Origin of the sequence: Kitasatospora sp. NPDC086009 (genome assembly GCF_044540385.1) — a bacterium.
Lineage (GTDB): Bacteria > Actinomycetota > Actinomycetes > Streptomycetales > Streptomycetaceae > Kitasatospora.
The window spans coordinates 161,086-273,053 of the sequence record NZ_JBITSA010000002.1; the positions used below are offsets into that span (position 1 = coordinate 161,086).

At 73.2% G+C, this 111,968-nt stretch carries 99 protein-coding genes, 4 tRNA genes and 2 pseudogenes (1 of these 105 running past the window's edge); 45 read left to right on the plus strand and 60 right to left on the minus strand.

The window, feature by feature from the left end:
- Nucleotides 1-116: 116 nt before the first annotated feature.
- From ACIF6L_RS06375 to ACIF6L_RS06390, 4 genes are read right to left on the minus strand one after another with little or no spacing between them, the layout of a single operon-like run.
- Nucleotides 117-527: a Fur family transcriptional regulator gene (locus ACIF6L_RS06375; RefSeq protein ID WP_329487566.1), complete on the minus strand. Its 411-nt coding sequence runs from the start codon at nucleotides 525-527 to the stop codon at nucleotides 117-119.
- 35 nt (nucleotides 528-562) lie between these two features.
- Entirely contained in the window at nucleotides 563-1,486 is a 924-nt protein-coding gene (locus ACIF6L_RS06380; RefSeq protein WP_329487564.1) for a metal ABC transporter permease, read from the minus strand.
- Nucleotides 1,483-2,247, minus strand: a complete 765-nt coding sequence (locus ACIF6L_RS06385) for a metal ABC transporter ATP-binding protein (RefSeq protein WP_329487562.1) — start codon at nucleotides 2,245-2,247, stop codon at nucleotides 1,483-1,485. Before ACIF6L_RS06385 ends, ACIF6L_RS06380 begins: the two co-directional genes overlap by 4 nt.
- A 17-nt stretch (nucleotides 2,248-2,264) precedes the next feature.
- Nucleotides 2,265-3,236 carry a metal ABC transporter substrate-binding protein gene (locus ACIF6L_RS06390; RefSeq protein WP_329487561.1) on the minus strand — a complete coding sequence of 324 codons (972 nt, stop codon included), beginning with the start codon at nucleotides 3,234-3,236 and terminating at the stop codon, nucleotides 2,265-2,267.
- Between the two features lie 190 nt (nucleotides 3,237-3,426).
- Between ACIF6L_RS06390 and ACIF6L_RS06395 the strand changes: the two genes are divergently transcribed.
- Nucleotides 3,427-4,809 (plus strand): glycine--tRNA ligase, encoded by a 1,383-nt coding sequence (locus ACIF6L_RS06395; RefSeq protein WP_329487560.1) that lies wholly within the window; start codon nucleotides 3,427-3,429, stop codon nucleotides 4,807-4,809.
- 98 nt (nucleotides 4,810-4,907) lie between these two features.
- On the opposite strand, the gene ACIF6L_RS06400 is transcribed toward ACIF6L_RS06395, so the two are convergent.
- The 3 genes from ACIF6L_RS06400 to ACIF6L_RS06410 form a co-directional block, all read right to left on the minus strand.
- Nucleotides 4,908-6,188, minus strand: coding sequence for a hypothetical protein (locus ACIF6L_RS06400; protein WP_396487025.1), 1,281 nt, complete (start codon nucleotides 6,186-6,188; stop codon nucleotides 4,908-4,910).
- Nucleotides 6,189-6,256: 68 nt separating this feature from the next.
- On the minus strand, nucleotides 6,257-7,381 hold the full coding sequence (locus ACIF6L_RS06405; protein WP_396487024.1) for a hypothetical protein: 1,125 nt from the start codon (nucleotides 7,379-7,381) through the stop codon (nucleotides 6,257-6,259).
- Nucleotides 7,382-7,511: 130 nt separating this feature from the next.
- Nucleotides 7,512-8,090, minus strand: coding sequence for an NADAR family protein (locus ACIF6L_RS06410; protein ID WP_396487023.1), 579 nt, complete (start codon nucleotides 8,088-8,090; stop codon nucleotides 7,512-7,514).
- 242 nt (nucleotides 8,091-8,332) lie between these two features.
- On the opposite strand from ACIF6L_RS06410, the gene ACIF6L_RS06415 reads away from it, so the two are divergent.
- On the plus strand, nucleotides 8,333-8,896 hold the full coding sequence (locus ACIF6L_RS06415; RefSeq protein WP_396487022.1) for an RNA polymerase sigma factor: 564 nt from the start codon (nucleotides 8,333-8,335) through the stop codon (nucleotides 8,894-8,896).
- Complete coding sequence (locus ACIF6L_RS06420) at nucleotides 8,889-9,158, plus strand: hypothetical protein (protein WP_329487553.1); 270 nt, start codon at nucleotides 8,889-8,891, stop codon at nucleotides 9,156-9,158. The genes ACIF6L_RS06415 and ACIF6L_RS06420 overlap by 8 nt, the downstream gene beginning before the upstream one ends.
- A 92-nt stretch (nucleotides 9,159-9,250) precedes the next feature.
- Here the strand turns inward: ACIF6L_RS06420 and ACIF6L_RS06425 are convergent, their stop codons facing one another.
- Nucleotides 9,251-10,576, minus strand: coding sequence for an MFS transporter (locus ACIF6L_RS06425; RefSeq protein ID WP_396487128.1), 1,326 nt, complete (start codon nucleotides 10,574-10,576; stop codon nucleotides 9,251-9,253).
- Nucleotides 10,577-10,899: 323 nt separating this feature from the next.
- Here ACIF6L_RS06425 and ACIF6L_RS06430 point away from each other — a divergent pair, with 323 nt between their 5' ends.
- Nucleotides 10,900-11,817, plus strand: coding sequence for a helix-turn-helix transcriptional regulator (locus ACIF6L_RS06430; protein ID WP_359838492.1), 918 nt, complete (start codon nucleotides 10,900-10,902; stop codon nucleotides 11,815-11,817).
- A 515-nt stretch (nucleotides 11,818-12,332) separates the two neighbouring features.
- On the opposite strand, the gene ACIF6L_RS06435 is transcribed toward ACIF6L_RS06430, so the two are convergent.
- Entirely contained in the window at nucleotides 12,333-12,869 is a 537-nt protein-coding gene (locus ACIF6L_RS06435) for a hypothetical protein (protein ID WP_396487021.1), read from the minus strand.
- Nucleotides 12,870-13,003: 134 nt separating this feature from the next.
- Between ACIF6L_RS06435 and ACIF6L_RS06440 the strand changes: the two genes are divergently transcribed.
- From ACIF6L_RS06440 to ACIF6L_RS06475, 8 genes are all read left to right on the plus strand, one after another.
- Nucleotides 13,004-14,230 (plus strand): histidine kinase, encoded by a 1,227-nt coding sequence (locus ACIF6L_RS06440; protein ID WP_359838488.1) that lies wholly within the window; start codon nucleotides 13,004-13,006, stop codon nucleotides 14,228-14,230.
- The gene (locus ACIF6L_RS06445) at nucleotides 14,218-14,862 is read left to right on the plus strand and encodes a response regulator transcription factor (protein WP_352289806.1); all 645 of its coding nucleotides are present in this window, start codon (nucleotides 14,218-14,220) and stop codon (nucleotides 14,860-14,862) included. Before ACIF6L_RS06440 ends, ACIF6L_RS06445 begins: the two co-directional genes overlap by 13 nt.
- A gap of 2 nt (nucleotides 14,863-14,864) precedes the next feature.
- On the plus strand, nucleotides 14,865-15,647 hold the full coding sequence (locus tag ACIF6L_RS06450; protein ID WP_396487020.1) for a DUF4097 family beta strand repeat-containing protein: 783 nt from the start codon (nucleotides 14,865-14,867) through the stop codon (nucleotides 15,645-15,647).
- A gap of 340 nt (nucleotides 15,648-15,987) precedes the next feature.
- Nucleotides 15,988-17,094, plus strand: coding sequence for a tRNA dihydrouridine synthase DusB (dusB, locus tag ACIF6L_RS06455; RefSeq protein ID WP_329492091.1), 1,107 nt, complete (start codon nucleotides 15,988-15,990; stop codon nucleotides 17,092-17,094).
- Nucleotides 17,095-17,657: 563 nt separating this feature from the next.
- Nucleotides 17,658-20,366 (plus strand): pyruvate, phosphate dikinase, encoded by a 2,709-nt coding sequence (gene ppdK, locus ACIF6L_RS06460; RefSeq protein WP_359802950.1) that lies wholly within the window; start codon nucleotides 17,658-17,660, stop codon nucleotides 20,364-20,366.
- A gap of 389 nt (nucleotides 20,367-20,755) precedes the next feature.
- Complete coding sequence (locus tag ACIF6L_RS06465; RefSeq protein WP_396487019.1) at nucleotides 20,756-21,265, plus strand: ribonuclease domain-containing protein; 510 nt, start codon at nucleotides 20,756-20,758, stop codon at nucleotides 21,263-21,265.
- Nucleotides 21,266-21,372: 107 nt separating this feature from the next.
- The gene (locus ACIF6L_RS06470) at nucleotides 21,373-21,858 is read left to right on the plus strand and encodes a hypothetical protein (protein WP_396487018.1); all 486 of its coding nucleotides are present in this window, start codon (nucleotides 21,373-21,375) and stop codon (nucleotides 21,856-21,858) included.
- The gene (locus ACIF6L_RS06475; protein ID WP_329487535.1) at nucleotides 21,858-22,175 is read left to right on the plus strand and encodes a transcriptional regulator; all 318 of its coding nucleotides are present in this window, start codon (nucleotides 21,858-21,860) and stop codon (nucleotides 22,173-22,175) included. Before ACIF6L_RS06470 ends, ACIF6L_RS06475 begins: the two co-directional genes overlap by 1 nt.
- Before the next feature lie 88 nt (nucleotides 22,176-22,263).
- Here ACIF6L_RS06475 and ACIF6L_RS06480 read toward each other — a convergent pair whose 3' ends face one another.
- Both ACIF6L_RS06480 and ACIF6L_RS06485 read right to left on the minus strand, forming a co-directional pair.
- Nucleotides 22,264-23,259, minus strand: a complete 996-nt coding sequence (locus tag ACIF6L_RS06480) for a hypothetical protein (RefSeq protein WP_396487017.1) — start codon at nucleotides 23,257-23,259, stop codon at nucleotides 22,264-22,266.
- 183 nt (nucleotides 23,260-23,442) lie between these two features.
- Nucleotides 23,443-24,171, minus strand: coding sequence for a GNAT family N-acetyltransferase (locus tag ACIF6L_RS06485; RefSeq protein ID WP_396487016.1), 729 nt, complete (start codon nucleotides 24,169-24,171; stop codon nucleotides 23,443-23,445).
- A 690-nt stretch (nucleotides 24,172-24,861) separates the two neighbouring features.
- On the opposite strand from ACIF6L_RS06485, the gene ACIF6L_RS06490 reads away from it, so the two are divergent.
- The 5 genes from ACIF6L_RS06490 (at nucleotide 24,862) to ACIF6L_RS06510 (ending at nucleotide 31,690) form a co-directional block, all read left to right on the plus strand.
- Nucleotides 24,862-25,806, plus strand: a complete 945-nt coding sequence (locus ACIF6L_RS06490; protein ID WP_352289789.1) for a PAC2 family protein — start codon at nucleotides 24,862-24,864, stop codon at nucleotides 25,804-25,806.
- Nucleotides 25,807-25,949: 143 nt separating this feature from the next.
- A complete protein-coding gene (locus tag ACIF6L_RS06495) occupies nucleotides 25,950-26,930 on the plus strand; it encodes an SGNH/GDSL hydrolase family protein (RefSeq protein WP_396487015.1) in 981 nt (326 codons plus the stop codon).
- A 136-nt stretch (nucleotides 26,931-27,066) separates the two neighbouring features.
- A complete protein-coding gene (locus ACIF6L_RS06500; RefSeq protein WP_329487526.1) occupies nucleotides 27,067-28,377 on the plus strand; it encodes a deoxyguanosinetriphosphate triphosphohydrolase in 1,311 nt (436 codons plus the stop codon).
- 53 nt (nucleotides 28,378-28,430) lie between these two features.
- Entirely contained in the window at nucleotides 28,431-30,338 is a 1,908-nt protein-coding gene (gene dnaG, locus ACIF6L_RS06505; protein WP_352289783.1) for a DNA primase, read from the plus strand.
- 173 nt (nucleotides 30,339-30,511) lie between these two features.
- Nucleotides 30,512-31,690 carry an RNA polymerase sigma factor gene (locus ACIF6L_RS06510; RefSeq protein ID WP_396487014.1) on the plus strand — a complete coding sequence of 393 codons (1,179 nt, stop codon included), beginning with the start codon at nucleotides 30,512-30,514 and terminating at the stop codon, nucleotides 31,688-31,690.
- On the opposite strand, the gene ACIF6L_RS06515 is transcribed toward ACIF6L_RS06510, so the two are convergent.
- The 4 genes from ACIF6L_RS06515 to ACIF6L_RS06530 all read right to left on the minus strand — a co-directional run bounded on the left by ACIF6L_RS06515 (nucleotide 31,687) and on the right by ACIF6L_RS06530 (nucleotide 36,518).
- The gene (locus tag ACIF6L_RS06515) at nucleotides 31,687-32,745 is read right to left on the minus strand and encodes a DUF2690 domain-containing protein (protein WP_396492480.1); all 1,059 of its coding nucleotides are present in this window, start codon (nucleotides 32,743-32,745) and stop codon (nucleotides 31,687-31,689) included. The two genes, ACIF6L_RS06510 and ACIF6L_RS06515, sit on opposite strands and share 4 nt — an antisense overlap.
- 414 nt (nucleotides 32,746-33,159) lie before the next feature.
- Nucleotides 33,160-34,563 carry a glutamate decarboxylase gene (locus ACIF6L_RS06520; RefSeq protein WP_396487012.1) on the minus strand — a complete coding sequence of 468 codons (1,404 nt, stop codon included), beginning with the start codon at nucleotides 34,561-34,563 and terminating at the stop codon, nucleotides 33,160-33,162.
- 117 nt (nucleotides 34,564-34,680) lie between these two features.
- Nucleotides 34,681-36,114 (minus strand): FGGY family carbohydrate kinase, encoded by a 1,434-nt coding sequence (locus ACIF6L_RS06525; RefSeq protein WP_396487011.1) that lies wholly within the window; start codon nucleotides 36,112-36,114, stop codon nucleotides 34,681-34,683.
- 107 nt (nucleotides 36,115-36,221) lie between these two features.
- Nucleotides 36,222-36,518, minus strand: a complete 297-nt coding sequence (locus tag ACIF6L_RS06530) for a hypothetical protein (RefSeq protein WP_396487126.1) — start codon at nucleotides 36,516-36,518, stop codon at nucleotides 36,222-36,224.
- A gap of 245 nt (nucleotides 36,519-36,763) precedes the next feature.
- On the opposite strand from ACIF6L_RS06530, the gene ACIF6L_RS06535 reads away from it, so the two are divergent.
- Together ACIF6L_RS06535 and ACIF6L_RS06540 are read left to right on the plus strand one after the other, a co-directional pair.
- A tRNA-Asn gene (locus tag ACIF6L_RS06535) sits at nucleotides 36,764-36,836 on the plus strand.
- A gap of 61 nt (nucleotides 36,837-36,897) precedes the next feature.
- Nucleotides 36,898-36,970: transfer RNA gene (locus tag ACIF6L_RS06540), tRNA-Asn, on the plus strand.
- A 129-nt stretch (nucleotides 36,971-37,099) separates the two neighbouring features.
- On the opposite strand, the gene ACIF6L_RS06545 is transcribed toward ACIF6L_RS06540, so the two are convergent.
- Together ACIF6L_RS06545 and ACIF6L_RS06550 are read right to left on the minus strand one after the other, a co-directional pair.
- Nucleotides 37,100-37,843, minus strand: a complete 744-nt coding sequence (locus ACIF6L_RS06545) for a trypsin-like peptidase domain-containing protein (protein ID WP_359802934.1) — start codon at nucleotides 37,841-37,843, stop codon at nucleotides 37,100-37,102.
- A gap of 103 nt (nucleotides 37,844-37,946) precedes the next feature.
- Nucleotides 37,947-38,792 carry a trypsin-like serine peptidase gene (locus ACIF6L_RS06550; protein WP_396487010.1) on the minus strand — a complete coding sequence of 282 codons (846 nt, stop codon included), beginning with the start codon at nucleotides 38,790-38,792 and terminating at the stop codon, nucleotides 37,947-37,949.
- A 192-nt stretch (nucleotides 38,793-38,984) separates the two neighbouring features.
- On the opposite strand from ACIF6L_RS06550, the gene ACIF6L_RS06555 reads away from it, so the two are divergent.
- Nucleotides 38,985-39,058, plus strand: a tRNA-Ile gene (locus ACIF6L_RS06555).
- A gap of 192 nt (nucleotides 39,059-39,250) precedes the next feature.
- Here the strand turns inward: ACIF6L_RS06555 and ACIF6L_RS06560 are convergent.
- A complete protein-coding gene (locus ACIF6L_RS06560; protein ID WP_396487009.1) occupies nucleotides 39,251-41,299 on the minus strand; it encodes a hypothetical protein in 2,049 nt (682 codons plus the stop codon).
- A 241-nt stretch (nucleotides 41,300-41,540) separates the two neighbouring features.
- On the opposite strand from ACIF6L_RS06560, the gene ACIF6L_RS06565 reads away from it, so the two are divergent.
- Nucleotides 41,541-42,476: a 1-aminocyclopropane-1-carboxylate deaminase/D-cysteine desulfhydrase gene (locus tag ACIF6L_RS06565; protein ID WP_396487008.1), complete on the plus strand. Its 936-nt coding sequence runs from the start codon at nucleotides 41,541-41,543 to the stop codon at nucleotides 42,474-42,476.
- A gap of 114 nt (nucleotides 42,477-42,590) precedes the next feature.
- Here ACIF6L_RS06565 and ACIF6L_RS06570 read toward each other — a convergent pair whose 3' ends face one another.
- The gene (locus tag ACIF6L_RS06570; RefSeq protein WP_396487007.1) at nucleotides 42,591-44,144 is read right to left on the minus strand and encodes an LCP family protein; all 1,554 of its coding nucleotides are present in this window, start codon (nucleotides 44,142-44,144) and stop codon (nucleotides 42,591-42,593) included.
- Between the two features lie 171 nt (nucleotides 44,145-44,315).
- Nucleotides 44,316-44,780, minus strand: coding sequence for a MarR family transcriptional regulator (locus tag ACIF6L_RS06575; protein ID WP_329487507.1), 465 nt, complete (start codon nucleotides 44,778-44,780; stop codon nucleotides 44,316-44,318).
- 127 nt (nucleotides 44,781-44,907) lie between these two features.
- Here ACIF6L_RS06575 and ACIF6L_RS06580 point away from each other — a divergent pair, with 127 nt between their 5' ends.
- Entirely contained in the window at nucleotides 44,908-45,933 is a 1,026-nt protein-coding gene (locus ACIF6L_RS06580) for an NADP-dependent oxidoreductase (protein WP_396487006.1), read from the plus strand.
- A 355-nt stretch (nucleotides 45,934-46,288) separates the two neighbouring features.
- Nucleotides 46,289-46,783, plus strand: coding sequence for a DUF3145 domain-containing protein (locus tag ACIF6L_RS06585; RefSeq protein ID WP_329487504.1), 495 nt, complete (start codon nucleotides 46,289-46,291; stop codon nucleotides 46,781-46,783).
- Nucleotides 46,784-46,926: 143 nt separating this feature from the next.
- On the opposite strand, the gene fabF is transcribed toward ACIF6L_RS06585, so the two are convergent.
- From fabF to ACIF6L_RS06610, 5 genes are all read right to left on the minus strand, one after another.
- Complete coding sequence (fabF, locus tag ACIF6L_RS06590; RefSeq protein WP_380390992.1) at nucleotides 46,927-48,192, minus strand: beta-ketoacyl-ACP synthase II; 1,266 nt, start codon at nucleotides 48,190-48,192, stop codon at nucleotides 46,927-46,929.
- Nucleotides 48,193-48,332: 140 nt separating this feature from the next.
- Nucleotides 48,333-48,575, minus strand: coding sequence for an acyl carrier protein (locus ACIF6L_RS06595; RefSeq protein WP_329487501.1), 243 nt, complete (start codon nucleotides 48,573-48,575; stop codon nucleotides 48,333-48,335).
- Between the two features lie 80 nt (nucleotides 48,576-48,655).
- Nucleotides 48,656-49,687, minus strand: coding sequence for a beta-ketoacyl-ACP synthase III (locus ACIF6L_RS06600; RefSeq protein ID WP_396487005.1), 1,032 nt, complete (start codon nucleotides 49,685-49,687; stop codon nucleotides 48,656-48,658).
- Complete coding sequence (locus ACIF6L_RS06605) at nucleotides 49,684-50,634, minus strand: ACP S-malonyltransferase (RefSeq protein WP_396487004.1); 951 nt, start codon at nucleotides 50,632-50,634, stop codon at nucleotides 49,684-49,686. The genes ACIF6L_RS06600 and ACIF6L_RS06605 overlap by 4 nt, the downstream gene beginning before the upstream one ends.
- A gap of 90 nt (nucleotides 50,635-50,724) precedes the next feature.
- Entirely contained in the window at nucleotides 50,725-51,921 is a 1,197-nt protein-coding gene (locus ACIF6L_RS06610) for a helix-turn-helix domain-containing protein (protein WP_329492090.1), read from the minus strand.
- Nucleotides 51,922-52,206: 285 nt separating this feature from the next.
- Here ACIF6L_RS06610 and ACIF6L_RS06615 point away from each other — a divergent pair, with 285 nt between their 5' ends.
- Nucleotides 52,207-52,983 (plus strand): pirin family protein, encoded by a 777-nt coding sequence (locus ACIF6L_RS06615; RefSeq protein ID WP_359802923.1) that lies wholly within the window; start codon nucleotides 52,207-52,209, stop codon nucleotides 52,981-52,983.
- 41 nt (nucleotides 52,984-53,024) lie between these two features.
- Here ACIF6L_RS06615 and ACIF6L_RS06620 read toward each other — a convergent pair whose 3' ends face one another.
- Complete coding sequence (locus ACIF6L_RS06620) at nucleotides 53,025-53,858, minus strand: serine hydrolase domain-containing protein (RefSeq protein ID WP_329487495.1); 834 nt, start codon at nucleotides 53,856-53,858, stop codon at nucleotides 53,025-53,027.
- A 120-nt stretch (nucleotides 53,859-53,978) separates the two neighbouring features.
- Between ACIF6L_RS06620 and ACIF6L_RS06625 the strand changes: the two genes are divergently transcribed.
- Complete coding sequence (locus tag ACIF6L_RS06625) at nucleotides 53,979-54,488, plus strand: MerR family transcriptional regulator (protein WP_329487494.1); 510 nt, start codon at nucleotides 53,979-53,981, stop codon at nucleotides 54,486-54,488.
- 50 nt (nucleotides 54,489-54,538) lie between these two features.
- On the opposite strand, the gene ACIF6L_RS06630 is transcribed toward ACIF6L_RS06625, so the two are convergent.
- Nucleotides 54,539-55,117, minus strand: coding sequence for a TIGR03086 family metal-binding protein (locus ACIF6L_RS06630; RefSeq protein ID WP_352289733.1), 579 nt, complete (start codon nucleotides 55,115-55,117; stop codon nucleotides 54,539-54,541).
- Between the two features lie 101 nt (nucleotides 55,118-55,218).
- On the opposite strand from ACIF6L_RS06630, the gene ACIF6L_RS06635 reads away from it, so the two are divergent.
- Nucleotides 55,219-56,190 carry a YafY family protein gene (locus ACIF6L_RS06635; RefSeq protein ID WP_329487491.1) on the plus strand — a complete coding sequence of 324 codons (972 nt, stop codon included), beginning with the start codon at nucleotides 55,219-55,221 and terminating at the stop codon, nucleotides 56,188-56,190.
- A 22-nt stretch (nucleotides 56,191-56,212) separates the two neighbouring features.
- Here ACIF6L_RS06635 and ACIF6L_RS06640 read toward each other — a convergent pair whose 3' ends face one another.
- The 9 genes and pseudogenes from ACIF6L_RS06640 to ACIF6L_RS06680 form a co-directional block, all read right to left on the minus strand.
- Nucleotides 56,213-57,424, minus strand: a complete 1,212-nt coding sequence (locus tag ACIF6L_RS06640; protein ID WP_329487490.1) for an alpha/beta hydrolase — start codon at nucleotides 57,422-57,424, stop codon at nucleotides 56,213-56,215.
- 157 nt (nucleotides 57,425-57,581) lie between these two features.
- Entirely contained in the window at nucleotides 57,582-57,929 is a 348-nt protein-coding gene (locus ACIF6L_RS06645) for an MmcQ/YjbR family DNA-binding protein (RefSeq protein WP_329487489.1), read from the minus strand.
- A 70-nt stretch (nucleotides 57,930-57,999) separates the two neighbouring features.
- On the minus strand, nucleotides 58,000-60,291 hold the full coding sequence (locus ACIF6L_RS06650; protein WP_396487003.1) for a Dyp-type peroxidase: 2,292 nt from the start codon (nucleotides 60,289-60,291) through the stop codon (nucleotides 58,000-58,002).
- A gap of 36 nt (nucleotides 60,292-60,327) precedes the next feature.
- Nucleotides 60,328-62,277, minus strand: coding sequence for a galactose oxidase-like domain-containing protein (locus tag ACIF6L_RS06655; protein WP_396487002.1), 1,950 nt, complete (start codon nucleotides 62,275-62,277; stop codon nucleotides 60,328-60,330).
- A 220-nt stretch (nucleotides 62,278-62,497) separates the two neighbouring features.
- A complete protein-coding gene (locus tag ACIF6L_RS06660) occupies nucleotides 62,498-63,724 on the minus strand; it encodes an acyltransferase (protein ID WP_396487001.1) in 1,227 nt (408 codons plus the stop codon).
- Nucleotides 63,725-63,752: 28 nt separating this feature from the next.
- Nucleotides 63,753-64,825: pseudogene (locus tag ACIF6L_RS06665) on the minus strand (alpha/beta hydrolase).
- A gap of 143 nt (nucleotides 64,826-64,968) precedes the next feature.
- A complete protein-coding gene (locus ACIF6L_RS06670; RefSeq protein WP_396487000.1) occupies nucleotides 64,969-65,643 on the minus strand; it encodes a response regulator in 675 nt (224 codons plus the stop codon).
- Nucleotides 65,640-66,941: a sensor histidine kinase gene (locus ACIF6L_RS06675; RefSeq protein ID WP_396486999.1), complete on the minus strand. Its 1,302-nt coding sequence runs from the start codon at nucleotides 66,939-66,941 to the stop codon at nucleotides 65,640-65,642. The genes ACIF6L_RS06670 and ACIF6L_RS06675 overlap by 4 nt, the downstream gene beginning before the upstream one ends.
- Before the next feature lie 110 nt (nucleotides 66,942-67,051).
- On the minus strand, nucleotides 67,052-67,741 hold the full coding sequence (locus tag ACIF6L_RS06680) for a TetR family transcriptional regulator (protein WP_329487480.1): 690 nt from the start codon (nucleotides 67,739-67,741) through the stop codon (nucleotides 67,052-67,054).
- A gap of 221 nt (nucleotides 67,742-67,962) precedes the next feature.
- On the opposite strand from ACIF6L_RS06680, the gene ACIF6L_RS06685 reads away from it, so the two are divergent.
- A complete protein-coding gene (locus tag ACIF6L_RS06685) occupies nucleotides 67,963-69,567 on the plus strand; it encodes an MFS transporter (protein WP_396486998.1) in 1,605 nt (534 codons plus the stop codon).
- 81 nt (nucleotides 69,568-69,648) lie between these two features.
- On the opposite strand, the gene ACIF6L_RS06690 is transcribed toward ACIF6L_RS06685, so the two are convergent.
- Both ACIF6L_RS06690 and aceE read right to left on the minus strand, forming a co-directional pair.
- Nucleotides 69,649-70,095 carry a nitroreductase/quinone reductase family protein gene (locus tag ACIF6L_RS06690; RefSeq protein ID WP_396486997.1) on the minus strand — a complete coding sequence of 149 codons (447 nt, stop codon included), beginning with the start codon at nucleotides 70,093-70,095 and terminating at the stop codon, nucleotides 69,649-69,651.
- Between the two features lie 183 nt (nucleotides 70,096-70,278).
- Nucleotides 70,279-73,029 carry a pyruvate dehydrogenase (acetyl-transferring), homodimeric type gene (gene aceE / locus ACIF6L_RS06695; protein WP_359802907.1) on the minus strand — a complete coding sequence of 917 codons (2,751 nt, stop codon included), beginning with the start codon at nucleotides 73,027-73,029 and terminating at the stop codon, nucleotides 70,279-70,281.
- Between the two features lie 516 nt (nucleotides 73,030-73,545).
- Here aceE and ACIF6L_RS06700 point away from each other — a divergent pair.
- The 5 genes from ACIF6L_RS06700 (at nucleotide 73,546) to ACIF6L_RS06720 (ending at nucleotide 77,576) form a co-directional block, all read left to right on the plus strand.
- A complete protein-coding gene (locus tag ACIF6L_RS06700; protein ID WP_359802906.1) occupies nucleotides 73,546-73,980 on the plus strand; it encodes a DUF3052 domain-containing protein in 435 nt (144 codons plus the stop codon).
- A 240-nt stretch (nucleotides 73,981-74,220) separates the two neighbouring features.
- The gene (locus tag ACIF6L_RS06705) at nucleotides 74,221-74,679 is read left to right on the plus strand and encodes a peroxiredoxin (protein ID WP_329487475.1); all 459 of its coding nucleotides are present in this window, start codon (nucleotides 74,221-74,223) and stop codon (nucleotides 74,677-74,679) included.
- Between the two features lie 236 nt (nucleotides 74,680-74,915).
- The gene (locus tag ACIF6L_RS06710) at nucleotides 74,916-75,491 is read left to right on the plus strand and encodes a TerD family protein (RefSeq protein WP_329487474.1); all 576 of its coding nucleotides are present in this window, start codon (nucleotides 74,916-74,918) and stop codon (nucleotides 75,489-75,491) included.
- Nucleotides 75,492-75,818: 327 nt separating this feature from the next.
- Nucleotides 75,819-76,394, plus strand: coding sequence for a TerD family protein (locus ACIF6L_RS06715; protein ID WP_329487473.1), 576 nt, complete (start codon nucleotides 75,819-75,821; stop codon nucleotides 76,392-76,394).
- A 72-nt stretch (nucleotides 76,395-76,466) separates the two neighbouring features.
- Entirely contained in the window at nucleotides 76,467-77,576 is a 1,110-nt protein-coding gene (locus ACIF6L_RS06720; protein WP_359802904.1) for a DUF475 domain-containing protein, read from the plus strand.
- A gap of 117 nt (nucleotides 77,577-77,693) precedes the next feature.
- On the opposite strand, the gene ACIF6L_RS06725 is transcribed toward ACIF6L_RS06720, so the two are convergent.
- The gene (locus tag ACIF6L_RS06725; RefSeq protein ID WP_329487471.1) at nucleotides 77,694-78,833 is read right to left on the minus strand and encodes a DUF2637 domain-containing protein; all 1,140 of its coding nucleotides are present in this window, start codon (nucleotides 78,831-78,833) and stop codon (nucleotides 77,694-77,696) included.
- A gap of 397 nt (nucleotides 78,834-79,230) precedes the next feature.
- Here ACIF6L_RS06725 and ACIF6L_RS06730 point away from each other — a divergent pair, with 397 nt between their 5' ends.
- Nucleotides 79,231-79,971 (plus strand): Tellurium resistance, encoded by a 741-nt coding sequence (locus ACIF6L_RS06730; protein WP_329487470.1) that lies wholly within the window; start codon nucleotides 79,231-79,233, stop codon nucleotides 79,969-79,971.
- A 16-nt stretch (nucleotides 79,972-79,987) separates the two neighbouring features.
- Here ACIF6L_RS06730 and ACIF6L_RS06735 read toward each other — a convergent pair whose 3' ends face one another.
- Nucleotides 79,988-81,106: a TerD family protein gene (locus ACIF6L_RS06735; RefSeq protein WP_396486996.1), complete on the minus strand. Its 1,119-nt coding sequence runs from the start codon at nucleotides 81,104-81,106 to the stop codon at nucleotides 79,988-79,990.
- Nucleotides 81,107-81,648: 542 nt separating this feature from the next.
- Between ACIF6L_RS06735 and ACIF6L_RS06740 the strand changes: the two genes are divergently transcribed.
- From ACIF6L_RS06740 to ACIF6L_RS06750, 3 genes are all read left to right on the plus strand, one after another.
- On the plus strand, nucleotides 81,649-82,995 hold the full coding sequence (locus ACIF6L_RS06740; protein ID WP_396486995.1) for an HpcH/HpaI aldolase/citrate lyase family protein: 1,347 nt from the start codon (nucleotides 81,649-81,651) through the stop codon (nucleotides 82,993-82,995).
- Between the two features lie 163 nt (nucleotides 82,996-83,158).
- A complete protein-coding gene (locus ACIF6L_RS06745; RefSeq protein ID WP_396486994.1) occupies nucleotides 83,159-85,675 on the plus strand; it encodes a phosphoribosyltransferase in 2,517 nt (838 codons plus the stop codon).
- 5 nt (nucleotides 85,676-85,680) lie between these two features.
- On the plus strand, nucleotides 85,681-86,664 hold the full coding sequence (locus ACIF6L_RS06750; RefSeq protein WP_396486993.1) for an HAD family hydrolase: 984 nt from the start codon (nucleotides 85,681-85,683) through the stop codon (nucleotides 86,662-86,664).
- Between the two features lie 72 nt (nucleotides 86,665-86,736).
- Here ACIF6L_RS06750 and ACIF6L_RS06755 read toward each other — a convergent pair whose 3' ends face one another.
- Nucleotides 86,737-86,958 (minus strand): zinc ribbon domain-containing protein, encoded by a 222-nt coding sequence (locus tag ACIF6L_RS06755; RefSeq protein ID WP_380571047.1) that lies wholly within the window; start codon nucleotides 86,956-86,958, stop codon nucleotides 86,737-86,739.
- Nucleotides 86,959-87,074: 116 nt separating this feature from the next.
- Nucleotides 87,075-88,394: a hypothetical protein gene (locus tag ACIF6L_RS06760; protein WP_329487464.1), complete on the minus strand. Its 1,320-nt coding sequence runs from the start codon at nucleotides 88,392-88,394 to the stop codon at nucleotides 87,075-87,077.
- Between the two features lie 210 nt (nucleotides 88,395-88,604).
- Here ACIF6L_RS06760 and ACIF6L_RS06765 point away from each other — a divergent pair.
- Nucleotides 88,605-88,676 (plus strand) — tRNA-Val (locus ACIF6L_RS06765).
- A 65-nt stretch (nucleotides 88,677-88,741) separates the two neighbouring features.
- Here ACIF6L_RS06765 and ACIF6L_RS06770 read toward each other — a convergent pair.
- The 14 genes from ACIF6L_RS06770 to ACIF6L_RS06835 form a co-directional block, all read right to left on the minus strand.
- Nucleotides 88,742-89,911, minus strand: coding sequence for a tyrosine-type recombinase/integrase (locus ACIF6L_RS06770; RefSeq protein WP_396486992.1), 1,170 nt, complete (start codon nucleotides 89,909-89,911; stop codon nucleotides 88,742-88,744).
- Nucleotides 89,911-90,123, minus strand: coding sequence for a helix-turn-helix domain-containing protein (locus ACIF6L_RS06775; RefSeq protein ID WP_396486991.1), 213 nt, complete (start codon nucleotides 90,121-90,123; stop codon nucleotides 89,911-89,913). Before ACIF6L_RS06775 ends, ACIF6L_RS06770 begins: the two co-directional genes overlap by 1 nt.
- A complete protein-coding gene (locus ACIF6L_RS06780) occupies nucleotides 90,116-91,456 on the minus strand; it encodes a replication initiator (protein WP_396486990.1) in 1,341 nt (446 codons plus the stop codon). The genes ACIF6L_RS06775 and ACIF6L_RS06780 overlap by 8 nt, the downstream gene beginning before the upstream one ends.
- Entirely contained in the window at nucleotides 91,456-92,436 is a 981-nt protein-coding gene (locus tag ACIF6L_RS06785) for a DNA cytosine methyltransferase (RefSeq protein ID WP_396486989.1), read from the minus strand. Before ACIF6L_RS06785 ends, ACIF6L_RS06780 begins: the two co-directional genes overlap by 1 nt.
- A 237-nt stretch (nucleotides 92,437-92,673) precedes the next feature.
- Nucleotides 92,674-92,859, minus strand: coding sequence for a hypothetical protein (locus tag ACIF6L_RS06790; RefSeq protein WP_396486988.1), 186 nt, complete (start codon nucleotides 92,857-92,859; stop codon nucleotides 92,674-92,676).
- 97 nt (nucleotides 92,860-92,956) lie between these two features.
- Nucleotides 92,957-93,505 carry a GGDEF domain-containing protein gene (locus ACIF6L_RS06795; RefSeq protein WP_396486987.1) on the minus strand — a complete coding sequence of 183 codons (549 nt, stop codon included), beginning with the start codon at nucleotides 93,503-93,505 and terminating at the stop codon, nucleotides 92,957-92,959.
- A gap of 79 nt (nucleotides 93,506-93,584) precedes the next feature.
- Nucleotides 93,585-94,124: a hypothetical protein gene (locus ACIF6L_RS06800; protein ID WP_396486986.1), complete on the minus strand. Its 540-nt coding sequence runs from the start codon at nucleotides 94,122-94,124 to the stop codon at nucleotides 93,585-93,587.
- 7 nt (nucleotides 94,125-94,131) lie between these two features.
- A complete protein-coding gene (locus tag ACIF6L_RS06805) occupies nucleotides 94,132-94,320 on the minus strand; it encodes a hypothetical protein (protein WP_396486985.1) in 189 nt (62 codons plus the stop codon).
- A gap of 13 nt (nucleotides 94,321-94,333) precedes the next feature.
- The gene (locus tag ACIF6L_RS06810) at nucleotides 94,334-94,525 is read right to left on the minus strand and encodes a mobile element transfer protein (protein ID WP_396486984.1); all 192 of its coding nucleotides are present in this window, start codon (nucleotides 94,523-94,525) and stop codon (nucleotides 94,334-94,336) included.
- Between the two features lie 14 nt (nucleotides 94,526-94,539).
- A complete protein-coding gene (locus tag ACIF6L_RS06815) occupies nucleotides 94,540-95,253 on the minus strand; it encodes a DUF2637 domain-containing protein (RefSeq protein WP_396486983.1) in 714 nt (237 codons plus the stop codon).
- 83 nt (nucleotides 95,254-95,336) lie between these two features.
- Nucleotides 95,337-95,510 carry a hypothetical protein gene (locus ACIF6L_RS06820; protein ID WP_396486982.1) on the minus strand — a complete coding sequence of 58 codons (174 nt, stop codon included), beginning with the start codon at nucleotides 95,508-95,510 and terminating at the stop codon, nucleotides 95,337-95,339.
- Between the two features lie 84 nt (nucleotides 95,511-95,594).
- A complete protein-coding gene (locus ACIF6L_RS06825) occupies nucleotides 95,595-96,974 on the minus strand; it encodes an FtsK/SpoIIIE domain-containing protein (RefSeq protein WP_396486981.1) in 1,380 nt (459 codons plus the stop codon).
- 5 nt (nucleotides 96,975-96,979) lie between these two features.
- Nucleotides 96,980-97,327 carry a hypothetical protein gene (locus tag ACIF6L_RS06830; protein ID WP_396486980.1) on the minus strand — a complete coding sequence of 116 codons (348 nt, stop codon included), beginning with the start codon at nucleotides 97,325-97,327 and terminating at the stop codon, nucleotides 96,980-96,982.
- Nucleotides 97,328-97,465: 138 nt separating this feature from the next.
- Nucleotides 97,466-98,245, minus strand: coding sequence for a GntR family transcriptional regulator (locus ACIF6L_RS06835; RefSeq protein WP_396486979.1), 780 nt, complete (start codon nucleotides 98,243-98,245; stop codon nucleotides 97,466-97,468).
- Between the two features lie 18 nt (nucleotides 98,246-98,263).
- Between ACIF6L_RS06835 and ACIF6L_RS06840 the strand changes: the two genes are divergently transcribed.
- Nucleotides 98,264-98,743 (plus strand): NUDIX hydrolase, encoded by a 480-nt coding sequence (locus ACIF6L_RS06840; RefSeq protein ID WP_396487123.1) that lies wholly within the window; start codon nucleotides 98,264-98,266, stop codon nucleotides 98,741-98,743.
- Nucleotide 98,744: 1 nt separating this feature from the next.
- Here the strand turns inward: ACIF6L_RS06840 and ACIF6L_RS06845 are convergent, their stop codons facing one another.
- From ACIF6L_RS06845 to ACIF6L_RS06855, 3 genes and pseudogenes are all read right to left on the minus strand, one after another.
- On the minus strand, nucleotides 98,745-99,689 hold the full coding sequence (locus ACIF6L_RS06845; RefSeq protein ID WP_396486978.1) for a nuclease-related domain-containing protein: 945 nt from the start codon (nucleotides 99,687-99,689) through the stop codon (nucleotides 98,745-98,747).
- Between the two features lie 1,655 nt (nucleotides 99,690-101,344).
- Nucleotides 101,345-101,557 (minus strand): helix-turn-helix domain-containing protein, encoded by a 213-nt coding sequence (locus tag ACIF6L_RS06850; RefSeq protein WP_396487122.1) that lies wholly within the window; start codon nucleotides 101,555-101,557, stop codon nucleotides 101,345-101,347.
- A pseudogene (locus ACIF6L_RS06855) lies at nucleotides 101,556-101,681 on the minus strand (GntR family transcriptional regulator); the annotation flags it as partial. The pseudogene ACIF6L_RS06855 and the gene ACIF6L_RS06850, both read right to left, overlap by 2 nt.
- 292 nt (nucleotides 101,682-101,973) lie before the next feature.
- Between ACIF6L_RS06855 and ACIF6L_RS06860 the strand changes: the two are divergent.
- The 7 genes from ACIF6L_RS06860 to ACIF6L_RS06890 all read left to right on the plus strand — a co-directional run bounded on the left by ACIF6L_RS06860 (nucleotide 101,974) and on the right by ACIF6L_RS06890 (nucleotide 111,357).
- Nucleotides 101,974-102,720 (plus strand): VIT family protein, encoded by a 747-nt coding sequence (locus ACIF6L_RS06860; RefSeq protein WP_359802896.1) that lies wholly within the window; start codon nucleotides 101,974-101,976, stop codon nucleotides 102,718-102,720.
- Between the two features lie 93 nt (nucleotides 102,721-102,813).
- Nucleotides 102,814-105,342, plus strand: coding sequence for an ATP-dependent Clp protease ATP-binding subunit (locus ACIF6L_RS06865; RefSeq protein WP_396487120.1), 2,529 nt, complete (start codon nucleotides 102,814-102,816; stop codon nucleotides 105,340-105,342).
- A gap of 253 nt (nucleotides 105,343-105,595) precedes the next feature.
- Nucleotides 105,596-106,795 (plus strand): sensor histidine kinase, encoded by a 1,200-nt coding sequence (locus ACIF6L_RS06870; RefSeq protein WP_396486977.1) that lies wholly within the window; start codon nucleotides 105,596-105,598, stop codon nucleotides 106,793-106,795.
- Nucleotides 106,792-107,469 (plus strand): response regulator transcription factor, encoded by a 678-nt coding sequence (locus tag ACIF6L_RS06875; RefSeq protein ID WP_359802891.1) that lies wholly within the window; start codon nucleotides 106,792-106,794, stop codon nucleotides 107,467-107,469. Before ACIF6L_RS06870 ends, ACIF6L_RS06875 begins: the two co-directional genes overlap by 4 nt.
- 269 nt (nucleotides 107,470-107,738) lie before the next feature.
- A complete protein-coding gene (locus ACIF6L_RS06880; protein WP_329487459.1) occupies nucleotides 107,739-108,017 on the plus strand; it encodes an SHOCT domain-containing protein in 279 nt (92 codons plus the stop codon).
- A complete protein-coding gene (locus tag ACIF6L_RS06885; protein ID WP_396486976.1) occupies nucleotides 108,014-108,769 on the plus strand; it encodes an ABC transporter ATP-binding protein in 756 nt (251 codons plus the stop codon). The genes ACIF6L_RS06880 and ACIF6L_RS06885 overlap by 4 nt, the downstream gene beginning before the upstream one ends.
- Entirely contained in the window at nucleotides 108,766-111,357 is a 2,592-nt protein-coding gene (locus tag ACIF6L_RS06890; protein WP_396486975.1) for an ABC transporter permease, read from the plus strand. The genes ACIF6L_RS06885 and ACIF6L_RS06890 overlap by 4 nt, the downstream gene beginning before the upstream one ends.
- A 502-nt stretch (nucleotides 111,358-111,859) precedes the next feature.
- Here the strand turns inward: ACIF6L_RS06890 and ACIF6L_RS06895 are convergent.
- Nucleotides 111,860-111,968, minus strand: partial view of a hypothetical protein gene (locus tag ACIF6L_RS06895; protein ID WP_396486974.1) — the 3' portion only. Its footprint extends 362 nt past the window's final position; the window shows 109 of its 471 coding nt (coding positions 363-471); its start codon lies off the right edge, out of view; its stop codon occupies nucleotides 111,860-111,862.

Genomic DNA, 111,968 nt, shown 5'->3' on the forward strand with positions numbered 1-111,968 from the left:
CCCGCCCGCCGGCCGCCCCCCCCCCCCCCCCCCCCCCCCCCCCCCCCCCCCCCCCCCCCCCCCCGGCGCGGGGCCCGCGCCCCCCCCCCCCCCCCCCCCCCCCCCCCGCGGCCGGATCAGGCCTTCTTGGCGCACTCCGCACAGGTCCCGAAGATCTCCAGGGTGTGGGCGATGTCGCTGAACCCGTGCTCGGCGGCTACCGAGTTGGCCCAGCGTTCGACGGCCGGCCCCTCCACCTCGACGGTCGCGCCGCAGTGCCGGCAGACCAGGTGGTGGTGGTGCCCGCTGCTGCAGCGGCGGTAGACGGCCTCGCCGTCGGCGGTGCGCAGCACGTCGACCTCGCCGGCGTCGGCGAGCGACTGCAGGGTGCGGTAGACCGTGGTCAGACCCACCGAGTCGCCTCGGTGCTTGAGCATGTCGTGGAGCTCCTGCGCGCTGCGGAAGTCCTCGATCTCGTCCAGGGCCGCCGAGACGGCGGCTCGCTGCCGGGTCGAGCGGGCGCGCGGCGACGGGCCTGCGGTGGTCACCGTGGGTCCTCCTGGGGGTGTGGGCATCTCGCACCTCATTGTGCCAGCCCCGCCCTCCGGTCCGGAGTGGTCGCGTCGGACGCGCTCTGCCCGGGCAGTTGGACGTCGCAGACCGCGGGGCCGGGGTCGGCCTTCGCCGTCCGGTGCCGGTGGCGGGCCAGCGGTGCGGCGATCGCGCTGAACACCGCGAACACCGCGATGGCGAGCAGCACGATGGCCGGTCCGGAGGGGACGTCGAGCTGGTAGGAGCCGGTGACGCCGGCCAGCGAGACCAGGACGCCGAGGCCGATCGAGGCGGCCTGGGTGGCGGCGAAGGAGCGGGTGAGCTGCTGGGCGGCCACCACCGGGACCACCATCAGCGCGCTGACCAGCAGCAGCCCGACGACCCGCATGGCGACCGTGACGGTGATCGCGGCCATCACCGCGAGCAGCAGGTTGAGGAGGCGCACCGGCAGGCCGGTGACCCGGGCGAAGTCCTCGTCCTGGCAGATCGCGAAGAGCTGGCGGCGCAGGCCCACGGTGACGCCGATGACCACGGCGCCGAGGACGCCGATGGTGACGAGGTCGGCGGGGGCGACGGTCAGGATGGAGCCCCAGAGGTAGCTCTCCAGGCTGCCGGCGCCGGCCTGGGCGGACTTCGAGACGAGCAGCTTGCCGCAGGCCATGCCGCCGTAGAACAGCATGGCGAGGGCGATGTCGCCGCGCTGGTTGCCGCGCGAGCGGACCAGCTCCATGGTGACGGCGCCGAGGACGCAGACCAGGACGGCCATCCAGACCGGGCTGGTGTCGAAGATGAAGCCGAGGCCGACCCCGGTCATCGCGACGTGGCCCATGCCGTCGCCCAGCAGTGCCTGGCGCCGCTGCACCAGGTAGATGCCGACGGCCGGCGCGGTGATGCCGACCAGGACGGCGGCGAGCAGGGCGCGCTGCATGAAGTCGTAGGAGAGCATCTCGGTCATGCGAGCAGCCTCGGCGGGGTGTGGTCGGCGTGCGGATGGACGTGGTCGTGGCCGGGCAGGGCGTGCAGGCCGGTGTTGGGGACGGGCGGGCCGTCGTGCGCGACGCAGCCGTCGCGCAGCACCACGGCGCGGTCGATCAGCGGCTCCAGCGGCCCGAGTTCGTGCAGTACCAGCAGCACGGCCGCGCCGCGTCCGACCTCGGCGCGCAGGGTGTCGGCGAGCACCTGCTGGCTGGTGGCGTCCACTCCGGCCATCGGCTCGTCCATGATCAGCAGGTCGGGGGTGCCGACCAGGGCGCGGGCGATCAGCACCCGCTGCTGCTGGCCGCCGGAGAGGTCGGCGACGCCGTCCCCGGCCCGGTCCAGCATGCCGACGGCGGTCAGCGCGCGGTCCACCGCGTCCCGGTCCCGGCGGCGGAAGGGCAGCAGCCGGTGCTGCGGGAGCCGCCCGGTGGAGACCACCTCGCGCACGGTGGCCGGCACGCCGGAGGCGGCGGTGGTGCGCTGCGGCACGTAGCCGACCCGGTGCCAGGCACGGAACTTGGCGAACGGGATGCCGAACAGGTCCAGGCTGCCGTGCTCCAGCGGGACGGCGCCGGTGACGGCCTTGACGGTGGTGGACTTGCCGGAGCCGTTGGCGCCGAGCAGGGCGACCACCTCGCCGGGTTGCACCGTGAGGTCGACGCCGCGCAGCACCGGCCTGCCGCCGCGCGAGGCGACGGCGTCGTGCAGGCGGACGGCCGGGGGTATCGGGTGGGTCATGGCGTGTTGTCGTCCCCTCAGCTGGTGGTGGCGCCGGCCGTGCCGAGCGCGGCCCGCAGGTTGGCGAGGTTCTGCTCCATCACCGTCAGGTAGGTGTCCTTGGCCGGGTCCTTGACGCCCTCCAGCGGGTCCAGCACCGCGGTCCGGAGGCCGAGGTCCTTGGCGACGGTCTCCGCGAGCTTGGGGCTGACCAGGGTCTCGAAGAAGATCGTGGTGACGCCGTTGTCCTTGGCGGCCTTCTGGACGTCGGCCAGCCGGGCCGGGGTGGGCTCGGACTCCGGGTCGACGCCGTTGATGGCGACCTGGGTGAGGCCGTAGTGCTCGGCGAGGTAGCCGAAGGCGGCGTGGCTGGTGACGAAGGTCCTGGTGTTCGCGTCCTTGAGGCCGTCCCGGAACCGCTGGTCCAGGGTGGTGAGCTTGCCGACCAGTTCGTCGGTGTTCTTCCGGTAGTCGGCCGCGTGCGCCGGGTCGGCTTTGGCGAACTCGGCGCCGACGCTCTGGGCGACCGCCGCGTAGCGGGTCGGGTCGAGCCAGATGTGCGGGTCGCCGGGGGCGCCGTCGTGCTGGTGGCCGTCGCCCTCGGCGTGGCCCTCCTCGCCCTCGCCGAGGTGGTGGTCGACCAGCGGGCTGGCGGCGGTGGCGTCGACGACGTGCTTGGCGCCGGAGTCGGCGACCGCCTTGTCCACGGTCGGCTGGAGGCCCTTGAGGTAGAGCAGGGCGTCGGCCTTCTTGACGCTCGCGACCTGCTTGGCGGTGAGGTCGAGGTCGTGCGGCTCGGTGCCGGCCGGGGTCAGGGTGGTGACCTTGACGTGCTCGCCGCCGATCTGCGAGGCGAGGAACTCCATCGGATAGAACGAGGCGACGACGCCCAGCTTGCCGTCCGTGCCCTTGGCGCCGCCGTCCCCGCCGCAGGCGGTGAGCAGGAGGGTGCCGGCGAGGGTGGTCGCGGTCAGGGCGAGGACGGTGCGGGTAGGTCGTCGGATCATCATGACAACCATTCTCAGGTTAGATGGAAATGATTGTCAAATCACTCGGACGGGTGAACGGTGGATGGTGATGGTTGGGTGGGGCCGGGCGATACCGATTTGAACCCCGTACCCGTATGGCCGGTAACCTGAGGTATTCGGGTACGCGCAACCAGCCGTGCCCTGACCGTGCCGTCGTACTGAAGAGAGCACTGTGGCCGCCGACAAGATCGACACGATCGTCAGCCTGAGCAAGCGCCGTGGCTTCGTCTACCCCTGCAGCGAGATCTACGGCGGCACGCGTGCCGCCTGGGACTACGGGCCGCTGGGCGTCGAGCTGAAGGAGAACATCAAGCGCCAGTGGTGGCGCGCGATGGTCCAGGCCCGTGAGGACGTCGTCGGGCTCGATTCGTCGGTGATCCTGGCCCGTGAGGTCTGGGAGGCCTCCGGTCACGTCGCCACCTTCAACGACCCGCTGACCGAGTGCCTCTCCTGCCACAAGCGCCACCGGGCCGACCACCTGGAGGAGAAGTACGAGGCCAAGCACGGCTACCCGCCGGCGAACGGCCTCAAGGACATCAACTGCCCCGACTGCGGCACCAAGGGCTCCTTCACCGAGCCCCGGGAGTTCTCGGGCATGCTGAAGACGCACCTCGGCGTCACCGAGGAGGCGGGCGGCCTGGCCTACCTGCGCCCGGAGACGGCGCAGGGCATCTTCACCAACTTCAAGGCCGTCCAGACGACCTCGCGCAAGAAGCCGCCGTTCGGCATCGCCCAGACCGGCAAGAGCTTCCGCAACGAGATCACCCCCGGCAACTTCATCTTCCGCACCCGCGAGTTCGAGCAGATGGAGATGGAGTTCTTCGTCAAGCCGGGCGAGGACGAGCAGTGGCACGACTACTGGCTCCAGCAGCGCTGGGACTGGTACGTCGACCTCGGCCTGCGGACCGAGAACATGCGCTTCTTCGAGCACCCGAAGGAGAAGCTGTCCCACTACGCCAAGCGCACGGTGGACATCGAGTACCGCTTCAACTTCGGCGGCCAGGAGTTCTCCGAGCTGGAGGGCGTCGCCAACCGCACCGACTACGACCTCACGGTGCACAGCGAGGCCTCCGGCCAGGACCTCAAGTACTTCGACCAGGAGTCCGGCGAGCGGTACTTCCCGTACGTCATCGAGCCGGCGGCGGGCCTCAACCGCGCCATGCTGGCCTTCCTGATCGACGCCTACTTCGAGGACGAGGCGCCCAACGCCAAGGGCGTCCTGGAGAAGCGCGTCGGCATGCGGCTGGACCCGCGGCTGGCCCCGGTCAAGGTCGCGGTGCTGCCGCTGTCGCGCAACGCCGACCTCTCGCCGAAGGCCCGCGGCCTGGCCGCCGACCTGCGCACCGCGTGGAACGTCGAGTTCGACGACGCGGGCGCGATCGGCAAGCGCTACCGCCGCCAGGACGAGATCGGCACGCCGTTCTGCGTCACCGTCGACTTCGACACCCTTGAGGACAACGCGGTGACCGTGCGCGAGCGCGACACCATGTCGCAGGAGCGCGTCTCGCTCGACCAGGTGAAGTCGTACCTGGCCGCGCGGCTGATCGGCTGCTGACCGCAGCACACCCGGCCGTCGCGCCGAAGGAGCCCCCGTCCGCCTTCCGGCGGGCGGGGGCTCCCCGCGTCCGGCTCGTCGAACCCGCCGACCCCGGCCTACCGGCGGCCCCAGCGGGAGCGCGGCGGGCCGGCCGGGGCGGTCGGCAGGCCGGCGCCGCGCAGCGAGGCGAGGGTGCTGCGGTGGCGGCCCTCGTCCTCCAGGAGGGCGGCCAGCAGGCCGTCGTAGAGCCGCCGGTGCGGGGCGAGCGCGGTGGCGAGCCGGACGAGTTCGGTCGGCGGGCGCAGCGCCGCGAGGTCGCGCAGCAGGACGCCGGACAGTGGTTCCGGCAGGGTGCCGGCCAGGTCGGTGAGTTCGGCGGCGGGCCGGCCCGCGGCCTGGCGCAGCAGCGTCCGGGCGTCCTCGGAGCGGCCGGCCCGCTCCAGCCCGGCCGCGAGGGCGGCCAGCTCGGCGGTGGGCGCGGAGCCCCACTCCCAGAGCAGGGTGGCGCTGTCCGCGTGCTGGCCGGCCCGTTCCAGGGCCACCAGCAGGGCCGGCAGCGCGTCGGCCGGGTAGGCCCAGAGGGCGTGGAACAGTTCGGTCGCCTCCTGGGCCAGGCCGGCGGAGCGCAGTTCGGCGAGGGTGCTGGCGGCCTGTGTCGGAGTGCCGGCCGCGGCGCCGCGGGCCAGCTGGACGGAGGCGTCGGGCGGGCCGCCGCGGGCGAGCAGACCGGCCAGCCGGGCGGTGTCGAGCGGGAGGAGCAGGGCGGCGGCCTGGCCCAGCAGGGAGGTGATCTCCTGGGTGGCGCCCTGGCGGTGCAGAGCGGTGATCCGCTCGGCGAGGGCGGTCAGTTCGGCGGGGGAGCGGCGCCGGGGCGGCTCCGGTGGCTCTTCGGGCGCGGGCGGTGGCTGGGGCGCCGGGACCGTCCGGGGCGGGGTCGGTTCGCCGGCCTCCTCGGGGCGGGACCGCGGGGCGCCGAACCGGGCCCCGGTGGCGGGTGGCGGCGGAGCGGCTCGGCGCGCCGACGGGGCGTGCGCTCCTTCCTCCTCCCCCCGCACGCCCCCGAAGCGGGCGCCGGTGGGCTGCCGGGGCACCGGATTGCGGACCGGCGGCTGGCGCAGCCGGTCCTCCAGCGCGGTCAACTGCTCGCTGAGCTCCAGGCAGCGGGTGCCGAGCCCCTCGCGCAGCGTCCGCGCCTGGGCCAGCTGCCGCAGCAGTTCCGCGTCCGGCCGCTGCCGCTCCGGGACGGCCCGCACGGCCTCGGCGAGCCGCCGTTCGCGCTGGTTGGCGTACTGCCGGGCTCGCAGTAATTCGTCCAGCTCGGCACGGAGGTCGAGCGCGTCCTGTTCGCTCTCGCCGCTGTGCTGAGCCGGGGGTTGTTCCGTGTGCCGTATCCGCATGATCGCCGCACCCTGTCCATCTCGACCCTGACTGCGGGTCATCCTGGCGTCGATATACGGCGACAGAGTTACGGGAGTGCGTCGAAATGTTTGCGACTGCCGTCCAGGACCGCGCAGACGGCACCGGCGGTGAGCAAGCCGACGACGCCCGCCCGGAGCAGAGCCGCCTCGAAGTACGGGTCGGTGGACCACCGGACGGCCAGGTATCCCGCCCCCGCGCCGACGGCAGCGGGCAGGACGAGCCGGCCCGCGCGCCGGCCGACGGCGGCGATCAGCACCGCGGCGCCCGCCGCGGCGGCCAGCCGGGGCGTGCCGAAGCTCCCGGCGTACCGGAGGGCGAGGGCGGGGACGAGGAACAGCGCGAGGCCCCGGCCGAGGGAGTCCGTGAGCGCGGCCACGCGGGGACCGGCCGGGGCGCCGGGCCGCTTCGCCGCCAGGACGCGGGTCGCGCCGAGCACGGCGACCGCGGTGATCATGCCCGTGAGCCGTTCGCCGAGCCGGGAGAGGTTGTAGAGCAGCACGGTGTCGTAGAGGGCCAGCATCAGGGAGCCGAAGGCCCACAGCTCGACCGCGAGGACGAGCGGCCCGGGGGAGCGGGGCGCGGTGTCCGCCTCCCGCCCCGCGATCCGGGCGAGCAGCGGCGCGGTGACCAGCGCCGACACGACCCGGATGACCAGGTCGTCCACCGTGTACGGGTTGCGCAGCTCCCACTCCACCGCGCAGAACGCGACGGTGTACGAGGCGGCGGCGAGCGGGAGCAGCGGTGAGCGGGCCACCCGGACGTACAGCTGCCGGTCGAGCCGGCGCAGCACGGCGAGGAAGGCCAGCAGGACGAGCGGGAGTTCGAGGAAGGCCTGGACGCGCAGCACGGACGGCGCGAGCAGCTCGGGTGCGGGCGTGTGGGCGGCGACCCAGTCGACGAACGGGTTGCCGCGGGGCACGGCGAACCATCCGGGGGGCAGGTAGCGCGCGACGAACGCGGTGCTGCCGTCGTGCACGCGCTGGACGTAGACGGCGAAGGCCAGTTGGTTGAGGAGGATCAGCGCCACGACGGCGGCGAGCAACGCCTCCGGCCCGGGCGCTCCCCCGCGCCCGGGCCGGACCTCCTGCCGCAGCACCCTCGGGGTGAGGGCGAGCGCGGCGCCCACCGACAGCACCGCCGTGGCGTCCAGGGCCGGGGCGATCGTGCTCATCGGCTCCTCCGGCGGGTCGCGCTTCTCCGGCTCGTCGTGCTTGTGGCGCTCGTCGTTCTCGTGGCGCTCGTGGCGCTCGTGACGCTCGTCGTGCTCGTCATGCCCGTCCTGCTCGTGGCGCTCGCGATGCTCACCGGGCCAGCCGGGTGCGGGCCTCCATCAGGGCGAAGCCGAGCAGGTTCTCCCCGCGCCAGTCGGCCGGTCGGGCGGCCCGTTCGTCGTCGGCGGCGAGACCGATGCCCCAGAGCCGGTCCACCGGGCTGGCCTCGACCAGGACGCGCTGCCGGGTGCCGAGGAGGTAGTCGCGGAGGGCGTCGTCCTGCCCGAACTTGGCGACATTGCCCGTCACCACCAGCTCGAACCGCCCGGCGGCCCAGGTGGGTTCGTCGAACCCCCGCACCTGGCGCCCCAGCTTCTTCGCCTCGGCCGGGGTCCGGGCGGCGAGGATCCGCGGCACGATCGCCTCGTCGCCGAACAGCCGGGCCTTCCCGGCCATCATCCAGTGCTCGGCGCTCGCGTACGTCACGCCGTCCACGGTGAAGGGGGACGGCCACCACTGGCTCAGCGCCCCCTGACCGACCGAACCGTCCTGCCGCGGCTGATGCCCCCAGAACATCAGCCACTTCGGCTCGGCGCCGGAGGCGACGGCCGCCACCAGCTCGGCCCGGTTGCGGGTGTCGAGGGGGTTCCCCTGCTCCAGGGTGCTCATATCGTCATCCTGACGTAAAGGGGCTCGTGGTGCCAGTGATTTGATCGGGGCGGTCCGCCCGTGACCGGCTCCGGGAACGGGGCTGAATCCTTTGCGCGGGGGCGTGCCTCTTATGAATGTCTCCGACGAAAGGGTCGGACCGGACTGGGAGGTTCTCGTGATCGTTGGCATCGCCGTGGCTGTCGCCCTGCTGCTGCTGTGCACCTGCACCGTGGCCGTGATGAGGAAGCGGGGGCGGGGCCGTGGCTGACGCGGGGGGCTGGCCGGGGGAGCGCCTGGTCCACGCGGCGCAGCGGGGGGACGTCGACTCGATCGCCGCGCTGGTGTCGGGGGCGCACCCGCATGTGCGGCGGTTCGCCCGGACGTTGTGCGCCTCGCCGGAGGATGCCGAGGACGCGGCGCAGGAGGCGCTGATCATCCTGTACCGCAAGATCGGGATGCTGCGGGCCTCCGGTGCGCTGGCGTCGTGGATGTTCCGCATCGTGCGCAACGAGTGCCTGCGCCGGGCGCGGGTACTGCGGCGCGACCCCGTGCCGTCGGGGGGCGACACCGTGCTGTCGGCCGAGGAGGAGGTGCTGCGACGCCTGGAGGCCGGGCGGGTGGCGGCGGCGATCGCCGCGCTCCCGGCCGACCAGCGGCGGGTGCTGGTCATGCGGGACATCCAGGGCCTCGACGGGCGGACGGTCGCCGACGCGCTGGGGCTGAGCGGCGCGGCGATGAAGTCACGACTGCACCGGGCGCGATCGGCCGTCCGCTGCGAGCTGCGGGCCGCGCCCGAGACCGTCCTTGGAGGCATCGGTGAGTGATCGACCCGACTTCGCGAGTGCGTCCCTGCCCCGCCACCTGGTGCGCGGCGCGGTGGGGTTCGGCGGCCTGATCGGCGCCTTCGCGCTGCTCCCGGTGGTGGGGCCGGCCGCGCTGCTGCTCCTCCCGATCGGCGTGCTCGCCCTGCGCGGATGCCCGATGTGCTGGACGATCGGGCTGATCCAGACCGTCTCGCGGGGCCGCCTGGAGCGCTCCTGCACGGCGGACGGCCAGTGCCGGCTGACCGTCGCCGGGTCCGGCTGACGACGCCCCGGGCACCCGAGCGCGCCCGACCGCGACTTCGCGGGCGGGCGCGCGGGCTGTGCGGGAGCCGGTCGTGACCCGGCCGTCCGGGGTCACCCGATGGAGCGGGGGAGCCGGGTGGTCAGGTACAGGATGCTGAAGGAGCCCAGCAGTTGGACGGCGAGGCAGAGGGCCAGCGCGCGGTCCATGCCCACGGTCGGGGCGAGGGTCAGGTAGAGGCTGCCGAGGGTGGCCACGCCGAGGGCCAGGCTGGACTGCTGGCTGGTGGCGAGGACGCCGCTGCCGACGCCCGCGCGGTCGGCGGGCACCTTGGAGAGGACCACCCGGAACAGCGGGGTGCCGATCAGGCCCTGCCCGATGCCCGCGAGCGCGACCCCGGGGGCCATCCGCAGCGGGGAGAAGTGCGACCAGTCGGCGAGCACCGTCAGGATCAGGGCGGCCAGGCCGAGCGCCTGGACGACGGCGCCGGCGGTCAGTACCCGGCTGCCGAAGCGGCCGATCAGCCGGGGGCCGGCGAGCGAGGCCCCGAAGTAGCCGACGGCCATCGGAACGAGCGCCCAGCCGGCCGCCACCGGGCCGAGCCGCAGGCCCTGCTGGAGGGCGATCGCGATCACGAACATGAAGCCGCCGAAGCCGCCGAAGTAGGGGAGGGCGATGCCGAGCCCGCGCCGCATCTCGGGGATCCGCAGCAGGCTGGGCGGCACCAGCGGGGTGGCGCCCCGGCGTTCGGCGCGGGTCTCGACCAGGGCGAAGGCGACCGCGAACACCGGGGAGAGCGCGAGCAGCACCCAGGACCAGAGCGGCCAGCCGGCGGCGCGGCCCTCCATCAGCGGGACGAGCAGGGCGAGCATGGTCGCGGTGAGCAGCAGGGTGCCCAGGACGTCCACCCGGGCGGCCTGCGGGGAGCGGCTCTCCGGCACGTACCGGAGGGCGAGGACGAGGGCGAGCAGGGCGAACGGGACGTTCAGCAGGAAGACCGAGCGCCAGCCGGTGCCGAGGACGTCGGCGGCGACCAGCATCCCGCCGAGCACCTGGCCGACCACCACCGAGATCCCGGCGACCGCGCCGTAGACGCTGAGCGCGTGGGCGCGGCGGGCGCCGTGGGTGGCGGCGGTGATGGTGCCGAGGACCTGGGGGACGATCAGGGCGGCCGAGGCGCCCTGGGCGGCGCGGGCGGCGACCAGCGACCAGGCCCCGGGGGCGAGCCCGCAGGCGAGCGAGGTGAGGGCGAACGCGGCGGCGCCGACCACGAAGAGCCGTCGGCGGCCGAAGATGTCGCCGAGCCGGCCGCCGAGGACGAGCAGGACGGCGAAAGCGATGCCGTACCCGGCGGCGACCAGCTCCAGCACGGCGGGGCCGGCGGCGAGGTCGCGGTCGATGGTGGGCAGGGCGACGTTGACGATGAAGAAGTCGAGCATCGGCAGGAACGCCCCGAGCAGTACGGTGACCAGCCCGGCGGTGCCGATCGAAGCGCTGCCGATCGAAGCGGTGCTCGGCGAGGGGGTGCTCGGCGAGGTGGTGCCGGAGGCGGCAGAGGCGGTGGTGCTACCGGTGCTGGTGGTACCGGCCGTGGTGGAACCGGTGGGGCGGGCTGACGCGGTAGCGGTGGTGGTCGTGGCGACGGCGAGTTGTTGGGTCACGGGTCATACGATCTTCCGTCCGACAACCTGGTACCAGAGTGTGCTTATCCAGGTATCAGAAGTACCTGGCACCCGGCTCCCGCATGGCGCATGCTGAGTCCATGAGCCTGACCACCGCGTCCGTCCGAAGCACCACCGCGTCCGCCGGGTCGACCGCGACCGCGAGCCCCGCAGCCGCTCCGTCGACCCCGCTCGCCGCCGAGGCCCGACGGCACGAGCTGGCGGCGTTCCTGCGCAGCCGCCGCGAGCGGATCGCACCGGAGCAGGTGGGCCTGCCGACGACCGGCCGCCGCCGGACGCCGGGGCTGCGCCGCGAGGAGCTCGCGCAGCTCGCCGCCGTGGGGGTCACCTGGTACACGTGGCTGGAGCAGGGCCGGGACATCCAGGTCTCCACCCAGGTACTGGACGCCGTCGCCCGTGCCCTGCGGCTCGATCCGGCCGAGCGGTCGCACCTGTTCGCCCTGGCGGCCGCCGAGGACCCCGCCCCGGTGCTGGAGTGCCCGACGGTGACCCCGGCGGTGCGGCTGGTGCTGGAGCAGATGGCGCCGATGCCGGCGGCGGTGATCAACGCCCGATACGACATCCTGGCGCACAACCCCTCCTACACCCACCTGGTCGGGAACGTCGACGAGTTGCCGTTCGAGGAGCGGAACCTGGTCTGGATGGCGTTCACACCGTCGCGCTTCCGGGACGTGCTGGTGAACCACGAGCAGGAGCGCGAGGGGATGGTGGCCCGGTTCCGGTCGGGCATGGCGGACCACACCGCCGAACCGGCCTGGAAGGCACTGCTCGCCCGGCTGCGCAAGGCCTCGCCGGACTTCGAGGCGGCCTGGCAGCGGCACGACGTCCAGCGGCCCGGCAACGGACTCAAGCAGTTCCTCATCCCGGGGGTCGGGCTGCTGCACTGTGACTACACGAGCTTCTGGCTCGGGCCCCGCCCCAGCACCCGCCTGATCGCCTACACCCCCAGGGACGAGGAGACCCGGGCACGGATGGCCCTCATGGCGGACGGCCTCTGATCCGGACGGCCGTCGGACCACCCGTCGGGCCCGGCCGCCGCCGAGCCGGCCCGTCGTGCGCGGCCCCGGCCCCGACACCGGCTCGGCAGCCGCCGAGCGCCGGCCGAGTGCCAGGCAGAGGACGGCCAGCGGCAGCTCGACACCGCAGGCCATCACCAGGGCGGCGAGCAGCGGCAGCCCGCGTCCGGCGGTGCCGACGTCGGCCAGGGCGTCGCCCGCGAGCAGCAGCGCCACCACGCAGGCGGGCCCGAGCGCGGCCGGACTGCGGCGGCGCAGCAGCGCGTCCAGCCAGAGCAGGGCGCTCAGCTCGCCCAGGTCGAGGACGACCCAGACGGTCTCGTGGCAGAGCACCAGCACGGCCAGCCAGGGCAGCAGGGCCAGCGCCGCCAGGGCGGGCACCTGCGGAGCCCAGCCGGGCAGCGCCGGGGCGGTCGGCCGGCTCAGCCGGCTCGGCCGGATGCGCGGAGCCGGCCAGGTGAACGACGTCGGCCGGGCTCCCGGCAGGACGGCGGCGCTCACCGTGCGCTCCGGCCGGGCGTGCGGACCCGCTCCAGCGACCGCCGCACCCGGCCGGTCGGGTGCTCCACCAGGACGCCGCCGAACGGGCCCCGCGCCCAGGCGAGCCAGAACTCCCCGGCCACCGTGACCACCTCGGTTGCCTCGACCACCCCGGCCCGCCGCACCGCCCGGCGCAGCCGCCCGGCGGTGAAGCCCACGGCGGGCACCGGGCCGCCCTGCGGCAGCCGGCCCCAGACCAGCCCGTACGACTCCCGCGCGCCGATGGCCGGGCACCGCCGGGCGCCGCGCAGCAGCTCCGGGGCGAGCCGGGCCGCGACCACGACGTCGACCAACTCGCCGTGCTCGTACACCTCCAGCGCGGCCCGCCCCCGGGACGCCGGGACGCCCCGCACCGACCAGGGCCCGAGCAGCCCGAGCGGGCCCGCCGACCCGAGCGGGCCGACCGGCCGCGCCCACGCGGCGCCGGCGTCGCCGAGACCGGCGGCGGGCCGCGGGTGCGGCGCGGTGGTGGGGTGCGAAGGAGTGCTCGTCATGCCGTCAAGACTTCCGTGGACGGCGCTCGCTGTCGGTAGTGCACCACACCGAATCAGGGGTGTACCCAGCTACACCCCAGGTCTCCACTCCCCTTCATGGCGGCCGTCGATCTTCGCGCCCTACGCTGTCCGTCATGCCCTCCACCCCGCTGCGCCGTGCGCTCGCCAGGAGCGTCGGGCGGCCGCTGTGGGCGGCCGTCTGGCGCGACACCCGGTTCATAGCCGCCGGCGTCCCACTGGCCGCGCCGATCTGGCTGGCCGTCCTCTACCTCAAGGTGTTCCTGCTGGTCCTCGGCCTGAGCCTGGCCGGCATGCGCCTGCTGACGACGGCCCAGCGCGGCCGGTTGCGCGCCCTGCGCGGGGTCGAGGTGCCGCCGCTGCTCCGTCCGGTCCGGACCTCGGCCGGTCCGCTGACCGGGCTGCGCACGGGGGTGAGCTGGCGTCAGGTCGGCTACCACCTGCTCGCGGGCCCGCTGCTCGCGCTCGGCGCCGTCGGGCTGCTCTACGCCTGGGGCGCGGGCCTGGTGATGGCCACCGTCTACGGCTGGACGTGGCTGATGCCGTCGTCGAGCCCGGTCCGCGGGCAGCTGGTCACGCTGGATGTCGCGGTCACCGTGGGCGGCGTGCTGCTGCTCCTCGTCCTGCCGTGGGCGACGGTCCTGCTGGCCCGGCTGGAGGAGTGGACGGCCCTGCGGCTGCTCGGCCCCGGCCGGGCGGAGGCCCTGGAGCGCCGGGTCGAGGAGATCGCCGAGAGCCGGGCCGGCCTGGTCGACGCCGTCGACGCCGAGCGCCGCCGGATCGAGCGCGACCTGCACGACGGCGCCCAGCAGCGGCTCACCTCGCTGGCGATGAACCTGGGCCTGGCCCGGCGCACCCTCAAACACGCCCCGCCCGAGGTCATGCAGGTGATAGTCGACGCGCACGAGGAGGCCCAGGCCGCCATCGACGAACTGCGGGACCTCGTGCGCGGCCTGCACCCCGCCGTTCTGGAGGACCGCGGCCTGGACGCGGCGCTGTCCGGCATCGCCGCCCGCTCGCCGCTGCCGGTGCGCGTCGACGTCGCCCTGACCGAGCCGGTCGCCCCGACCGTCGAGGCGGTCGCCTACTTCACCGTCTCCGAGGCGCTGACCAACGTCGCCAAGCACGCCCGTGCCTCCCGGGTCGACCTCTCGGTGCGGACGGCTGGCGGCCGGCTGCGCCTGGTCGTCAGCGACGACGGTGTCGGCGGCGCGGACGCCGCGCGCGGCACCGGCCTGACCGGGCTGCGCAAGCGCGCCGCCTCGGTCGACGGCACGCTGTCCGTTCTGAGCCCCCTCGGGGGCCCCACCACCATCACCGTGGAGTTGCCGTGCGTGCTGTGATCGCCGAGGACTCGGTCCTGCTGAGGGTCGGTCTGGTCAAGGTCCTGGAGGCCGTGGGCTTCGAGGTGGCGGCCGCGGTCGGGGACGCCGAGGCGCTGCTCGCCGCCGTCGAGGAGCACCGTCCGGCGGTGGTGGTGGCGGACGTCCGGATGCCGCCCGACTACACCGACGAGGGCGTCCGGGCCGCACTGATGATCCGCCGGCAGTGGCCGGAGGTCGCGGTGCTGCTGCTCTCGCAGTACGTCGAGGAGCGGTACGCGGCCGATCTGCTGGCCACGAACACCAGCGGGGTGGGCTACCTGCTCAAGCAGCGGGTGGCCAATGTGGACGACTTCGTGGACGCCCTCCAGCGGGTGGCCGAGGGCGGCACCGCGCTGGACCCGGAGGTGGTCGCCCAGCTGCTGGTCCGCCGCCACCGCGATCCGCTGGAGAAGCTGACCCCGCGCGAGCGGGACGTGCTCGGCCTGATGGCGGAGGGCCGCTCCAACGCGGCGATCGCCGCCGCCCTGGTGGTCAGCGACAGCGCCGTGGCGAAGCACATCAACTCGATCTTCACCAAGCTCGAACTGCCGCCGGCCGACAACAGCCACCGCCGGGTGCTCGCGGTGCTGCGGTTCCTGGAGGTCGGGTAGCCGTGGGCGCACGTCGGGCCTGGCAGATCACCGGGACGCTCACGCTGGCCTTCGCCATGCTGTTCGGCGCCGTGCAGACCTGGGCGGTGGTGGTGCAGCAGAAGGCGGTGTCCGAGCACTCCTACCAGGTCGCGGTGACCAGGGTGGAGCTGGACACCGGGACGGCGGAGGTCCGGATCAAGCCGGGCGTCCCCGGACGGGTGACGATGAGGCAGTACCTGGACTGGACGGTCCGCAAGCCCACGGTCTCGGCGATCTTCCAGGGGGACGTCCTCACCGTCCGGATGCGCTGCAACCAGCTGCTGCCGGCGGTGGACGTCGGCTGCGGCGCCTCGATCGATCTGGAGGTACCGGCCGCGGCCTCGGTGTCCGGCGGGGGGACGTCCGGTGCCCTGGAGGTCCGGGACCTCACCGGGGACGTCCGGCTCACCGCGACCTCGGGCGCGATCCGGCTGACCGGGCTCTCCGGACAGGTGTACGCACGCACCACCTCCGGGGAGCTGAAGGCCGCCGGCCTCGGGTCGCCGCGGGTGGAGGTGAGGGCCTTCTCCGGGGAGATCGACCTGGGCTTCGTGCGGCCGCCGCGGCTGGTGGACGCCGGTGCCACCTCCGGGTCGGTGGCGATCGGACTCCCGAAGGGCTCCCGGTACGCCTTCGACTTCAGCGGCGCCGCCGGTCCGGGCGACCGCCACATCGACCCCGAGCTGGCCGACTCCACCAGCTCCGACACCGTCCGGGTGGTGACTACGTCGGGTTCGGTGCGCATCGTCACCGCGGCGGGCTGACGGACAAGGGCCGACGGACGCGGGCCCACGGACGCGGGCCCCGGACGAAGGCCAACGGACGAAGGCCAACGGCCAACGGCCCACCGCCCGGCCCCCGGAAGGGCCCGGTGAGCAGCGCCGACCGGCCCCGGCGCGCGGTGGGGGACAATGAAGAGTCCCGAGCCCCCGTCCACGAGGTCAGCCGCGCATGACAGCCACGCTCGACACCACCGCGTCCGCCACGGCATCCGCGCCCGCGCCCGCCACGGCACCCGCCGCCGCGAACGCGGCCGCCGGCGAGCCCGCGGCCGCCGCCGCGCCCGCGACCAGCTCCGAGTTCGCGCCGCTGACGATCGGCCCGATGCGGGTATGGCCGCCGGTCGTCCTGGCACCCATGGCCGGCATCACCAACGCACCCTTCCGCACCCTCTGCCGCGAGCAGAGCGGCGGCAAGGGCCTGTACGTGAGCGAGATGATCACCACCCGGGCCCTGGTCGAGCGCAACGCCAAGACCATGCAGCTGATCAAGTTCGACGCGAGCGAGAAGCCGCGCTCGATCCAGCTGTACGGAGTGGACCCGGTGACCGTCGGCAAGGCCGCCCGGATGATCGCCGACGAGGGCCTGGCCGACCACATCGACCTCAACTTCGGCTGCCCCGTCCCCAAGGTGACCCGCAAGGGCGGCGGCTCGGCGCTGCCGTACAAGCGCAACCTGCTCCGCGAGCTGTTGCGCGAGGCCGTGGCGAACGCGGGGGACCTCCCGGTCACCATGAAGATGCGCAAGGGCATCGACGACGACCACCTCACCTACCTGGACGCGGGCCGGATCGGCGCCGAGGAGGGCGTGGCCGCCATCGCCCTGCACGGGCGCACCGCCGCCCAGCACTACGGGGGCACGGCGGACTGGTCGGCGATCGCCCGGCTGCGCGAGTCCGTCCCGGCGCACATCCCGGTGCTCGGCAACGGCGACATCTGGTCGGCGGACGACGCGGTGCGGATGATGCGCGAGACCGGCTGCGACGGGGTGGTGGTCGGGCGCGGCTGCCTCGGCCGGCCGTGGCTGTTCAAGGACCTGGTCTCGATCTTCGAGGGCGAGGTCGACTACGCCCGCCCGAGCTTCGCCGACGTGGCGCGGGCGATGGTGCGCCACGCGCAGCTGCTCGGGGAGTGGCTGGGGGACGAGACCCGCGGCGTGATCGACTTCCGCAAGCACGTCGCCTGGTACACCAAGGGCTTCTCGGTCGGCTCCGAGCTGCGGGTGAAGCTGGCGAACTCCTCCTCCTTGGCCGAATTGGCCGAAACCCTGTCCATGGTGGAGCAGTCGCAGCTCTGGCCGGCCGGCGCGGACGGGCCGCGCGGGCGTACGAGCGGCAACAACCGGGTGGTTCTGCCGGAAGGCTGGTTGGACGATCCGTATGACTGCGCTCTCCCCAGTGCAGACGCCGAATCGGACACCTCTGGCGGTTGATCTGGCCGCTGCGGCAAAAATGGCGCTCGGCGACCCCTTGCCACCGCGTCCCAGCCCTCTTGTCCCATCTGGACAAGAGGGCTCCTTTTTGGTGTACGAGTATCACGGAAAGAGCACGGATCCGGACGCAGTGCGACGATCGGCGGAGGAGACCTACGCCCGACGGGCGAGATGCGTCCGTGACGCTTGCCACATACGGTGGCGACTGACGGCCCTTCAGGTGACGAAATGGACAGGTCGGCAGGGAATCGCTTCCCGAAGGGGGTGGCGCGGGATCGGGTGCTCGGGGTGCAGGAAATCAAGCCGGGGCAACACGCTGGACCGTCGACCGCTACCCTGCGTCCCTCTCGTGTGATCTTCCTGTTTCCCTGAGTTCAAGACTTGAAGGAATGCTCGCGTCATCCGGACGATTTCACCAACAGAGGTGAACGCCTTTACGTGCATTCGATCTGTTGGGTTACCACTGGGTACCGGCCTCATACGGCCTATTGGCGGCGCAGAAGTGCCTTCGAAATGGGTATGTTCTCCGGCGTCAGGGCAACCGTGTGCGAGGAGACCGACCCGTGCCGTCCCAGCAGAAGTTTGTTTACTCCTTCACCGAAGGAAACAAGGACCTCAAGGATCTTCTCGGCGGCAAGGGCGCGAACCTGGCCGAGATGACCAACCTGGGCCTCCCCGTCCCTCCGGGGTTCACCATCACCACCGAGGCCTGCAAGGTCTTCCTGGAGACCGGCAGCGAGCCCGCCTCCCTCCACAAGGAGATCAGCGCCCACCTGGACGCCCTTGAGCAGGAGATGGGCAAGCAGCTCGGCCAGGCCGACGATCCGCTGCTGGTCTCGGTCCGGTCCGGGGCCAAGTTCTCCATGCCCGGCATGATGGACACCGTCCTGAACATCGGCCTCTCCGACACCTCGGTGGTCGGTCTGGTCGCGCAGTCCGGCAACGAGCGTTTCGCTTGGGACTCCTACCGCCGCCTGGTCCAGATGTTCGGCAAGACCGTGCTGGGCGTCGACGGCGAGCTGTTCGAGGAGGCCCTGGACGAGGCCAAGCACGCCAAGGGCACTGTCAACGACCTGGACCTGGACGCTTCCGACCTCCAGGAACTGGTCGAGGTGTTCAAGGGCATCGTCCAGCGCGAGACCGGCCGGGCCTTCCCGCAGGACCCGCGCGAGCAGATGGACCTCGCCATCCACGCCGTCTTCCACTCCTGGAACGGCGACCGCGCGCGGCTCTACCGCCGCCAGGAGCGCATCCCGAACGACCTGGGCACCGCCGTCAACGTCTGTTCCATGGTGTTCGGCAACCTCGGCGAGGACTCCGGCACCGGTGTCGCCTTCACCCGCGACCCCTCCACGGGTGCCGTCGGCGTCTACGGCGACTACCTCTCCAACGCCCAGGGCGAGGACGTCGTCGCCGGCATCCGCAACACCCTGCCGCTCGCCGATCTCGAACAGCTCGACAAGAAGTCGTACGACGAGCTGATGACGATCATGCAGAAGCTCGAGAACCACTACCGCGACCTCTGCGACATCGAGTTCACCATCGAGCGCGGCAAGCTCTGGATGCTCCAGACCCGGGTCGGCAAGCGCACCGCCGCCGCCGCCTTCCGGATCGCCGTCCAGCTGGTCGACCAGGGCCTGATCGACCTGGACGAGGCCCTGATGCGGGTCACCGGCGGTCAGCTCTCCCAGCTGATGTTCCCGCGCTTCGCGCCGAACGCCGAGTCCAAGCAGATCGCCTGGGGCCTGGCCGCCTCGCCCGGCGCCGCGATCGGCAAGGTGGTCTTCGACTCCTACACCGCCGTCAAGTGGTCCCGGTCCGGCGAGAAGGTCATCCTGGTCCGCCGCGAGACCAACCCGGACGACCTGGACGGCATGATCGCCGCCGAGGGCATCCTCACCTCGCGCGGCGGCAAGACCTCGCACGCCGCCGTCGTCGCCCGCGGCATGGGCAAGACCTGTGTCTGCGGTGCCGAGGAGCTGGAGGTCGACACCAAGCGCCGCCGGATGACCACCTCCGACGGCCTGGTGCTGGAAGAGGGCGACATCGTCTCCATCGACGGTGCGAGCGGCAAGGTCTACCTGGGCGAGGTACCCGTCCTGCCGTCCCCGGTGGTCGAGTACTTCGAGGGCACCCTGCACGCCGGCGCCGACGTCCAGGGCGGTCTCGTCCAGGCCGTCCACCGGCTGATGTCGCACGCCGACGGCCGCCGCCGGCTGGCCGTGCGGGCCAACGCCGACAACTCCGAGGACGGCGGCCGCGCCCGTCGCTACGGCGCCCAGGGCATCGGCCTCTGCCGCACCGAGCACATGTTCCTCGGCGAGGAGCGCCGCAAGGAGGTCGAGCACCTGATCCTGGCGGACAACGACAAGGACCGCGAGACCGCGCTCTCCACCCTGCTGCCGCTGCAGAAGGGCGACTTCCTGGAGCTCTTCCAGGCGATGGACGGGCTGCCCGTCACCGTTCGCCTGCTCGACCCGCCGCTGCACGAGTTCCTGCCGGACATCACCGAGCTCTCGGTGCGCGTCGCCCTCGCCGAGGCCCGCAAGGACCCGAACGAGAACGACCTGCGACTGCTCCAGGCGGTGCACAAGCTGCACGAGCAGAACCCGATGCTCGGCCTGCGCGGCGTCCGCCTCGGCCTGGTCATCCCCGGCCTGTTCGGCATGCAGGTGCGCGCCATCGCCGAGGCCGCCGCCGAGCGCAAGCTGGCCGGCGGGGACCCCCGCCCCGAGGTGATGATCCCGCTGGTCGGCACCGTCCAGGAGCTGGAGCTGGTTCGCGACGAGTGCGATCGCGTGCTGGCCGAGGTCGCCCAGTCCACCGGCGTCCAGCTGGACATCAAGCTCGGCACCATGATCGAGCTGCCCCGGGCCGCCCTGACGGCCGGCCAGATCGCCGAGGCCGCCGAGTTCTTCTCCTTCGGCACCAACGACCTCACCCAGACGGTCTGGGGCTTCTCCCGGGACGACGTGGAGGCCTCGTTCTTCACGGCCTACCTGGAGAAGGGCATCTTCGGGGTCTCCCCGTTCGAGACCATCGACCGCGACGGTGTCGGCGCGCTGGTCAAGCACGCCGTCGAGGCCGGCCGGGCCACCCGCCCCGACCTCAAGCTGGGCGTCTGCGGCGAGCACGGCGGCGACCCGGAGTCGGTGCACTTCTTCCACGAGGTGGGGCTGGACTACGTCTCCTGCTCCCCCTTCCGGATCCCGGTGGCGCGCCTGGAGGCAGGCCGCGCCGCCATCGAGACGGCGGGCAGCGACTCGCGCTGACGCGGAGCCCCGGCCAGGCATCGGCCGGGGCACCGCCGACGCGGTCGCTGACCGCACCCCCTCCCACCGGGGAGGGCGTACACCGGAGCTCGGCGCAGGAGAACCGGCGTACGTAACGCGAGCGGGGCGGGAACGGACAATGGCGTCCGTTCCCGCCCCGCTCGTCTGTCTGTGCGGAAGACCCGCGGGGAACGGCGGGGAACGGCGGGGACTCTGCCCGAAGGTCTGGCCGCCCGGCCACCCGGGTCTGCCCGTCCGGTCCGCCATATACCGTCCCTCTGCCCACCCGCGCCGCCCGCCCGTCGCACCCGACGGGCGGCCGCGGGTGTGGCCGCGGCCACGCGTGTGGCTGGCCGGCCACGGCCCGGCCGGCTGCCAAGCTGGAGCGCATGACCAGCAAGAACCGCCTGTTCGCCCTGGTGGCCGTCCTCCTCTGCGCGCTCGCCGCGCTCGCCGGGTGCCAGCTCTCGAACGACGGGGCGGACAGCCCGAAAGCCACCGTCGCCGCCTCCACCGGAGCGAGCGCCACCGGCCCGAAGCCCTCCGCTCCGAAGTCCTCCCCGCCCGCCGGCACCACCCCGGCCCCGGCCGGCGGCTGGGTGCCCACCGACCCCGCGCTGGCCGACGTCTGCCGCACCAAGCTGCCCGCCCAGGCCGTCGACACCCTCGGCCTGATCGCCAAGGGCGGCCCCTACCCGTACCGCTCGGACGGCATCGTCTTCGAGAACCGGGAGAACCGCCTCCCGCGCAAGGCCTCCGGCTACTACCACGAGTACACCGTCGTGACCCCGGGCTCCGGCGACCGCGGCGCCCGACGCGTCGTCACCGGCGGTACCGGGGAGCAGTACTGGACGGCCGACCACTACGGCTCCTTCCTGGAGATCGATGCCCGCTGCTGAGTCATCGGCCCTGGAAAGTACTTTCCACATCGGAAAGTAGATGCCATAGTGGAAGTACCAGCAACGCCGGGGCGCCCACGGGGGCCCCGGGCACTCCAGGGGGATCCATGAACGCCGCCGAACCCGCCGACCCGTCCGCCGCCGAGCTGCCTGCCGCCGAGGCGTTGCGCCTGGCCGACCGGGCCAGGGCCGCCGCCCAGGCACCGGGCCGCCTTCCCGGCTGGTACGGACCGGCCTTCGCGGTGGCGTTCACCGTCTACGGCACCGGCGTCGGACAGGCGATCGGAGCCGGGATGGGCTGGCTGGGCGGGCTGTTCGGGGCGCTCTTCGCCGCCCTGACGGGTGCGCTGGCCCGGGTCGCCGTGAACCAGGGCGGCATCGTGCACCGCATGGCGCCCGGCATCGGTCGGCCGGTGGTCCTGGCCGTCCTCGCGGTGATCCTGGTGGGCCTGGCCGCCCTGCTGCTCGCCTGGCTGGCGGGCGGTGGTGCGCGCTGGATGGGCGCGGCGGCGGGCTTGGCGGCGGGCGCGGCCTTCTGGGTGGCCACGGACCGGCTCACCGCGTCGATCCGCCGGATGCCGGCGGCCCGCTGATGCCGGCCGCGCTCGACCCACTGCTCCAGCACCCGACCCGGCTGATCGTGCTGGCCTTCCTGAGCGCCTGCACCGAGGCCGAGTTCGCCACCGTCCGGGACCACTGCGAGGTCTCCGACTCGACGCTCAGCAAGGCGGCGGCCGCCCTGGAGGAGGCCGGATACGTGGTGGTGAAGAAGGGGTACGTCGGCAAGCGTCCGCGGACCTGGCTCGGCGCCACCAAGGCCGGCCGCAAGGCGCTGGCCGCCCACCTCGCCGAACTCCAGCGGCTGGTGGCCGCGGCCGAGTCCGCCGGCGCCGCCCAGGACCCGGCCTGAGCCCACGCGCCGACCGGACCGCGCCCGCCCACCGGTACGCCCGCAAGTCGCTACGCCCGCACACCGTCGCCCCCGCAGGCCCGCCGCCCTACCGGGCCCGCCGCCAGCCGATCCGCGCGTGCGGCCCGTGCGGGCCGGTGGCGAGCAGGGTCCGCAGCTCCCGCAGCACGGGCTCCGGCTCCCGCCGCAGCTGCACCGGCGTGGCGCGGACGACCGGGAGTCCGGCGGCGGTGAGGCGGTTGGCCCGCGCCAGCCCGCGCTCGTGGTCGGCCGGGCGCAGGTGCCAGGCCCGGGAGTCGATCTCCAGTGCCACGCAGGCCTGCGGCCAGTAGGCGTCGGGGACGGCGAGGAAGCGCCCGTCCAGGAACAGCACCGGGTTCCAGAGCGGCTCCGGCAGGCCGGCCCCGCGGACCAGCTCACGGGCCTCGCCCTCGACGACCGAGCGCACTCCGGCGGTGAGGTCCTCCACCACCTGGGCGACCTGCGGCAGTGCGAGCGCCCCCGGCCGGGTGAGCAACTGGTCCAGCAGCTCGCCGAGATCGCAGTGCCGCCGCTGGACCGCCTCCGCGCAGAGCGCCCGGAACCGGCGCCGACCGCCCTCCCGCGGTACGAGGTCGGCCAGGGCCCGGGCGACCGTCGTGCTCCAGAGCCCGTCGTCCCGCTCGAACCCGCCCGGCAGCGGCCCGGCGGCCCGGTGGATCCGGACGAAGTCCCGGTCCGAGACCCGGCGCGGGCCCGCGATCAGCACGTCGACGTCCCCGAGGTCCGCCGGGTGCCCGGCGGACGGCAGCCCGGCCGAGGCCAGGACCGCCTCCCCGGTCAGCAGCACCTCGCCGGGCCGCGCCGACCGCCCCTTCGGCGCCGCGTACGCGAGCGCCGCGCGCAACCGCTGATGCGGGGTCAGCCGCCCGCTCTGCAGGCAGATCACCCGGGGCAGCACCTGCTGCCAGGGCCCGCCGGGCCGCAGCCGGTGCGCGATGGTGCCGGACGGCACCCCGAGCCGGCGCAGCTGTGCCCGGGTGACGATGTGCTGCTGGTCGGCGCCGAGCAGCAGCAGGGGGTCGAGGAGGTCCGTGCGGGTCATGCCGAAATGCTTCCCGCCCGGGTCGGGGGTATGCGAAACATCGCCCGTCGGGGGAGCGGGCCGCCAATCGGGTTGACGCGACGCCGGTCGGCCGGGTGGGCTTGGCCGCGATGACTTCCCTCCACGCCGGCCCCGGGCTGCTGGCCCGGCTGCTGGGGCACGCCGCGACCGGCGGGCCGTCGGTCAGGCCGTGATCAGCTGCCCAGCACCGCCGCCGTGTCTAAGGCACTCCTGGTTGATCGCGCGTTCCGGGGCGCTCGGCGAGGTGGCGGCGGCGATCCGCAGCTCGATGATGTCCCGCACGGCGGGCCACTCGGAGTCGAGGATCGAGTAGAACGCGGTGGAGCGCACCACCCCGTCCAGCCCGCGCGAGTGTGCCCGGCGGACGCCCTCGGACGTCGCGCCCAGGCGCTCGATCGCGGCCCGGGAGCGCAGGTTGCGGGCGTCCGCGCGCATCGAGATCCGCTGCACCCGCCACTCCTCGAAGGCGTACCGCAGCATCAGCAGCTTCGCCTCGGCGTTGACGCCGGTGCCCTGGGCACGCGGGGAGAGCCAGGTGTTGCCGATCTCGGCGGCGTCCGGGACGGCCGTGGCCGGATCGCCGAACGGCACGCCGGGCACCGGCGGCCAGACGACCGGGCCCTGCCAGTAGTCGAGTTCGAGGAACCGGGTGGAGCCGACCACCCGGCCGTCCGCGAGGTTCACCGTCGCGAACGGCAGCGCCCGGCCCGCGGCCCGGTCGGCGAGGGCGCGCGTGATGTAGTCGCGGGCCGCCTCCAGGCCGTGCGGGACGGGAGTGAAGGCGTAGGTCGTACGGTCCTCGGCGCCGGCCTCGGCGATGGCCTCGGCATGGTGCGCGGCAAGGGGCTCCAGCCGCACGGTGCGGCCGGTGAGGATGACAGGTACGGGCACGGAACCATCGGTCCTTCATCGGTCGGAGGGCGCGTCCCGCGCCTGGGTGCGGCTCGGGCTGCGTGGACGTTCGCCCCGGCCCCGGAATCCGCCCGCCCGGGACCGCGCACGCCGGAGGACCGGTCGGACGGGGTGGGGGCGGCGGCCCGGAGGCGGGCAGCGCGGTGCCGGAACGGACACGGGTCGACGGACCGGTCCGGCGGGATGAGCGAGGGGACAGTGTGCGTCCGCGAGATGGCCGAAGAGGAAACGTGAGCGCGAAGGGGAGCAGGCGGCCAGATGAAGGCAAGATGCGTCGTGGGTGACTGGCCGAGCACCGGGCCGGGACGTGATCGACGGCGTTACGGACGACGTGACGACGACGCGGCGATGCGAGGCAGCGAGAGGACGATACCCGCCAGAAGGCGGTGCGTCACCTCGCAGCACACGAATGGGCGCGCGGGCCTTCCGGACGCACGCCCAGGAGGGGCTTCGGGCACCCGTGACCAGCGGGTTTGCCGCCGGGTGCGATCATGGTCCGGAGGGCATCGCGGCGCGCCGCCGGGGCACCCCGGCGGGTCGCCGGGCGTTCCCCGGGGAAGCGGCCGCGCGACGGCCGCGGCCGGCGGGAATTCCGGCGGCGTCCGGCACGCTGGAGACGACGACAAGCCGGTACCGGTCGACGAGTAGAGAACGGGGTGTGGGTGCGCGGTGCGTGATCCCCAGGAGCTGTACGAGCTGGATCAGCAGGGCGTGGCCGCCGTGGCCGCGGCGAAGGCCGCGCTGGCCGACACCGGCGCGGGCCTGGTGCTGCTCCACCACTTCGAGGGCTTCATGGACGCCGGCGAGGCCGGCGGCCAGGTGGTCGCCCACCTGCTGGAGGAGGGCGAGCCGCAGGTGGTGGCCCGCTTCGACCACGACCGCCTGGTGGACTACCGGGCCCGCCGCCCCGCGATGCTGTTCGACCGCGAGCACTGGGCCTCCTACGAGCCGCCGGAGATCCTCCTCCAGCTGGTCCACGACGCGGCCGGCTCGCCGTTCCTGCTGCTCACCGGGCCCGAGCCGGACGTCGAGTGGGAGCGCTTCGGCGCCGCCGTGCGCCGGCTCGTCGAGCGCTTCGAGGTCCGGCTGACGCTGGACTTCCACGGCATCCCGATGGGCGTGCCGCACACCCGCCCGGTCGGCCTGACCCCGCACGGCACCCGGCTGGACCTCGCCGCCGGCTACCCGCAGTGGTTCGAGCAGGCCCAGGTGCCGGGCAGCGCGCAGGCACTGCTGGAGTACCGGCTGGCCGAGGCCGGGCACGACGTCCTGGGCTTCGCCGTGCACGTGCCGCACTACGTGGCGCGCTCGGCCTACCCGGCGGCCGCGGTGCTGATCCTGGAGGCCGTGCAGTCCGCCACCGGCCTGGTGCTGCCGGGCACCCGGCTGCGCGAGCGGGTGGGCGAGGTGTACGCCGACATCGAGGAGCAGCTGGCCCACGGGGACGGCGAGTTGCGCTCCGCGATCCGCGGCATGGAGGGCCAGTACGACGCCGTCGCGGGGGCGGAGGGCCGGGAGAGCCTGCTGGCCGAGCCGGTCGACCTGCCGTCGGCGGACGAGCTGGGCCGGCGCTTCGAGCAGTTCCTGGCCGAGCACGAGCGCGGCCCCGAGTAGTCCGCGCGCCGGCGTCCGCCGGACTCTCCGCCCCGGGCGGGAGAGTTCGGGCGCCGTCGTTCGTTGGCGGTGAGGTGCCCGGGGGACGGGCCGCCGTGAAGAGATGCGTCGCCGGCTCCGGCCCCCGGGGGGATTCCATGTCCGTGTCCACACGCCCGACCGCGGTTCTGGCCACCGGGCTGGCCGCGCTGCTGCTGGCCGCCTGCAGCGGCGGCGGTGCCGCGGGTACCGCCGCCCGGTCACCGGGCGGCCCCGAGCCGGTGCGGGCCACCCCCACCCCGACCCCGCTCCCCACCGGCCCCTACGTCGCCCTCGGGGACTCCTACACCTCCGGGCTGAAGATCGCCCCGCAGGTGGGCGAACCGAGGGGCTGCGCCCGCTCGGCCGTCAACTACCCGTCCCTGGTGGCGAAGGCCCTCGGCCTGGCGGACGACCGGTTCAAGGACGTCAGCTGCAGCGGTGCCCGAACCGGGGACCTCACCGGCTCCCAGGAGACCGACGGCGGCGGGGTCAACCCGCCGCAGCTGGACGCGCTCTCCCCGGCCACCCGCCTGGTCACGGTCGGGATCGGCGGCAACGACGCCGGGTTCATGGAGGTCGTCGGCGAGTGCGCCAAGGAGAACCTGGCGGACGTGGTGAAGAGCCTGATCGGCTCGGGGCGGGCGCCGGCGCCGTGCAAGGACCACTACGCCTCCGCCGGCGGCGCCGCCGACCAGGTGCAGCGCAAGGTGGACATCGCCGGCGAACGGCTGGGCCAGGTGCTGCAGGAGGTCAAGCGCCGCTCCCCGCAGGCCCGCGTCTACGTGGTCGGCTACCCGGTGCTGCTGCCGGCCGACCCGGCGAGCTGCGTACCGGTGCTCGGCCGGGCCCTGGCCGCGGCCGACCTCGGCTTCATCGCCGAGAAGGAGCAGCAGTTGAACGCGATGCTCAAGCGGCGCGCGGAGACGGCGGGCGCCGTCTTCGTGGACGCGGCCGCGCCCTCGGCCGGTCACGACATGTGCGCCGGCGAGGCGGCCCGCTGGGTGGAGCCGCCGTTCCCGGCCCCCGGGCTGGCGGCGATCCACCCCAACGCCAGGGGCCAGGAGGGCGTGGCGGCAGCCGTGTTGAAGGCCGTCCGGGGCTGAGCCCCCGCCGGCCGGGGCGGTCCGGCACCCGGCCGGACCGGCCCCGGACGGACGGCCAGGGTTCACGTCCCGGCCCGCACCCCTTCGCGCGCGGCACATCCCGGCTGTCGGAGCGGCGGCGTACGGTGATTGGCATATGGACGACACTGCACACCGCCTCCCCGACGCCCCGTTCCCGTACGACCACGCCGCCGAGGCCCGCTGGGTGCCCGAGCCGGACAAGCGCCCGGGCCGGACGGCCTTCCAGCGCGACCGCGCCCGCGTGCTGCACTCCGCGGCCCTGCGCCGACTCGCCGGCACCACCCAGGTCGTTGCCCCGATGCGCAGTGACTTCCCCCGGACCAGGCTCACCCACTCGCTCGAATGCGCCCAGGTCGGGCGGGAGTTGGGCGCCGCCCTCGGCTGCGACCCGGACCTCGTCGAGACGGCCTGCCTGGCCCACGACATCGGCCACCCGCCGTTCGGCCACACCGGCGAGGAGGCCCTCGACCAGGCCGCCGAGGCCTGCGGCGGCTTCGAGGGCAACGCGCAGTCGCTGCGCATCCTGACCCGCCTGGAGCCCAAGCGCTTCGCCCCGCAGGACGAGCAGCCCGCCCGGCTCGCCCCCTGGCCCGGCCGCAGCGTCGGCCTCAACCTGACCCGGGCCGCACTGGACGCCGCCACCAAGTACCCCTGGACGTACGGCGCGCACCCGGTCGACCCGGCCTCGTCCAAGTACGGCGTCTACGCCGACGACCTGCCGGTGTTCCGCTGGCTGCGGGCCGGCACCCCGCCCGGGCGCAAGTGCTTCGAGGCCACCGTGATGGACTGGTCCGACGACGTCGCCTACTCCACCCACGACGTGGAGGACGGCCTCCAGGCCGGCCACATCGAGCCGGCCGTGCTGCGCGCCCCGAGCGAGCGCGCCGAGCTGTTCAAGGTGGCCGAGCGCTACGCGCCGGACGCCGAGCCCGAGGAGCTGGCCGCCGCGCTGGACCGGCTGCTCGGTCAGGAGTGGTGGCCCAGCGCCTACGACGGCTCGGCCCGCGCCCGGGCCGGCCTGAAGGACCTCACCAGCCAGCTGATCGGCCGCTTCTGCCTGGCCGCCGAGCAGGCGACCCGGGCCCGCTACGGCCCCGGCCGGCTCAGCCGGTACGCGGCCGAGCTGGTGGTGCCGCGGGACGTCCGGCTGGAGTGCGCGGTGCTCAAGGCCGTCGCGGTGCGCTTCGTGATGCAGCGCGACGAGCAGGCCCAGCTCCGGGCCCGCCAGCGGATCGTGATCGCCGAGCTGGCCCACGTCCTCGCCGAGCGGGCGCCCGAGGGCCTGGACCCGGTCTTCGCCACCCTCTACCGCGAGGCGGAGGACGACCGCGGGGCCCTCCGTGCGGTGATCGACCAGATCGCCACCCTCACCGACGCCTCCGCCCTGGCGCTGCACGCCAGACTGGTGGGGCCGCCCCGGTCGTGAGGAGGCCGCCCCGGCGCGGTCGGTAACCCGCGCCGCCCCAGTAGACTTCCGGGGTGGCCGGGCGGATCAGGGACGAAGACGTACAGGCGGTGCGGAGCGCACTGCCGATCGACGTGGTGGTCGGCGACTACGTACAGCTCACCAACGGTGGCGGTGGCGAGTACAAGGGCGTCTGCCCGTTCCACGACGAGAAGTCCGCCTCCTTCTACGTGAACCCCGCCAAGGGCGTCTTCCACTGCTTCGGCTGCCAGGAGAACGGCGACACCATCGCCTTCCTGATGAAGATCGAGCACTTCACCTTCGCCGAGGCCGTCGAGCGGATGGCAGCCCAGGCCAACATCACGCTCCGCTACGAGGAGGGTGGCTACAGCCCCCGCCACCAGCAGGGCGAGCGCACCCGGCTGGTCGAGGCGCACAAGGTGGCCGCCGCCTGGTTCCGGGAGCAGCTCGGCTCGCCGGAGGCCGAGATCGGGCGGCGCTTCCTCGCCGAGCGCGGTTTCGACGAGGCGGCGGCGGCGACCTTCGGCGTCGGCTACGCCCCGGCCGGCTGGGAGAACCTGGTCCGCTACCTGCGCGGCAAGGGCTTCAGCGACAAGGAGATCCTGCTCGGCGGCCTGGCCTCGCAGGGCCAGCGCGGCGGCCTGATCGACCGCTTCCGGGGCCGGCTGGTCTGGCCGATCCGCGACATCGCCGGTGAGACGGTCGGCTTCGGCGCCCGCCGGCTGCGCGAGGACGACAACGGCCCGAAGTACCTCAACACGCCCGAGACGCCGATCTACAAGAAGTCCCACGTGCTGTACGGCATCGACCTGGCGAAGAAGGAGATCGCCAAGTCGGGCCGGGCGGTGGTGGTCGAGGGCTACACCGACGTGATGGCCTGCCACCTGGCCGGGGTCACCACGGCGGTGGCCACCTGCGGCACCGCCTTCGCCGAGGACCACATCAAGATCATCCGCCGGCTGCTGATGGACACCTCCCAGTACCGCGGCGAGACGGTCTTCACCTTCGACGGCGACGCGGCCGGCCAGAAGGCCGCCCTGCGGGCCTTCGAGGACGACCAGAAGTTCGCCGCCAAGACCTCCATCGCGGTCAGCCCCGGCGGCATGGACCCGTGCGACCTGCGCCTGGCCAAGGGCGACGAGGCGGTCCGGGAGCTGATCGACAACCCCGTCCCGCTGTTCGAGTTCGCGCTGCGCTCGGCCGTCGCCCGGCACCGGGTGGAGAACCCGGAGGGCCGCTCGGCGGCCCTGGAGGAGGCCGCGCCGATCGTCGCCAAGATCAAGGACCGCTCGATCCAGCACGAGTACGCCGTCCGGCTGGCCGGCATGCTCGGCATCCTGGACGAGCAGTTCGTGGTCCGCCGGATCTCCCAGCTGGCCCGCTGGGAGCGCGAGCGCCAGCAGAACCCGCGCGCCAACGGCCAGCAGCGCCGCCCCGAGCAGGCCCAGCCGGTCCGCTCCGCCCCGCCGGCCTTCCGGCTCAACCCGCGGGACCCGGCCCAGTTCGTCGAGCGCGAGCTGCTCAAGCTGGCCCTGCAGCACCCGGACCTGGTCAGCCCGGCCTTCGACCACTACGGCGAGGACGAGTTCCCCACGCCGCCGTACACCGCCGTGCGCCGCGCCATCGGCCAGGCCGGCGGCGCCGCGTACGGGGCCACCCTGGCCGACTTCACCAGCACGGTCCGCGAGGCGGCCCCGGACGACCGGGTCCGTTCGCTGGTCACCGAGCTGATCGTCGAACCGGTGCGCTCGCGCCGCAAGGTGGACGCGATCTACGCCGGGGAGTTCCTGGTCAAGCTGCGGCTGCTGGCGGTCGACCGCCGCGTCGAGGAGGTCCGCGGGCACCTCCAGCGGCTCGGCACCCGGGCCTCCGCCGAGGAACTGCACGCGGTGCAGACCGAGCTGTGGCAGCTCCAGCAGTACGGGCAGAGCCTGCGCAGCCGGGGCGCCGCCGCGCTCTGACGCCGGGTCCGGTCGGCGCCGGCGCGGGTGCCTCCCGGAGGAGCGGCCCTCGCGGCCCGCCGGAGAAAGTCCGCGCACGAGTCTCGGCCACGAAGCGTGGCGTACCGCACACTGGAGGGCGTCCCACCTCCGTCCAGCGCGCGGGTCCGCCAGAGTCGCGCCCGCCCCGAGGGATGCCCGTGGACCAAGGCCTAGCCGCGACCGCCCGCCCGACCACCGATCCGCTCGCCCCCCACGACGACGACCACGGCCGGGCCGGCCCGCCGCCCGCCGACGGTGCCCGGGTGCCCGCGCAGGGCCTCCCGGAGGGCCACCCCGGGGCCGCCGACCCCGATCCCGATCCCGATCCCGTGCCCGCCGCCGGTCGGGCGGCGGAGCCGGGGTCCGAGGCCGAGCCGGACCTCGACGCCGAGCCCGACCCCGGCCCGGCGGGCGCCACCGGCCCGGCGGCGGACCTCTTCCGCCAGTACCTGCGCGAGATCGGCCGGATCCGGCTGCTGAACGCCGCCGAGGAGGTGGAGCTGGCCCGCCGGATCGAGGCCGGCCTGTTCGCGGAGGAGCGGCTCAACCGCGAGCCGCCGCCGCCCGACCCGCTGGCCGGGGAGCTGGACACCCTCGTGGTGACCGGGCGGATCGCCAAACGGCGGCTGATCGAGGCCAACCTGCGTCTGGTGGTCTCGGTCGCCAAGCGGTACATCGGCCGCGGCCTCACCATGCTGGACCTGGTCCAGGAGGGCAACCTCGGCCTGATCCGGGCGGTGGAGAAGTTCGACTACGCCCGCGGGTACAAGTTCTCGACCTACGCGACCTGGTGGATCCGCCAGGCGATGAGCCGGGCGCTGGCCGACCAGGCGCGGACGATCCGGGTGCCGGTGCACGTGGTCGAGCTGATCAACCGGGTCATCCGGGTGCAGCGCGCGCTGCTCCAGGAGAGCGGGACCGAGCCGGGCCCGGCCGAGATCGCCGTCGCCCTGGAGCTGACCGAGGCCCGGGTGCGCGAGCTGCTCCGGCTGGCCCAGGAGCCGATCTCGCTGCACACCCCGGTCGGCGAGGAGGACGACGTCGCGCTCGGCGACCTGATCGAGGACGCGGACGCGGCCTCACCGGCCGAGTCCGCCACCTTCCTGCTGCTGCGTCAGCACCTGGAGGCGGTACTGGCCACGCTGGGGGACCGCGAGCGCCAGGTCGTCCAGCTCCGCTACGGCCTGGACGACGGCCGCCCGCGGACCCTGGAGGAGATCGGCGTGCTGTTCGGCGTGACCAGGGAGCGGATCCGCCAGATCGAGTCCAAGACCCTGGTCAAGCTCCGGGAGCACGCCTTCGCCGAGCAGCTCCGCGGCTACCTCGACTAGGAGCTCGGCACCGGGGCGGCGGGGGTGGCCGGCGGCGAGGCCGGGCCGATCGGGATCGGGGTCGAGGCGATCATCTCGGCCAGCCCCGAGACGCCCGCCGTGCAGGCGTCCCCGGCCGGCTGGTGGCCGCAGACCCGGAAGGTGGCGTTCGGGTCCGCCGCGTTCACCATCGCCGAGTAGTTGTCGTACCCCCAGTGGATCAGCGCCGTCTCGGTCTCGCCGCCGCTGCTGGTGATGGTCGCCCAGTCGTCCGGCGCGCCCTCGGTGATGGCGGCCCAGGCGGCCTGGCAGCGCTGGCTGTAGCGGAGGTAGATCACCACCTTGCCGATGTTGCCGGTCAGCAGGGTGCGGGCGTCGGCGCCGCAGCCGGTCGCCTTGGGATCCTTGTGCGAGCAGCCCATCGCCTGGCAGGACGACTCGGTCGGGGCGGTCCGCGCGGTCGGGGTGGCCGTGGCCGTCCCGGCCCCGGTGACCTGTGCGACGGCGGCCGGTTCGGCGCCGTCGCCGCGGGTGTAGTGGACCCCGGCCAGCACCATGAGGGCGGCCACCGCGGCCGCGCAGCCGACCAGGGCGACCGGCCGCCGCCACCAGCGGACGGACGGCGCCAGGTCCGGCCGGTCCTCGACCACCGGTTCGGCGCCGTCGGGTTCCGCGGGTTCCGCCTCCGGCTCCGGCTCCGGGTCCGCCCCGGCCCCTTCCACCGCCGGCTCCTGGACCGCCGGGCCGTCCGGGTCCGGGTACGCCTGCGCCTCCGTGTCCGCCGGCACGCCGTCGGTGCCGGCCGCGTCCCGCGCACCCGCCGCGGTCTGCTCCCAGAGCGCCCGCAGCGCTGGGCCGTCGCACTCGACCGCCCTGATCAGGGCGTCGAGCGCCTGCTCGGTGATGACCCGCTTGCCGTTCAGCCAGCGTTCCCAGGAGGCCCGGCTGTAGTGGGTCCGGGAGGCGAGCTCGGAGAGCGAGAACCCGGTGGCGTCCTTGACCGCACGGAGCTCCTCCGTCAGGCGCCTCGCGGGCACGGAGAGGTCGTCCGGCAGTTGCTTCCAGGCGGAGCCCATTTCGGTCAGTCCCAACATCGGAGGCGGGCGGCGGAGGCGCCGGAAGGGCCTGAACGGGCTCCGGCCCGGGCCGTGGGGGCCGCTCCCGTGTCTCCAACCTCATCGGCATGTTGTCCCAAACACCAGGTCCTGGCCCTGAGACGGACGGAAGTGTCTCACAACCCCGGCTGACGCTCGAACAGGTGCCTGGTCGTCATGCAGAGTTCTCTCACCGGTGCGTTTCGCGGTCCGGATGTTTCGTCCGGACCCTGCTTTCCAGGCCGGTCCCCGACGTCCCGATCCCCCACCGGACATGGCAGCCTCGCGGGGGGAGGCTGCCCCGTCCGAGGGACGTACGGCGGGGGAGGGCGCTTCTGTGCGCCCTCCCCCGCCGTGATCACGGGCCCGCCGGCGCCCGCCTCGGCCGAGCCGGTGTCAGTGGTGGAAGGCCGTCCTGGGCGGCACCCCGTACTCCTTGAGCGGGCGGGGCTGGCTCCGCAGCTCCGGCAGCAGCCGGTCGAGGTCGGCGAGCAGCAGGTCGGCCAGGTCCCGGGAGAAGCCGTTGCGGCAGACCACCCGGAGCACCGAGAGGTCCTCCCGGTCGGCGGGGAAGGTGTACGCCGGTACCTGCCAGCCGCGCTCGCGCAGTCTCCGCGAGACGTCGAACACGTCGAAGCTCACCCCCTCGGAGGTGGTGAAGGCGAAGACCGGCAGTTCGTCGCCCCGGGTCAGCAGCCGGAAGTCGCCGAGCGCCTCGATCTGCCCGGCGAGGTAGACCGCGACCTCCCGGCAGGCCCCCTGGACGGCCGTGAAGCCGCTGCGGCCCAGCCGCAGGAAGGTGTAGTACTGCGCGATCACCTCCGCGCCGGGGCGGGAGAAGTTCAGCGCGAAGGTCGGCATCTCCCCGCCGAGGTAGTTGACCCGGAACACCAGCTCCTCGGGCAGCGAGTCGTGGTCCCGCCAGAGCGCCCAGCCGACCCCGGGGTAGACCAGGCCGTACTTGTGGCCGGAGGTGTTGATCGAGGCGACCCGCGGCAGCCGGAAGTCCCAGACCAGCTCGGGGTCCAGGAAGGGCGCGACCATGGCGCCGGAGGCGCCGTCCACGTGCACTGGGATGTCCAGCCCGGTGCGCTGCTGCAGCGCGTCGAGGGCGGCGCTGAGCTCCGCCACCGGCTCGTAGGAGCCGTCGAAGGTCGATCCGAGCACGGCCACCACCCCGATGGTGTCCTCGTCGCAGAGCGCCAGCGCCTCCTCCGTGCCGAGGTGGAAGCGCTCGCCGGCCATCGGCACGAGGCGGGCCTCGACCTCCCAGAAGGTGCAGAACTTCTCCCAGCAGACCTGGACGTTGACGCCCATCACCAGGTTCGGGCGGGCGCCGGTCGCGTACCGGTCGGCGTTGCGCTTCATCCAGCGCCGCTTGAGGGCGAGGCCGGCCAGCATGCAGGCCTCGCTGGAGCCGGTGGTGGAGCAGCCGACCGCGGCGCTCGGGTCGGGCGCGTGCCAGAGGTCGGCGAGGATCGCCACGCAGCGCCGCTCCAGCTCGGCGGTCTGCGGGTACTCGTCCTTGTCGATCATGTTCTTGTCGAGGCACTCGGTCATCAGCCGGGTGGCCTGGACCTCCATCGACGTGGTGACGAAGGTCGCCAGGTTGAGTTTGGCGTTCCCGTCCAGCATCAGCTCGTCGTGGATCAGCTGGTACGCCGTGTCGGCCGCCACCGGGCCGTCGGAGAGGCGGTGCAGCGGGGGGGCCAGCTCCATCGCGCTCAGCGGGTCGGCGGAGCCGACGAACGGATTGACGGACAGCCGGCGGTCGTCGCCGGTCCCCTTGTGCAGCGCCATGTGGTCCTGTCGCCCTTCGCTCCGGTGACCGCGTCGCTCCTCACGCTGCCACCGGCCACCGGAAGGCGCATCTCCACGGCGGCGCGGCACGCCCGCCCCCGGGGGCCGCCGGGCGGATCAGGCGGCCGTCTCCGGGTGGATCTGCTCGCGGGCGGCCCGGTACTGCTGACGGACCGCCGAGCCGACCGGCAGGTCCTGCTCGGCGTCCGGTGTAACGGTGACGGCCTCCGGAAGCTCCCAGCGCGGCGGTTCGGGGGTGCCGGCCAGCGCCCAGGCGGCCTGCCGGGCCGCGCCGCGCGCCGCGTGGGCACCCGGCGGCGGCACCACGACCGGGATGCCGAACAGCTGCGGGGCGATCTGCCGCACGGCCGGCAGCCGCCCGGTGGCGCCCAGCAGGAAGACCCGCTTCACCCCGACGCCCTGGGCGCGCAGCACGTCCAGCGCGTCCGCGATGTTGCAGAGCATGCCCTCGACGGCGGCCCGGGCCAGGTGCTCGGGGGTCATCGACTCGGCCCGGAGCCCGGTCAGGGTGCCGGCCGCGTGGGGCAGCGCGGGCGTCCGCTCGCCGTCCAGGTAGGGCAGCAGCACCAGGCCGTACGCGCCGGGGGAGGAGCGCAGGGCCAGGTCGCCGAGGCCGTCCAGGTCGCAGCCGAGCATCGCCGCCGTGGAGCGGAGCACCTGGGCGGCGTTCAGGGTGGCGACCATCGGCAGGTGGCGGCCGGTGGCGTCGGCGAAGGAGGAGACCAGCCCGGTGGCGTCCACCACGGCCTGCTCGTTCACCGCGAAGATCGTCCCGGAGCTGCCCAGCGAGACCACCGCGTCGCCGGGCCGCAGGCCCAGCCCGAGCGCGGCGGCCATGTTGTCGCCGGTGCCGGCCGAGATCAGCAGGCCCTCGGGGGTGTGCCCGGCGGGTTCGGCGGGGCCGAGCACGTCGGGCAGCCTCAGCTCGTGGCCGAGCGCGAGCTCCACCAGGTCCTGCCGGTACTCACCGGTGATCGGCGACCAGTAGCCGGTGCCGGAGGCGTCGCCCCGGTCGGTGGTGCGCCGCTTGGGGTGGCCGAGCAGTTGCCAGACCAGCCAGTCGTGCGGCAGCAGCACCTCGGCCACCCGGCGGGCGTTGGCCGGTTCGAACTCGGCCAGCCAGCGCAGCTTGGCGATGGTGTACATCGGGCCGGGGACGGCCCCGATCGCCGCCGTCCAGGCCGCCGGGCCGCCAAGCGCGTCCAGCAGCGCGGCGGCGGCGCCGCTGGAGCGCGGGTCGTTCCAGAGGATCGCGGGGCGGACCAGGACGCCGCCGGCGTCCAGGCCGATCATGCCGTGCTGCTGCGCGCTGACGCCGATCGCCCGGACGCCCTCCAGCAGACCACCGGCGGCGGCGTCCCCCAGCGAGTGCAGCCAGACCTGCGGGTCGGCCTCACCGGCCCGCAGGTCGGCCGCCTGCGGCACGGGGTGCGGCGCCTTGCCGGACCGCAGCACCGCGCCGGTCTCGCTGTCGCACGCGACGATCCGGGTGCGACCGGTCGAGCTGTCTATCCCCGCGACGATGGCCATGTCGAGATCATGCCTCAGCGCACGTCCGGACGCTGCCAGGCCCGGTAAGTGTTGCTCGTTCGGTACCGCTCCGGAGCCGCGCCGGCCACCCCGCCGTCACCGCCCGGTCACGGGCGGAAGGTACCCCAGCTGTCGTCCTCGACCCGGGTGCGGTTGAAGTACGACACCCGGTCGGTGACGGCGTTCGGCAGCTTGTCGCCGACCTTGTCGGCGACGGCACCCGCCGCCTTCCCGGCCACCGCGCCGGCCTGCTGCTTGGCCTTGTCGGCCGCGCCCTGCACCTTGGGGTTGCGGGCCACCTGCCGGGTGGCCTTGGCGATCTGTTCGTACCGCTGGCGCCCGGCCCGCGAGCCCAGGATGTAGCCCGCCGCGAGTCCCACGGTCAACGACAGCTTCCACATGATCGGATTCCACCCTCTCCTGGCGGCCATTGCCGCAATGCTCTACCCGTTCAGCGGGGCGGCGAACCGTCCGCGCTCCCCAGCATCCCCGGGTGCCGCGCCGGGCGCGCGCGGGGCACGCCGGGCAGGGGGTCCGCCGGGGCGGCCGGGGAAAGCGATTGGCGGACCACCCCCCCGAGTGCGCTAATGTATGTCCCGCAGCGAGCGCCGAGGAGCCCGGGGAACCGGGGGCCGAAGCGGAAGCTCGATCCCCCATAGCTCAATTGGCAGAGCAGCCGACTGTTAATCGGCAGGTTATTGGTTCGAGTCCAATTGGGGGAGCTCAGGTGGCGGGCCTTCGGGTCGGCCGTCCTGGCCGTGGTGCGACTGTGGTCCACCGCGATCCCGCATAGCTCAATTGGCAGAGCAGCCGGCTGTTAACCGGCAGGTTTTTGGTTCGAGTCCAAATGCGGGAGCTTCACCGGGCCCGCCCGGTGAGTGCTCAGAGCGAAGGCCCCCCGGCCACCGGGGGGCCTTCGTGTTTCCCCGACCCGACCCGACCCGACCCGACCCGACCGGGCCGGGCCGGATCGGGGCAGTCGGGGTCAGGCGGTGGCTTGCCGGTACAGCTCGGCGACCCGCTCGTCGAAGGTGACGCTGTACGAGGTGCCGGGCGTCTCGCCGCCCTCCTGGTAGCCGCCGATCACGCCGACCACCGCGCCGGTCGTGGTGACCCAGGGGCTCCCGCTGGTGCCGTCGGTGTAGCCGCCGCAGTCGAAGCGCTCCTGGGTCGGACTCTGTGAGCGGGTATGTGCCGAACAGGTGATCGGTTCATCGCTTCCATTGGGATAACCGGTCACCGAGACGGCGAGGCCGAAGCCCTGGCCGGTGCCGAGCGGGTTGCCGCCGACCGCGTCCTCGACGTCCCGCCCGCCCGCCGCCCGCAGGGTGACGAAGGCCACGTCGTACTCGGGGTCGTCGTCGGAGGCCCAACGCGGATCCACGGTGATCGACTCGACCGGCCAACTCCCGTACGGCGAGTACCCGTTGCGATAGCCGGGGGTGAACACCAGGCCGTCCAGCAGGCCGATCCGGCGGCTCTGCACGCAGTGCGCGGCGGTCACCAGCAGATTGCGCCCGGGGCTCTGCACCACGCTCGCCGTACAGGCCCGCGGGCCCTGCGGGGTCCGCACCGAGAGGGTGCCGATCCGGTCGCCCACCGGGCTCCGCGGCGCCACCTCGGCGGTCGGCGCCCGGTCGCTCCCGCCGCAGGCGGCGCCGGCCAGCAGCAGGGCCGCCAGGGCGGCCGCCTGGGCCGCGCGCGCGGGCCGTACCGGGCGGGAGTCCATCGGGGCTCCGTCTCGTCCTCGGGGCGGGCCCTGCCGGTCCTGCGGTCCGCCGTTCGTGAGGAAGATCTACCAGGCCGGGCGCGGCGACGCCAGCCCGGCCCGGTCAGCCCGTGGCCCGGTCGTAGAGGGCCCGCACGCGGTCGCCGAAGTAGCAGCTGTACGAGGTGTCGGGGCTGTTGCCGCCCTCCTGGTAGCCGCCGATCACGCCGACCACGGTCCCGGTCCGGGTGTCCGGGTCGAAATCCGTCACCCAGGGGCTGCCGCTGGTGCCGCCGGTCCAGTCCGGGCAGTCGATCCGCAGCTGGGAGGGGCTCTGTTCGGAGGTGGTGTTGCTACAGGTGATCGGGACGTCGCTGGTGCCGGGGTAGCCGGTCACCTTCACCGGCAGCCGGTGGCCGCGGTCGATGCCCAGCCGGTTGGCGCCGAGCACCTGCTGCACCTGCCGGCCGCCCTGCGGCTGGACCACGGCGAAGGCGACGTCCACGTCCGGGTCGGCGCCGTCCTTCCAGGCCTGGTCGACGGTGACGGCCAGCAGGGGCCAGACGCCGCTCGGGGTCTCGCCGTCCCGGTAGCCGGGGACGAAGACCAAGTCGCCGCGCTGACCGAGCTTCGGGTCCCAGACGCAGTGCGCGGCGGTGACGATCAGGTTCAGCCCGGCGCTGTCGACCACGCTGGCGGTGCAGAAGTGGTCGCCGTCCGCGTTGCGCGTGAAGACGGCGCCGACCAGGCCGTTGAGCACGGTGGGCTTGGCGGTGCGGGTGACGCCGGTGTGCCGGGCGAGCGCGCCGCGCAGCCGCTCGCTGCTCCAGCCGTGGCTGTCCGCGGGGGCCGTGGCCGGGTGGGAGCTCACCGTCGGGGTGGCGCCGCCGGGGCCCGCCGCCGTGGTGCAGCCCGCCGCCGCCAGGACCGCCAGCGCGGCGCCGGCCGCCGCCAGCTCACGTACCGTCATCCGCCCAGGCTCCCGGGGCCGCCACGGGCCCGCCAGCGGGGCTGCTCCGGCCGGGGAGGCCTGAGTGGCCGGGCGCACCCATGTGCGCCCCCGGCGCGCACCACGGGTGATCGACCGGCTATGCTGCCCGGGACGGCCTTCCGGGGCCGTCTGCTGCTGCCGTGACCGGGTCACCGGCGCGCGCGGCGAACCGGGGCGGTAGCTCAGCCGGTTAGAGCAGGGGACTCATAATCCCTTGGTCGTGGGTTCGAGTCCCACCCGCCCCACCTTTCGCCCGGACGACCGGGCTTGACCAGGTGTGGTCATCTGCACGAACTCTAGTGACCGGCGACGGCGGCGACTGTACCGACAGGCCGGTAATCACCCGAATAGGGCCGCTTCGAAGCCACGTTGACGCCCCCGGCGGCCCATGGGCCGCCGGGGGCGTTCCGCTGTCGGCCGTGGCAGCCCCTCCGCCGTCAGCCGAGCCGGGCCGGCTCCACGACCAGGTCGCCGTCGCCGTCCTTGCGGAGCACGGAGACGGCCAGCTCCGGGTGCTTGCCCCCGGCGGTCAGGACCCGGAGGTCGGCGAGCAACTGGGAGGAGTCGTCGACGAAGAACCTCAGCGGCTCCGGGGAGGTGGCCGCGAAGTCCAGCACGTCCTGGGCGCTGCGGCGGTGCAGCGCCCACTCCCAGGCCCGCCAGGAGCGGCCCTGGTCACGGTTGAGCACGCCGAGCCAGAGGTTGTCCTCGGCCGATCCCCAGTCCTCCACCGTCTCGCCCCAGGCGCGGCTCCCGGCGAGGGAGACCGCCACCCGGCCGTCCCCGGCGCCGCTCGCCTCGATCACGGCGACCCGCTCGGCCACGCCGGGGCGGGCCGCCTCGCCGCGCAGCAGGTCCCGGCCGGCGCTGCCCGCCCAGCCGGTCCGCCCGCCGTCCGGCTGGGCGTTGCTGACGACGGTGAAGGTCAGGCAGCCCGCCACGGCCACCACGGCCGCGCCCGAGCGGAGCCGGGCGGCGCCCGTCCCGCCCGTCGTACCGGGGTGCTGCCCGGCCAGCGCCCGGCGGCCGAGCATCGGCAGCAGCGCGGCGGCGAAGCAGATCAGCCCGACCACCAGCAGCTGGTGGAGCATCTTCTCGTAGAAGTAGGACGTCACGCCGACGGTGGCCAGCTGGTACTCCATCACGCCGAAGCAGAGCAGCGAGACCGCGGTGAGCGAGAGCAGGGCCACCCGGCGCGGCCGGTTGGCGCGCGCGCCGCGCGTCAGCAGGGCGGCGAACGCGGCCACCACGAGCGGCAGCAGGAGGTGCCGGCTGACCGGGCCGATGCCGCCGGGCAGCGTCAGGACGTCCGCGGAGCCGGCCGACTGGTGGTTGACGTACGGCGGGAACAGCGCGAGCGCGCCGCCGAGCAGGGCGACCGGCAGCACGGTCGCCCAGTGCCGGAGCCAGCCGCGCCGGTTCACCACGGCCCAGGCGAGCACCGTGGCAGCGGCCGCCGGGAGCAGCAGGTAGTGGCCGAAGGAGACGCCGACCGTCAGCGCGGCCAGCACGGCGACCTGCTCGCGGGTGCGGTCGAGCGGGCGGATCGCCAGGCCGACCAGGAGCGCGAGCAGACCGAGGGCGAAGAGCTCGCTCAGGAAGCCGCGGCTGTGCAGACGGGGCAGTTCGGCGACGATCAGGTAGGCGGTGGCCGGGACGGCGAGCGCCAGCCCCCGCCAGCCGCGCAGCGCGGGCCCGGCGGCGCGGCGCACCGCCCACAGGACGGCTGCCGCCAGCGCGGCCGTGACCAGGGTGAAGAGTGTGACGAACAGCGACGCCTGGGCGAGCGGCGCCCCCCGCTCGGTGCCCCCGTGCAGGAAGCTGGTCACCACCGCCAGCGTCAGGTGGCTGCCCTGCGGGTAGGTGCCGAGGCCCAGCGTCACGGTGTCGAACGCCGCGTCCCGCTGCAGGGAGGCGAGACCGCCCAGGCGCAGGATGGTGTCGTAGAGGGCCGCGTGGCGGCCGAGGTCCTCGGCCTCCAGGACGGTACCGAGGCGGCCGACGGCGTCCCGCCGCAGCAGTGGGTAGAAGAGGAACACGGCGGCCGCCGCGGCGCCGAGGAGCACCGGGCGGTCGCGGACCGGGACGACGCGGCGCAGCCGGGCGCGCAGCGGCTGGGGGCCGGTGGGCGCTTCCGGAGGGCGGACCAGCCGGAGCGCGGCCAGCGGGAGGGCGGTGGCCTCCGCCAGCGCGACCGGGTGCAGGCCCCAGGGCCAGTAGCCGGCCAGCAGGCCGAGCGCGCAGGTCCAGCCGATCAGCACGGCGCCGGAGATCATCAGCCGGTCGAAGGCGGAGGCCCGGGAGCGGATCAGCGACGCGGTGGCGAACCAGACGAGTGCGAAGGTCACGAGGTCGGCCGAGGCCAGGTGGAGGACCGGCGGGAGCCCGAGGAGGGCGGCGGTGAACCAGAGCTGCCGGGAGTCCGGGCGGCGGTCCCACGGAACGCGGAACCATCCACCCCCGGCGGAACCCTGTCCCGTCGTCACCGGATCCTCCACAGATCTGACGGGCGTCGCGATCGACATCTATCCCCCATGGACATGATGAAATGTTGAGAATATTGAGCAGTAAGTATGAATATCCGTGCCAGCACTAGTGTGAGCCATGGTGCGTGTGCTCAGCGCACCGGGGAGGCCCGGGCGGGCGCCCCCCGCGCCCCGGCCGGACCGCTGTCCCGTCCGGCCCGCGGCCGTAGGGGCGTCGCCGTCGGCTCCGTATCCTGGCCCGATGCTCGAACCCGCACTGCTGCCGACCCCGCTGACGGACTGCACCGACGAGGCGTTGGCGCGGGCCGGGGTGGAGCTCCGGCTCAAGCGCGACGACCTGCTGCACCCCACGGTGCCGGGCAACAAGTGGCGCAAGCTCGCACCCAACCTGGCGGCCGCCGTGGAGCAGGGGCACACCCGGCTGCTGACCTTCGGCGGCGCCTACTCGACCCATCTGCGGGCGGTCGCGGTGGCGGCCGGCGCACTCGGGCTGGAGAGCGTCGGGCTGGTGCGGGGCGAGGAACTGGCGGGCGCCCCGCGCAACTGGTCGCTGCGGGCGGCCGAGGCGGCGGGCATGCGGCTGGAGTTCCTGCCGCGGACGGCCTACCGGGAGACGGCCGGCCGGTGGGCGGCCGACACCGGGGTCGAGGCCGCTCTGCGGCGGCGCTGGGGCCCGTGCCTGGTCCTGCCGGAGGGCGGCTCCAACGCCTTGGCGGCGATCGGCGCGGCGGCCGTCCCGGCGGAGCTGCCCGACCTCGGCGCACGGGACGTGGTCTGCTGCCCGGTCGGCACCGGCGGCACCCTCGCCGGGATCGCGGCCGGACTGCCGCCCGGCGCGCGGGCGCTCGGCGTGGCGGTGCTGCGCGGCGGTGCCGGCTACCTGGAGGGCGAGGTCGCCCGGCTGCACCGGGCCGCGTACGGCCGCGAGTTCGACAACTGGCGGATCGACCACGACCACCACGGCGGCGGCTACGGCAAGGTGCCGGCCGCGCTCGCCGCCTTCGCCGAGGACTTCGAGCGGCGCCACGGGATCGCGCTGGAGCACCGCTACGTCGCCAAGCTGCTCGCCGCCCTGACGGAGCTGGCCGCCGCCGGTGCCTTCCCGGCCGGCACCCGGCTGACCGCGGTGGTCACCGGCCTGCCCGACCCGCAGCAGGGCCGGCCCTCGCCGACCTGACGGGCCCGGGACGCCCGCTGGTGCGACCACGCGTCCCCGGCCTTCCGGCGGGAGGTGTCGCCCTCGCACGGATCTCCTCCGCCCGCGCCGCGCGGACCCCGACGCCGCCGCTCCCTAGCCGAAGGTCAGGTTGGCGCAGGGGTCGGTGTCGGCCCCGCGGGCGTTCTCGGCAATGCCGGTGGGGACGCCGGTCGGGGTGCCGGTGGCGGCGGCGCCCGGTGCGGCCGTCCGGTCGGCCGCCGGCCCGGCCGGGGCACCGGGGGCACCCGCGACACCGGGGGCGCCCGGGACGGGCCCGGTGGCCGCGGTGGGGTGGTAGTCGCGGCCGAGCGTGATGACGATGCCCCCGGCGCCCGGCTCCTCGACGGACCGGGCCTGCGGGAAGACCAGCGCCAACTGGTCGGCGGCGGTCTTGAAGGCCGGGTCGTACGCGATCTCGGTGCGCAGCCGGCTGCCGCCGGTGGCGTCCAGGGTGATGTTCTGGAAGCCCTTGGCGCGGACCGCCTCGGCGCCCTTCCCGGCCAGCCCCGGGGTGCCGACCCCGTTGACCACGGTGATCGGTACGGCCGACTGCTCGGGCGAGAGCGCGGTGGGCGAGGCGTCCGGGGCGGCGGAGGGGGAGGGCGGGGCGGCGGCCGGGTCGGCGGCCTGGCCGGTGCTCTGCCCGTCCAGGGTGCGGTCCTCGCGCAGCAGCTTCCAGAGGGTGTCCACGTCGGGGTGGACCAGCGCGACCCGTTCGCCGGAGAAGCGCCAGGGGGTGGTGACGAAGGTGATGTCGGAGAGCTTGATGCCCTGCAGCGACTGGGCGAAGTCCACCAGCTTCATCGCGGTGCCCAGGCCCTCGTCCACGGTGAGCGAGCGGGTGGCGGCGTCGGCCAGCGGGAGCAGGGTCGGCAGCGAGAAGCCGAGCCCCTGGATCTTGCTGATCATCGCGGAGAGGAAGGCCTGCTGGCGCTTCATCCGCCCGATGTCGGAGTTGTCGCCGAAGCCGTACCGCGCCCGCAGGTAGTCGACCGCGGGCTGCCCGGAGAGCTTCTGCAGCCCCTTCCTGAGCTTGATGTTGTGCGAGTTCACGTCGTTCGGGACGCAGACGTCCACGCCGTTGATCGCCTCGGTCATAGCGGCGACGCCCTTGAAGTCGACCACGATGGTGTGGTCCACCCGCAGGCCGGTGAGCGCCTCGACGGTGTTCTGCGTGCAGGCGGGGTTCCCCTGGGGGAACTCGCCTATGGTGAACGCCGAGTTGAACATCTGGTTGGTTCGGGGCTCGGTCCACCGGCCGCTGGGCAGCTTGCAGGCCGGGATGGTCACCAGCGCGTCGCGGGGGATCGAGACGCCGACGGCGTGCTTGTGGTCCGCGTAGACGTGCAGCAGGATCGCGGTGTCCGAGTGGCCGACGCCCTCCTCGCCGCCGCCGAGGTCGGCGTTGCCGTCGGTGCGGGTGTCCGAGCCGAGCACCAGGACGTTGACCGGGACGGACGCGCCCGGGGTGACCGGGACGGGGGCCGGCGGCCGCTCGGTCGCGACGCCGCCCGCGTCGAAGGTGGTGATGTTGCTGTCCAGCCGGTGGTAGAACCACGCCCCGGCCCCCGCCACCGACAGCACGAGAACGGCGGCGAGGCCCACGGCGGTCTTCACGATGCGCCGCCGGCGCGAGCTGCTGCTCATCCCCCGGGCCCCCCGTCTCCTGATGTCGTCCCCGCACGCACCGGCCCATGGGCAGGCCTGTGCGAATCTCGAACGTTAGACGTTTCGGGGGAGGGTTCGGTTACAGCCGACGGGCGGCCAATTCGGCCGGATCGGCCCCGGGGCCTGTGATGCTTCTCACCCGGCCGCTTCTCACGCGCCGGGGCCGGAGGCTCCCGCCAGCATCCGGCGGAGCAGGTCGCGCAGCGCCGTCCGCTCGTCCGGGCCGAGCGCGGCCAGCGGTTCGCGGGCGAAGTTCAGCGACTCGCGCAGCTCCTCGGACGCGGCGGAGCCGGTCTCGGTGGCGGCGACGAGCTTGACCCGGCGGTCCTGCCGGTCGGCCTCCCTGGTCACGAAGCCGCGCGACTCCAGGCGGTCGACGATGCCGGTGATGTTGGAGGGCTCGCAGCTGAGCGTCTGGGCGATGTGGCGCATCGGCATCGGTCCGCGCCGCAGCAGGGCGAGGACCTTGGCCTGGGCGCCGGTGAGCGAGCGGGCGGCGGCGGCCTCCTCGTACTCGCGGTGGAAGAGCGCGACCAGATTGGCCATCAGGTCGACGACCTCACGGGTGATCTCGTCGGGCTGCGGCGTGGCGGCCCCGGTCGGCTGGGTGTCCATGGGTGACAGTCTACCTGAACAGTTGACAACCTGAACCTTTCATGTCCATCGTTACTTCAGTCGCTCAACCTTTCAGGTCGCGCGGCATCACCGGGGGACCACCCAGACACCTCAAGGAGCACCACCGATGGCAACGCAGGAAGCGCCCGCCACCGCCCGCGAATGGCACCTCGCCGCCCGCCCGCAGGGCTGGCCGGTCCCGACGGACTTCGCCCTGGTCGAGGCACCGGTCCGGTCCCCGGGCCCCGGCGAGATCCTGGTGCGCAACGCCTACCTCTCGGTCGACCCCTACATGCGCGGCCGGATGAACGACGTGAAGTCCTACGCCCCGCCGTTCCGGCTCGGCGCGCCGATGGACGGCGGCGCGGTCGGCTACGTGGTCGCCTCCGCGGCCGAGGGCTTCGCCCCGGGCGACGCCGTGCTGCACGGCCTGGGCTGGCGCGAGTACGCCACCCTGCCCGCCGAGCAGGCGGTGAAGGTCGACCCGGCCGCCGCACCGCTCTCCGCCTACCTCGGCGTCCTCGGCATGACCGGTCTGACCGCCTACGCGGGCCTGCTCGCGGTCGGCGGTCTCAAGGAGGGCGACCGGGTCTTCGTCTCCGGCGCGGCCGGCGCGGTGGGCTCGATCGTCGGCCAGATCGCCCGGCTCAAGGGCGCCTCGCTGGTGGTCGGCTCGGCCGGCTCGGCGGAGAAGGTCGCCCGGCTGGTCGAGGACTTCGGATTCGACGCCGCGTTCAACTACAAGGACGGCCCGGTCCACGAGCAGCTCGCCAAGGCCGCCCCGGAGGGCATCGACCTCTACTTCGACAACGTCGGCGGCGACCACCTGGAGGCCGCGATCGGCGCGCTCGGCGTGCACGGCCGCGCGGTGCTCTGCGGCGCGATCGCCCAGTACAACGACACCACCGCCCCGGCGGGTCCGCGCAACCTGGCGCAGGCGATCGGCAAGCGGCTGCGCCTGGAGGGCATGCTGGTGCGCGACCACGCGGCCCTCCAGCCGCAGTTCGTCGCCGAGGTCGGCGGCTGGCTGCGGGAGGGGAAGCTGCGCGAGGAGCAGACCGTGGTGGACGGCTTCGAGAACACCGCGGAGGCCTTCCTGGACCTGCTGCGCGGCGCCAACACCGGCAAGATGGTGGTCCGCCTGAACGGCTGACGCCGGATCGGCCCGTCGACCGCCCCGCCGCCCTCCCCGGGCGCGGGGCGGTTTGCGTACCGGGCGCAGGGAAGCGGGCCGCACTACCGCATTCCGGCCCGATCCGAAAGTGCGTCAGTCATGGTGCGGGACGGCGCGGTACGGTGGTCCCGCCTGACGATGGGGCCGTTCGGGGGAGAGATCCCACCGAGGGGTGGACCTCCTTGGGGATTCGATTAGCATTGAGCGAAAGCCTGTCCGTTTTGCTCAATTTAGTGGCTTAATGTCGGCTAACGTGGGTAACTGTGGATCAACTACAGGCGCGAACGCGAGGCAGCTGGGGAAGGCGACCCTCGTCCACAGCCTGGAGGTCCCGGTGACGACACGTGGAGTCCTGTACGTCCACTCCGCGCCCCGCGCGCTGTGCCCGCACGTCGAGTGGGCCGTCGCGGGGGTGCTCGGTGTGCGGGTGAGTCTGGACTGGATCCGCCAGCCGGCCGCGCCCGGGCACTGGCGGGCCGAGCTCTCCTGGCAGGGAGAGACCGGTACGGCCTCGAAGCTCGCCTCCGCGCTGCGCGGCTGGCAGTTGATGCGGTACGAAGTCACCAGCGAGCCCTGCGCCACGGCGGAGGGCGAGCGGTACAGCAGCACACCCGCGCTCGGCATCTTCCACGCCGTCACGGGCATCCACGGCGACATCCTGATCCCCGAGGACCGGCTCCGCGCCGTCCTGCTGCGGGCCCGCAGCGAGGGGGCCGACCTGGAGGCGGAGATCGCCCGGCTGCTCGGCAAGCCCTGGGACGACGAACTGGAGCCCTTCCGCTACGCCGGCGAGGGCGCCCCGGTGCGCTGGCTGCACCAGGTGGTCTGAGGCAGGTGCTCTGAGCCAGGTGGTCCGGGCCAGGTGGTCCGGGCCAGGTGGTCCGGGCCGGAGCCGTCCGGCCCGGACCATGACGAAGGGGCCGGCGCTCGTGACGAGCGCCGGCCCCTTCGTCATGGGCGTCGGAGCGGGCCTCAGACGGTGCGGAAGGCCAGCACCACGTTGTGGCCGCCGAAGCCGAACGAGTTGTTCAGCGCGGCGATCCGGCCCTCGGGCAGCTTGCGCGGCTCGTCCCGGACGATGTCCGCGTCCACGTCGTCGTCCAGCTCGCCGACGTTGATGGTCGGCGGGGCGATCCGGTTGTACAGGGCCAGTACGGTGGCGACGGTCTCGATGCCGCCGGCGCCGCCCAGCAGGTGGCCGGTCATCGACTTGGTCGCCGAGACGGCGATGTGGTCGAGGTGCTCGCCGAGCTCCTTGCGCAGCGCCTTCAGCTCGGCCGTGTCGCCCTGCGGGGTCGAGGTGGCGTGCGCGTTGACGTGCACGATCTCGGCCTTGTCGAGCGGGTTGCGCTCGAACAGGTCGGCCAGCGCACGGGCCACACCGGCACCGGTGGGCTCGGGCTGGGCGATGTGGTGGGCGTCCGAGGAGAGGCCCTGACCCACCGCCTCGCAGTAGATCCGGGCGCCGCGGGCCTCGGCGTGCTCGACCGACTCCAGTACGACCACGCCCGCGCCCTCGCCGAGCACGAAGCCGTCGCGGCCCTTGTCGTACGGGCGGGAGGCGCCCTCGGGGTCGTCGTTGTTCTTGGACATCGCCATCATGTTGGCGAACGCGGCGATCGGCAGCGGGTGGATCGCGGCCTCGGTACCACCGGCCACCACGACGTCGGCGCGGCCGCTGCGGATCATCTCGATCGCGTAGCCGATCGCCTCGGCGCCGGAGGCGCAGGCGGAGACGGGGGTGTGCACACCGGCTCGGGCGCCGACCTCCAGGCCGACGTTGGCCGCCGGGGAGTTCGGCATCAGCATCGGCACGGTGTGCGGGGAGACCTTGCGGGCGCCCTTGTCCTTCAGCACGTCGTACTGGTCGAGCAGGGTGGTGACACCGCCGATGCCCGAGGCGATCACGGCGCCCAGGCGTTCCGGCGCGAGCTTGGAGGAATCGTCGGTGGCCGGCGTCTCGTAGCCGGCGTCGGCCCATGCCTCGCGGGCCGCGATCAGCGCGAACTGCGCCGAGCGGTCCAGCCGGCGGGCCAGCGGACGGGGGAGGATCTCGCCCGGCTCGACCGCGGTGCGCGCGGCGATCCGGACGGGCAGCTCGGTGGCCCACTCCTCGGTCAGGGCAGCCACTCCGGAGCGCCCGGCGACCAGGTTCTCCCAGGTGGTGGCGGCGTCGCCGCCCAGCGGCGTGAAGGCGCCGATACCCGTGACGACCACGGTACGGTTTTCAGCGGTCACTGGATCTTCTTCTCTCACGTTTGTGCGGGGGCGGCGGCGAGCCGTGGATGGCCCGGCCGGGCGCCCGGTGGGGCGTCCCGGCCGGCGTGTCGGCCGCCTGCTGGAGGCGGCCGACGTCAGGCGTCGAACGAGTCGAACGCTCAGGCGTTGGCGAGGATGTAGTCCACCGCGTCGCCGACGGTCTTCAGGTTCTTGACCTCGTCGTCCGGGATCTTCACGTCGAAGCGCTCCTCGGCGGCCACGACGACCTCGACCATGGAGAGCGAGTCGACGTCCAGGTCATCGGTGAAGGACTTGTCGACCTCGACGTCCTCGGTCGGGATGCCGGCGATCTCGTTGACGATCTCAGCGAGACCTTCCAGGACCTCGTCCTTGGTAGCCATACTGGCTGCTCCTCTTCGGTGTTGAATGCGCCGCCCGGCGGACGGACGCAGGCTTGTGGATGGGTTGGGGCGAAAGTTGCCTAGGGGAGCGTAACGACTGCTGCCGCGTAGACCAGACCCGCCCCGAACCCGATGATCAGCGCGAGGTCCCCGCTGCGGGCCTCACCGCTTTCCAGCATGCGTTCCATCGCCAGCGGGATGGAGGCCGCGGAGGTGTTGCCGGTCTCGGTGATGTCGCGTGCGACGGGCACCGATTCGGGCAGCTTCAGCGCCTTGATCATGGCATCGGTGATGCGCATGTTGGCCTGGTGGGGGATGAACGCGCCCAGCTGGTCGGCGGTGGTCCCGGCGGCGTCGAGCGCCTGCTGGGCCACCTTGGCCATCTCCCAGACCGCCCAGCGGAAGACCGACTGGCCCTCCATGCGCAGGGCCGGCCACTTGATCTCCTCGCCGGCGCCGTTGACGGCGTCCTCCTTGGCGAAGGCGGTGTCCCAGGCCTGGGTCTGCGAGATGACGTCCTTCTGGGAGCCGTCCGAGCCCCAGATGACCTTGCCGATTCCGGGCGTGTCGGACGGGCCGACGATCGCGGCACCGGCGCCGTCACCGAAGATGAAGGCGGTCGAGCGGTCCGACTGGTCGGTCAGGTCGCTGAGCCGCTCCACGCCGATCACCAGCACGTACCCGGCGCTGCCGCCGCGGATCATGCCGTCGGCCAGGCCCAGGCCGTAGCCGAAGCCGGCGCAGGCGGCCGAGATGTCGAAGGCCGGGGCGGTGCCGCAGCCCAGCCGCTCGGCGATCTCGGTGGCGATCGCGGGGGTCTGCTTGAGGTGCGAGACGGTGGCGACGATCACGCCGCCGATCTGCTCGGGGCTGATCCCGGCCTGCGCGATGGCCTTGCCGGCGGCCTGCACCGACATCTCGGCGACGGTCTCCTCCGGGCCGGCCCAGCGCCGCTCGGCGATCCCGCTGCGGGTGCGGATCCACTCGTCCGAGGAGTCGATCCAGTTCAGGACCTCGGAGTTGGGGATCACCCGGACCGGGCGGTAGCCGCCGACGCCGTGGATGCGCGAGTAGCGGGCACCGGTGACGGGCTTGATCTGGGGCTGGCTCATGCCTTGTTCTCCTGATCCTGACCGCCGTGCTCCGCGACGAGGTCACGGGCCTTGTCCAGATCGGCGGGGGTCTTGAGGGCAAGCGTCGCCACACCCTTGAGGTTGCGCTTGACCAGTCCGGTGAGGGTACCCGCAGGCGCGAGCTCGATGACCGCGGTCGCGCCCAGCCGCCGCAGGGTCTCCATGCAGAGGTCCCAGCGGACCGGGTTGGAGACCTGCGAGACCAGCCGGTCCAGCACCTCGGTGCCGTCCGTCACGACCTCGCCGTCCCGGTTGGACACGTAGGTGACCTCCGGGTTCGCGACCGTCAGGGTCGGGGCGAGCTTCGCCAGCCGCTCGACACCGGGCGCCATGTGCTCGGTGTGGAACGCGCCGGCGACCTTGAGCCCGATCAGCCGGGAGACCGGCGGCGGGTCGGCCTTCAGGGCCTCCAGCTGGGCCAGCGTGCCGGCCGCGACGATCTGGCCACCGCCGTTGTTGTTGGCCGGGGTCAGGCCGTGCTCCGCCAGCTTGGCGGCGACGACCTCGGGGTCGCCGCCGAGCACGGCGAGCATGCCGGTCTCGGTGGCGGCGGCGGCCTCGGCCATCGCCAGGCTGCGTTCGCGGACGAAGGTCAGCGCGTCGTGGGCGGACAGCACCCCGGCGCCGGCGGCGGCGGTGATCTCACCGACGCTGTGACCGGCCACGGCACCGACCAGCGCACGGGCGCGGTCCTCGTCCGGGAACAGCGCGCGGGCGGTCACCAGACCGGCCGCGACCAGCAGCGGCTGGGCGACGGCGGTGTCCTTGATCTCCTCGGCGGACGCCTCTGTGCCGGCGTGCACCAGGTCGAGCCCGGCGACCTCCGACCAGCCGCGCAGGCGGTCGGCGACGCCGTCGAGCTCCAGCCAGGGGCTGAGGAAACCGGGGGACTGGGCACCCTGTCCAGGGGCGACGATTACGAGCACGGTTCAACCCTCTCTCGCCAGGCGCCCGGGGGCGGGTAGGCGACGGTAACGAAGAAAAGCATCCGGGATTGTCAGTTCCCTACATCGGGGTCAACTCTGCTCCCCGGCTGCGGCGAGTCGGCCCAGCGCCAGTGCGATACGCAGCGTGAAGGCCGAACGTACGTCGGAGGGAGCGTAGCCCGTGACGTCTGTCACACGTCGGAGCCGGTAGCGCACCGTGTTGGGGTGAACGAAGAGCATCCGGGCGGCTCCCTCCAGGGAGGAGGCCTGCTCCAGGTAGACACTCAAGGTCTCCAGCAGTGCCGAACCGGCCTCGTCGAGCGGTGTGTAGATCTCCTCCACCAGCTGACGGCGCGCCGCCTGGTCGCCGGCGAGCGCCCGTTCGGGCAGCAGGTCGTCGGCCAGGGCCGGGCGCGGGGCGTCGGGCCAGGCGGCGCAGGCCCGCAGGCCGGCCGCGGCGGCGTGCGCCGAGCGGGTCGCCGACAGCAGGTCGGGCACGGTCGGACCGACCACCACCGGCCCCGGCGCGAACTGGCCGATCAGCGCCCGGGCCGCGTGCACCGGCTCCTTCTCGCCACCGACCACCACCACCAGGCGCTTGCCCAGCACCCCGGTCAGGACGTGCAGCTTGGCGTAGCGGGCGGCCCGGCGGATCGCCTCGACCACCAGCTCGCTGTCGCCGTCCGGCGCGCTGCCCATGACCACCCGGACCTGGCTCGGCTGGCCCCAGCCGAGCGCGGCGGCCCGCGACAGCACGCCCTCGTCCGCGTCGCCGGACAGCAGCGAGTTGACGACCAGCGCCTCCAGCCGGGCGTCCCAGGCCCCGCGAGCCTCGGCGGCCTGGGCGTACACCTGGGCGGTCGCGAAGGCGATCTCCCGGGCGTAGACCAGGACGGACTCGCGCATGTCCGCCTCGTCGCCGGGCGAGGCCACCTCCTCGATGGCCTCCTCCATCACCTCGATGGTGGTGCGGATCAGCTCGACGGTCTGGCGCAGCGTGATCGCCCGGGTCAGCTCGCGCGGCGCGGTGCCGAAGACGTCGGTGGAGATCGCCTGCGGGGCGTCGGGGTGGCGGTACCACTCGGTGAAGGCGGCGATGCCGGCCTGGGCGACCAGGCCGATCCAGGAGCGGTGCTCCGGCGGCATCCGCCGGTACCAGCCGAGCTGGTCGTCCATCCGCGCGATCGCGGCGGTGGCCAGCTTGCCCGAGGACTTCTCCAGCCGCTTCAGCGTCGCGACCCGCCGTTCGGCCCGGTCGGCCGCGAGTCTGCGCTCCTGCGCGGTCAGGCGTGGCGCCGCCCGCCCGGGCCGGTCCCGCCCGGAGCCGGGCGTCGGGCTCTTCCCGTTCTTGTCGGGCTTGGCGGTCGGATCGTTCTTGGAGTTCGCGGAGGCGGCTGGCACAAGGACAAGACTGCCTCACCGGAGTGACTGCTCGTGCACAGCCCCCGGCGGAGCGGCACGACGGCGGGCGTCGCGCGCCGGCCCCGCCCCGGCCACCGGGCCCGCCGGGTGCGCCGCCGCCGGGGCCGCGGTGCCCGCGAACCGGCCGCGGACCACGCTACGGTGAAGCCCGTGACCGACGCTCCCGCCCGCCCCCGCGCCGACCTGCGCCGCACCGCCGAGCGCTACCGCTCCACCCCGGCCGAGGGCATCGAGACCAGACACGCGTTCTCCTTCTCGGGCCACTACGACCCGAAGAACACGCACTTCGGCGCGCTGCTCGCCTGCAACGAGGAACTGCTCGCCCCCGGGGCGGGGTTCGAGGAGCACAAGCACCGGGACACCGAGATCCTCACCTGGGTCCTGGAGGGCGCGCTGGCCCACCGGGACTCCCGGGGCCACAGCGGGGTGGTCCGCCCCGGGATGCTCCAGTACCTCGGCGCGGGCTCCGGCGTCAGCCACACCGAGCGCAACGTCGGCGGCGCCGACGGGCCGGTCCGCTTCGTCCAGATGTGGCTCCAGCCGGACGTCTTCGACGCGCCCCCGGCGTACGGGCTGCGCCGGGTGGAACCGGCGGACGGCGGGTTGACGCTGCTCGCCTCCGGGCTGGCGCGGGACGCCGGGACGGACGCCCTGCGGCTGCGCCGCGGCGACGCCGCGCTCTGGCTGGTGACCGCCGACCCCTGGCAGCCGCTGCCCGCGCTCCCGCCCGCCGCCTGGCGGTACGCCCATCTGACGGCCGGCTCGCTGGGCTTCAGGACGGTACCGGGACCGCAGGGCGGCGGCCGCTCGATGGTGCCCGGCGACAGCGTGCGGATCACCGGCGAGGCCTTCGCCGACCCGACGGCGGGCCAGGACGGCGCCGCTCTGCTGCTCTGGGAGATGCACTCGCCGGTCTCGTACGGCTGAGGGCGGCCCGGTCGGCGCGCCGCCGACCGGGCCCGCCGGGCTCAGCCGCGCAGCTCGGCCAGCACCGCGTCGCCGAGCGCCGGCCAGACCTCGGCGGCCCACGGCCCGAAGTCCCGGTCGGTGAGCGCGACGCAGGCCACGCCGGCCTCCGGGTCCACCCAGAGGAAGGTGCCGGACTGGCCGAAGTGGCCGAAGGTGGCGGGGGAGTTGGCGGTGCCCGTCCAGTGCGGCGCCTTGCCGTCCCGGATCTCGAAGCCGAGGCCCCAGTCGTTCGGCCGGCGGTGGCCGAAGCCGGGCAGCACGCCGCTCGTCCCGGGGAAGGCGACCTCGCGGGTGGCCGCGCGCAGGGTGGACGGGTCCAGCAGCTTGGGCGACTGCAGCTCGGCCGCGAACAGCGAGAGGTCCGCCACCGTGGAGAGGCCGCCGGCGCCGGCCGGGGACTTGTGCGCGGTGTTGATCAGCGTGGAGTGCATCCCGAGCGGTTCGAACACGGCCTCGGCGGCGTAGCGGCCGAACTCGATGCCCGAGGCCTCCTGGAGGGTCCGCGCCAGTACGTCGAACCCGGCGTTGGAGTAGAGCCGGCGGTTGCCCGGCGCGGCCATCACCCGGTGCTCGTCGAAGGCCAGCCCGGAGGTGTGCGCCAGCAGGTGGCGGACGGTCGAGCCGGCCGGCCCGGCCGGGTCGTCCAGCTCGAAGACGCCCTCCTCGACCGCGACCAGCACCGCGTACGAGGTGAGCAGCTTGGTCACCGACGCGAGCGGGAACAGGTGCTGCCGCGGGCCGTGCCCGCCCAGGACCGCGCCGTCCGCGCCCCGCACCACCGCTGCCGCGGCGTTGGGCACCGGCCAGGTCTCGATCATCCGCAAGCTCTCCATGGCGCCGACTCTAACGGGCGGCCGACGGCGGGTGCCGGGTCACCCGGGTGGCAGGCTTGCCTGGAGTGCGCTCCAACTCACTAGCGTCGTCGTCATCGTTCACCACTGGGGGTACCGATCATGGCCACACTCGCACCGGTCGCCGTCGACCTGCGGACCTGCTCCGAGGTGTTCAGCACACCGGTCGGCGAGCCGAACCGGACTCCTCGGCACACGATCAGCGAGGTGGCGGCGGCCAGCGGACTGACCGCCCACACCCTGCGCTGGTACGAGCGGATCGGCCTGCTCGACCCGGTCGACCGCTCCGCCTCCGGCCAGCGCCGCTACTGCGACGCCGACCTGCACCGGCTGGCCTTCCTCGGCCGGCTCCGGCTGACCGGCATGACGGTCGCCGACATGCTCCGGTACGTGGAGCTGGCCCGCCGCGGCGAGCGGACCCTGGAGGACCGGCGCGGGCTGCTGCTCGCCCACCGCGAGGAGGTCCGGCAGCGGATCGCCGACCTGCACGCCACCCTCGCCGTCATCGACTACAAGATCGACCTGTACGCCGGAATGATCGCCGACCGCGGCGCCCCCGAGGACGCCCCGGACCCGGCGGACGGCCCGCGGGGGAGGAAGCGGAGCGCCTGACCCGCCCCTGCCCGCCGGCCGACCGCGAACCGCCCGCCCGGTGCGGGGGTTCAGACCGCGCGGCCCGTCCAGGCGGCCAGCCGGGTATAGGTGTCGGCGCCGTCCGGCACGGGCTGCACGGCGGCGAACGGCACCGGGCCGCCGCGGTACTCGGGCGACAGCACGGCCTCGGCGACCGCCAGCGCGGTCAGCGCCAACCGCTCGTCCAGGGCGAGCCGGCTGCCGAGCGCTTGGGCGATGTCCCAGGAGTGGGTGACCGTCTCCATCACGTAGCCGCCCAGCGCGGCCCGGCCGGGCACCTCGCCCCAGGGGGCGACGGCGGGGCGGTCCAGCTTCGCGTCGTCCGCCCAGGCGGCGACGGCCCGGGCGCGGGCCCGGTCGAGGGCGGCCGGCCAGGCGTCGTCGGCCAGCTCGCCGGTGGCCGCCACGACGTCCTCCGCCCGGCCGCCCTCGCCGATGTAGGCGAGCCGGTGCACGCCGCCGACCACGTGGCTGAGCAGCTGTCGCAGGTCGTACTCGGGGCACGGGGTGGGGCGGTCCAGCGCCTCCGGGGTCACCTCGGCGATCAGCTTCTCCAGCTGGCCGAGCGCGAGCAGGTACTGCGGGCGGGGGTCCTGGGTGGTGTCCATCGGTGATCGGCTCCGTCGAGTGGAAGGGGTTTCGGCTCTCGGGAGGCAATCTCCCGGTAAAACCTGACAACTGCCGTCAGGGTTTCTGGAACCCTCGTGCCATGAAGGCCGACCGCCTGCTCTCGATCCTGCTGTTGCTCCAGACCCGCGGCCTGGTGTCCGCCACCGAACTGGCCGAGCGCCTGGAGGTGTCGGTCCGCACCATCTACCGCGACGTCGAGGCGCTCTCGTCGGCCGGCGTCCCGGTGTACACCGAGCGGGGCCGGCACGGCGGGATCGCCCTGCTGCCCGGATACCGCACCGACGTCAGCGGCCTGACCGCCGACGAGGCCCGGGCGCTGTTCGTGCTCTCCGCCCAGGGCGCGCACAGCGATCTCGGGCTCGACGGCGCGCTCGGCTCCGCGCTGCGCAAGGTGATGGCCGCGCTGCCCGCCCCGCACCGCCCGGCCGCCGAGCGGATCAGCGAGCGGATCCTGGTGGACCCGGCCCGCTGGCTCCAGGCCGGCGCACCCGCCGGGCCCGACCTCGGCGAGCTGCAGTACGCCGTCTTCGCCGACCGCCGGCTGCGGCTGCGCTACCGGCACAGCGGCGCGCCGGCCCCGGCCGAGTACACCGTCGACCCCTACGGCCTGGTGAGCAAGGCCGCCGTCTGGTACCTGGTGGCCGATCTGCGCGGTGAGCCCCGGCTGTTCCGGGCCGACCGGGTGCTGGCGGCCGAGGCCACCGAGGAGCCGGTGCGCCGGCGCCCGGGGCTGGGGCTCGGCGAGGTGTGGGCGGTGCTGCGCGAGCAGGTGGAGCGGCTGCCGAAGGAGGTGCTGGTGAAGGTCCGGGTGCGGCGCGGGCGGCTGGACCTGTTCGTCCGGATCCACGGCAGCCGGCTCACCGCGCCGCCGCCGGAGTCGGGCGCGGGCGCCCCGGACGAGTGGGTCGAGCTGGCGATGGGCTTCCCGGCGCTGCCGGCCGTCCGCGCGCTGCTCTCCTTCGGGCCGGACGCCGAGGTGCTCGCGCCGCCGGCCGCCCGGCGGGAGCTGGCCCGGGCCGCCGTCGAGGCGGTCCGGCTCTACCAGGAGTGACCGGGGTGGGGCCGAGCGGCCGTCAGGCCTCGGGAGCGGGCCGGACCACGTCCTCGTAGTGGCCGAGCGAGATGGCCGCGAAGTTGTGCAGGCTGTCGGTGCCCTCGGTGAAGTAGCCGTTGTGGCCGGAGGAGCGGGCCGAGGAGATCTGCTCGGCGCCGAACTCGGCCGAGGTCGGGTCGGCGCCGTGGCCGAGCCCGCCGACCTCCAGGTACGGCACGTTGCCGATCCAGTCGCTGCCGTTGCGGGTGGCCCAGACGTGTACGCCGGCGCCCAGTTCGGAGGTGCTCTGCACGCCCATGCCCGGGCTGCCGAACACCATCAGGTCGGTGATCCCGGAGGTGTCGGACGGCGAGGCGGCCGCCCGGGGGATCTCGGGGGCGGCGGTGCCGCAGACCACCGAGCCGTAGGAGTGGCAGAGCAGCGACGGCGGCGCGTCGGGCCGGGTGGTCTCCTTGAGGCCGGCGAGCAGCCGTTCCAGCCGGGGCGCGCCGACATCGGCGAGCCGGGAGGTGACGGCGTCCGGGCCGAGGCCGGAGGGCGTGACGTAGCCGGTCCAGGCGATCACCGCGGTCCGGGTACCGGGCGACTGCCGCCGCTCCTCGGCGTACAGCGCGCGGGCCATCCCGGCGGGGGACCGCAGCGGGTCGGCGGCCTGGTCGAAGTGGCCGAGGTCGGCGTCGGAGCCGGGCACGAGGACGGAGATCCGGTCGGCGTCGGTGAGGTCCCCCCAGACCTCGCTGACCAGGCCGCGGCCGCGCGGGTCGAAGGCGAGCACCTGGCGCTCGGGGGCGAGCAGGTGCTCGACGTCGTTGGCGCGGGAGACGGCGAGCGCGCGCAGGTCGGAGTCGAGGGTCCGGTCGGCGGCGCGGGCCCGGGCGCGGTCCCGCTCGGCGGTGAGGGCGATCCGGTTGGCGCGGTAGCGCAGCTCGACCGGGGCGCCGTCGAAGTTGCCGACGACCAGCGGGTAGTCCTGGATCAGCCGGTCCAGCTCGGTGGGCGCCAGCGAGGCGAAGAAGTCGGCGGCGGCGGCCGGCGTGGTGAGGGCCGGATCGGGCAGGGTGCGGTCGAAGGAGTGGTCCTCGACCCAGGCGGCGCTGCCGGCCGGGGGGGTGGAGATCGCCAACTGCTCGGTGGACGCGGCGGCCTGGGCCGCGGCGGCGCCGGCGTCGGCCAGCACGGCGCATCCGGCGAAGGCACCGATCAGTACACGCTTCCACCGCCGACGGCGCATCGCGTCAACTCCCTAGGGGCCCGTGACCGTTCTGCGGGCGGGGCCCGGAGGTGGTACGACTGCCAACTTCCCTGGGTAAGCGTAGGGGGCGTGGCGCAGTGTCGGGCCCGCTCAAACTGTGGGATGGATCACATGAACCGGCGGTGTCCTTTCGGCGTCACCGGTCCTGCGCCGCGTCGAACTCCCTGACCATGCGCTTGGGAGCGGTGCGGCGCCAGGCTTCGGTGAGCAGCTCGCGCAGCTCCTCCGGGTCGACCAGGTCGAGCCGGACACCGACCCAGCCGTGCCGCCCGACGTACGGGGGGTAGGAGAACACCTCGGGCGCGGCGGCGAGCAGCTCGCTCTGGTCCTCCGGGGAGGCCTTGACGCTGACGCCGGTGCCGTCCGGCGAGCCCATCGCGAAGATCTTCGTGCGGACCCGCAGGGTCTCGATCTCCCAGGTCGGCTGCTGCACGGCCTCCGGCAGGGCGAGCGCCATCGCGCGGAACTCATCGAACGTCACCATGGCGGCAGCGTAGGGCAGTGGACCGACACCGCGCCCCGGCACGCGTCGCGGCCGGGGCGCGGTGACCGGCTCAGACCAGGGAGGCCCAGCCGTCGCACGAGCGGTCGTCGGCGATCTTGCGGTCCGGGTGGCCGCTGCCGTCGGCCACCGAGATCTTGCGGTAGTTCTCGCCGTGGAACACCCAGTACTCGCTGCGGCCGCCGACCCGCTGGACATCGGGCACCGGCAGGAAGCAGTCCACCTCGGTGATGCCGTCCAGCGAACTCCACCGCGAGAGTTCACGGTCGGTGCGCTCGCAGACGTCGGTGTGCGCGGCGCCGTCCGCCACCGAGATCAGCCGGTACCGCTGGCGGCCGCCGGTGGTGTGGAACGCCCAGTACCAGCTCTTGCCGCCGACCCGCTGCTGGTCGGGCACCGGGAGGAAGCAGTCCATCCGCTCGACGCCGACGAGCGAGTTCCAGGCCGAGAGGCCGCGGTCCGGGCGCTCCAGGGCGTCGGTGTACGTCCCGCCGCCGCAGGTGATCGAGACGGACCGGTACTGCTGGCGGCCGCCGGTGGTGTGGAACACCCAGTACCAGCTCTTGCCGGCCGGGTTCTGCAGATCGGCCATCGGCAGGACGCAGTCGATCCGCTCGACCCCCCGCAGGCAGGGCCAGGTGGTCAGCGCGGCGTCGCGCTCGACCGGGTGGTCGGTGTGCGCGGCGCCGTCCTCGACCGCGATCCGGCGGCACTGCGGGCCGTGGAACGCCCAGAACTGGCTCCGGCCGCCCTTGCGCCACTGGTCCGGGACGGCGACGAAGTCGTCGCACGGGTAGCCCCTGTCCTGCCGCGAGGAGGTCTGGTCGCCCTGCCGGCCCTGCGACTGCCCGGTGAGCCGCCCCTCGGCGAGCGCCTTGAGGGTGCTGATGGACGGCGCGAAGGCGTACACCGAGCCCTGGGTCTGCACGAACTGCTGGAAGTGCAGCGGGGTGTGCTTGATCGCGCCGTCCGGGCCGCGGCTCTCGAAGTCGACGTCGTCGGCCTCGGTGATCACCGGGTCCTTGCCGGGGACGGGGTTGCGGCCGGGCGGGAAGTCCGGCTGGTCGATCCAGTCGGCCTGGATGAACTCGAACTGCCGGGCGATGTCGGCCTGGTAGCAGACGAAGAGCAGGCCGCGCGGGTCGTCGGGCCCGCCGGGGCCCTCGGAGGCCGGGTCGAACGGGAACCCGTAGGGCGCGCCGCGCCGCATGATCCGCCGGCCGTCGAGCTCCTTGGCGTCGAACGGCGGCCGGCTCGGGTCGGGGGCCTGCAGCCCGGCCCGCGGGCTGGACTTGCGCAGGTGCGAGAAGAGCGGGGTGACCAGGCCCTCCAGGTCGTCCCGGAAGTCGAAGTCGTTGTCCGAGGACGCCTTCGGGTCGTTCGGGACGTCGCGGTCCTGGTGCTTGCAGACCGGCGCCCCGGAGCGCCAGCGGCCGACCAGCCGGGCGGCCAGCCACTCGGCGGTGGCGGTGTCCGGGACGGCCTTGGCCTGCTTGAGCTCCTTCAGCTTGACCGAGACCTGCGACCACCAGCCGGGGACGTCCTGGGAGAGCCGGCGGACGACCTGGAAGGAGCCGTCTCGGGCCCACGCGGGGAAGTCGGTGAAGCTGCCGGGGGCGGGCTGCTCGCCGACGACGAACTCGCCGGCCGGAATGATCCGGGTGCCCGGGTGGCCCTCGACCTCCTCCTCGTTCGCCGGGTTCGGCGGGTCGAAGAAGCGGACGCCGGGCTCGCTGATGCCGTCCTTGAAGCCGAAGTGCTCCTTGCCGCGGCGGCTGCCGAGCAGGGTCTTGGCGTTCTGCTGGAAGATGGTGACGATCTTCGCCTCGGCGGCCGCCTCGCGCTGGGCGGTGACGGTGGCGGCGAGGTCCTGCTCGGTGTCCGAGGCGATCGTCAGCACGGCGTGCACCTGCTGGTTCCTGCCGTTGCCGAAGAGCCAGTTCTCCGGGGAGTTGTCGCCGGTGTCACCGAGCGCGCCGGCCCGCTTGGCCGAGCCCTCCTTGAACGCCTCCAGGCCGCTGCCGACCGGCGGGGCCTGTTCGAACGGGTCGGTGGCGGAGAGCTGGCGCATGCCCTCGTAGGTGAGGCTGAGGCCCAGCCAGGTGGCCTTGAGGGTCTTGGGGTCGTCGCCGCCCGAGCTCTTGCGGGCCTCGCTGAACGCCGCGTTGAACTCGGCGACCTGCCGGGTGGTGGCGATCTGCGGGGCGAGCGCGCGCAGCCAGTCGCGGGCCCTGGCGGCGTCCTCGAACTTCAGGAACAGCAGGGTGACGTTGTCCTTCTTGAAGCCGGCGACGATGTCGCCCTGGATCTCCTCGCTCCGGCGCAGTCTCAGATCCGTTGCCATGGGGTTCCTCCGTGGGGTGGGTGGGGGAGGCCGGGATCAGGCCGGGGAGCCGAGCTGCACCCACTGCGCGACGCTGGGCACGCCCTTGTCGTTGAGCAGGAAGAGCATGTACCAGCCGGGGGGCGCGGCCTTGGCGTCCGGCGGCGCCTGGAACTCCAGCCGGTTGCCGGCCCGGCTGCTGAGCCGCAGTTCGATCTGGCGCTGGCTGGTGTTGACCGAGTGGGTGGCGGTGGTCGGCGCCAGCAGGACGGCCTTGGCGGCCCGTTCCGGGGTCGAGGTGGTGACCAGGAACTTCTTGTCGTAGCCGACCGGGGAGGTGGGCCCCCGGTCGAGCGAGGGGCGGTCGGCCTGGTGCAGGTAGGCGGGCTCGTAGATCTCGATGGTGCCGTTCATGGTGACGGGTCCGGTCGTGCCGGGGATGCCGCTCACCGTGCCGTCGATGTCCGGGTTGTTGGCGATCTGCTGCAGCTCGTCGCCGGTCACCATGACCCGTCCGTCGGGCAGCACGACGGCGTTGGAGTGGTAGCCGCGCGGCAGCCGCTGGACCGGGCCGAGCTTCCAGTTGCCCTGGTCGTCGCGGAGTTCGACCTGGCGGTACTTGAGGTCGGCGTTCGGGTTGTAGGGGCCGTTGCCGTAGTCCCGGATGTCGTAGGCGCCGTTGACGGTCATCAGCTTGCCGTCGGGCAGCAGGATGGTGTCGTCCTGGGTGCGGCCGAAGGCGCGGGACTTCTCGGCGGTCCAACTGCCGTTGGAGAAGCGCAGGGTGCTCGGGTTGTCGCGGTCCCCGCCGAGGACGAGGGCGGAGTCCGGGCCGTTGACGCCGCCGGGCAGCATGACGGCCGAGCCGTAGTTGCGCTTGCGGCCGTCCGGGCGGGCGGTCAGGTCGCTGCGGGTCTCGTTGACCGGGTCGAACTTCCACTGCTCGGCGGCCTGGCGGCCGAAGCCGTAGATGTTGCCGTCGTTGAGCGAGAACAGGTGCGGGTAGTCCAGGGTGAACGGCGCGTCCGCCTTGAACCGGTCCACCGGGGTGTTCCTCGGCGTCTCGGTCTTCAGGTGCGGCACCGGGTGGCCCTTGGCGGGGAAGCGCTCGACGACCGGGGTCGGGGTGCCCCAGCCGAGCTCGGACTGGCCGGACATGATCAGCTGCCGGCCGTCGGCGCCGGTGACCACCGAGGGGTACCAGCGGCCGACCGACATGTCGGGGTTGCGGGTCCAGGTCTCGGTCCACGGGTCGAAGATCAGCGAGAGCTTGGCACCGGTGCCGCCGTTGCCGCCCAGGTTGCCGCCGAAGACGCCCAGCATGCCGTTGGGCAGGTAGGAGTGCCCGGCGCAGAAGAACGGCGCCGGGCGCTCCTGGCCGAGGCCGTCCGGCATGTCGACGACCGGCGGCGTGACCTGCTTGAAGGCGGCGGTGCCGGTGCCCTTGGCCGGGTCCCAGAGGAAGGCCCGGCCGGCGTTCTCCCGGCCGATGGTCTGGGTGGGGGCCGGCTCCTTCTCCGGGTTGGTCTCGATCCGTTCGAAGGAGAACAGCAGCACCTTGCCGGTCGGTAGCAGGGCGATGTGGTCGCCGAAGTCGGGGGAGGGGAAGTACGCCTTGAACGCGCCGAAGGTCGCCGGGTCGAAGCCGGCGTTGGCGGCGGTCTGGGAGTCCGTCAGCGCCTTCAGCCGGTTGGTCCGGGTGGTCTGCGGGTAGTCGCCGACGCCGCGGACGGCCGCGCGCATCCGGGCGTGCTCCTCGGCGTGCTCCGGGCCGAGCGCGGCGACCTCGTCGTCGCGCATCTCGGCCAGCACCCGGGGCGCGGTGATGTGCGGGGCGGTGTCGGCCGGGACCGCGGCCTCGTCGTGGCCGCCGCCGTGGGCGAGGACCAGGGCGACGGCGGGGGTGGCGGCGGTCAGGACGGTGCCGGTGGTCAGCGCGCAGACGACGGCGGTGGCGACGGCGGCGAGCCGGCGGCCGGATCTCGGCCGTGGTCGGGACAGGGACATGGGACTCCTCGGACGGGGGTGTGGGGGAGAAGCCGGCGGGTGCGGACGGCCCGGCCGTGGGCGGGCGGGGACGACCGATCGTCGCCGACCGTCACAGGACATCACAGTGCGTGTCGGTTCGCATGCGGATCCATCCTCTGGCCGGGTGCGTGTCGCCGACGGACGGGGCGTGGGCCCGTGCGGCTCACGTCCCGTCAGTTCCCCGGCTGCGCCGACCGGCTCACACCACGCCCAGCGCGTACGCGGCGAACAGCGCCGCGGCGGCGCCGGCCACCGTCTTCCAGGGGCGGGAGAACGCCGTCCAGGGGCCGTCGAAGCGGCGGGTGAACCACCCGATCGCGACCAGGACGGCGCCGAACAGCGGTAGCAGCGCCACCCGGGCGGCCGCCCAGGCCAGCGAGTCCGGGGCGCCGGTCAGGCCGGGCACGGTGCCGAGGACGGCCGCGCCCGGTACCGCGACGGCCAGCATCGCGCTCTGGTGCCAGCAGAAGATCGTCATCGCCGAGAGGTTGACCGCCACCACCGGCAGCCAGAGCAGCGGGCGGCGCAGCAGCCGGCCGAGCCGCTCGCGCAGCAGCACCGCGGCGCCGATCTGCACCGCCGCCAGTGCCAGGACCAGCAGGGACGGCGGGTGCGAGTTGGTCCGCCCGGCGCCGGGCACGCCGACCATGCTGGCGGGGTAGTGGAAGACCAGCAGCAGCGCGGTGAACAGCGCGCCGCCGCCGAGCAGCAGCAGGCGCGCGGCCGGACGGCCGAGCCGCCCGTGGGCCCAGAGCACGCCCAGCTGATAGCCGAAGAGCCAGCCCGGCAGGATGTTCAGCAGCCCGACCCAGGACGGCGCCGCGTCCGCCCACGGGCCGTAGCGCAGCAGGTCGACCACCGCGACCACGGCCGCCAGGACGCCCGCCGACCAGCCGCGCAGCCGCCGGGCGGCGGCCACGCAGAGCGGGGTCAGCGCGGTCAGCCCCAGGTAGACGCCGATGTACCAGAGCGGCTGCACCACCAGCACCGAGCCGGTCCGGACGGTGTCGCCGGGGACGCCGAGCCGGCCCAGCACCGGGATCAGCAGCGCCCAGACCGCCGCCACCCCGAGGACCGGGCGCAGCAGCCGCACCGAGCGGGCCCGCAGCCAGCCGGCGTGGCCCACCCCGCGGGCGCGGGCCCGCTCCAGCGAGCGGACCGAGGAGTGGCCGCCGACCAGGAAGAACACTCCGAGCATCTGGAGCACCCAGCTGGCCGGGGCGAGGAAGCCGAGCGAGCCGAGCGGGCTGGCGTTGTGCAGGGCGCCGTCGGCGGAGAGGGTGAAGCCGCCGAGCAGCCAGTGGCCGACGGGGACGGCGAGCAGGGCGAGGGCGCGCAGCCCGTCCAGGGCGCGGTCGCGGGTCTCGGGGGTGCGGGTGTCGACCTGGTGCGCGGCGCGGCGCAGGGCGGTCAGTGGGTGGGGCATGGCGTTGCTCCTCGGGAGGTGGTGGGGCTCAGCGGCCGAGCGCGAGGGCGGCGTAGGCGGCGAGCGAGGCGGTGCCCGGGGTGAAGTAGCCGGTGTGGCCGTGGGATCCGGTGGCGGGCAGCGGGCGGGCGCCGAACGCGGGACCGGTCGGATCGGCGCCGTGGCCGAGGCCGAGGAGCGAGACGTTGGGCACGTCGCCGATCCAGTCGGAGCCGTTGCGCCGGGTGGCCCAGAGCGGCACCCGGGGGTCGAGGTCGGCAGCCGAGCCGACGCCCATGCCGGGGGAGCCGAGCACCACCAGGGCGGCGGCCTGCTCCGGCCCGGGGCGGGCCAGGCCGCAGACCACCGAGCCGTAGCTGTGGCAGAACACCGTGGCGGGCGCGGCCGGCCGGGTGGTGACGGCGAGCCCGTCCAGCAGCCGGGTGAGCCGCCGGGCGCCGGCCCGGGCGAGGGTCTCGGTGGCGGCGTCCGGGCCGAGGCCGACCGGGGTGGTGTAGCCGGCCCAGGCGATCACGGCGGTCTGCCGGCCGGTGGCCTCGTACAGGGCGCGGGCCATCCCGGCCGGGGTGCGGTGGCCAGGTCGCCGAGGACTTCGGCGACCTGGCCGCGTCCGCGCGGGTCGAAGGCGAGGATCCGCCGGTCGCCGTCCAGCAGGGTGCGGTAGCGCTCGGCGCGTTCGCGGGCGGTGGTGCGGTCCTGCGGGGTGAGCGCCGGGTCGGCGGCGCGGGCGAGTTCGCGGCCGCGCTCCTCGGCCAGGGCCAGGGCGTTGGCCCGGTAGCGGAGGCCGACGGGGGCGCCGTCGAGGTTGCCGACCACCAGCGGGTGGCGGACGGCCAGCGCGTCCTGACGGGCGGTCGGCAGTTCGGCGAAGAAGGCGGCCACCGCGGCGGGGGAGGCGGTGGCCGGGTCGGGCAGCCGGAGGCCGAGGGTGGTGTCGGCGACCCAGCCGGCGGTGCCGGGCGGTGGGCCGGTGACCGGGTGCTGGGTGTCGCAGGCCCAGCCCCCGGCGCCCAGTACGGCGGCCAGGGCGACCGCGGCGGCGGCGACCGTGCGGGCGAAGCGCCGGGGCCGGGGTCGGTGCTCGGTGCGAGGCTGCCGCATGTGCGTGTTCTCCCTTGTCCGTCGGGTGTCGACGGAGAGGAAGGTAGAAACGCGGCGGCCCCGCGGACGTCACTCCGCGGGGCCAACTCCCGGGTACTACCCGGGTAGCAGGAGGGGAACGGGACCGGCCGGGGCCGGGCCGCTCACTGACCCGGCGTCACCAGGCCGGACTCGTAGGCCAGGACCACCGCCTGGGCGCGGTCACGCAGGTCGAGCTTGGCGAGGATCCGGCCGATGTGGGTCTTGACGGTCTGTTCGGCGAGCACCAGGCCGGCGGCGATCTCCTGGTTGGACAGACCGCGGGCGATCAGCTCCAGCACCTCGGTCTCCCGGGGGGTCAGGCCGTTCAACCGCAGCTTGGGGTCGCGGCGCCGGGCCGGCCTGGTTCGGGCGAAGTCCTCGATCAGCCGGCGGGTGACCGAGGGGGCGAGCAGCGCGTCGCCGGCCGCCACCACCCGCACGGCGGCGATCAGGTCGGCGGGGGGCGCGTCCTTGAGCAGGAAGCCGCTGGCCCCGGCTCGCAGCGCCTCGTACACGTAGTCGTCCACGTCGAAGGTGGTCAGCATCAGCACCTTCGGCCGGTGGGCCCCGGGGACGGCCGGGTCGAGCAGCCGGCGGGCCGCCTCCAGGCCGTTCATCACGGGCATCCGGACGTCCATCAGCACGACGTCGGGGTGGGTGCGGCCGCAGACCTCCAGGGCCTGCGCGCCGTCCGCCGCGTCGCCCACCACGTCGATGTCGCTCTGGACGCCGAGCAGGGCGGCGAAGCCCGCCCGCACCATCGCCTGGTCGTCGACGATGATCACGCGGATGGTCATGCGGCGGGCTCCCGGGGGGTGTCGATCGGCAGGACGGCGGCCACCTTGAAGCCGCCGTCGGGCAGCGGGCCGGTGTCCAGCTTCCCATCCAGCAGCCGCACGCGTTCCCGCATGCCGACCAGCCCGTGACCGGTCCCCTCGGCGGCGGCCTCCAGCGACGCGGCGCGCGCGGGCGGGGCTCCGTTCACCACGGTGACCAGCAGGGCCGGGCCGTCGACGGCCAGCGACACCCAGGCCTCGGCGCCGGGCGCGTGCCGGACGACGTTGGCCAGCGCCTCCTGGACGATCCGGTAGACGGAGAGGTCGACGGCCTGCGGCAGGGCGTCGACCAGCTCCGGGAGTACCGCCAGCTCGGCCGGCACCCCGGCCCGGCCGACCGTCTCGACCAGCTGGGCCAAGTGCGCGATCCCGGGCTGGGGCGCCTTCTCGGTGCCGGACTCCTCGCTGCGCAGCACCCCGAGCAGCCGCCGCATCTCGGACAGCGAGTCGCGGGCGGTGCCGGCGATGGCGCCGAACTCCTCGGCCGCCTCGGGCGGCACGCCGGCGATCCGGTACGGGGCGCTGGCGGCCTGGACGGCGATCACCGACATGTGGTGGGCGACCACGTCGTGCAGCTCGCGGGCGATCCGGGCGCGCTCCTCCAGCAGGGTGCGGCGCTCGCGCTCGGCCTCGCTGATGTGCTCCTGCTCGGCGAGCAGCCGCTGGGCCTCGGCCCGTTCCCGCAGGGCGCCGCCCAGGACCAGGACGGCCCCGGTCAGGGCCACCGCGAGCAGGCTGTTGTCGCTGCCGACGTCCGCGCCGATGCCGAGCAGCGACAGCGCGAGGCTCGTGGCGGTGGTGGCCAGCCAGACGGAGAGCAGGGTGCGGCGCCGTTCGCGCAGCGCGAGCGGCAGCATCAGCAGCAGGTAGCCGACCACGCCGGGGGCCGGCCATGGCCAGGAGGAGGAGGTGTCCCGGCCGGTGGTGAGGATCAGCAGGGAGGTCAGCAGGTCGGCGGCGCCGATCATCCACCAGGCGGGCAGCGGGCGGCTCACGGCGAGCAGCAGCGGCACGGTCTGGGCGATCGAGAGGGCCGCCGCGAGGCCGACGTTGAGGCCGTAGTCGGTGGCCAGGACGTTGGTCGCGCTGGGCAGCAGGGAGCTGATCGCGGCCAGCGCGAGGACGTACGGCAGCCAGCGGACCCAGCGGGCGGCGGCGTGGGCCAGCAGCGGGGTGTGGTCGGTGGACGGGCGGGCGAGCGGGGCGAGCAGACCGGGGAGCAGGCCGCCCCGGGCCGGCCCGGTGGGCGGATCGATCATCCCGTCAGCCTAGGGCGGCCCGTGCCGACGGGCGTCGGACCGGGGACCGGACTCCGCCGTAGTACTCCGGTATGACCCGGTGGCCGCCGGGGCCGCTCCCGGACGGGGTCCTAGTGCCGCCAGTCGCCGGCCAGGGCGGGGCCGAGCTGGTCGAAGTGACGGGTGATCAGCGCGATCATGCCCTCCAGGCCGGACGCCTCGTGGTCGGCGCTCCAGGACAGGTGGGCCGCGCGCAGCACGCTGCCGAAGACCGCGGCCATCACGGTGGGGCGCAGGTCCTCGGCCGGGTCGAGGCCCTCGCGGGCGGCCAGCACCTGGACCACCACCCGCTCCTGCTCGGTGACCCGGCGCAGGTGGGCGGCGAGCAGTGTGGGGGTGTCCTCGATCATCTGCATCAGTTCCAGCGCGCTGGTCACCGAGCCCGGGCCGGTCCGGTGCCGGGAGCCGAGGTCGTGCCAGGACTCGACGATCGCGGCCCGCAGTGCCTGCAGCGGGTTCTCCTCGGCGGGGCGGGCCCGCAGCCGGTCGATGAAGTAGTCCTCGGCGTCGGCCATGACGGCGAGGGCGACCTCGTCCTTGTTGGCGAAGTAGCGGAAGAAGGTGCGCTGCGAGACGTCGACGGCGGCGGCGATCTCGTCCACCGTCGTGCCGGCGAACCCCTGGCTGAGGAAGAGCCGGTGGGCGGCCTCGATCAGGGCGTCCCGGGTGCGCTGCTTCTTGCGCTCGCGCAGGCCGGGACCGGCGCCCTCGGCCGGCCGGAGGGCCGGGGCGGTGGCGAGGGGCGAGCGCTGAGCGGCCATGGCGGGGGCCTTCCGGAGGGCGAGGAGGAGGGGGGTACTGGTGCACAACTGTAGCGGTCTGACAAATGTCAGTCCCCGCAACAAGGCAGAGTTTGCCAAATGTCAGCTGCTGACATAATCTCCGGAGCGTGGCGCCCCCAGGCCGGGTAACTCGTGGGGACGGGTGGGCCCGGGGCGCCACGACCACGTCTGTTCGCTGCCATGCCCCCGGAGGGCCCCAGATGAGTCAGTCCGTCGTCAAGAGCACCAAGGCGGACGACCCGCCGCAGCCCGACTCGTCCTCCGGGGGCGGCCTGAAGGGGCATCCCTGGCTGACCCTGCTGACCGTCGCCGTCGGCGTGATGATGGTCGCGCTGGACGGCACGATCGTCGCGATCGCGAACCCCGTCATCCAGGCCGACCTCAAGGCCGCGCCGTCCGAGATCCAGTGGGTGACCAGCGGTTACCTGCTCGCCCTCGCGGTCTTCCTGATCACCGCAGGCAAGATCGGCGACCGCTTCGGCCACAAGCGGACCTTCCTGGTCGGCGCGGCCGGCTTCGCCGCCACCTCGGCCGCGATCGCCTTCGCGGGCAACATCGAGACGGTGATCGCCTGCCGCGTCCTGCAGGGCCTGTTCGGCGCGCTGCTCCAGCCGGCCGCGCTCGGCCTGCTGCGCGGGGCCTTCCCGGTCGAGAAGCTCAACATGGCGATCGGCATCTGGGGCGGGGTGATCGGCGCGTCCTCGGCGGCCGGTCCGATCGTCGGCGGTCTGCTGGTCGAGCACGTCAGCTGGCAGTCGGTGTTCTTCATCAACATCCCGGTCGGCCTGCTCACACTGGCCCTCGGCATCTGGATCCTGCGGGACGTCCGGGCCGAGAGGGCGGCCAAATCCTTCGACGTCCCCGGCATCGTGCTGCTCTCGCTGGCGATGTTCGCGCTGGTCTTCGGCATCATCAAGGCGCCCGAGTGGGGCTGGGGCGACACCAGCACCCTGCTCTTCCTGGGCGGCGCGCTGGTCCTGATGACGGCCTTCGCGCTCTGGCAGCGGGTCGCCCGCGAGCCGCTGATCCCGCTCAGCCTGTTCCGCTCCGTCCCGCTGTCGGCCGCCACGCTGCTGATGGTGCTGATGGCCTTCTCGTTCTTCGGCGCGATCTTCTTCGTGACCTTCTACCTGCAGAACGTCCACGGGATGGCGCCGGTCGAGGCCGGCGTCCACCTGCTGCCGATGACCGGCATGATGATCATCGGCTCGCCGGTGGCGGGGCTGGCCATCGGCCGGCTCGGCCCGCGGGTCCCGATCGTGGCCGGCATGCTGATCACCACCGTGGCGATGTTCGGGATGTCCACCCTGGACGAGGGCTCCGGCGCCGGGGTGATGTCGCTGTGGTTCGTCCTGATGGGCCTGGGCATGAGCCCGGTCATGGTCGGCGCCACCGAGGTGATCGTCGGCAACGCGCCGATGGAGCTCTCCGGCGTGGCCGGCGGCCTCCAGCAGGCCGCGATGCAGGTCGGCGGGAGCCTCGGCACCGCGGCGCTGGGCGCCCTGATGGCCGCCAAGGTCGGCGACGTGCTGCCCGGCAAGTGGGCCGAGGCCGGCCTGCCGCCGGTCCAGGGCGCCGAGGCCGAGGGCCTCAAGCAGGCGGCCCAGCTCGGCTTCGCCCCGCCCGCCCCGGAGGGGACCCCGGCCGAGGTGGTCGACGCGATGGCCGGCGCCGTCCACCAGTCCTTCCTCAGCGGGATGTCGCTCGCCTTCGCGGTGGCGTCCGTGGTGGCCTTCGCCGCCGCCCTGCTCGGGCTGCTCGCCCGCCGGGGCAAGGGCGAGGCCGGCCCGGCCGTCCACATCTGACCGCCCGCGCACCGCGAAGCCGGTGGCCCCGGACTCCCGAGGGAGTCCGGGGCCACCGGCTTCGCGCGTCGGACTTCCGGGTCAGCCCGCCGCGCGGTGCAGCTCCACCAGCGGCACCACGCGCCCGGCCCGCGCCCGGTAGGCGGCGAACGCCGGCTGGGCGGCGATCTGGGCCGCCCAGAGGGCCTCGTACCGCTCGCCGCCGGTCACCGGGACGGCCAGCGCCGGGTAGCGCTCGGCGCCGAGCTCGACGGTGACCTCGGGGCGGGCGGCCAGGTTGCGGTACCAGTCCGGATCGGCCGGGGCGCCGCCGTTCGAGGCGAAGACGACGGGTCGGCCGCCCTCCGTCAGATGGACCAGCGGGGCGGTGCGCGGCTCGCCGCTGCGCCGGCCCCAGGTGGTGAGCAGCAGCAGCGGGGTGCCCGCGAAGGAGCCGCCGACCGCGCCGGCCGAGGCCCGGAACTCGGTGATCACACCGCGGTTGTACGCGTTGCCGCCGGCGGCGGGCTCGGGGTGGACGGCGTTCATGGGAGACCTCCTGGGGTGGTCCGGTTCGTCTGGGAACGACCCTAGGAGCTCACACCTGTGTGAGGTTCAAGGGGATGTGACGGAGGTCACGCCGGGGATCCGGCGGCGGGAACGGCGAAGGGCCGGACCTCCACGGAGGAGGTCCGGCCCCTGGTCTCACCGGTTCACCGGCTCACCGAGCGCTCAGGCGTCGCCGCCGGCGGCACCCGGGTCGGCCGCGGCCACGTCCAGCAGCTGGTAGCGGTCGATCGCGTCCTTCAGGGCGCTGCGGTCGATCTTGCCCTGCTTGGCGAGCTCGGTGAGCACGCCCAGGACGACCGACTGCGCGTCGATGTGGAAGAAGCGACGGGCCGCGCCACGGGTGTCGGCGAAGCCGAAGCCGTCGGCACCCAGCGACTGGTACTGCCCCGGCACCCAGCGCGAGATCTGGTCCGGCACCGCGCGCATCCAGTCGGAGACGGCGACGAACGGGCCCTCGGCGCCCTGCAGCTTCTGCGTCACGTAGGGGACGCGCTGCTGCTCCTCCGGGTGCAGGAGGTTGAACTCCTCGGCCTCCACCGCGTCGCGGCGCAGCTCGTTCCAGGAGGTCGCGGACCAGACGTCGGCCTTGACGTTCCACTCCTCGGCGAGGACGCGCTGGGCCTCCAGGGCCCACGGCACCGCCACGCCGGAGGCGAGGATCTGGGCCGGGATCTGCCCGGCGGTCGCCGGGGCGTACCGGTGCAGACCCTTGAGGATGCCCTCGACGTCGACGTTCTCCGGCTCGGCCGGCATCTTGATCGGCTCGTTGTAGACGGTCATGTAGTAGAAGACGTCCTCGCCGTGCGGGAACTCCGCCGACGAGCCGTACATCCGCCGCAGGCCGTCCTGGACGATGTGCGCGATCTCGAAGCCGTACGCGGGGTCGTACGCGACGACGCCCGGGTTGGTCGAGGCCAGCAGGTGCGAGTGGCCGTCCGCGTGCTGCAGGCCCTCGCCGGTCAGCGTGGTCCGGCCGGCGGTGGCGCCGATCACGAAGCCGCGGGCCAGCTGGTCGGCCATCTGCCAGAACTGGTCACCGGTGCGCTGGAACCCGAACATCGAGTAGAAGACGTAGACCGGGATCAGCGGCTCGCCGTGGGTGGCGTAGGAGGAGCCCGCGGCGATCAGCGAGGCCGTGCAGCCCGCCTCGGAGATGCCGTCGTGCAGCATCTGGCCGGTCGGGGACTCCTTGTACGCCAGCAGCAGCTCGCGGTCGACCGACTCGTAGGTCTGGCCCAGCGGGTTGTAGATCTTCGCCGACGGGAACAGCGAGTCCATGCCGAAGGTGCGGTACTCGTCGGGCGCGATCGGCACGAAGCGGTTGCCGATGCCCTTGTCCCGCATCAGGTCCTTGAGCACCCGGACGAACGCCATGGTGGTGGCGATGGTCTGGTTGCCCGAACCCTTCTTGACCGCCTTGTACGCGTCGTCGCCCGGCAGCTCCAGCTGACGCGGCCGCACCTTGCGGGTCGGCACGTAGCCGCCCAGCTCCTTGCGGCGGTCGTGCATGTACTGGATCTCCTCCGAGTCACGGCCCGGGTGGTAGTAGGGCGGGTAGCCCTCCTCCAGCTGCTTGTCCGTGATCGGGATGTGCAGGCGGTCGCGGAAGCGCTTCAGGTCCTCGACCGTCAGCTTCTTCATCTGGTGCGTCGCGTTGCGGCCCTCGAAGTTGGGGCCGAGCGTCCAGCCCTTGACCGTCTGGGCCAGGATGACCGTCGGCTGGCCCGTGTGCTCGCGGGCCGCCTTGAACGCCGCGTAGACCTTGGCGTGGTCGTGGCCGCCGCGGCCCAGGTGCTGGATCTGCTGGTCGGTCATGCTCTCGACCATCTTGCGCAGCCGCAGGTCGCCGCCGAAGAAGTTCTCGCGGATGTACGCGCCGGTCTCGGTGGCGTACGTCTGGAACTGGCCGTCGACCGTGGTGTTCAGCTTGTTCACCAGGACGCCGTCGCGGTCCTGTGCGAGCAGCGGGTCCCAGCTGCGGTCCCAGACCAGCTTGATGACGTTCCAGCCGGCGCCCCGGAACTGGGACTCCAGCTCCTGGATGATCTTGCCGTTGCCGCGGACCGGGCCGTCCAGGCGCTGCAGGTTGCAGTTGACCACGAAGGTCAGGTTGTCCAGGCCCTCACGCGCGGCGAGCGACAGCTGGCCCAGCGACTCCGGCTCGTCCATCTCGCCGTCGCCGAGGAAGGCGTACACGTGCGAGGCGGAGGTGTCCTTGATGCCCCGGTGCTCCAGGTAGCGGTTCATCCGGGCCTGGTAGATCGCGCCGAGCGGGCCGAGGCCCATCGAGACGGTCGGGAACTCCCAGAAGTCCGGCATCAGCCGCGGGTGGGGGTAGCTGGAGAGGCCGTACGGGGCCTTCGACTTCTCCTGGCGGAAGGCGTCGAGCTGCTGCTCGGACAGTCGGTCCAGGAGGAAGGCGCGGGCGTAGATGCCGGGGGAGGCGTGACCCTGGAAGAAGATCTGGTCGCCGGACTCGCCCTCGGCGTCCTTGCCGCGGAAGAAGTAGTTGAAGCCCACGTCGTAGAGCGACGCGGAGGAGGCGAAGGTGGCGATGTGGCCGCCGACGCCGATGCCCGGACGCTGCGCCCGGGAGACCATGACGGCCGCATTCCAGCGGGTCGCGTTGAGGACCTTGCGCTCGATCTCCTCGTTGCCGGGGAAGAACGGCTCGTCCTTGGTGGCGATGGTGTTGATGTAGTCCGTGCTGCGCATCTCGGGCACGGCGACACGCTTCTCGCGGGCGCGCTCGATCAAGCGGAGCATCAGGTAGCGGGCACGCTCGCGCCCCCGCTCGTCGATGGCCGCGTCAAGCGACTCCAGCCATTCCGCGGTCTCCTCGGGATCGAAGTCCGGGACCTGACTCGGAAGGCCGCCAATGATGATCGGGTTGCGATCGGATCCGGAAGCCACGCTGTTCCTTCACTGTCGGTCGAAACTGAGGTGTGTCGCGCCGCCTCCATCGTGCTACCGCGCTCGGAGATCCGTCATCTCTACCGATCGGTAACCGCTGCGCCCGGTAGGCGGAGCGGTCTGGCGGCGCGCGGAGCAGGCGCTATTGCCTGCGCCCCGCACCACCGGGTGTTACGAACAGAGGTGGTCCGACCTGGTTGCCCGATCGTCCGATGGCGGGCGGTCGGGGTGAGGGCCAACAGGAGACTCTACGCCCGCGCACGCGCGGACCCGAATGCCGTTCGCATCTCGGGCACGCGTACGGCCTGTGGACCGGGGTCACCCGAAGCATCCTTGTCCCATGCAGAGAAGGGCAAATCGGTGTGATTCACGACACGTCGACCGGCGTGTCCCCCTGTGGCACGTCAACCTTTGGAGGGGATCGGGGGTCGGGTACTTGCGCGAACCGCCGCGCCCGTGTGGACTACGGCCACAGCCTCGGCATGGATGCCGAGCCGAATACTGGAGGTTATTCCCGTGAGCGCGACCGCGGACCCCGCGGACAAGTCCAACCCGGCCCACCGTCTCGGATTCGAGAAGGACCAGATCATCCAGGAGCTGGGGTACGACGAAGACAGTGACCAGGAACTCCGCGAGGGCATCGAGGAGATCACCGGGACAGATCTCGTCGACGAGGACTACGACGACGTCGCCGACGCCGTCCTGCTGTGGCACCGCGACGACGACGGCGATCTCACCGACACCCTCGTCGACGCCCTGGAATACCTGGCCGAGGGCGGCCTGATCTGGCTTCTGACGCCCAAGACCGGCCGGGACGGCCACATCGAGGCGTCCGACATCGCCGACGCGGCCCGGACCGCCGGCCTCTCGCAGACCAGCTCGATCGCCATCGCCAAGGACTGGGCCGCCACCCGGTTGGCGACCAAGGCCGCCAAGGCGGGCAAGCGCTGAGCGCCCCTCGCGCCTGAGCCGCGATCCAGGGCCGGGCCCCGTTGGAGCTTCCTCCAGCGGGGCCCGGCCGTTTCGCGTTCCGGGCTGGATCCCCTGCCGGGGGTGGCGTTCGCCGAGGGCGAAAGGAGGCGCCCCGAGCGCCGGCCGCCTCACCCGTTCGGCCGAATCGGGGTCGACCAATGCAAGGATGGCGCTCGCCGCGCCCGCCGCGCGGCCCTGTCGCGTCAGAAAGGTCCCACCATGGCCATCGAGGTCGGCACCGAGGCTCCGGACTTCGAGCTGAAGAACCAGCACGGCGAGCTGGTCAGGCTCTCCGACTTCCGGGGCGAGAAGAACGTCGTCCTGGTCTTCTACCCGTTCTCCTTCACCGGCGTCTGCACCGGCGAGGTCTGCGCGATCCAGAAGGAGCTGCCGCGCCTGCAGAACGACGAGGTCCAGGTGCTCGGCGTCTCCAACGACTCGCCGTTCACCCAGCGCGTCTTCGCCGAGCAGGAGGGCCTGGAGTACCCGCTGCTCTCCGACTTCTGGCCGCACGGCGAGGTCTCCCGCGCCTACGGCGTCTTCAACGAGGAGAAGGGCTGCGCGGTGCGCGGCACCTTCGTGATCGACAAGGCCGGCGTGGTCCGCTGGAGCGTCGTCAACGACCTGCCGGACGCCCGTGACGAGCAGGAGTACCTGAAGGTCCTCGGCGCGCTCTGAGGCCCTCGCGCGCCCCTTCCCGGGGGCGCCCGACGGGCCCGGCGGGCTGCGGACGGACCGCGGGGCGGGCCCCCGCGCGGATTCGAACAGCCACGCCGGGCCCGTTCTCCACCCAGGACGGGAACCCGGCACTACGATCGGTCCGTTGGCTGGTCAGAGGCTCGGCGCAATCGTCGCCGCACCTCCGACCGCACCACGGGGGCACCAGTGCGTGCCTCCCGAATCTTGGAGGACAAGTGGGTGTCAGCCTGAGCAAGGGCGGCAATGTCTCGCTCACCAAGGAAGCTCCCGGCCTGACCGCCGTGGTCATCGGCCTTGGCTGGGACGTCCGTACCACCACCGGCACGGACTTCGACCTGGACGCCAGCGCCCTGCTCTGCAACGACCAGGGCAAGGTCGACAAGGACGGCAACTTCGTCTTCTTCAACAACCTGAAGAGCCCCGAGGGCTCGGTCGAGCACACCGGCGACAACCTGACCGGTGCCGGCGAGGGCGACGACGAGGCCATCAAGGTCGACCTGGCGACCGTGCCGGCCGATGTGCAGAAGATCGTCTTCCCGGTGTCGATCTACGACGCCGAGAACCGGACCCAGAACTTCGGCCAGGTCCGCAACGCGTTCATCCGCGTGGTGAACCAGGCCGACAACAAGGAGCTGGCCCGGTACGACCTCTCCGAGGACGCCTCGACCGAGACCGCGATGGTCTTCGGCGAGCTGTACCGCAACGGCGCCGAGTGGAAGTTCCGCGCCATCGGCCAGGGGTACGCCTCCGGCCTGCGCGGCATCGCCCAGGACTTCGGCGTCAACGTCTGAGCCGGGCGGCGGGCCCGCCGGGCCTGACGGAGTACCACCGGGCCGGGGTCGGCCGCGGACGCGAGGGCGTCGGCGGCCGCCCCGGCTTCGTGCTGTCCGGGGCCGTGTCGCTCGGGTTCGTGCTGTGCGGCTTCGTGGCGCCCGGGGCGGGCGGCGGGTGGGGCCCGGCCGGGGGGTCACCGGTTCGTGCGCCCCGGCTTCGAGCCGGTCCGGCGCACTGGAAGGATAGGAGTTCAGGAAGTTCAGCCGGCCGAAGGAGGCCGGGCGGGGCCACGGGGGAATAGACCTTGAGATGCGCCCCGGGAGGAAAAGGGAGGAAGGACAGCCATGAGTGTCACGCTCGCCAAGGGTGGAAACGTCTCGCTCACCAAGGCCGCGCCGAATCTGACGCAGGTCCAGATCGGCCTCGGCTGGGACGCCCGCTCGACCACCGGTGCGCCGTTCGACCTCGATGCGAGCGCGCTGCTCTGCTCGGGAGGCCGGGTGCTCGGTGACGAGTACTTCGTCTTCTACAACAACCTGAAGAGCCCCGAGGGCTCGGTCGAGCACACCGGTGACAACCTCACCGGCGACGGCGACGGCGACGACGAGGTCGTGCTGGTCAACCTGGACCTCGTCCCCCCGCAGGTGGACAAGGTGGCCTTCCCGGTGTCGATCTACGACGCCGAGTCGCGCCTGCAGAACTTCGGTCAGGTGCGCAACGCCTACATCCGGGTGGTCAACTCCCTGGACGGGCAGGAGATCGCGCGGTACGACCTGACCGAGGACGCCTCCAGCGAGACCGCGATGATCTTCGGCGAGCTGTACCGCTACGCGGGCGAGTGGAAGTTCCGCGCGGTGGGCCAGGGGTACGCCTCGGGTCTGCGCGGCATTGCCCTCGATTTCGGCGTGAACGTACAGTAACGGCGGCCCGAGACCCGCGTCCGACGCGGCCGACGTCCTCGGCGCCATGAACTCGAAAGGTAACCAAGTCCCGTGTTCCTCCGCACCTTCGGCTGGTCATTCGCGATCACCGTCATCGGGCTGATCGCAGCCGGCCTGCTCTGGGGAGCTGAAGGATTCGGCATCGTGCTGATCCTCTCCATCCTGGAGATCTCCCTGTCGTTCGACAACGCGGTGGTCAACGCCACGGTGCTGAAGCGGATGAACCCGTACTGGCAGAAGATCTTCCTCACCGTCGGCGTGCTGATCGCCGTCTTCGGTATGCGGCTGATCTTCCCGCTGCTGGTCGTCGGCCTCACCGCGCACCTCAGCCCCGCGACCGTCATCGACCTCGCGCTCAACTCCGACAAGACCTACGAGGGTTCCACCTACGCCCAGTACCTGGAGGCCGCCAACCCGGCCATCGCGGCGTTCGGTGGCGTCTTCCTGCTGATGATCTTCCTCGACTTCATCTTCGAGGAGAAGGACTACAACTGGCTGGCCTGGATCGAGCGTCCGCTGGAGAAGGTCGGCAAGCTGGAGGCCTTCTCGACGGTCGTCGCGCTGGTCACGCTGCTGCTGGCGTCCAACTTCTTCGCCGGGGAGCACGCCGAGACGGTGCTGCTCGCCGGAGTGCTCGGCCTGGTCACCTACCTCTCCGTCAACGGGCTCTCCTCGATCTTCGAGGCGGGCCTGGAGGAGGAGGCCGAGGAGGAGGAGGAGAAGTCCGGCAAGTCCGGGAAGTCCATCGTCCAGGTGGGCGGCAAGGCCGCGTTCTTCCTCTTCATGTACCTGGAGGTGCTGGACGCGTCGTTCTCCTTCGACGGCGTGGTCGGCGCGTTCGCGATCTCCAGCGACATCTTCCAGATCACCCTGGGCCTCGGCATCGGCGCGATGTACATCCGCTCGCTGACCGTCTACCTGGTCCGTCAGGGCACCCTCGACGACTACGTCTACCTGGAGCACGGCGCGCACTACGCGATCGGCGCGCTCTCGGTGATCCTGCTGGTCGGCATCGAGTACCACATCCCGGAGATCGTCACCGGCCTGATCGGTGTCGCCTTCATCGGCCTCGCTCTCGGCTCGTCGATCCTGCGCAACCGCAAGGAGGCCGCCGCGGGCGGCGGCGGGGACGACCACGAACTGGCGAGCGCCGGCAAGTAGCGCTCCGCACCCGGGGCCGTCGCCCCGGGGCCCGACGAGAACGGCCGCCCCCTCCGGTGAGGGGGCGGCCGTTCTGCGTGCGTGGTGCTCGGTTCGGTTGTCCCCGCTGCGGGAGGGTCAGCCGAGCTGCTGCTCGATGGCGCGCAGCTTGCGCTCCAGCGAGTCCAGCTTGGGCATCGACAGGGTGTCGTCGTCGGCCGTCAGGTCGATGGTCGAGCTGCGGTAGGAGGACGACGAGGAGCCGCTGCCGAGGTAGGACGAGTCGCCGAACGGGTCGGTCGAGGAGGACCCGACGGCGGCCCGCGGGCGGCGGCCGGCCTCCAGGGCGCTCAGCGAAGCGGGCTCCAGCACGGAGCGGCCGGTCTGGGAGGTGGCGTCGGCGTCAGCGGCTAGGGCAGGCTCCGAAGCGTTCGGGCCGTCTCCGGCAGCGGTGAGCGCGGGCACCTGACGGCCGCCGCGGGCCCGGGCCAGCATCCCGCTCTGGCGGGAGATGGCCTTGAGCTCGGCGCGCTCGCGGCGGTCGGCGCTGCGGGCACGCAGCTTGGCGGCCTCCTTCGTCTGGCGCTCCTCGCGGACCTCCTCGACCGCCTCGTCCAGGCTGCGGACGTTCTCCAGCAGCATCAGGGACCAGGCGGCGTAGGTCTCGCGGGGGGCGCGCAGCCAGCGGACGATCCGGATCTGCGGCAGCGGACGCGGGACGAGGCCCTGCTCGCGCAGCGCGGCCTTGCGGGTCTGCTTCAGCGCCCGGTCGAACAGGATCGCGGCGGAGATGGACATCCCGGAGAAGAACTGCGGGGCGCCGTCGTGGGACACGCCGCGCGGGGCGTGCACCCAGTTGAACCAGGCCGAGGCGATCGCGAACACCCAGACCAGCAGGCGCGAACCGAGCGCCGCGTCACCGTGGCTGGCCTCGCGCACGGCGAGTACGGAGCAGAACATCGCGGCGCCGTCCAGGCCGAACGGGACGAGGTACTCCCAGCCGTTGGACAGGCCCAGGTTCTCCTTGCCGAAGCCCACCAGGCCGTGGAACGAGAGCGCGGCGGCGACTCCGGCGCAGCAGAACAGCAGGACGTAGGAGGAGATTCCGTAGATCATCTCCTTGCGCCGGCGGCGCTCCTCGGTGCGCTCCCAGGAGTCGCCCGAGTCCTCGTTCTTGGTCGTGTTCTTGAAGCGCAGCGTCGCCACCAGGATGGCGGTGAACAGCAGGGCTGCGCCGCCGATGACGGTCCAGACCAGCTGTATGGAGGTCAGGTTCATTGCGGGTCGGGCCTCGGGTTTCCGCAGGGGACAGGTCACAGTGCGACACAGACGATCAGATCCCGTCGCCGGGACAGGGCCTGACGGTACGTCCTTGCCGCCGGGCGCCCACCGCGCCCGGGCAGGGGCGGTCGGGACACCTGTGCGGCTAGACGATATCGCGTCCGAAGGGGCGGCATGTTACGGGAGGGGACCTTCGTCCCGCCAGCCGACCCGCCGTCGGCTCCCGGCCGCCGTCGGGTGGTCGGCCGGTGGTCGGCCGGTGTCCCGCCGGTGCACCGTCGGTGTCCGGTTCACGTGGCTGGGTAAGCAGTTCGGGTACCCGGCGGGCGGGCTGATGCCGGATCATTGAGCGACGGACCGCCGGACCGACCGGCGGCCCTGGGGGAGGACTGGGATGGCCTCGATTTGGGAGTACCTGCGCGGGGAGCGGAACACCCTGGACCCGGGCGGGCAGCACAAGATCACACTCACCAAGTCGACGCCGCAGCACGCGATCACCGGGGCCGCGGCCACCACCGGCTACCTCTACGTCAACCTGCACTGGACCACCCGGATAGGAGCGCCGCGCTCCTCCGGCCGGGACGCGCTCAAGCGCTGGTTCAGCCCGCGCATCCTCAGCCCGGTGGAGCCGGACACGCAGCAGGGCGCCCAGCTCAACGTCGACCTCGACCTGGCCTGCATGTACGAACTGTCCGACGGCAGCCGGGGCGTGGTGCAACCGCTCGGCGGCTACTTCGGGGACCTCCAGCGCGCGCCCTTCGTCAAGCTCAGCGGCGACGACCAGTACGGGGCGCCGTCCGGCGAGACGATGTACGTGAACCTGGAGAAGAAGGACCAGTTCAAGCGGCTGCTCATCTTCGTCTACATCTACGACGGCACACCCGCGTTCGAGCAGGCCAACGCGGTGGTGACGATCGTGCCGCAGACCGGTCCGCGGATCGAGATCAAGCTGGAGGAACGCGCCCCGGCCGCCCGTTCCTGCGCGGTGGTGCTGATCGAGAACTCCGGGGACAACCAGCTGACGGTGCGCCGCGAGGTGCGCTACGTCAACGGTTTCCAGGCGGACATCGACCGGCTGTACGGCTTCGGGATGCAGTGGCAGCGCGGGTACAAGGGCCCGTCCGGGCCGGAGTAGCGGCCCCGCGCGGCGGTCAGCGGGGCTGGAACTGCGGGCCCTGCGGCGGCAGCGCGAACTCCTCGGGGGCAACCGGGGGCTGCGGGGCCGGCGGCGCGGGCTGCTGGGCCTGCTGCTGGGACGGCGGCGCGGTGGCCGACTGGGGGTAGCCGTAGCCGCCCTGCTGCTGCGGTGCGGGCTGCGGCGGGTACCCGTAGGTGCCCTGCTGCTGCGGGTAGGGCTGCTGCGGTGCCTGGTGGGCCGGCTGCGGGTAGCCGTACCCGGGGCGCGGGGCCTGCTGGGGATAGCCGTAGCCGCCCTGCTGGGGGCCGGGCTGCGGGTACCCGTACCCCGGTTGCCGGGCCGGGGGCGCGGGCGGGACGGTCGGCGCGGTCGTCGGCATCGCGGGCGGCGCCTGCGGCGGCGGGGGAGCGTGGGCGGGTACGGCCGGGGCCGACGCGGGCGGCTGCGGGGCGGCGGCCTGCGCGGCACCGAGCGGGACGGCGGGCGCCAGGGTGTACGTGCCCGGCTCGGGGCGGGCGACGGGGCGCGGGTCCGGCACGGCGGCGCGCGGGTCGGCCGGACCGGCGCCGCGGGCGTCCGCCGCGCCGTCCTCGACGGTGATCCCGAAGTCGGTGGCCAGGCCGATCAGCCCGGACGCGTAGCCCTGGCCGACGGCCCGGAACTTCCACGACCCGGCCCGGCGGTAGAGCTCGCCGGCGACCAGCGCGGTGACGTCGTCGTTCTCGGGCATCGCGAACTCGGCGAGAGCGGCGGCGCCCTCTCCGGCGCCGGCGTCGAAGAGCAGCAGGCGCAGCCCGGTCACGGAGCGGAACGATCCGCCCTCGGAGGAGCCGGCCAGCACCACCCGGTCCACCTCGGGCGGCAGCTTGGCGAGCTCCGCCTCCACGGTGTCGGCGATCTCGGCGCCGGCGGCGGTCTGCTGCTTGGGCAGGTGGCGCACCAGGCCCGACGGGTGCCTCGGCTGGTTGTAGAAGACGAAGTCGGCATCCGAACGAACCCTGCCCTCGGCGCCGAGGAGCAGCGCGGAGGCGTCCACGTCCGGCGCACCGGGCGTGGCGCTCCAGCGCAGCACGGCGCGGACCGCCGCCACCGGCAGTGCGATGTTGGCGCCCTTGGCCATCACGTGCGTCATAGCGGACCATCCTGCCTGTTCGCCACCCCTTCGGACAACGTGACCGGAGGGGGCGCGGCCATCGGACTTTGCCAATGCTTGCGGTTTGTGAAGCGGAGGGTAATCTTCCGAGAATTCGATGTTTCCGAATCGCATTCGACCGGAAGTCGTCCGTACGATAGGCGGCCAGAGGGCCCCGGGGGGTTCGGCGAGGGGGATCAGCAGCGCGCGCCCGGGAACCACCGGGCCCGGTGGACCGGTTAACCATCGTGACGCCCCGCACCCCGCAACGGTGCCCGACGGCCCGCACTCCGACCTCCCGCAGCCCGACTCCCCACCTGATCGCGGCACCCCCCCCGAGCCGCCTCCGCACCCCCTCCCGGCCCCCTTCCGCACCCCCGAGCACCGCCCGCACCTCCCCGAGCACGAACCCCGCACGCCCCTGAGTACGAACCCCGCACGCCCCTGAGTACGAACCCCGCACGCCCCTGAGTACGAACCCCGCACGCCCCTGAGTACGAACCCCGCCGGGACCGGCGGCCGCAACCCCTGAGGAGAGCACCATGCGCCATTTCGGCCACCTCGCCGACGACGTACGCGGCCGGCTCTTCCTCGAACAGCCCAGGGCCTTCTCGGCGGAGAGCGACGCGGCCGTCCTCGCCACCGCGCTGGGCGCGACCCTCTACAGCCCCGCCACCCGGCCCACGCTGGGTGAGGACATCCGCAAGCAGGCGGGTCGGGGCGTGGTCTCGATGGTGCTCTGCCTGGAGGACGCGATCGCCGACCACGAGGTGACCGCGGCCGAGGCCAACCTGGTGGTGCAGCTCGGCGAGCTCTTCGAGGGGCCGCACGGCGGGCTTCCGTCGCGGGGCGGGGCACCCGGCGCGGCCGGGGAGGCGGCGGTCCGCGACGACCTGCGGGCGCGCGGCGAGGTGCGTCCGGAGATGCCCGGCGGGTGGCTCGGGGAGGTGCGGGGAGTGACGTCCGAGCCGGTCGAGGCCGCCGAAACCTCCACCGCCCGCACACAGGATCTGCCCCTTCTCTTCATCAGGGTCCGAGCCGCCTCCCAGATCACCGACCTGGCCGGCCGGCTCGGCCCGGCGATCGGGCTGCTCACCGGTTTCGTCTTGCCGAAGTTCACCGACGAGAGCGGCGGCGAGTTCCTGGAGGCGCTCGCCGGCGCCGAGGCGGCCACCGGCCGCCGGCTGTTCGCCATGCCCGTCCTGGAGTCCCCCGAACTGGCCCACCTGGAGACCCGCCGCGAGCAACTGTTCGGCATCGCCCGGCTGCTCGACAAGCATCGCGAGCGCGTCCTCGCCGTCCGGCTCGGAGTCACCGACCTCTGCTCCGCGTACGGGCTGCGCCGCTCGCCCGACCTGACCGCGTACGACGTCGCGCTGGTCGCGTCGGTGATCGGGGACGTGGTCAACGTGCTCGGCCGGGCCGACGGCACCGGGTTCACCGTGACCGGTCCGGTCTGGGAGTACTTCCCCGTCCAGGAGCGGATGTTCAAGCCGCAGCTGCGCCGCACCCCGTTCGCCGAGGCGGAGCCCTCCGGGGTGGCCGTGCGCCAGCGGATCATCGACCACGACCTGGACGGCCTGATCCGCGAGATCGAGCTCGACCGGGCCAACGGACTGCTCGGCAAGACCTGCATCCACCCCAGCCACGTCCCCGCCGTGCACGCGCTCTCCGTGGTCACCCATGAGGAGTACAGCGACGCGCGGGACATCCTGGACCAGGAGCGCGGCGGCGGCGGGGTGCTGCGTTCGGCGTACACCAACAAGATGAACGAGGCCAAGCCGCACCGGGCCTGGGCCGAGCGGGTGATGCTGCGCGCCGAGGTGTTCGGGGTGGCGAGGGAGGACGTCAGCTTCGCGGAGCTGCTCTCGGCCTGCCTCTGCGGCTGACCGCGGGGGCTCGTGGCTCTCGGGTCTCTCACGCTTCCCGTACCTCGCGGGCCTCTCGTACCTTTCGTACCTCTCGCGTTTCCCGTACCTCTCGGACCGACCGCACGACTCGCACCGCTTCGCACCGACCGCACGACTCGCACCATCGAAGGCAGGACCAGTAGTGACAGCACAGCAAGAGTGGACCGGTCGCTGGGTGGCCGACCGGGCGGGCGTCGGTCTGACCGGCTCGGACCGCCTCCCCGACCTGGTCGGCCTCGCCCTGCGCGAGAACCCCAAGCGCGCCCACCTGCTGGTCTCCACCGTGCTCGGCAAGCACGTCCCGCAGCGCCCGTCCGTGGTGCACGGCGCCGGTCTCGACCTCGGCCGCCTGGTGCGCGAGCTGCTGGGCGAGGAGGCGGCCGCCCGTGCCGTGGTGCTCGGCTACGCCGAGACCGCCACCGGCCTGGGCCACAGCGTCGCCGACGCCCTGGACGCCCCCTACCTGCACTCCACGCGCCGCCCGGTGGCCGGGCTGACCCCGGTCGGCGGCTTCGAGGAGGAGCACTCGCACGCCACCTCCCACCTGCTGTTGCCCGCCGACCCCGCGCTGCTGGCCGGTGACGGCCCGCTGGTCCTGGTGGACGACGAGTTCTCCACCGGCAACACCGTGCTCAACACCATCCGCGAGCTGCACGCGCGCCACCCGCGCGCCCACTACGTCGTGGTCGCCCTGGTCGACCTGCGCGACGAGAGCGACCGCCGCCGACTGGTCGACACCGCCGCCGAACTCGGCACCCGGCTCGACCTGGTCGCCGCGGCCGGCGGCGGCGTCGAGCTGCCGGCCGACATCCTCGCCCGCGCCGCCGAGCTGATCGCCGAGGTCGGCCCCGCGCCGGAGCCGCCCCCGGCCGCCCCCGCCCCGCTGGTCCGGGTCGCCCTCGACTGGCCCGCGGGCCTGCCGGACGGCGGACGGCACGGCTTCAGCGCCGCGCACCGGGCACAACTCGAAGAGGCGATCCCGCAGTTGGCGTCCCAGCTGGCCGCCGCGCTGGAGCCGGGCGACACCGGCCCAGCGGCGGGAGAGGGCCCGGCGGCGGGCGAGGGCCGGGAGTCCGGCGCGGCCGGCTCCGGCCGGGTGCTGGTCCTCGGCTGCGAGGAGCTGATGTACGCGCCGCTGCGCCTCGCCGGCGCCCTCGCGGACCACCTCCCCGACGGCGAGGAGCGGGTCCGCTACTCCACCACCACCCGCTCGCCCGTCCTCGCGGTGGACGACCCGGGCTACGCCATCCGCACCCGGCTCTCCTTCCCCGCCCACGACGATCCGCAGGACGGCGGTTCGCGCGAGCGCTTCGTCTACAACGTCGCCCCCGGCGCCGACCCGGCCCGCCGCTTCGACGCGGTGGTGCTGGTGGTCGACGACGTGGCCGACACCCCCGAACTGCACGACGGCGAACGCTCCCTGCTCGCCCAGCTGCGGCAGGTCACCGACCGGGTGGTGCTCGCCGTGCTGCCCTCGCACCGGCCGGTCCCTGCTGTTCGGCCGGAGCGGAGCGCGCTGCCCGCGCCGCTGCACGGCCCGGAGTTCTCCTCCTACCGCGCCGACGAGGTCTCCTGGCTGCTCAAGGACCTCTCCGACGTCCCGCTGGAGGCCCCGACCGAGGAGCGCGAGGAGGCCGTCCAGAACGGCGGCGCCCACTACGCGGAGTCCCTGCCGGTGGAGTACCAGCCCAGCCCCGAGTACCAGGAGCTGTTCCACCAGGCCCTGCGGATCTCCGCCCGCCGGATCGCGCTCGCCGTCGGCACCGTCGCGGAGACGCTGCTCCGCGAGCGCGGCCGCGGCCTGGTGCTCGCCTCGCTGGCCCGGGCCGGCACCCCGGTGGGCGTCCTGATCCGCCGCTGGCTGGCCTTCGCGCACGGCCTGGACACCCCGCACTACGCCGTCTCGATCATCCGCGGCCGCGGCCTGGACCCGGTCGCCGTCCGCTACCTGGACGCCCACCACCACGCCCCCGACGTGGTGTTCGTGGACGGCTGGACCGGCAAGGGCGCGATCACCCGCGAACTCGCCGAGGCCCTGGCCGGCACCGCCTTCGACCCCGAACTGGCCGTCCTCGCCGACCCCGGCCGTTGCGTGCGCACCTACGGCACCCGGGACGACTTCCTCATCCCCTCCGCCTGCCTCAACTCGACCGTCTCCGGCCTGGTCTCCCGCACCGTGCTGCGCACCGACCTGATCGGCCCGGACGACTTCCACGGCGCCAAGCACTACACCGAACTGGCCGGCGGGGACGTCTCCGGCGCCTTCCTGGACACCGTCGCCGACCACTTCGCCGAGGTCCTCGACGAGGTGCGGACGGCGGCCGACCGGCTCGCCGCCGAGGACCGCACCCCCGACTGGGCCGGCTGGGCCGCCGTCGAGCGGATCAGCACCGAGTACGGCATCGACAACGTCAACCTGGTGAAGCCCGGCGTCGGCGAGACCACCCGGGTCATGCTGCGCCGCGTCCCCTGGCGGGTGCTGGCCCGCCGCGGCACCGGCGCCGACCTCGACCACGTCCGTCTGCTCGCCGCCCAGCGCGGCATCCCCGTCGAGGAGGTCGACGACCTGCCGTACTCGTGCGTCGGCCTGATCCACCCCCGCTACAGCCGGGGAGCGACCGGCGCCTCCGGCACGGCCGTCCTGGTGAAGGAGTCCTGAACCCGATGAGCAGCCCCAGTGGTTTCCTGGTCGCGAGCGACCTCGACCGCACCCTGATCTACAGCAACCGCGCCCTCGCCCTGGACGTGCCCGACCGGCTCGCACCGCGGTTGCTCTCCGTCGAGGTGCACGACGGCAAGGCGCTCTCGTTCATGACCGAGCAGGCCGCCGGGCTGCTCGTCGAACTCGCCCGCGAAGCCCTGCTCGTCCCCGCCACCACCCGGACCAGGACGCAGTACGAACGGGTCAACCTGCCCGGCCCGACGCCTGGTTGGATCCCCGCCTACGCGATCTGCAGCAACGGCGGCCGGCTGCTCGTCGACGGCGTCCCGGACGAGGACTGGCAGGCCGAGGTGGCCGGCCGGCTGGCCACCGCGTCGGTGCCGCTGGCCGAGGTGGTCGAACACCTGGCGCTCTGCGCGGACCCGGAGTGGACCCACAAGCGCCGGGTCGCCGACGAGCTCTTCGCCTACCTGGTCGTCGAACGCGCCGAGCTGCCGGCCGGCTGGCTCGACGAACTCACCGGCTGGTGCGCCGAGCGCGGGTGGACGGTCTCGCTGCAGGGCCGCAAGGTCTACGCCGTCCCGGCGCCGCTGAGCAAGAGCGCGGCGCTGGCCGAGGTCGAGCGGCGCGTCGGCGGCGCCACCGTGCTGGCCGCCGGCGACTCGCTGCTCGACGCGGACCTGCTGCTGGCCGCCGACGCGGCCTGGCGCCCCGGGCACGGCGAACTCGCTGACAGCGGCTGGACGGCCCCCGGGGTCACCGCGCTCGACCAGGTGGGCGTGGCGGCGGGGGAGGAGATCATCCGTCAGTTCCTGGCCCGTGTCCGGGGCGGGGCAGGCGTGGGTGTGGGTGCGGCTGCGGGCCCGGAGGTTTTGCGGGCCGTCGGTACGGAAGGCCCGCGGACCGTCGGTGCGGAGGTCTCGCGGACCGCCGACTCGGACGGCGGGCCGGAGGCCGGCTCGCTGGAGTCCGTGGCCAAGGGCTGAGGCCCGGCGCCGCCGGCCGTTCCGCGCTCAGGTCAGCCGCTCCCCGTGCCCGCCGGCCGTTCCGCGCTCAGGTCAGCCGCAGCAACCGCCGCCGCAGCAGCCGCCCCCGCCACCGGCCGGGGCCTGCTGCGCGGCGCCGCCGGACGCGCCGCCGGTGACGGCGACGGCCGACAGCAGCTTCACGGTGTCCTCGTGCCCCTGCGGGCAGACCGCGGGGTCGTTGGCCTGCGCCATCGTGCGGCGGAGTTCGAAGGTGGCCCCGCAGGAGCGGCAGCGGAAGTCGTAGCGTGGCATACCCGCAGGGTAGCCCGGCGCGGGCGGGCGGGGCAGGGGGCCCGCACGATCCGTGGGAGGCGCCGGGGTCGGCGGGGCCGCCGGGCCGCCGGCGGGGTGGCCGGGGGCGGCTCGCGCTACCGGTGGCCGCCCAGGTCCTCGCGGATCAGCTCCACCACCTGCGCCGCCGTCTCCCGCACCGCCGCCAGCTCGGTCAGGAAGTGCCAGTAGTCGGGGTGTCGGCCGGCCGTCTCCAGTGCCTCGACCGCCCGGTCCAGCCGGCCGACCGCCGCGTCCAGCGGAGCCGCGTGCCGCGGGTCCGGCGCCTGCCGCCCCGCCATCGCGAGCCGCTGGGCGTCCCGGAGCGCGAAGCGGGTCCGCTCGATCTCCCGGTTCGGATCGTGCTGCACCTCGTTCAGCTGCCGCAGCCGCTCGTTCACGGCGACCACCGAGCCGTCCGCGGTGTCCAGCAGCGCGCGCACCGTGCCGAGCGCGCCGGTCGCGTCCGGCCAGCGCTGCTCGTCGCGTGCCCGCGCCGCCTCGGCGAGCTTCTGCTCCGCCGCCCGCCCCGCCTCCGCCACCTGGTCCGGCACTCGTTGGAGGTCCTGCCAGCACGCCGTGGCGAACCGCCGCCGCAGCTCGCTCAGGGCCGGCTCCACCGTGCCGGCCTTGGTCTCCAGCGCCTGGATCCGGGTCCGCAGGCTGGCCACCCGCCGGTCGATCTCCCGGGCCCGCTCCGGCAGGTGCTCCGCGTCCGCCGTGATCGCGTCGGCCCGCTCCTTCACCCGCTCCGCGCGCTGCAGCGTCGCCGCCACCCCGTGCCGACCCGCGCCCTCGTTCAGCCGGCCCAACTCCGGGCTCAGCTCCGCCAACCGGGCCGCCAGGTCGTCCGCCTTCAGCCCCGCGCCGCGCACCGCCTCCAGCGTGGTGGTCGCGGTCAGCAACGACCGCTTCGCCCCCTCCACCGCCGGGGTCACCCGCATCAGCTGCGACTCGGCGTGCTGCAGCACCGGCTGCAACCGCTGCAGGAAGCCGTCCAGCTCAGCCTGCGCCGACCCGAGCTGCCCCTTCACGTCCTGCAACTGGTGCCGGGCCCGCGCCGCGGCACCGGATTCCAGCTCCTCGGCATCCAGATCGTGCGCGTCCAGCGCCGCCAGGTAGTTCACGGTCACCTGGTCCACCCGGCCGGAGATCGCCTCGAAATCCGCCGCCGCCCGCTGCGCCGTCGCGCCGTCCTCCGCCGCGCGCACCGTCTCCACCGCCAGCCGCACCTCGCGCTGGGTGGAGTCCAACTCGTAGAACGCCTGCTGCGCCGCGTCCCGGGCCGCCTTCGCGTCCGCCCGCACCCCCTCGCCGCCGCGCCGGCCCCACCAGCCCCCGCCCGTACCGAACGACGCCGCCCCGGCGGCGCCCAGCGCGCCCGCGATCACCAGCGGCAACACCAGGGCCTCGGCCACCGCACTCCCCGGCCGCCGCCCCCACCCACTCCCGTCGGCCACCCTCACTGCGCGCTCCCTGTTCCGACCGCTGATCCACTGCCCATTGTTCCCGATCGCCCCACCACACCGGCACCCCCACCCGTCCCACTCCCCGAGCACCCGCACCACACCACCCCCCGGGACCAGGTACTCTAGGCAGTCGTCGTGCCCCCACCGGGCCGCGACGGGGGGCGCGTAGCTCAGTGGTAGAGCGCTGCTCTTACAAAGCAGATGTCGGCGGTTCGAAACCGTCCGCGCCCACAGACACGAAGGGCCAGTTCGGAGGAGTGATCCTCACGAACTGGCCCTCGGTCGTTTCGGGGGTCTCAGTCGGGCTGTGCCACCGGCGTGCCAGATTCCTCCGGCGGCGGGTCCTGCCGGCCGAGCGCCTTCCGGACAGCCTCACCCATGCGGTCGGCGATGGCACGGTCCCGGTCGCTGGTCATGTGCTGGTAGATCAGCGCCGCCCGGGTGCTGCTGTGGCCCATCCGGGTCATGAGCTCCCGCGTGCTGGCCCCGTTCTGCGAGGCGAGGGTGTTTCCGGTGTGCCGCAGGTCGTGGAAGTGGGCTTCCGCGCTCACCCCGGCGGCCGTACGGGCCCGGATCCAGTCGTCCCGGAAGTTGCTCCGGCGGAGCTTGCCGCCGCGGGGCCCGATGAACAGGTGCCCGTCCGGGCCGGGGCCGGCGAAGTGGTCGAGGTGATTCGCCAGGTCGGCCACGATCTCGGCGGGAAAGGCCACCGGCCGGAAGCCGGCGCGGCTCTTGGGTGCCTTGTCGAAGAGGCGGCCGGTGTTCAGCTCCGCCTGGTTGCGCTGCACCCGGACGAGACGGTTCTCCAGGTCGACATCCCGCCGGCGGAGTGCGGCCAGTTCGCCGAAACGGAGCGTGGTGAATGCGGTCAGCAGGACCAGGGCCCGCCAGCGAGGGCCGATCACTTCAGCCACGGCGAACACCTCGGTGACGGAGAGGACGGGACGCTCCGGGACGTCGTACGTGTCGGCGCCCTTGATCCGGCACGGGTTGCGCTGGATCAGCTCGTCGTCCACGGCGGTGTTCATGATGGCCCGCAGAAGTTGGTACGCCTTGACCACCGAGGGCTCGCCGGCCCCGTCGCCCAGAAGCCCCGACCGCCATGAGCGGACCCGCGCCGGAGTGATCTCGGAGAGCGTTCGGTGTCCCAGGCCGGGCAGGATGTACTTGCGGAGCGTGATGGCGTACCGCTCCCGGGTGCTCTCCTCCAGCTTGCGGTCGCGCAGCCAGGCCGCGGCGAAGTCGCCGAGCTTGACCTTCCCGGCGTCGGGGTCGGTCCACTTGTCACGCTTGATGTCCGCTTCGATCAGAGTGAGTGCGACATCGGCATCCGTCTTGGTCGGGTACGTCTCCTCCCCGTTGCGCATCAGCCCGGTGATCGGGTCGGGGTAGCGGATCTGCCAGCGGCCGGAACGCAGTTGGCGGATGGAGCCGAAGCGGCGGCGGTTGCCCTTGGAGTTGGCCATCAGGCAGCCCTCCGCAGCGAGGCCCGGCGGACAGAGACGGGCGGCACGGTGTTGGCCTCCAGGTATTCGGCGACGACGGCGGGCCGGACGCGGACGTGTCGGCCGACCTTGATGAACTCGATCCGCCGCTCGGCGACGAGGCGGCGGGCGAACCGGGGTGTGGTGCCGAGGAGTTCGGCGACCTGGTTGACGTCGAGAAGCGGGTCAGGCATGCGTGGGTTGTCCTTCCGTGCCGGGGGCGGGTTGCAGTGCTTGGGTGAGCCAGGCTTCGCCGCGGGTGAGGCCGACACCGGCGAAGACCCAGTGGGCGAGGACGAGCGTGGTGTCCTCGGTGGCCGGGGTGTCGGGGCTGTGGAGGTGTTCGAGCGTCTGGGCGCGGCGCCAGGCGGCGCGGGCGTCTCGCAGCGCGCCGAGGGTGGTCGAGTACTTGCGGGTCTTGGTGGAGAAGTGGCCGCGGAAGCCGAGCATGTGGGCCCAGGCGCGAAGACGGAGGTCAGCGAGTTCGGGGCGGGTGCCGAGGGTCCAGCAGGTTCGGATGAGGCGGCGGGCGTGTTCGGGGATGTCGTGGTGGGCGATCTCGGCGAGCAGCCGGACCGGGCGGTCGAGGGCCCCGGTGGCGGTCTCGGCTCCCTTGGTGGCGTACTTGGCGATGTAAGCGGCGACGGCCCGTTCGGTGATCTGCACCAGGCCGGTGAAGTCGGCGCTGCGGATGGTGCGGATGTCGAGCTGGCGGCCGAAGGCGAAGCGGTGCTGACGGCCGTCGAGGAGTGGTCCGGGGACCTCTGTGCGGCGGGCGGCGGCGCGGATGGCGTCCGTGAGCAGCTCAGCGGACGCCCAGACCGGGGGAGGCTGTTGGCCGCCTTCGGGGCCGTCGAGGCGGATGACGGCGTGGAAGTGGATGGCGCCGCGCTTCTGGTACTCGGCGACCTTGCCGAAGGAGATGCGGGCGAAGTCGCGGAACTCCCGTTGTGTCAGCCCTGCGCGCTTGGCGACCTCCCGGCGCAGGTGGATCGAGAAGCGGGCCCAGATCTTGCCCGCGTGGGCGTTCCACAGGACGGCACCCTCGTAGTCGTATGTCTCCGGGTTGAGCGGCGAGCCGAGCGCCGGGTCGTCGGCGGGGTGAGCGATGCCGCAACGGCAGCGGCCGGCGGAGGGCCGGTTGTGGACGGGGCCGAAGCTCGGGGCGGTGAAGGTGGCGAACACCCGGGGGTGCGTGGCGACGCTCTCGGGGGTGCCCTTACCGCCGGTGAGTCCGGCAGTGATCAGGTGGTAGGTATCGCGGCGGTAGGTCTCGGCGCAGGACGGGCAGCGGGTGGTGCGCCGGTTGCCGCAGCGCAGGAGCAGATTCCCGGCGGGCAGGTCGGCGGACTCCAGGTGGTGCAGCACCTGCCCAGTGGTCTCGTTGATCTCAGTGCGCCAGCCGTCGAGGCGGATGGGGGAGGTGCAGCCGGCGAGCCCGGCGAGCTGGCGCATGAGAGCGGGCATGGTGCCGAGCTGGGCGAGGCCGAGGAGGTCGGCGACCGGGGCGGGGATGGTGGCGGTCATCAGGCGGCCACCACCAGCGAGAGGCGGGCCGATTCCAGAACGGTGCGGAGGACGGCGGCGGCCAGGCCGGGCGGGATGGCGTTGCCGATCTGCTCGAATTGCTTGGTCCGTGAGCCGGCCCACGGGTAGCGGGCGGGGAAGTCCTGAAGAGCGCCCGCTTCGGTGGCGTCCAACTCGCGCTCGGCGGTGTGTCGGTCGGCGGGGCGGAGCTTCCAGGACCGGGCGCGGCCGGTGAGGGCCCAGGCGGGGCCGGTGGTGGTAAAGCGGTTGCCGCCGGTGTGGTGTTCGCCCCGGGTGACCACGGCACCGGCGGGCAGGTCGAGGGCGTCGGCCATGGTGACCCATGCGGCGCGGCCGGGGCCGAAGAGCGATTCCGGTTCGGGGGTCCTGGCATGGGTCGGCAGGGGCGGGGTGACTTCTTGAGTGCGGGAGGCGATGAGGAAGGCGCGGCGGCGGGTTTGTGGGATGCCGAAGTCGGCGGCGTTGAGGATGCCGACCCAGGCCGAGTAGCCGAGGGTGCGCAGTATGCGGGCGGTGTGGGCGAAGAGGGGTTCCACGGCGGGGACTTCCTCCAGGGTGATCCAGTCGGGGCGGGTGTCGAGGGCGAAGCGCAGGGGTTCGACCACCAGGAGCGAGCGGGGGTCGGTGCATTCGGCGCGTAGGGCGGTGCGGGTGTCACGCCCGGCTGCGAGGTCGTTCAGGGCTTGGTGGCAGAGGGCGACGTCGTCGGCCCCGGCCTGGAGTCCGGCGGCGGAAAAGGTCTGGCAGGGCGGCGAGCCGATTAGGCCGGAGACCTTGCCGACGAGCGGCGCTGTTGGGTAGGCGGCGACGTCGGTGCGGATGGTGCGGTGGCCGGCAGTGGCGCGGGTGGCGCATGCGGCGGCGTCGATCTCAAGGCCGGTGTCCGTGTGGCCGAGTCGGCGCAGTCCCTCGGACCAGCCACCGGGGCCGGCGAACAGGTCGATGATGTGGCGGTGCATGGCGGTACCTCCCCTTCATGGAGAGGCCCCGGGACGGACCGGTGGTGTCGGTCCCGGGGCCCGGGATCGGTCAGGACTGGTCGGCGGGCTTGGGGTGCTTGGCGATCCACTCCTCGGCGCAGACCTTGTGGACGGGCTTGCCACGGTCGGAGCGGAGGTTGGTGGGCTTGTCGCAGATTCCGCAGGGGCGGGCTTGGGCGCCCAGTGGCGGGAGTCGCGCCAGTCGAGGGCCATCGGTCAGGCCTTGGCGGCGGTGGCCAGCGGACGGGCGGCGGTGCCGGTGCCGTGGCAGGCGGTGCAGGTGACCGGGATGGTGGCGCGGGAGCCGTCGCGCAGGCGGACGCCGGTGGCGATGTGGACGGTGGCGTGGCCGGAGCAGTCCGGGCAGATCCGGCTCTGGGCGTGGCTGTGCTGGGGCATCATGGGGTTCTCCTTCGTGGGCTTCGGTTCGGGAAGGGGTTGCGGTCCCCGGGGCGGCTGGATGCTTGGCGGCTTGCTGCCGCCCTGGGGACTGGTCTTGCTAGCGGCGGCGCGAGGTGCGGCCGTCGGACTTCTGGGCGTACATGTCGCGGTCGGCGGCAGCGAGGGCGTCGGTCAGCGACGGGACCGGCAGATCGGCCAGGTGGCACACGCCGATGGAGGAAGCGACCGGGAGCGTGGCGCCGGCGTACGGGACCGGGCGGTGGAGAGCCGATCGGAGGCCGTCGAGCCGGTCGGGCGCGTGGGTGGTGACGACGGCGAACTCGTCGCCACCGAGGCGAGCGGCGGTGCCGGTACGGCCGCACCAGGTGTGCAGGCGTTCGGCGGTGGCGGCGAGGACGGCGTCTCCGGCGGCGTGGCCGTGGGTGTCGTTGGTCGCCTTGAAGTCGTCCAGATCGACCAGGAGCACGGTCACGCGCTCGGTCTGGTGGCGGATCAGGTGCTCGGCGCGGGTGGTGAAGCCGTCGCGGGTGTGGAGTCCGGTGAGCGGGTCGCGGCGGGCGGTGGAAAGCCGGTGGTAGAGCCACACGCTGTGGGTGGTCCAACCGGCCAGGGGCGCGGCGGCGGTGAGGTACGGGGCGACGTCCATGGGGCGGTTCCTTCCGGTGCGGGTTGCGGCCCCCGGGGCGGCTGGATGCTTGGCGGCTTGCTGCCGCCCCGGAGACCGGTCAGAGACCGATGGAGAGAGCGCGGGCGGCGGCGCGGTCCAGCAGGTGGTGAATGTCCGCCTGCTGGGTGGTGGGCCGGTCGTTGTACTCGTCCGGGGAGCTGGCCGGGCGGCCGGTGGCGTGCAGGACCTCCATGACTTGGACCCGCGCGGTGGCCACGGTGGCCGGGGTGCCGTAGCCGTGGGCGAGGACGGCAGCTTGAGCACCGAGGAGGCAGACCCGGCCGGAGCTGTCCCACATGGCGCCCTGCAGCCAGCCGAAGGCGCCGATGTAGCGGGAGGCGAGCCGCAGATGATCGGCGGTGGTCACCGGCACCGGGCGGGCCGGGCGGTGGGCGAGGCGGTCGAGCAGGGTGAGCCGCGGCACCGGGTAGCCGACGTTCCAGGGCTGGAGCGTGAAGCCGAGCGGCGAGACGTACGGGACCGGGATGCGGGCCGGGGCGGGCAGCGAGGCCAGGTACGCCTCAATCTCCGCGACCAGGCGGGAGGCGTCCGGGGTGAGGACGAGCGGGGGGAGGGAGGTGAGAGCGATGGTCGTCATGCCGGGCTCACTTCGGGTTGACGGCGTTGACGCCGGAGCGGGTGATCTCCTCCACGACCGGGGCGAAGAAGGTCCCGGCGAGGTAGAAGCCGAAGAGGGCGATCAGGGCGGCGACCCAGAGGCGGATGCCGAGGAGCTTGACGGCGGTCCAGACGCCGGCGCCGAGGACGACGACCAGGGGCAGGGTGACGGTCACAGCGGGTCTCCTGTCAGCGGACGGTGCAGCGGTGGGTGCGGGCGGCGATCTCGGCGGCCGGGCGGGAGTCGTAGTCGGCGGAGAAGCCGCAGCGCGGTGCGGTGCAGACGGCGGTGTGCTTCTCACGGCCACGGCCGTCGTAGTAAGTGGCTACTTTCACGGGACCGATGCGGATGGTGTTGCGCGGGCGGATCGGGCGGGGCATGGAGTGACCTCCTGTCAGATGAGCTGCGCGGCGATGGCGGCGGCGAGCTGGGGCGGGACGCCGAGGCGGGCGCGCAGGGTGTCCGGATCGATCGGGGCGCCGGTGCGGGCGTGGTGGTCGTCGGCGACCTTGCGGGCGTGATCGACCAGCGCGGCCGGCACCGAGACGGACGGGGCCGACACGGGCGGAGCAGGAGCAGGAGCAGGAGCGGGCGCAGGCGGTAGGGCGGGCATGGGGTCGGGGGCTTCGACGGCCTCCGGTTCGGGCTCGGCGGCCGGGGTGACCGGCGGCACGGTGGGCTCGGCTTCGTAGACCGGCAGCTCAGCCTCGGGGGCGGTTTCGGGTTCGGGGCGGTGCTCGGTGGCGGTGTGGGCGAGGAGGGTGCCGCCGAAGAAGGCGAGCGCGGGCCAGCCGGCGACGAGGATGCGGAGCCAGGCCGGGACGGTGTCGAGGTCGAGAAGCCCGGCGGTGGCGACGTTGGCGCCGAGCGAGGCGACCAGGGCGATGGCGAACCAGGTCCAGGCGGCCGGGGCCGGGGTGCCGTTCGATCGCAGGACGCGCATGCGGTGCCAGGCAGCGACGAGCAGCAGGTCGACGGAGACGGGGTAGGCCCATGCCTTCCAGCCGTGCTGGCCGGCGGCTGCGGCGAGGTCGTGGAGGTGGGCGAAGGACAGGGCACCGGCAATGGCGGCTTGCACGAGCACGGCGTCCGGGCGGAGCAGTCGCATCGGTCGGTTCTCCTTCCTGGGCATTGGGGCCGGACCGGACGGGCCAGGGGAGGGCATCCGCCCGGATCCGGCGGTCGGGGTGGCTACTCGGCGGCGGTGCCGGTGCCGAGGCAGGTCGGGCAGAGGACTTCGACCTCACCGGCGGGGCGGGACTTCTTGCCCCGGCCGACGGTGTGGGTCTCGCTCACCCAGCCCTCGCCGGCGCAGCCGGTGCACTTGGGCGGGGCGTTCTTGGTGCGGAGCTTCCTCGCGGTCATGGACCGGGTTCCTTCCGGATTGGGGCATGGCGGGGTAGGGACGTGGCGCGAGAAGCGGTTGCGCCGACCGTGATGAGGGGTGGGTCAGCCGGTGGCGGGGCGGGGCTTGACCAGGGACGGGCCGTCAGCGGTCGCGGCCGAGGCCGGGACGACCGGTCGGAAGGCCGCGAGGGCGGGCAGCTCGGGCGTCAGGTTGGTGGTTTCCCGGCAGATGCGGGCGGCGTCGGCGAGGGATAGGTACGGGGTGCGGATGCGGGACCAGCCGCCGGAGGAGTCGCCGGCCACGGCTACGCCGGGCATTTCGGGGGCGATCTGTGTGGCGGCGACGACCGCCTCGGGCGAGATGTCGCCAAGCCCCATTTCGGCGGTGGGCTTGTCGTTGACGCGGTGGATGACCCGGCCGGTGAGCTGGGCGCGGAGCATGGTCGCCCCCTTGCCCAGCTCGGAGCCGAACCGCTGGCCGCAGACCTCCAGGAACATTCCGGCGGCGCGTCCCAGTTGGGCAAGGCGGATCAGCTGGGTGACCATGTGGTCCCGGCGGTCCTCATCCTTGCGGGTGGCGACGAGGAACAGCTCCGCCACCTCATCGACGACGAGCACCACCGGTACCGGCCGCAGGTCCGTCGGCAGGCCCCAGATGTCCGAGGTGATCTCGTCATCCGACACCGAGCCAGTGATGCCCTGATGGTCGCGGATCAGGTTGTACCGCGCTTCCATCTCGCCAATCAGCTTGTCCAGCAGTGCATTTGCCTGATCCGGATTGGTGGCCAGTGCCGACAGCCGTGGGGCGAACGGCGCCTGTTCAACGCCGAGCTTGCAGTCGATCCCCACCAACGCCACCCTGCGCCGGGCGAGACCGGTGACCAGGTTGCGCATGTAGACAGACTTGCCGGTCAGCGTCGCACCCAGCGTCAGGCAGTGTGGGATGGTCCGGTAGTCCCGGACGAACGCCGTACCGTCGTCCCGCAGTGCCACCGGCACCAGCAGTTCACCGGACGGCATCCGGCGCGGCATCCGCACCTTGCGGAGCACGTCGAAGCCGGTCATCCGCAGCTCCACCACCCCGGGCTTGATCACGGACACGTGTACGGCGTGCACGCCCCAGGCGTGGCGGAGGCGTTCGGCCGATGCTGCGACGTCCGCCGGTTCCTGACCAGGCGCCAGCCGCAGGCGGACCCGCAGGCCCGTCGAGGTCGGCCGCACCCGGCGAATCCTCGGCGGAACCGGGCGGATCTCCCGGCGGCTGGTCGCCCGGGTGACCAGGGCCCGCAGCCGGGACGGCGCCACCGTCAGCCCGCAGGCGTCCATGGTGCTGCCGTACGTTGCGGAGAACCGCGCCGCCGTGACCGGAAGGCCGATCGCCGACCAGTACACCGCCGGCGCCTTGACCCGGGCGTACGCGGCACCACCGGTGACGGCCACCAGGGGGCCACCCACCTCGGCCAGCGTCAGTAGCTCGGACATGACGCTCAGCCCTTCGCGGGAGCCGGGACGAGCGAGGTGATCGCTGCGGCGCGGAACGAAATCCCGTGCCGCTTCTGCCCGTTGAACTCGTTCTCCCAGTCGCGGGCCTTGAGCCCGGTCACCGCCACCGACATACCGACGCCCAGACCCTCCGAGATGCCGGTCTCAGGCACGGTCACGGTGTAGAGGTTCGCCTCACCCTCGTCGGCGACCGTCAGGCCCACGGTCAGCAGCCTGGCCCCCGTCTCGCGGTCCATGGCGATCTCGCCGGTCTGCTTGTTCACCAGCTTCGGAGCCGGCGGGACAACCACGAACACGAACGCGGTCGAGAGGTCGATCTTGAACACGGCCACGGTGCATCTCCTATAGCGGAGCTAATCTCATGCACTCATGTACATGAGTTGATGGATAGAAGAGTGCTCGACTCCTGTACATGAGTCAACCCGTCGCGAGAAGGAATCTCGCAACGGGTTGCGGAAGTTGAGCGAGTGTCAGTCGCGTGCGGCGAACCGGTAGTCCAGAACGAACTGGTCAGCGGCCATGATCGTGTCGCATACCTCCACCACGCGGCCGGCATCCGTGATTGCGTCCCGGACGAGATGGATCACCGGCGCACCCGGGCTCAGAGCGAGCGCCGCGGTCTCCGCCTTGGTCGCCAGCCGGGCCCGGACGGTCTCGACGAACTCGGCCAAGGTGTGACCGTGCTCCTCCAGCCGGGCGTAGATGCCGCCGCCACCGGGGTTCTCGGCGAAGGTCTCCGGGATGTCCTTCACCACGTCCCAGGGCAGATAGGACGTCGCCTCCTCGGTCGGTGTCCCGTCCCGGAAGTAGCGCCGCTTGCGGGCCAGCACCTTTGAGCTGACGGGCACGTTCAGCCGCTCGGCGATCTCGGCCGGCGCGTCGACCGGCCCCACGAAGAGCACGTTCACGGACGGCTTGCCGCCGGACTGCTCGGCTTCGGCGAGGTAGGCCGCTTTGCCGGCGAGGCGGTGAGCACGGCGGAACCGGTCCGAGGACTTCCGCTGCACCGGGGGGCGTGAGCGAACGAAGGAGCCGCGGCCGTGGTGCGTCTCGATGAGCTGTGTCGTCCGCAGCTCGGCGACGGCCTTGCGGACGGTGCCGGAAGCCACCCCGTACCGCTCCATGAGTTCGGCTTCACTGGGGATGGCCGCGCCGGGAGGCAGGACCCCGGATCGGATCTGGGACGCCAGGTCGTCCGCGATCTGCTGATACTTCGCCTTCGCCGTCGATGCGGCCTCGCCACTCGCCATGGTGCTGAAAGGTCTCCTATTCTCCTGTACATGAGTACCAACACCCCACTTCAACCGTCAACGCCTCTCCACTCCGTGTCTGTGGCCGGCGCGGTCGTGCGCGAGGACGGCCGGCTACTGGTGATCCGCCGTGCCGACAACGGCACGTGGGAGCCGCCCGGTGGCGTGCTCGAACTCGCGGAGACGGTCGAGGATGGCGTTCGCCGCGAGGTGTACGAGGAGACCGGAATCAAGGTCTCGGTGGAACGACTCACCGGCGTCTACAAGAACGTAAACCGCGGGGTGGTCGCCCTGGTCTTCCGGTGCCATCCCGAAGGCGGCAGCGAGCAGCTGTCCGACGAGTCGACGGCCGTCGCGTGGCTCACCCCGGAGGAGGTCGCGGACCGGATGGGCGAGGTTTACGCCGTCCGTCTGCTCGATGCCCTCCAGGGCGACGCGGCCCCGCACGTCCGGACGCACGACGGCCGGACGCTCATCGACATGCTGCAGGCGAGCTGAGTCAGCGGGGCTTCCTTCCGTGCTTGCTCATCTGGCTCCAGACGTAGCGGTGACGGGCGATGGTGAAGACCCGATCCACCCTGTTCGGGGACAGTTCCGCCGGCCGGGAGGTTAGGACGGAGGCGATCTGCTCGCCGTCCATGACCGTCACGCCGGGCGTCGCACCGAGCGTGATCCTCTGGGCGCCCACGACGGCGATGACGGGGTGAACCGGCACGTCGAAGCCGCACCACTCGGTCAGCAGCTTGGCGGTCCGGCTTGCCTCGAACTCTGAGTTCTCCAGATACGGGAAGCCGTTGCGGTTGACCTTCACGATCTTGTCGCCGACCCACACCGTGGCGCCGGGGTGGTGCTTCGAGTTGACCGTGAAGACGCCCGGCGGGCCGATCACCACATGGTCGATGTCCGATCCGGACGGCAGCGGTATGCCATGCAGGACCTTCCAGCCAGCGGCTTTCAGTGGCTCCAGGCGGGCGCCCACGATCTGCTCGCCCTCCAGCCCGCGGAGGGTGGTCGTGTCGCCGAGACGCTGTCGGGATACCTTGGCGGCGAGGCGGACGAGCAGCTTGTACTTCTCCTCGCCCTGGCGTACCAAGCTCTCCAGCCCGGCGCCAGGGAGGTTTCGCGCGAGGTCGTCATCTTCTCGCATGGGAGGCAGGAACGGCACCTCAGCCCGAGGCTGTGGCGCGGGAGGCGGGACTACCTTCGCTGGTTGGCGCTTCGCCTCTCGGTATCGAACAGTTCGTTGTGGCACGTGGTTACCGAAGGAGCGGCACCAGTCTTCGACCTTGGCCAGTGCAGAGGCTTCAAGCTCCGGGATGTCCACGATGACCACCCCGGTCTTGCAGTCCAGCCAAGCCACCGAATCGCCGCGGGCGCCGGCCGTGTTCACGTAGAGCCGCTCCTTGCCTGGCACTCGCCACAGCTTGACTACCAGCTCCGCCATGCCCATCCCTCCTGTGTGCCCTCCCTGACACGGGATCAGCATGCCCACGTACCGATCGACAGGAACGCGGCGAGCCAGGTAGCGGAGGCGGTTCGGCCAGCAGGCGAGAGAGCAGGACAGAAGGAGGAGTAGAGGAGGAGGGGTGTTGCGTAAAAACCTTCTCTACGGGTTCAAGGGCGCGCGCGGCGCGCCAGCGCGCGGCCCTGCCGCTCGCCGCCGCTCCTGTCTGCGCCCCGCGACGGCGGCGGCCGGCCGCGCCAGGCGGGAGGACATGGGTACCGGTCACTACCGGCCGTGGCTGGTGACGGGCGGCTCCACGGTTTTACCCACCTGCCAGGACCGGGACCCGCGTCGAGCAAGACCGGGGGGCCACTCGGCCAAATTGCGGTCAGGCCCAAAAGCCCTGACCGAGTCGCAACAGCTTACGGCCCCCCGATCATGCTCGACCCCAGACCAGACAGGACACCGGCCAAAACCGCTCCACCGCCCGCGTGGGCAGGCCCACGAAACGTGATCTGCCGTTCGATGCTCTCCAACTCCATGGCCTGTCGTGGCGTTCGTGGCGTGGCTGGGTAATTCTGGCCAGCGATCCGACTCACATGCGGGACAAGATTTAGCGATGATTCGATCCAGTTAGCCCCCGCCACCAACGCGTCCGCCTATTCAACTGGCAAGGGTCGGATCCGCCATCTAGGAATTGACGAAGACGTCGGTACAGATGGTTAGCGCGCGGATTGGAGACCACTTCATCCCAGACGTGGGTAAACGGATAGTGGCGCATTCTGTCGCTGATTCCCTGCGCCCAGAGCCTCCAGGTGGCATCAGTGATCCACCCTGAGGCTCGAACGTTGAGTTGCGTCTCACAGAGCCGAAAATATGAGCGCACAGCCTGGAAATCTAATTCGTTGGGTTCAGTGGGGGGAGGGTGCTGAAGTGCCCCCCTCAAGGCTTCTGCGCTAAGTCGCTCCATGAGGCTCCAATATCGTTCCTCGTAACGCTCCTCGTAGGCGATAATGCGCAGTTTTCGGCTCTGTCTCAGATTGATTACCCCGAACAGTACGGTCAGGGCTACGATCGCCTGACTGATGCCAGCTACGGCGAACCAGTTCGTATCCCAGTTAGATGCGATGGTTTGAGTCATAGATCTATAGCACGGCGCCTGAAGCGCCTCTGCGACTAGGCTTGAACCAGACGGGTGAGTGCCTCCCGGCGGCGGTCAATTCTAGCTACACCGGTTGAGCGGTTCGGCTTGGCCCAGTCGTCGGTAGGTCGCCACCGAGGACGGTCTGGTGGGTGGTCAGACCGGCTGGCCGATCCGTTGGAGACCTGCCCGTGCCCGAGTCTCTTCGCGGGCTGACCTGCTCGTGCCACAGGCGTGCCAGATCGAGCGGTATGTGGCGGTCACCCGAGGGCATCAACAGGCAAGAGCCCAGGGCGAGGGCGAGGGCGAGAATCCCAAGGCCAAGTAAGGTGCCTCACGCCAATCCTTACAAAGCAGATGTCGGCGGTTCGAAACCGTCCGCGCCCACCAGCAGAGATGCCCCGGACCGATCATGGTCCGGGGCATTTGACACCTCAGACCGACATCAGTGACGACGCTTGAGCAGCCGGTCCATGTTCCCGAGCGCCCGCGCTGGGTGTCCTGGGCCACGTGATCAGGTGAGGTTGGCGGGAAGAGCCCGGACCCGTCCGCCCTTCCCATGGCGTACATCGAGAACGCCGGCCCCTTCCAACTGCGCGAGCGCGCGCCGGACAGTTTCCCGAGCGGCACCGGTCCTCTGGGCGAGTCGAGTGTCTGAGCGATCGCGGTGAGTTGGTCGAGCACCGGGGTACCTTGGGCTCGGCGCCCGCGACAACCCGACTGACACCGGGCTGCGATCGGATCAGGCCCTTGGCAGCCAGAACAGCCAGAACATCGAGCGCGCGCTTCACCGTGGTGCGGTCGACGGAGTACTCCTCCACCAGCGCGGCTTCAGAGGGAAGCGACGTCATCGTAGAGTCCCTGCCAAGGCCTTTCTGGTCGCCGGTGCAGATGTCGCGATCCGCCGGTCGGCCCGCGGAGTCGACAGCGGCGTGGACCTTGCTGCTCAACCCGCCCCGGGAGCGGCCGAGTCCGGCTCTCGCGGCCAGTCCGGACGACTCGTGGTGGGCCCGGACGATCGTCGGCCCAGGTCGGGACGGTTGTCCTGGCCTGGGCCGCTGGCGTTTGCGGGGAGGGGGCGGGTGGGCGGATTGATCATCGGAGGAGCGGGTAGCCCCGGGGCATGATCGGAGGTGATCGCTGATGGGCGGACAGACTTCGGCCGAGGTGGCCGGGGAGGCCGACGGGCCGGCGCAGGGTGAGACTCGGGCCGAGCTGTCGTCGCGGCTGAACTGGTTGCGGGCGGCCGTGCTCGGGGCCAATGACGGTGTGGTCTCGACGGCGGGAATCGTGACCGGTGTCGCCGGGGCGTCGGGTTCGCGGACGGCGCTGGTGGTGGCGGGGGTGGCGGGTCTGCTGGCCGGGGCGATGTCGATGGCGGCCGGGGAGTACGTCTCGGTCAGCACGCAACGTGACACCGAGCAGGCCGCGTTGGCGAAGGAGCGGCGCGAGCTGGCGGAGGATCCGGAGGGGGAGCTGGACGAGTTGACCGACTTCTTCCGGGGCGCCGGGCTCGACGACGGCCTGGCCCGTCGGGTGGCCGTGGAGCTCACCGAGCGGGACGCGCTGGCGGCGCACGCGCACACCGAGCTGGGGATCGACCCGGAGGCGCTCACCAACCCCTGGCAGGCGGCGTTCGCCAGCGCCGCCGCGTTCACGCTGGGGGCGCTGGTGCCGTTGCTCGCCGTGCTGTTGCCGCCGGAGTCCTGGCGGCTGGGCGTGACGGTGGCGGCCGTCCTGCTGGCGCTCACCGCGTCGGGCTGGGTGAGCGCCCGGCTGGGCGGCGCGGGGCCGCTGCGGGCAGTGCTGCGGAACGTGGCGGGCGGCTCGCTGGCGATGGTCGTCACCTACAGCGGCGGTGTCCTGCTCGACCGGGTGACGGGCGGCTGACCGGCACCTGACCGGCGTCCGAGCGGGTGCGGGGCCAGGGAGGCTGTGTTTGTGTGAGCGCAGACTGCTTGGGAGAGGTGAACCACGGTGACCATGCCCCCGTTCGGATCGAGCGATCCGTTCTCCGACCTGCTCAGCCGGTTCTTCGGCATGAGTCCGACGGCCTCCCCGCCCGCCGTGCAGCGGGTGCCGATCGGGCGGCTGCTGAGCGAGTCCTCGCAGGAGTTGCTGGCGCTCGCCGCGCGACGCGCCACCGAGGACGGGAGCAGCGACCTCGACACCGCCCATCTGGTCTGGGCCGCCACCAAGGTGGAGGCCTCGCGGCGGATGCTGGAGCGTGCCGGCATCGACCCCGAGCAGCTCGCCGAGGACCTGGGCAGGGAACTGCCGTCCGGGGGCGGGGCGCAGACGCCGGGCGGCCGCCCGGCGCTCACGCCGTCCGCCAAGCGCGCGCTGCTCGCCGCGCACGCCCGTTCCCAGGAGGCCGGCGCGTCGTACATCGGGCCGGAGCACATCCTCGGCGCGCTGCTGGACGAGGAGCGCTCCGGCGCCGGCACGGCGCTGCGCAACGCGGCGCCCTCGCCGGAGGCGCTGCGCACGGTGATGGAAGGGCGCGGGACGGGTGGTGAGCGCAGCGGCACCGGCGCGCGCCCGAGCCAGACGCCCACGCTGGACGAGTACGGCCGGGACCTGACCGAGGAGGCGCGGGCGGGCAGGCTGGATCCGGTGGTCGGCCGGGCCGAGGAGATCGAGCAGACCGTCGAGATCCTCTCCCGCCGGACCAAGAACAACCCGGTGCTGATCGGCGAACCCGGCGTCGGCAAGACCGCCATCGTGGAGGGTCTGGCGCAGCGGATCGTCTCCGGAGACGTGCCGCAGAGCCTGCGCGAGAAGCGGGTGGTCGCCCTCGACCTCACCGGGCTGGTGGCGGGTTCCAAGTACCGGGGCGAGTTCGAGGAACGGCTGAAGAGCGTGATCGACGAGGTCACGGCGGCCGAGAAGAGCGTGATCCTCTTCCTGGACGAGTTGCACACCGTGGTCGGCGCGGGCGGTGGCGGCGAGGGTTCGATGGACGCGGGCAACATCCTCAAGCCGGCGCTGGCCCGCGGGGAACTGAGCGTGGTGGGCGCCACCACCCTCGACGAGTACCGCAAGCACGTGGAGAAGGACGCCGCGTTGGAGCGCCGCTTCCAGCCGGTGCTGGTGCCGGAGCCGAGCGTCGAGGAGACGGTCGAGATCCTGCACGGGCTGCGTGACGCCTACGAGGCGCACCACCAGGTGCGGTTCACCGACGAGGCGCTGGACGCCGCCGCGAGCCTCTCCGACCGCTACGTGAGCGACCGCTTCCTGCCCGACAAGGCGATCGACCTGCTGGACCAGGCCGGCGCGCGGGTGCGGCTGCGCAGCCTGAGCGGCTCCACCGAGGCGATGCCGGTGCAGGACCGGATCACCAAGCTGCGCCGGGAGCTGGAGGAGGCCGTCGCGGACGAGGAGTTCGTGCGGGCCGCCAACCTCAAGACCGAGCTGCGGCAGACCGAGGACGAGCTGGCCGCGGTCAGGGAGTCGCGCGAGGAGGTCGTCGCGGTCACCGCGGAGGACATCGCGCAGGTGCTCTCGGGCCGGACGGGCATCCCGGTCGCGGAGCTGAACGCGACCGAGCGCGAGCGGCTGCTCCAGCTGGAGGAGCACCTGCACCGGAAGGTGATCGGGCAGGACCAGGCCGTCACGGCGGTCGCCCAGGCGGTGCGGCGCGGCCGGGCCGGGATGGGCGACCCGGAGCGGCCGACCGGGTCCTTCCTGTTCCTCGGGCCGACCGGCGTCGGCAAGACCGAACTCGCGAAGGCGCTGGCCGAGCTGCTGTTCGGCGACCCGGACCGCATGATCCGCTTCGACATGAGCGAGTTCCAGGAGAAGCACACCGTCTCCCGGCTGGTCGGCTCGCCGCCCGGGTACGTCGGCTACGACGAGGCGGGGCAGCTCACCGAGGCGGTCCGCCGCAAGCCGTACAGCGTGCTGCTCTTCGACGAGGTGGAGAAGGCGCATCCGGACGTCTTCAACCTGCTGCTCCAGGTACTGGACGACGGGCGGCTGACGGACGCCCAGGGGCGTACGGTCGACTTCCGCAACACCGTGGTGATCATGACCAGCAACATCGGCTCGCAGCGGATCCTGGAGCACGCGGGCGACGTGGACGAGATCAGGGACGACCTGATGGGGGACCTGCGGACGCACTTCCGACCGGAGTTCCTCAACCGGATCGACGAGGTGATCGTCTTCCACGCGCTCTCCCGCAAGGACCTCCTCAAGGTGGTCGACCTGATGCTGGAGCGGAGCCGGCGCCGGCTGAAGGCGCAGAACATCGACCTGGAGATCACCGACGGGGCCAAGGAGTGGCTGGTCAACCGGGGCTACCAGCCGGAGTTCGGGGCGCGGCCGCTGCGCCGCACCATCCAGTCCGAGCTGGACAACCGGATCTCCAACCTGCTGCTGGACGGCACGGTCCGGGAGGGGGACACGCTGATCGCGGAGGTGGACGCGGGCGAGCTGGTGGTGGCGCTGGCCCGGCCGGAGCCGTCGGCGAAGGCGGAGGACGCCTGGGCGAAGGCCGCCGATCCGCAGTAGCGCGGTGCGGTCGGCTTTGCCGGTGCGGACCAGGTCGGACCGGTCAGCGAGGTTCGGGCGTACTCCCGCGGGAGTACGCCCGAACGCCACCCCGGGGTGACGCGGTGGGCCGGGCCCGGGGTCTAGCCTTCCGGGCATGACGCCGCGTACACCCAAGCCGTCGCGGGCGCACCCCGGGCCGTCGTCGTCGGAGGTGCCGCCCGTGTCGGGAATGCCCCCCGGGGCGGGAGAGCATCCCCGGCCGGGGTCCGCCATGCCCGAGGGCGGGCGGGTCGAGCCCTGGCGCCCGCCGTGGGTGCGGGCGGCGAAGGCCGGCTGGCCGGTCGCCACCGCGCTGGTCGTCGCGGCGGTGCAGGTGGTGGGGTCCACGGCGGCCGCCGGCCACCAGAGCGGACGGGTCCAGCTGGACCCGTTCGGCTACCTGCTGCTGCTCCTCGGGCCGGCGTTGCTGGTGCTGCGCCGCCGGTGGCCGGTGGCGGCGGTGGCGGGCAGCTCGGCCGTCACGGTGCTGTACCTGGCCGCCGGCTATCCGTACGGGCCGGTCTTCGCCAGCTGGGTGATCGCCTGTTGCGTGGCGGTCGCCTCCGGGCACCGGCAGGCCGCCTGGGCGGGCCTCGGCGGGGTCTACCTCGCCCATGTGCTGATCACCTTCGTGGTGCCGGCCGACTGGCTGCGTACGGAGCCGCAGCAGATCGCCTGGTGGCAGGAGCTCGGGCTGGTGGCCTGGCTGCTGCTGGTGCTGTCGGTGGCCGAGATCGTCCGGTTCCGGCGGGAGCAGCTCGCCGCCCACCGCGAGTACCGCCAGCAGCAGGAGCAGCGCCGGGCCGACGAGGAACGGCTGCGGATGGCGCGCGAGTTGCACGACATCCTGGCGCACAGCCTGTCGCTGATCACGGTCCAGGCCGGGGTCGCGCTGGAACTGATCGACAGCAGGCCGGAGCAGGCCCGTACGGCGCTCACGACGATCAAGGCGACCAGCAAGGAGGCCCTCGGCGAGGTCCGCCAGGTGCTGGGGACGCTGCGCGGGCCGGGTACGGCCGCGCCGCGCGGTCCGGCGCCCGGGCTGGCCCGGCTCGACGAGCTGACCGAGCAGGCGCAGCGGGCCGGGCTGGCCGTCGAGGTGCGCGAGACGGGTGACCGGCGCGCACCGGCCGCCGGTGTCGACCTCACGGCGTTCCGGATCGTCCAGGAGGCGTTGACCAACGTGATCCGGCACTCGGTGGCCCGGCGGGCCACGGTCGGTCTGGACTGGTCGGACCCGACCGCGCTGGTCGTCACGGTCGACGACCCCGGTCCGGCCGCGGTCGGCGACGCGGGTGGCACCGGCAGCGGGCTCATCGGCATGCGGGAGCGGGCCGCCGCGTTCGGCGGCGCCATCACGGCGGGGCCGCTGGTCGGCGGCGGATTCCGGGTCCGGGCGACGCTGCCCACGACCGGTGCGGAGGACGAGTGATCCGGGTACTGCTGGCGGACGACCAGTTGCTGGTGCGGGCGGGCTTCCGGGCGCTGCTCGACCAGCAGGACGACCTCACGGTGGTCGGTGAGGCGGACGACGGCGACGCCGCCGTCCGGCTCGCCCGCGAACTCCGCCCGGACGTCGTCCTGATGGACATCCGGATGCCTCGCACGGACGGGCTGGAGGCGACCCGGCGGATCGCCGCCGATCCGGCCCTGACCGAGGTGCGGGTGGTCGTGCTGACCACCTTCGAGCTGGACGAGTACGTCTTCGAGGCCCTGCGATCGGGGGCGGCCGGCTTCCTGGTCAAGGACACCGAGCCGGCCGAGCTGCTGCGTGCCGTCCGGGTCGCGGCCGCGGGGGACGCGCTGCTCTCGCCGGGGGTGACACGCCGTCTGATCGGCGAGTTCGCCGCCCGCTCCAAGGCGCCGGAGCAGACCCCGGCGGGGCTCTCGGACGTCTCGGCGCTCACTGAGCGGGAGCGGGAGGTGCTGGCGCTGGTGGGTCTGGGGCTGTCCAACGCGGACATCGCCCGCCGACTGGTGGTCAGCCCGCTGACCGCCAAGACGCACGTCAGCCGGGCGATGGTGAAGCTCGGTGTGCGGGACCGGGCGCAACTCGTCGTGCTGGCCTACGAGTCGGGGCTGGTCCGGCCCGGCTGGCTGGGCTGAGCGCGGCTTCCGGCGGGTGGGGGCCCGGGTCTGGACGACGTCCCGGCCCGGGCCGTCCCGCACGCCCTGGGCCGGCACGTCGTATACCCCTTCCCCGTGCCTGTCCGCTACTTCCCAAGCGCGGCTGCCGGGCCGTCCGTACTCCCGCGGGAGTACTTCAACGGCCGCTGCCCGGAGGACGCGGGAGCAGGCTCCCCGGCGGGACGCTCTAGGTGTTTCGGGACGCACCCCGAAGCGGCTGAAGCCCACCGCCGAGGAGATGAACCACCATGTACACGCTGCTGGCCGACCACGACGGGCATTGGCCCGGTCCCTGGATCCTGCTGATCCCGCTCGCCTGGGCCGCCGTGGTGTTCCTTGTGATCGTCGTGCTGCGCCGGACGGTCTGGCGCCGCGGCTGCGGTGCCGGGGCGGACCACCCGCTGGCCGTCCTCGGCCGCCGGTACGCCGAGGGCGCCATCGACGCGGAGGAGTACCGCGCCAAGCGGGCCGTCCTCACCGAGAGCCGGCGCGGGCGCGAGCAGGGCCGAGGGGGCGCGGGGAAGTGAGCACACTCGACGTCGTACGCGACACCGCCGCGCGGGTCGTCGACGCCGTGAAGGTCTACGGCGTCGGCGACACCGTGGTCCGGGCGCTGGACCACGTCACGGTCGACTTCCCGGCCGGGGGGTTCACCGCGATCATGGGGCCGTCCGGTTCGGGCAAGTCCACCCTGATGCACTGCGCGGCGGGCCTCGACACCCTCACTGCGGGCCGGGCCTACATCGGCGGTACCGAGCTCGGCTTGCTTGGCGACCGGCGCCTCACCCTGCTGCGCCGGGAGCGGATCGGCTTCGTCTTCCAGGCGTTCAACCTGGTACCCACACTGACCGTCCGGGAGAACATCACCCTTCCGCTCGACCTGGCCGGCGCCGCACCCGACCGGGGCTGGCTGGACGCGCTGATCGACATCGTCGGCCTCGGCGACCGGCTGCACCACCGCCCGAGCGAACTTTCCGGTGGCCAGCAGCAGCGCGTCGCCGTGGCCCGGGCGCTCGCCGGGCGGCCCCAGGTGGTCTTCGCCGACGAGCCGACCGGCAACCTCGACTCCCGCACCGGCGGCGAGGTGCTCGGCCTGCTGCGCCGGGCGGTCGACGAGATGGGGCAGGCCGTCGTCATGGTCACCCACGACCCGACCGCGGCGGGGTACGCCGACCAGGCCCTGTTCCTCGCCGACGGCCGGCTGGTCGACCGGATGGAACAGCCGAGCGCCGACCGGGTGCTGGACCGGATGAAGGCCTTCGAACGGGGGCGGTCATGAGTTCCACGACGGCCGCCGCGACCGCCGCCGCCCGGCTCAGCCTGCGCTCCCTGGGAGCGCACAAGCGGCGCCTGGTCGGCACCTTCCTCTCGATCCTGCTCGGGGTCGCCTTCCTGGCCGGGACGATGGTGCTCGGCGACACCCTGCGCTCCAACTTCGACACGCTGTTCGCCGACGCCAATGCCGGTACCGACGTGGTGGTCCGCAGCGCCGACGTCCTGGACTCCCCCGGGACGCCCGGAGGGGTCCGGGCACCCGTCGACACGGCGCTCACCGAGCGGCTGCGGGCCGTCCCCGGGGTGGCCGCCGCCGAGGCGTCGGTCCAGGGCGCCGGCCAGCTGGTCGGCAGTGACGGCAAGCCGGTCGGCGGGCAGGGGCCGCCGACCCTGGCCGGGAACTGGCTCACCGACAGCCGGCTCAACCCCTACCGGCTCGCCGAGGGACACCCGCCGCAGGCGCCCGGCGAGGCCGTGGTCAACCGCGGTGCGGCGAAGGCCGGCGGGCTGCACATCGGCTCCACCACCGTGCTGCGCACCCCCGACCCGGTGACCGTCACCGTCGTCGGCATCGCCACCTTCGGGGACAGCGCGGACGGGATGGGCCCGAGCACCTTCACCGCACTCACGCTGGCCGACGCCGAACGCCACCTCACTCCCAAGGGCGCCGGTCAGGCCGGCTCGATCCAGGTCCGGGCGGCGGACGGGATCTCCCAGCAGGAGCTGGTGAGGAGGATCGCCCCGGAGCTGCCCGGCGGGGTGGAGGCGATCACCGGTACGGCGGCCACCCAGGAGAGCACCGCGATGGTCTCGGGGCGGTTCCTGACGATGTTCACCACCCTGCTGCTGGTCTTCGCCGGGATCGCCCTGCTGGTCGCGACTTTCACCATCCACAACACCTTCGCGATCGTGGTCGCCCAGCGGACGAGGGAGAACGCCCTGCTGCGGGCGCTCGGGGCGGTGCGGGGCCAAGTGCTGGGGGCGACCCTGGCGGAGGCGCTGGTCGTCGGTGCGCTCGCCTCGCTCGGCGGGCTGCTCGCCGGAATCGGCGTGGCCGCAGGGCTCAAGGCACTGTTCTCGGCACTCGGCTTCTCGCTGCCGACGGGCGGCATGGTGATCAGTACGGCCGCGGTCGTGCTGCCGCTGCTCGTGGGCACGCTGGTCGCGGTCGGCTCGGCGCTCCTGCCCGCCGTCCGGGCCGGGCGCACCGCGCCGCTGGCGGCGCTGCGCGAGACGGGAGTGGACCGGACGGCCGAGGGGTGGTCCGGCAGGGCCCGGGTCGGGCTCGGCGGGCTGCTGGTCGCGGCGGGTGTCCCGGTCACCGTTCTCGGCGCGACGGACGGGCCGTCGGTCGCCCTGACCACCGGGGGTGGGCTGGCCGTCCTGGCCGGCGTGGTGGTGCTCGGTCCGGTCGCCGCGGCACTCGCCGTCCGGGCGCTGGGCGCGCCGCTGCCACGGCTGCGCGGGGTTTCCGGCACGCTCGCCCGGCGCAACGCGGCCCGCAACCCGCGCCGCACGGCGGCCACGGCGAGTGCCCTGATGATCGGCGTCGCGGTGGTCACGCTGTTCACGGTGTTCGGCGCCTCGGTCAAGGCCACCCTGGATTCCACGGTGAGCTCGTCCTTCGCCGGTGACCTCGCCGTCACCGCGCCCTCCTTCGGTGCGGGCGGCAGCGGGGTCAGCCCCAAGCTGGCGGACGCGCTCGCCCAACTGCCGGAGGTGCGGCAGACGGTGGGCCTCGGCCGGGGCGTGGCGCGGATCGACGGTCATGGGCGGGTCCTGGACGTCACCGACCCGGCGCGACTGGCCGGGATCGTCGACCTCGGCCGCGTCGACGGCGCCCTCGACGCGCTCGGCACCGACGGCCTGGCGGTGGCTCGCAGCGAGGCGGAGCAGCGCGGCTGGCGGCTCGGCCAGAGCGTGACCGTCGCCTTCACGGACGGCGTGAGCGGCCCCTTCACGATCCGCGCCCTGTACGACGAGAGCGGTCTGGCCGGGGACTACCTGATCACCCGCCAGGCCTGGGCGCCGCACCGCGGGCAGGACGCGGACACCATGGTCGCCGTCGGGCTCAAGGCCTCCGTGCCGCTCGCTGCGGGCCGGGCCGCCGTCGAGAAGGCCGCCGCCCCCTTCGGGAACCCACAGGTGCAGGACCGGGCGCAGTACGCGGCGAGCGCGGCCGGCGGAGTCGACATGATGCTCTCGGTGGTCTACGCGCTGCTGGCCCTGGCGGTGCTGATCGCCCTGCTCGGCATCGCCAACACCCTGACCCTCGCCGTGCACGAGCGGACCAGGGAGCTGGGGCTGCTCCGGGCGGTCGGCCAGACCAGGGCGCAGCTGCGGGGCATGGTGCGCTGGGAGTCCGTCCTGGTGGCGGCTTTCGGGACGGTCGGCGGGCTCGGTCTCGGGGCGTTCCTCGGCTGGGCGCTGGTGCGGGCTTCGGACAGTGCCGGGACGGGCTCGTTCGCGATCCCGCCGGGACAGCTCGCGGTGGTGCTGGTGGCCGGACTGGCGGCGGGCGCGGTCGCGGGCCTGCGCCCGGCAGGCCGGGCGGCGCGGCTCGACATCCTCAGGGCGATCGCGACGGAATGAGGAGGTGCGGCGTGAGGAGGCGGCGCGGGGTGACAGGACGACGAGGTGACGGCCGTCGAGGCGGCAGCGGGGTGAGCGCAGGGTGGGTGAGCCGACGGGGCATCACGCGCCATGGGCCCACCTGGCCCACCCGGCCCACCGGGCCCCCCGGCCACCGGTCCGAGCCGGCGCCGGCTCGGTCACCCCGGCCCGACCGGCGTTCCGTCCAGCGGGCACCGGGGTCCGCCCCGGTGCCCGGCCGGGCGGATCCAGCCCGGCCGGGTCCGGCGCTCGGTCGAGCTAGACGAGTCATTCCGAAGTGATCGCGATCAGCTTGTCGATGGGCCAAGGGGCTATTCGGGGGTGTGCTGCTGGTCAGTGGACATGCAGGCCTCCCGCGCTAAGGCGGGCTTCGCATCCCCTGAGAAGCCCGCGAAGTAGATGACGCTCGCCGCACAATGGAGGCCGGAGCTGGTGCTGCGTGTCCCGGGTCGCTCACGACAGCTGCCGAATCGCTCCGGGTTCAACTCAGCTGGTCGCGCACGAGATCAAGGAATGCCTGTCGGCTCGGACGGATGTGCGCCCAGACCTTCTCGTCCTGCGGATCTTCCGGATCTTCGGGGCCCTTCCTG

Coding starts and splice junctions, on each gene's coding strand:
- ACIF6L_RS06380 (WP_329487564.1), bottom strand. CDS start 1,486: ATGACCGAGATGCTCTCCTACGACTTCATGCAGCGCGCCCTGCTCGCC.
- ACIF6L_RS06385 (WP_329487562.1), bottom strand. CDS start 2,247: ATGACCCACCCGATACCCCCGGCCGTCCGCCTGCACGACGCCGTCGCC.
- ACIF6L_RS06390 (WP_329487561.1), bottom strand. CDS start 3,236: ATGATGATCCGACGACCTACCCGCACCGTCCTCGCCCTGACCGCGACC.
- ACIF6L_RS06400 (WP_396487025.1), bottom strand. CDS start 6,188: ATGCGGATACGGCACACGGAACAACCCCCGGCTCAGCACAGCGGCGAG.
- ACIF6L_RS06405 (WP_396487024.1), bottom strand. CDS start 7,381: ATGAGCACGATCGCCCCGGCCCTGGACGCCACGGCGGTGCTGTCGGTG.
- ACIF6L_RS06410 (WP_396487023.1), bottom strand. CDS start 8,090: ATGAGCACCCTGGAGCAGGGGAACCCCCTCGACACCCGCAACCGGGCC.
- ACIF6L_RS06425 (WP_396487128.1), bottom strand. CDS start 10,576: ATGCTCGACTTCTTCATCGTCAACGTCGCCCTGCCCACCATCGACCGC.
- ACIF6L_RS06430 (WP_359838492.1), top strand. CDS start 10,900: ATGAGCCTGACCACCGCGTCCGTCCGAAGCACCACCGCGTCCGCCGGG.
- ACIF6L_RS06435 (WP_396487021.1), bottom strand. CDS start 12,869: ATGACGAGCACTCCTTCGCACCCCACCACCGCGCCGCACCCGCGGCCC.
- ACIF6L_RS06440 (WP_359838488.1), top strand. CDS start 13,004: ATGCCCTCCACCCCGCTGCGCCGTGCGCTCGCCAGGAGCGTCGGGCGG.
- dusB (WP_329492091.1), top strand. CDS start 15,988: ATGCGGGTATGGCCGCCGGTCGTCCTGGCACCCATGGCCGGCATCACC.
- ACIF6L_RS06465 (WP_396487019.1), top strand. CDS start 20,756: ATGACCAGCAAGAACCGCCTGTTCGCCCTGGTGGCCGTCCTCCTCTGC.
- ACIF6L_RS06470 (WP_396487018.1), top strand. CDS start 21,373: ATGAACGCCGCCGAACCCGCCGACCCGTCCGCCGCCGAGCTGCCTGCC.
- ACIF6L_RS06475 (WP_329487535.1), top strand. CDS start 21,858: ATGCCGGCCGCGCTCGACCCACTGCTCCAGCACCCGACCCGGCTGATC.
- ACIF6L_RS06480 (WP_396487017.1), bottom strand. CDS start 23,259: ATGACCCGCACGGACCTCCTCGACCCCCTGCTGCTGCTCGGCGCCGAC.
- ACIF6L_RS06500 (WP_329487526.1), top strand. CDS start 27,067: ATGGACGACACTGCACACCGCCTCCCCGACGCCCCGTTCCCGTACGAC.
- ACIF6L_RS06510 (WP_396487014.1), top strand. CDS start 30,512: ATGCCCGTGGACCAAGGCCTAGCCGCGACCGCCCGCCCGACCACCGAT.
- ACIF6L_RS06515 (WP_396492480.1), bottom strand. CDS start 32,745: ATGGGCTCCGCCTGGAAGCAACTGCCGGACGACCTCTCCGTGCCCGCG.
- ACIF6L_RS06520 (WP_396487012.1), bottom strand. CDS start 34,563: ATGGCGCTGCACAAGGGGACCGGCGACGACCGCCGGCTGTCCGTCAAT.
- ACIF6L_RS06525 (WP_396487011.1), bottom strand. CDS start 36,114: ATGGCCATCGTCGCGGGGATAGACAGCTCGACCGGTCGCACCCGGATC.
- ACIF6L_RS06545 (WP_359802934.1), bottom strand. CDS start 37,843: ATGGACTCCCGCCCGGTACGGCCCGCGCGCGCGGCCCAGGCGGCCGCC.
- ACIF6L_RS06550 (WP_396487010.1), bottom strand. CDS start 38,792: ATGACGGTACGTGAGCTGGCGGCGGCCGGCGCCGCGCTGGCGGTCCTG.
- ACIF6L_RS06565 (WP_396487008.1), top strand. CDS start 41,541: ATGCTCGAACCCGCACTGCTGCCGACCCCGCTGACGGACTGCACCGAC.
- ACIF6L_RS06570 (WP_396487007.1), bottom strand. CDS start 44,144: ATGAGCAGCAGCTCGCGCCGGCGGCGCATCGTGAAGACCGCCGTGGGC.
- ACIF6L_RS06575 (WP_329487507.1), bottom strand. CDS start 44,780: ATGGACACCCAGCCGACCGGGGCCGCCACGCCGCAGCCCGACGAGATC.
- ACIF6L_RS06580 (WP_396487006.1), top strand. CDS start 44,908: ATGGCAACGCAGGAAGCGCCCGCCACCGCCCGCGAATGGCACCTCGCC.
- ACIF6L_RS06595 (WP_329487501.1), bottom strand. CDS start 48,575: ATGGCTACCAAGGACGAGGTCCTGGAAGGTCTCGCTGAGATCGTCAAC.
- ACIF6L_RS06600 (WP_396487005.1), bottom strand. CDS start 49,687: ATGAGCCAGCCCCAGATCAAGCCCGTCACCGGTGCCCGCTACTCGCGC.
- ACIF6L_RS06620 (WP_329487495.1), bottom strand. CDS start 53,858: ATGGAGAGCTTGCGGATGATCGAGACCTGGCCGGTGCCCAACGCCGCG.
- ACIF6L_RS06625 (WP_329487494.1), top strand. CDS start 53,979: ATGGCCACACTCGCACCGGTCGCCGTCGACCTGCGGACCTGCTCCGAG.
- ACIF6L_RS06630 (WP_352289733.1), bottom strand. CDS start 55,117: ATGGACACCACCCAGGACCCCCGCCCGCAGTACCTGCTCGCGCTCGGC.
- ACIF6L_RS06635 (WP_329487491.1), top strand. CDS start 55,219: ATGAAGGCCGACCGCCTGCTCTCGATCCTGCTGTTGCTCCAGACCCGC.
- ACIF6L_RS06640 (WP_329487490.1), bottom strand. CDS start 57,424: ATGCGCCGTCGGCGGTGGAAGCGTGTACTGATCGGTGCCTTCGCCGGA.
- ACIF6L_RS06645 (WP_329487489.1), bottom strand. CDS start 57,929: ATGGTGACGTTCGATGAGTTCCGCGCGATGGCGCTCGCCCTGCCGGAG.
- ACIF6L_RS06650 (WP_396487003.1), bottom strand. CDS start 60,291: ATGGCAACGGATCTGAGACTGCGCCGGAGCGAGGAGATCCAGGGCGAC.
- ACIF6L_RS06655 (WP_396487002.1), bottom strand. CDS start 62,277: ATGTCCCTGTCCCGACCACGGCCGAGATCCGGCCGCCGGCTCGCCGCC.
- ACIF6L_RS06660 (WP_396487001.1), bottom strand. CDS start 63,724: ATGCCCCACCCACTGACCGCCCTGCGCCGCGCCGCGCACCAGGTCGAC.
- ACIF6L_RS06670 (WP_396487000.1), bottom strand. CDS start 65,643: ATGACCATCCGCGTGATCATCGTCGACGACCAGGCGATGGTGCGGGCG.
- ACIF6L_RS06675 (WP_396486999.1), bottom strand. CDS start 66,941: ATGATCGATCCGCCCACCGGGCCGGCCCGGGGCGGCCTGCTCCCCGGT.
- ACIF6L_RS06680 (WP_329487480.1), bottom strand. CDS start 67,741: ATGGCCGCTCAGCGCTCGCCCCTCGCCACCGCCCCGGCCCTCCGGCCG.
- ACIF6L_RS06685 (WP_396486998.1), top strand. CDS start 67,963: ATGAGTCAGTCCGTCGTCAAGAGCACCAAGGCGGACGACCCGCCGCAG.
- ACIF6L_RS06690 (WP_396486997.1), bottom strand. CDS start 70,095: ATGAACGCCGTCCACCCCGAGCCCGCCGCCGGCGGCAACGCGTACAAC.
- ACIF6L_RS06705 (WP_329487475.1), top strand. CDS start 74,221: ATGGCCATCGAGGTCGGCACCGAGGCTCCGGACTTCGAGCTGAAGAAC.
- ACIF6L_RS06715 (WP_329487473.1), top strand. CDS start 75,819: ATGAGTGTCACGCTCGCCAAGGGTGGAAACGTCTCGCTCACCAAGGCC.
- ACIF6L_RS06725 (WP_329487471.1), bottom strand. CDS start 78,833: ATGAACCTGACCTCCATACAGCTGGTCTGGACCGTCATCGGCGGCGCA.
- ACIF6L_RS06730 (WP_329487470.1), top strand. CDS start 79,231: ATGGCCTCGATTTGGGAGTACCTGCGCGGGGAGCGGAACACCCTGGAC.
- ACIF6L_RS06735 (WP_396486996.1), bottom strand. CDS start 81,106: ATGACGCACGTGATGGCCAAGGGCGCCAACATCGCACTGCCGGTGGCG.
- ACIF6L_RS06740 (WP_396486995.1), top strand. CDS start 81,649: ATGCGCCATTTCGGCCACCTCGCCGACGACGTACGCGGCCGGCTCTTC.
- ACIF6L_RS06750 (WP_396486993.1), top strand. CDS start 85,681: ATGAGCAGCCCCAGTGGTTTCCTGGTCGCGAGCGACCTCGACCGCACC.
- ACIF6L_RS06755 (WP_380571047.1), bottom strand. CDS start 86,958: ATGCCACGCTACGACTTCCGCTGCCGCTCCTGCGGGGCCACCTTCGAA.
- ACIF6L_RS06770 (WP_396486992.1), bottom strand. CDS start 89,911: ATGGCCAACTCCAAGGGCAACCGCCGCCGCTTCGGCTCCATCCGCCAA.
- ACIF6L_RS06775 (WP_396486991.1), bottom strand. CDS start 90,123: ATGCCTGACCCGCTTCTCGACGTCAACCAGGTCGCCGAACTCCTCGGC.
- ACIF6L_RS06780 (WP_396486990.1), bottom strand. CDS start 91,456: ATGACCGCCACCATCCCCGCCCCGGTCGCCGACCTCCTCGGCCTCGCC.
- ACIF6L_RS06785 (WP_396486989.1), bottom strand. CDS start 92,436: ATGCACCGCCACATCATCGACCTGTTCGCCGGCCCCGGTGGCTGGTCC.
- ACIF6L_RS06790 (WP_396486988.1), bottom strand. CDS start 92,859: ATGATGCCCCAGCACAGCCACGCCCAGAGCCGGATCTGCCCGGACTGC.
- ACIF6L_RS06795 (WP_396486987.1), bottom strand. CDS start 93,505: ATGGACGTCGCCCCGTACCTCACCGCCGCCGCGCCCCTGGCCGGTTGG.
- ACIF6L_RS06800 (WP_396486986.1), bottom strand. CDS start 94,124: ATGACGACCATCGCTCTCACCTCCCTCCCCCCGCTCGTCCTCACCCCG.
- ACIF6L_RS06810 (WP_396486984.1), bottom strand. CDS start 94,525: ATGCCCCGCCCGATCCGCCCGCGCAACACCATCCGCATCGGTCCCGTG.
- ACIF6L_RS06815 (WP_396486983.1), bottom strand. CDS start 95,253: ATGCGACTGCTCCGCCCGGACGCCGTGCTCGTGCAAGCCGCCATTGCC.
- ACIF6L_RS06820 (WP_396486982.1), bottom strand. CDS start 95,510: ATGACCGCGAGGAAGCTCCGCACCAAGAACGCCCCGCCCAAGTGCACC.
- ACIF6L_RS06825 (WP_396486981.1), bottom strand. CDS start 96,974: ATGTCCGAGCTACTGACGCTGGCCGAGGTGGGTGGCCCCCTGGTGGCC.
- ACIF6L_RS06835 (WP_396486979.1), bottom strand. CDS start 98,245: ATGGCGAGTGGCGAGGCCGCATCGACGGCGAAGGCGAAGTATCAGCAG.
- ACIF6L_RS06845 (WP_396486978.1), bottom strand. CDS start 99,689: ATGGCGGAGCTGGTAGTCAAGCTGTGGCGAGTGCCAGGCAAGGAGCGG.
- ACIF6L_RS06860 (WP_359802896.1), top strand. CDS start 101,974: ATGGGCGGACAGACTTCGGCCGAGGTGGCCGGGGAGGCCGACGGGCCG.
- ACIF6L_RS06865 (WP_396487120.1), top strand. CDS start 102,814: ATGCCCCCGTTCGGATCGAGCGATCCGTTCTCCGACCTGCTCAGCCGG.
- ACIF6L_RS06870 (WP_396486977.1), top strand. CDS start 105,596: ATGCCCGAGGGCGGGCGGGTCGAGCCCTGGCGCCCGCCGTGGGTGCGG.
- ACIF6L_RS06880 (WP_329487459.1), top strand. CDS start 107,739: ATGTACACGCTGCTGGCCGACCACGACGGGCATTGGCCCGGTCCCTGG.
- ACIF6L_RS06890 (WP_396486975.1), top strand. CDS start 108,766: ATGAGTTCCACGACGGCCGCCGCGACCGCCGCCGCCCGGCTCAGCCTG.